The sequence below is a fragment of the Bradyrhizobium sp. BTAi1 genome (assembly GCF_000015165.1).
Lineage (GTDB): Bacteria > Pseudomonadota > Alphaproteobacteria > Rhizobiales > Xanthobacteraceae > Bradyrhizobium > Bradyrhizobium denitrificans.
Genome location: NC_009485.1, coordinates 3,940,681 through 4,055,085, shown reverse-complemented (window position 1 = coordinate 4,055,085; position 114,405 = coordinate 3,940,681). Strand labels below are relative to the sequence as shown.

General features: G+C 65.1%; 104 protein-coding genes and 1 pseudogene (2 of these 105 cut by a window edge). 54 read left to right on the top strand and 51 right to left on the bottom strand.

The features are described 5' to 3' along the window. Together BBTA_RS18130 and BBTA_RS41735 are read right to left on the bottom strand one after the other, a co-directional pair. Positions 1-1,322, bottom strand: partial view of an ABC transporter substrate-binding protein gene (locus BBTA_RS18130; protein ID WP_012043948.1) — the 5' portion only. 238 nt of this gene lie to the left of the window's left edge; the window shows 1,322 of its 1,560 coding nt (coding positions 1-1,322); it begins with the start codon at positions 1,320-1,322; its stop codon lies off the left edge, out of view. A 495-nt stretch (positions 1,323-1,817) separates the two neighbouring features. Continuing rightward, positions 1,818-3,494, bottom strand: a complete 1,677-nt coding sequence (locus BBTA_RS41735) for a glycosyl hydrolase 108 family protein (RefSeq protein ID WP_083780675.1) — start codon at positions 3,492-3,494, stop codon at positions 1,818-1,820. Between the two features lie 495 nt (positions 3,495-3,989). Here BBTA_RS41735 and BBTA_RS18120 point away from each other — a divergent pair, with 495 nt between their 5' ends. Continuing rightward, the gene (locus tag BBTA_RS18120) at positions 3,990-4,913 is read left to right on the top strand and encodes a hypothetical protein (protein WP_041750741.1); all 924 of its coding nucleotides are present in this window, start codon (positions 3,990-3,992) and stop codon (positions 4,911-4,913) included. Here the strand turns inward: BBTA_RS18120 and BBTA_RS18115 are convergent. Beyond that, on the bottom strand, positions 4,905-5,135 hold the full coding sequence (locus BBTA_RS18115; protein WP_012043945.1) for a hypothetical protein: 231 nt from the start codon (positions 5,133-5,135) through the stop codon (positions 4,905-4,907). The two genes, BBTA_RS18120 and BBTA_RS18115, sit on opposite strands and share 9 nt — an antisense overlap. 171 nt (positions 5,136-5,306) lie before the next feature. Continuing rightward, positions 5,307-7,079 carry an aspartate--tRNA ligase gene (gene aspS, locus BBTA_RS18110; RefSeq protein WP_012043944.1) on the bottom strand — a complete coding sequence of 591 codons (1,773 nt, stop codon included), beginning with the start codon at positions 7,077-7,079 and terminating at the stop codon, positions 5,307-5,309. Between the two features lie 254 nt (positions 7,080-7,333). On the opposite strand from aspS, the gene BBTA_RS18105 reads away from it, so the two are divergent. The 3 genes from BBTA_RS18105 to rnd all read left to right on the top strand — a co-directional run bounded on the left by BBTA_RS18105 (position 7,334) and on the right by rnd (position 10,372). Continuing rightward, the gene (locus BBTA_RS18105) at positions 7,334-8,809 is read left to right on the top strand and encodes a YdiU family protein (protein ID WP_012043943.1); all 1,476 of its coding nucleotides are present in this window, start codon (positions 7,334-7,336) and stop codon (positions 8,807-8,809) included. An 88-nt stretch (positions 8,810-8,897) separates the two neighbouring features. Beyond that, the gene (locus tag BBTA_RS40775; protein WP_168167852.1) at positions 8,898-9,038 is read left to right on the top strand and encodes a hypothetical protein; all 141 of its coding nucleotides are present in this window, start codon (positions 8,898-8,900) and stop codon (positions 9,036-9,038) included. A 179-nt stretch (positions 9,039-9,217) separates the two neighbouring features. Continuing rightward, on the top strand, positions 9,218-10,372 hold the full coding sequence (gene rnd, locus BBTA_RS18100) for a ribonuclease D (protein ID WP_012043942.1): 1,155 nt from the start codon (positions 9,218-9,220) through the stop codon (positions 10,370-10,372). A gap of 83 nt (positions 10,373-10,455) precedes the next feature. Here rnd and BBTA_RS40770 read toward each other — a convergent pair whose 3' ends face one another. Then, positions 10,456-10,623 (bottom strand): hypothetical protein, encoded by a 168-nt coding sequence (locus tag BBTA_RS40770; protein ID WP_012043941.1) that lies wholly within the window; start codon positions 10,621-10,623, stop codon positions 10,456-10,458. 28 nt (positions 10,624-10,651) lie between these two features. On the opposite strand from BBTA_RS40770, the gene BBTA_RS40765 reads away from it, so the two are divergent. Continuing rightward, positions 10,652-10,828: a hypothetical protein gene (locus tag BBTA_RS40765; RefSeq protein WP_012043940.1), complete on the top strand. Its 177-nt coding sequence runs from the start codon at positions 10,652-10,654 to the stop codon at positions 10,826-10,828. Positions 10,829-10,845: 17 nt separating this feature from the next. Here the strand turns inward: BBTA_RS40765 and BBTA_RS18090 are convergent, their stop codons facing one another. The 3 genes from BBTA_RS18090 to BBTA_RS18080 are packed head-to-tail and all read right to left on the bottom strand — an operon-like array spanning position 10,846 to position 12,678. Then, complete coding sequence (locus BBTA_RS18090; RefSeq protein WP_012043939.1) at positions 10,846-11,427, bottom strand: isochorismatase family protein; 582 nt, start codon at positions 11,425-11,427, stop codon at positions 10,846-10,848. Next, positions 11,424-12,050: a GNAT family N-acetyltransferase gene (locus BBTA_RS18085; protein ID WP_012043938.1), complete on the bottom strand. Its 627-nt coding sequence runs from the start codon at positions 12,048-12,050 to the stop codon at positions 11,424-11,426. The genes BBTA_RS18090 and BBTA_RS18085 overlap by 4 nt, the downstream gene beginning before the upstream one ends. Continuing rightward, positions 12,037-12,678: a hypothetical protein gene (locus BBTA_RS18080; protein ID WP_041750739.1), complete on the bottom strand. Its 642-nt coding sequence runs from the start codon at positions 12,676-12,678 to the stop codon at positions 12,037-12,039. Before BBTA_RS18080 ends, BBTA_RS18085 begins: the two co-directional genes overlap by 14 nt. Positions 12,679-12,733: 55 nt before the next feature. Between BBTA_RS18080 and BBTA_RS18075 the strand changes: the two genes are divergently transcribed. Both BBTA_RS18075 and BBTA_RS18070 read left to right on the top strand, forming a co-directional pair. Then, the gene (locus tag BBTA_RS18075) at positions 12,734-13,777 is read left to right on the top strand and encodes a LysR family transcriptional regulator (RefSeq protein WP_012043936.1); all 1,044 of its coding nucleotides are present in this window, start codon (positions 12,734-12,736) and stop codon (positions 13,775-13,777) included. A 544-nt stretch (positions 13,778-14,321) separates the two neighbouring features. Next, entirely contained in the window at positions 14,322-14,531 is a 210-nt protein-coding gene (locus BBTA_RS18070; RefSeq protein WP_012043935.1) for a cold-shock protein, read from the top strand. A gap of 141 nt (positions 14,532-14,672) precedes the next feature. On the opposite strand, the gene purN is transcribed toward BBTA_RS18070, so the two are convergent. Continuing rightward, a complete protein-coding gene (gene purN / locus BBTA_RS18065) occupies positions 14,673-15,335 on the bottom strand; it encodes a phosphoribosylglycinamide formyltransferase (protein WP_012043934.1) in 663 nt (220 codons plus the stop codon). A 13-nt stretch (positions 15,336-15,348) separates the two neighbouring features. Beyond that, positions 15,349-16,422: a phosphoribosylformylglycinamidine cyclo-ligase gene (gene purM, locus BBTA_RS18060; protein WP_012043933.1), complete on the bottom strand. Its 1,074-nt coding sequence runs from the start codon at positions 16,420-16,422 to the stop codon at positions 15,349-15,351. Positions 16,423-16,579: 157 nt separating this feature from the next. Between purM and BBTA_RS18055 the strand changes: the two genes are divergently transcribed. From BBTA_RS18055 to ppx, 4 genes are all read left to right on the top strand, one after another. Further along, entirely contained in the window at positions 16,580-17,134 is a 555-nt protein-coding gene (locus BBTA_RS18055; RefSeq protein WP_012043932.1) for a CDP-alcohol phosphatidyltransferase family protein, read from the top strand. A gap of 51 nt (positions 17,135-17,185) precedes the next feature. Further along, positions 17,186-17,872 carry a DnaA ATPase domain-containing protein gene (locus BBTA_RS18050; RefSeq protein WP_012043931.1) on the top strand — a complete coding sequence of 229 codons (687 nt, stop codon included), beginning with the start codon at positions 17,186-17,188 and terminating at the stop codon, positions 17,870-17,872. A 141-nt stretch (positions 17,873-18,013) separates the two neighbouring features. Further along, complete coding sequence (locus BBTA_RS18045) at positions 18,014-20,209, top strand: RNA degradosome polyphosphate kinase (RefSeq protein ID WP_012043930.1); 2,196 nt, start codon at positions 18,014-18,016, stop codon at positions 20,207-20,209. A 27-nt stretch (positions 20,210-20,236) separates the two neighbouring features. Further along, positions 20,237-21,736, top strand: coding sequence for an exopolyphosphatase (gene ppx / locus BBTA_RS18040; protein ID WP_012043929.1), 1,500 nt, complete (start codon positions 20,237-20,239; stop codon positions 21,734-21,736). A 68-nt stretch (positions 21,737-21,804) separates the two neighbouring features. Here the strand turns inward: ppx and BBTA_RS18035 are convergent, their stop codons facing one another. From BBTA_RS18035 to BBTA_RS18030, 3 genes and pseudogenes are all read right to left on the bottom strand, one after another. Then, on the bottom strand, positions 21,805-22,227 hold the full coding sequence (locus tag BBTA_RS18035; RefSeq protein ID WP_012043928.1) for a globin family protein: 423 nt from the start codon (positions 22,225-22,227) through the stop codon (positions 21,805-21,807). Continuing rightward, a pseudogene (locus tag BBTA_RS41810) lies at positions 22,221-22,304 on the bottom strand (hypothetical protein); the annotation flags it as partial. The pseudogene BBTA_RS41810 and the gene BBTA_RS18035, both read right to left, overlap by 7 nt. Positions 22,305-22,560: 256 nt before the next feature. Next, positions 22,561-22,941, bottom strand: coding sequence for a hypothetical protein (locus tag BBTA_RS18030; protein WP_012043927.1), 381 nt, complete (start codon positions 22,939-22,941; stop codon positions 22,561-22,563). A gap of 166 nt (positions 22,942-23,107) precedes the next feature. Between BBTA_RS18030 and BBTA_RS18025 the strand changes: the two genes are divergently transcribed. Both BBTA_RS18025 and BBTA_RS18020 read left to right on the top strand, forming a co-directional pair. Then, a complete protein-coding gene (locus BBTA_RS18025; protein ID WP_012043926.1) occupies positions 23,108-24,520 on the top strand; it encodes an aldehyde dehydrogenase family protein in 1,413 nt (470 codons plus the stop codon). Positions 24,521-24,586: 66 nt separating this feature from the next. Further along, a complete protein-coding gene (locus BBTA_RS18020) occupies positions 24,587-25,150 on the top strand; it encodes a DUF2478 domain-containing protein (protein WP_012043925.1) in 564 nt (187 codons plus the stop codon). Positions 25,151-25,185: 35 nt separating this feature from the next. On the opposite strand, the gene BBTA_RS40110 is transcribed toward BBTA_RS18020, so the two are convergent. Beyond that, the gene (locus BBTA_RS40110) at positions 25,186-25,386 is read right to left on the bottom strand and encodes a hypothetical protein (RefSeq protein ID WP_148221467.1); all 201 of its coding nucleotides are present in this window, start codon (positions 25,384-25,386) and stop codon (positions 25,186-25,188) included. Between the two features lie 136 nt (positions 25,387-25,522). Between BBTA_RS40110 and BBTA_RS18015 the strand changes: the two genes are divergently transcribed. Next, positions 25,523-26,335 carry a uridine monophosphate kinase gene (locus BBTA_RS18015; protein ID WP_012043924.1) on the top strand — a complete coding sequence of 271 codons (813 nt, stop codon included), beginning with the start codon at positions 25,523-25,525 and terminating at the stop codon, positions 26,333-26,335. 13 nt (positions 26,336-26,348) lie between these two features. Then, positions 26,349-27,179 (top strand): molybdenum storage protein subunit alpha, encoded by an 831-nt coding sequence (locus BBTA_RS18010; protein WP_012043923.1) that lies wholly within the window; start codon positions 26,349-26,351, stop codon positions 27,177-27,179. A gap of 84 nt (positions 27,180-27,263) precedes the next feature. Here the strand turns inward: BBTA_RS18010 and BBTA_RS18005 are convergent, their stop codons facing one another. Next, positions 27,264-28,751, bottom strand: coding sequence for an aldehyde dehydrogenase family protein (locus tag BBTA_RS18005; RefSeq protein ID WP_041751497.1), 1,488 nt, complete (start codon positions 28,749-28,751; stop codon positions 27,264-27,266). A 114-nt stretch (positions 28,752-28,865) separates the two neighbouring features. On the opposite strand from BBTA_RS18005, the gene BBTA_RS18000 reads away from it, so the two are divergent. Then, complete coding sequence (locus BBTA_RS18000) at positions 28,866-29,951, top strand: substrate-binding domain-containing protein (protein ID WP_012043921.1); 1,086 nt, start codon at positions 28,866-28,868, stop codon at positions 29,949-29,951. 142 nt (positions 29,952-30,093) lie between these two features. Here the strand turns inward: BBTA_RS18000 and BBTA_RS17995 are convergent, their stop codons facing one another. Beyond that, positions 30,094-30,957: a TerC family protein gene (locus BBTA_RS17995; RefSeq protein ID WP_012043920.1), complete on the bottom strand. Its 864-nt coding sequence runs from the start codon at positions 30,955-30,957 to the stop codon at positions 30,094-30,096. A gap of 84 nt (positions 30,958-31,041) precedes the next feature. Next, positions 31,042-31,464: a nucleoside-diphosphate kinase gene (gene ndk / locus BBTA_RS17990; protein ID WP_012043919.1), complete on the bottom strand. Its 423-nt coding sequence runs from the start codon at positions 31,462-31,464 to the stop codon at positions 31,042-31,044. Positions 31,465-31,741: 277 nt separating this feature from the next. Here ndk and BBTA_RS17985 point away from each other — a divergent pair, with 277 nt between their 5' ends. The 3 genes from BBTA_RS17985 (at position 31,742) to BBTA_RS17975 (ending at position 34,348) form a co-directional block, all read left to right on the top strand. After that, the gene (locus BBTA_RS17985) at positions 31,742-32,020 is read left to right on the top strand and encodes a hypothetical protein (protein ID WP_012043918.1); all 279 of its coding nucleotides are present in this window, start codon (positions 31,742-31,744) and stop codon (positions 32,018-32,020) included. 206 nt (positions 32,021-32,226) lie between these two features. Beyond that, on the top strand, positions 32,227-32,412 hold the full coding sequence (locus BBTA_RS17980; protein WP_012043917.1) for a hypothetical protein: 186 nt from the start codon (positions 32,227-32,229) through the stop codon (positions 32,410-32,412). Positions 32,413-32,479: 67 nt separating this feature from the next. After that, positions 32,480-34,348 (top strand): ABC-F family ATP-binding cassette domain-containing protein, encoded by a 1,869-nt coding sequence (locus tag BBTA_RS17975; RefSeq protein ID WP_012043916.1) that lies wholly within the window; start codon positions 32,480-32,482, stop codon positions 34,346-34,348. Between the two features lie 89 nt (positions 34,349-34,437). Here BBTA_RS17975 and BBTA_RS17970 read toward each other — a convergent pair whose 3' ends face one another. The 3 genes from BBTA_RS17970 to BBTA_RS17960 all read right to left on the bottom strand — a co-directional run bounded on the left by BBTA_RS17970 (position 34,438) and on the right by BBTA_RS17960 (position 37,203). After that, positions 34,438-34,923, bottom strand: coding sequence for a hypothetical protein (locus BBTA_RS17970; protein ID WP_012043915.1), 486 nt, complete (start codon positions 34,921-34,923; stop codon positions 34,438-34,440). Between the two features lie 312 nt (positions 34,924-35,235). Continuing rightward, on the bottom strand, positions 35,236-35,688 hold the full coding sequence (locus tag BBTA_RS17965; protein WP_012043914.1) for a DNA polymerase III subunit chi: 453 nt from the start codon (positions 35,686-35,688) through the stop codon (positions 35,236-35,238). Between the two features lie 15 nt (positions 35,689-35,703). After that, positions 35,704-37,203, bottom strand: coding sequence for a leucyl aminopeptidase (locus BBTA_RS17960; RefSeq protein ID WP_012043913.1), 1,500 nt, complete (start codon positions 37,201-37,203; stop codon positions 35,704-35,706). 317 nt (positions 37,204-37,520) lie between these two features. Between BBTA_RS17960 and lptF the strand changes: the two genes are divergently transcribed. The 8 genes from lptF (at position 37,521) to BBTA_RS17915 (ending at position 49,079) form a co-directional block, all read left to right on the top strand. Beyond that, the gene (lptF, locus tag BBTA_RS17955; RefSeq protein WP_012043912.1) at positions 37,521-38,690 is read left to right on the top strand and encodes an LPS export ABC transporter permease LptF; all 1,170 of its coding nucleotides are present in this window, start codon (positions 37,521-37,523) and stop codon (positions 38,688-38,690) included. Next, positions 38,687-39,784 carry an LPS export ABC transporter permease LptG gene (gene lptG / locus BBTA_RS17950; protein WP_012043911.1) on the top strand — a complete coding sequence of 366 codons (1,098 nt, stop codon included), beginning with the start codon at positions 38,687-38,689 and terminating at the stop codon, positions 39,782-39,784. The genes lptF and lptG overlap by 4 nt, the downstream gene beginning before the upstream one ends. After that, the gene (locus tag BBTA_RS17945) at positions 39,784-42,369 is read left to right on the top strand and encodes an LPS-assembly protein LptD (protein ID WP_012043910.1); all 2,586 of its coding nucleotides are present in this window, start codon (positions 39,784-39,786) and stop codon (positions 42,367-42,369) included. The genes lptG and BBTA_RS17945 overlap by 1 nt, the downstream gene beginning before the upstream one ends. Positions 42,370-42,489: 120 nt before the next feature. Further along, a complete protein-coding gene (locus BBTA_RS17940; protein WP_012043909.1) occupies positions 42,490-43,428 on the top strand; it encodes a SurA N-terminal domain-containing protein in 939 nt (312 codons plus the stop codon). Continuing rightward, positions 43,428-44,429 carry a 4-hydroxythreonine-4-phosphate dehydrogenase PdxA gene (gene pdxA / locus BBTA_RS17935; protein WP_012043908.1) on the top strand — a complete coding sequence of 334 codons (1,002 nt, stop codon included), beginning with the start codon at positions 43,428-43,430 and terminating at the stop codon, positions 44,427-44,429. Before BBTA_RS17940 ends, pdxA begins: the two co-directional genes overlap by 1 nt. Then, entirely contained in the window at positions 44,426-45,286 is an 861-nt protein-coding gene (gene rsmA / locus BBTA_RS17930; RefSeq protein WP_012043907.1) for a 16S rRNA (adenine(1518)-N(6)/adenine(1519)-N(6))-dimethyltransferase RsmA, read from the top strand. Before pdxA ends, rsmA begins: the two co-directional genes overlap by 4 nt. Positions 45,287-45,312: 26 nt before the next feature. Beyond that, complete coding sequence (locus tag BBTA_RS17925) at positions 45,313-46,371, top strand: alcohol dehydrogenase (protein WP_012043906.1); 1,059 nt, start codon at positions 45,313-45,315, stop codon at positions 46,369-46,371. Between the two features lie 434 nt (positions 46,372-46,805). Further along, positions 46,806-49,079: a hypothetical protein gene (locus BBTA_RS17915; protein WP_012043905.1), complete on the top strand. Its 2,274-nt coding sequence runs from the start codon at positions 46,806-46,808 to the stop codon at positions 49,077-49,079. Positions 49,080-49,088: 9 nt separating this feature from the next. Here BBTA_RS17915 and gmk read toward each other — a convergent pair whose 3' ends face one another. From gmk to fabD, 7 genes are all read right to left on the bottom strand, one after another. Then, positions 49,089-49,748 (bottom strand): guanylate kinase, encoded by a 660-nt coding sequence (gene gmk, locus BBTA_RS17910; protein ID WP_012043904.1) that lies wholly within the window; start codon positions 49,746-49,748, stop codon positions 49,089-49,091. A gap of 3 nt (positions 49,749-49,751) precedes the next feature. Beyond that, complete coding sequence (locus BBTA_RS17905; RefSeq protein ID WP_012043903.1) at positions 49,752-50,639, bottom strand: YicC/YloC family endoribonuclease; 888 nt, start codon at positions 50,637-50,639, stop codon at positions 49,752-49,754. 123 nt (positions 50,640-50,762) lie between these two features. Then, positions 50,763-52,043 carry an endolytic transglycosylase MltG gene (mltG, locus tag BBTA_RS17900; protein ID WP_041750737.1) on the bottom strand — a complete coding sequence of 427 codons (1,281 nt, stop codon included), beginning with the start codon at positions 52,041-52,043 and terminating at the stop codon, positions 50,763-50,765. Between the two features lie 269 nt (positions 52,044-52,312). Next, positions 52,313-53,578, bottom strand: coding sequence for a beta-ketoacyl-ACP synthase II (gene fabF / locus BBTA_RS17895; protein ID WP_012043901.1), 1,266 nt, complete (start codon positions 53,576-53,578; stop codon positions 52,313-52,315). A gap of 220 nt (positions 53,579-53,798) precedes the next feature. Beyond that, entirely contained in the window at positions 53,799-54,038 is a 240-nt protein-coding gene (locus BBTA_RS17890; protein ID WP_006610957.1) for an acyl carrier protein, read from the bottom strand. A gap of 438 nt (positions 54,039-54,476) precedes the next feature. Beyond that, complete coding sequence (fabG, locus tag BBTA_RS17885; RefSeq protein ID WP_012043900.1) at positions 54,477-55,214, bottom strand: 3-oxoacyl-[acyl-carrier-protein] reductase; 738 nt, start codon at positions 55,212-55,214, stop codon at positions 54,477-54,479. Positions 55,215-55,248: 34 nt separating this feature from the next. Next, positions 55,249-56,208 (bottom strand): ACP S-malonyltransferase, encoded by a 960-nt coding sequence (fabD, locus tag BBTA_RS17880; protein ID WP_012043899.1) that lies wholly within the window; start codon positions 56,206-56,208, stop codon positions 55,249-55,251. 373 nt (positions 56,209-56,581) lie between these two features. Here fabD and rpsF point away from each other — a divergent pair, with 373 nt between their 5' ends. The 4 genes from rpsF (at position 56,582) to rplI (ending at position 59,014) form a co-directional block, all read left to right on the top strand. Continuing rightward, positions 56,582-57,043 (top strand): 30S ribosomal protein S6, encoded by a 462-nt coding sequence (rpsF, locus tag BBTA_RS17875; protein ID WP_012043898.1) that lies wholly within the window; start codon positions 56,582-56,584, stop codon positions 57,041-57,043. A 5-nt stretch (positions 57,044-57,048) separates the two neighbouring features. Beyond that, positions 57,049-57,288, top strand: a complete 240-nt coding sequence (rpsR, locus tag BBTA_RS17870; RefSeq protein ID WP_008963441.1) for a 30S ribosomal protein S18 — start codon at positions 57,049-57,051, stop codon at positions 57,286-57,288. Between the two features lie 141 nt (positions 57,289-57,429). Further along, on the top strand, positions 57,430-58,371 hold the full coding sequence (locus tag BBTA_RS17865) for a hypothetical protein (RefSeq protein WP_012043897.1): 942 nt from the start codon (positions 57,430-57,432) through the stop codon (positions 58,369-58,371). 49 nt (positions 58,372-58,420) lie between these two features. After that, positions 58,421-59,014, top strand: coding sequence for a 50S ribosomal protein L9 (rplI, locus tag BBTA_RS17860; protein ID WP_012043896.1), 594 nt, complete (start codon positions 58,421-58,423; stop codon positions 59,012-59,014). A 66-nt stretch (positions 59,015-59,080) separates the two neighbouring features. On the opposite strand, the gene BBTA_RS17855 is transcribed toward rplI, so the two are convergent. After that, positions 59,081-59,893: a hypothetical protein gene (locus BBTA_RS17855; RefSeq protein WP_012043895.1), complete on the bottom strand. Its 813-nt coding sequence runs from the start codon at positions 59,891-59,893 to the stop codon at positions 59,081-59,083. Positions 59,894-60,312: 419 nt separating this feature from the next. Between BBTA_RS17855 and BBTA_RS17850 the strand changes: the two genes are divergently transcribed. From BBTA_RS17850 to BBTA_RS17835, 4 genes are all read left to right on the top strand, one after another. Then, positions 60,313-61,563, top strand: a complete 1,251-nt coding sequence (locus BBTA_RS17850; RefSeq protein ID WP_041750736.1) for a cyclopropane-fatty-acyl-phospholipid synthase family protein — start codon at positions 60,313-60,315, stop codon at positions 61,561-61,563. Between the two features lie 624 nt (positions 61,564-62,187). Further along, positions 62,188-63,696 carry a replicative DNA helicase gene (locus BBTA_RS17845; protein WP_012043892.1) on the top strand — a complete coding sequence of 503 codons (1,509 nt, stop codon included), beginning with the start codon at positions 62,188-62,190 and terminating at the stop codon, positions 63,694-63,696. Between the two features lie 45 nt (positions 63,697-63,741). Beyond that, positions 63,742-64,926 (top strand): alanine racemase, encoded by a 1,185-nt coding sequence (gene alr / locus BBTA_RS17840; RefSeq protein WP_012043891.1) that lies wholly within the window; start codon positions 63,742-63,744, stop codon positions 64,924-64,926. Between the two features lie 1,039 nt (positions 64,927-65,965). Continuing rightward, positions 65,966-69,838: a hypothetical protein gene (locus BBTA_RS17835; protein WP_244424450.1), complete on the top strand. Its 3,873-nt coding sequence runs from the start codon at positions 65,966-65,968 to the stop codon at positions 69,836-69,838. 107 nt (positions 69,839-69,945) lie between these two features. On the opposite strand, the gene BBTA_RS17830 is transcribed toward BBTA_RS17835, so the two are convergent. From BBTA_RS17830 to BBTA_RS17820, 3 genes are all read right to left on the bottom strand, one after another. Beyond that, positions 69,946-70,623: an HAD family phosphatase gene (locus tag BBTA_RS17830; RefSeq protein ID WP_049795379.1), complete on the bottom strand. Its 678-nt coding sequence runs from the start codon at positions 70,621-70,623 to the stop codon at positions 69,946-69,948. A gap of 35 nt (positions 70,624-70,658) precedes the next feature. Beyond that, positions 70,659-71,225: a GNAT family N-acetyltransferase gene (locus BBTA_RS17825; RefSeq protein WP_012043888.1), complete on the bottom strand. Its 567-nt coding sequence runs from the start codon at positions 71,223-71,225 to the stop codon at positions 70,659-70,661. A 164-nt stretch (positions 71,226-71,389) separates the two neighbouring features. Further along, positions 71,390-72,646: a 3-phosphoshikimate 1-carboxyvinyltransferase gene (locus tag BBTA_RS17820; RefSeq protein ID WP_012043887.1), complete on the bottom strand. Its 1,257-nt coding sequence runs from the start codon at positions 72,644-72,646 to the stop codon at positions 71,390-71,392. A gap of 192 nt (positions 72,647-72,838) precedes the next feature. On the opposite strand from BBTA_RS17820, the gene BBTA_RS17815 reads away from it, so the two are divergent. Further along, on the top strand, positions 72,839-74,170 hold the full coding sequence (locus BBTA_RS17815) for an aminotransferase class V-fold PLP-dependent enzyme (RefSeq protein WP_083780674.1): 1,332 nt from the start codon (positions 72,839-72,841) through the stop codon (positions 74,168-74,170). A gap of 20 nt (positions 74,171-74,190) precedes the next feature. On the opposite strand, the gene BBTA_RS17810 is transcribed toward BBTA_RS17815, so the two are convergent. Further along, the gene (locus tag BBTA_RS17810; RefSeq protein WP_012043885.1) at positions 74,191-74,910 is read right to left on the bottom strand and encodes an FkbM family methyltransferase; all 720 of its coding nucleotides are present in this window, start codon (positions 74,908-74,910) and stop codon (positions 74,191-74,193) included. 113 nt (positions 74,911-75,023) lie between these two features. Further along, the gene (locus tag BBTA_RS17805; protein WP_012043884.1) at positions 75,024-75,248 is read right to left on the bottom strand and encodes a hypothetical protein; all 225 of its coding nucleotides are present in this window, start codon (positions 75,246-75,248) and stop codon (positions 75,024-75,026) included. A gap of 27 nt (positions 75,249-75,275) precedes the next feature. On the opposite strand from BBTA_RS17805, the gene BBTA_RS17800 reads away from it, so the two are divergent. Beyond that, entirely contained in the window at positions 75,276-76,046 is a 771-nt protein-coding gene (locus tag BBTA_RS17800; protein WP_012043883.1) for an exodeoxyribonuclease III, read from the top strand. Between the two features lie 4 nt (positions 76,047-76,050). Here BBTA_RS17800 and BBTA_RS17795 read toward each other — a convergent pair whose 3' ends face one another. Next, positions 76,051-76,776 carry an alpha/beta hydrolase gene (locus BBTA_RS17795; RefSeq protein ID WP_041750735.1) on the bottom strand — a complete coding sequence of 242 codons (726 nt, stop codon included), beginning with the start codon at positions 76,774-76,776 and terminating at the stop codon, positions 76,051-76,053. A gap of 92 nt (positions 76,777-76,868) precedes the next feature. Between BBTA_RS17795 and BBTA_RS17790 the strand changes: the two genes are divergently transcribed. The 4 genes from BBTA_RS17790 (at position 76,869) to BBTA_RS17775 (ending at position 82,386) form a co-directional block, all read left to right on the top strand. Beyond that, positions 76,869-77,876, top strand: coding sequence for a helix-turn-helix domain-containing protein (locus BBTA_RS17790; RefSeq protein ID WP_012043881.1), 1,008 nt, complete (start codon positions 76,869-76,871; stop codon positions 77,874-77,876). Between the two features lie 568 nt (positions 77,877-78,444). Then, positions 78,445-79,944: an amidase gene (locus BBTA_RS17785; protein WP_168167901.1), complete on the top strand. Its 1,500-nt coding sequence runs from the start codon at positions 78,445-78,447 to the stop codon at positions 79,942-79,944. Positions 79,945-79,958: 14 nt separating this feature from the next. Then, positions 79,959-80,840 carry a hypothetical protein gene (locus BBTA_RS17780; RefSeq protein WP_244424449.1) on the top strand — a complete coding sequence of 294 codons (882 nt, stop codon included), beginning with the start codon at positions 79,959-79,961 and terminating at the stop codon, positions 80,838-80,840. Positions 80,841-80,883: 43 nt separating this feature from the next. After that, on the top strand, positions 80,884-82,386 hold the full coding sequence (locus BBTA_RS17775) for an MFS transporter (RefSeq protein WP_012043878.1): 1,503 nt from the start codon (positions 80,884-80,886) through the stop codon (positions 82,384-82,386). 97 nt (positions 82,387-82,483) lie between these two features. Here the strand turns inward: BBTA_RS17775 and BBTA_RS17770 are convergent, their stop codons facing one another. Both BBTA_RS17770 and BBTA_RS38205 read right to left on the bottom strand, forming a co-directional pair. Beyond that, positions 82,484-82,771: a hypothetical protein gene (locus BBTA_RS17770; RefSeq protein WP_012043877.1), complete on the bottom strand. Its 288-nt coding sequence runs from the start codon at positions 82,769-82,771 to the stop codon at positions 82,484-82,486. 219 nt (positions 82,772-82,990) lie between these two features. Then, positions 82,991-84,334, bottom strand: coding sequence for a PEP-CTERM sorting domain-containing protein (locus tag BBTA_RS38205; protein ID WP_049795378.1), 1,344 nt, complete (start codon positions 84,332-84,334; stop codon positions 82,991-82,993). Positions 84,335-84,947: 613 nt separating this feature from the next. Between BBTA_RS38205 and BBTA_RS17760 the strand changes: the two genes are divergently transcribed. The 5 genes from BBTA_RS17760 (at position 84,948) to BBTA_RS17740 (ending at position 90,596) form a co-directional block, all read left to right on the top strand. Then, positions 84,948-85,673 carry a sulfite exporter TauE/SafE family protein gene (locus BBTA_RS17760; RefSeq protein WP_012043874.1) on the top strand — a complete coding sequence of 242 codons (726 nt, stop codon included), beginning with the start codon at positions 84,948-84,950 and terminating at the stop codon, positions 85,671-85,673. A 19-nt stretch (positions 85,674-85,692) separates the two neighbouring features. Continuing rightward, positions 85,693-87,192 carry a DNA repair protein RadA gene (radA, locus tag BBTA_RS17755; protein ID WP_012043873.1) on the top strand — a complete coding sequence of 500 codons (1,500 nt, stop codon included), beginning with the start codon at positions 85,693-85,695 and terminating at the stop codon, positions 87,190-87,192. A gap of 169 nt (positions 87,193-87,361) precedes the next feature. Continuing rightward, positions 87,362-87,988, top strand: a complete 627-nt coding sequence (locus BBTA_RS17750; RefSeq protein ID WP_012043872.1) for a CvpA family protein — start codon at positions 87,362-87,364, stop codon at positions 87,986-87,988. A 23-nt stretch (positions 87,989-88,011) separates the two neighbouring features. Further along, entirely contained in the window at positions 88,012-89,544 is a 1,533-nt protein-coding gene (purF, locus tag BBTA_RS17745) for an amidophosphoribosyltransferase (protein WP_012043871.1), read from the top strand. Between the two features lie 308 nt (positions 89,545-89,852). Then, the gene (locus BBTA_RS17740) at positions 89,853-90,596 is read left to right on the top strand and encodes an SDR family NAD(P)-dependent oxidoreductase (RefSeq protein WP_012043870.1); all 744 of its coding nucleotides are present in this window, start codon (positions 89,853-89,855) and stop codon (positions 90,594-90,596) included. Positions 90,597-90,682: 86 nt separating this feature from the next. On the opposite strand, the gene BBTA_RS17735 is transcribed toward BBTA_RS17740, so the two are convergent. From BBTA_RS17735 to BBTA_RS17720, 4 genes are all read right to left on the bottom strand, one after another. Then, on the bottom strand, positions 90,683-91,075 hold the full coding sequence (locus tag BBTA_RS17735; protein ID WP_012043869.1) for a 4Fe-4S binding protein: 393 nt from the start codon (positions 91,073-91,075) through the stop codon (positions 90,683-90,685). Between the two features lie 101 nt (positions 91,076-91,176). Next, positions 91,177-91,515 (bottom strand): hypothetical protein, encoded by a 339-nt coding sequence (locus tag BBTA_RS17730; RefSeq protein ID WP_041750733.1) that lies wholly within the window; start codon positions 91,513-91,515, stop codon positions 91,177-91,179. Then, positions 91,512-92,750, bottom strand: coding sequence for a patatin-like phospholipase family protein (locus tag BBTA_RS17725; RefSeq protein WP_012043867.1), 1,239 nt, complete (start codon positions 92,748-92,750; stop codon positions 91,512-91,514). The genes BBTA_RS17730 and BBTA_RS17725 overlap by 4 nt, the downstream gene beginning before the upstream one ends. Beyond that, a complete protein-coding gene (locus BBTA_RS17720) occupies positions 92,747-93,649 on the bottom strand; it encodes a DUF3313 family protein (protein WP_012043866.1) in 903 nt (300 codons plus the stop codon). The genes BBTA_RS17725 and BBTA_RS17720 overlap by 4 nt, the downstream gene beginning before the upstream one ends. 166 nt (positions 93,650-93,815) lie before the next feature. Here BBTA_RS17720 and BBTA_RS17715 point away from each other — a divergent pair, with 166 nt between their 5' ends. The 3 genes from BBTA_RS17715 (at position 93,816) to BBTA_RS17705 (ending at position 97,031) form a co-directional block, all read left to right on the top strand. Beyond that, positions 93,816-94,460, top strand: a complete 645-nt coding sequence (locus BBTA_RS17715; RefSeq protein WP_012043865.1) for a TetR/AcrR family transcriptional regulator — start codon at positions 93,816-93,818, stop codon at positions 94,458-94,460. 67 nt (positions 94,461-94,527) lie between these two features. Further along, positions 94,528-95,661, top strand: coding sequence for a hypothetical protein (locus BBTA_RS17710; RefSeq protein ID WP_012043864.1), 1,134 nt, complete (start codon positions 94,528-94,530; stop codon positions 95,659-95,661). Positions 95,662-95,804: 143 nt separating this feature from the next. Then, positions 95,805-97,031 (top strand): ABC transporter substrate-binding protein, encoded by a 1,227-nt coding sequence (locus BBTA_RS17705; protein ID WP_012043863.1) that lies wholly within the window; start codon positions 95,805-95,807, stop codon positions 97,029-97,031. 66 nt (positions 97,032-97,097) lie between these two features. Here BBTA_RS17705 and BBTA_RS17700 read toward each other — a convergent pair whose 3' ends face one another. The 9 genes from BBTA_RS17700 to BBTA_RS17660 all read right to left on the bottom strand — a co-directional run bounded on the left by BBTA_RS17700 (position 97,098) and on the right by BBTA_RS17660 (position 106,622). After that, the gene (locus BBTA_RS17700; protein WP_012043862.1) at positions 97,098-98,366 is read right to left on the bottom strand and encodes a TCR/Tet family MFS transporter; all 1,269 of its coding nucleotides are present in this window, start codon (positions 98,364-98,366) and stop codon (positions 97,098-97,100) included. 85 nt (positions 98,367-98,451) lie between these two features. Beyond that, positions 98,452-99,585 carry a helix-turn-helix transcriptional regulator gene (locus BBTA_RS17695; RefSeq protein WP_012043861.1) on the bottom strand — a complete coding sequence of 378 codons (1,134 nt, stop codon included), beginning with the start codon at positions 99,583-99,585 and terminating at the stop codon, positions 98,452-98,454. A gap of 252 nt (positions 99,586-99,837) precedes the next feature. Beyond that, positions 99,838-101,208 (bottom strand): ribosome biogenesis GTPase Der, encoded by a 1,371-nt coding sequence (der, locus tag BBTA_RS17690; RefSeq protein WP_012043860.1) that lies wholly within the window; start codon positions 101,206-101,208, stop codon positions 99,838-99,840. Between the two features lie 83 nt (positions 101,209-101,291). Further along, a complete protein-coding gene (locus tag BBTA_RS17685) occupies positions 101,292-101,828 on the bottom strand; it encodes a hypothetical protein (protein WP_012043859.1) in 537 nt (178 codons plus the stop codon). A 55-nt stretch (positions 101,829-101,883) separates the two neighbouring features. After that, positions 101,884-102,537, bottom strand: coding sequence for a tetratricopeptide repeat protein (locus tag BBTA_RS17680; RefSeq protein ID WP_012043858.1), 654 nt, complete (start codon positions 102,535-102,537; stop codon positions 101,884-101,886). Positions 102,538-102,715: 178 nt separating this feature from the next. After that, positions 102,716-104,311: a class I adenylate-forming enzyme family protein gene (locus BBTA_RS17675; protein WP_012043857.1), complete on the bottom strand. Its 1,596-nt coding sequence runs from the start codon at positions 104,309-104,311 to the stop codon at positions 102,716-102,718. Positions 104,312-104,516: 205 nt separating this feature from the next. Further along, complete coding sequence (gene panB / locus BBTA_RS17670; RefSeq protein WP_012043856.1) at positions 104,517-105,341, bottom strand: 3-methyl-2-oxobutanoate hydroxymethyltransferase; 825 nt, start codon at positions 105,339-105,341, stop codon at positions 104,517-104,519. Between the two features lie 2 nt (positions 105,342-105,343). Then, on the bottom strand, positions 105,344-105,931 hold the full coding sequence (locus tag BBTA_RS17665) for an NnrU family protein (RefSeq protein ID WP_041750732.1): 588 nt from the start codon (positions 105,929-105,931) through the stop codon (positions 105,344-105,346). Positions 105,932-106,025: 94 nt separating this feature from the next. Further along, positions 106,026-106,622, bottom strand: coding sequence for a hypothetical protein (locus BBTA_RS17660; protein WP_012043854.1), 597 nt, complete (start codon positions 106,620-106,622; stop codon positions 106,026-106,028). A gap of 163 nt (positions 106,623-106,785) precedes the next feature. Here BBTA_RS17660 and BBTA_RS17655 point away from each other — a divergent pair, with 163 nt between their 5' ends. The 4 genes from BBTA_RS17655 (at position 106,786) to BBTA_RS17640 (ending at position 110,421) form a co-directional block, all read left to right on the top strand. After that, a complete protein-coding gene (locus BBTA_RS17655; RefSeq protein ID WP_041751491.1) occupies positions 106,786-107,517 on the top strand; it encodes an aspartate/glutamate racemase family protein in 732 nt (243 codons plus the stop codon). A 172-nt stretch (positions 107,518-107,689) separates the two neighbouring features. Further along, a complete protein-coding gene (locus tag BBTA_RS17650; RefSeq protein WP_041750297.1) occupies positions 107,690-108,724 on the top strand; it encodes an IS110 family transposase in 1,035 nt (344 codons plus the stop codon). 411 nt (positions 108,725-109,135) lie between these two features. Further along, entirely contained in the window at positions 109,136-110,002 is an 867-nt protein-coding gene (locus tag BBTA_RS17645; protein WP_012043852.1) for a S1C family serine protease, read from the top strand. Then, positions 109,999-110,421 carry a response regulator transcription factor gene (locus tag BBTA_RS17640; RefSeq protein ID WP_012043851.1) on the top strand — a complete coding sequence of 141 codons (423 nt, stop codon included), beginning with the start codon at positions 109,999-110,001 and terminating at the stop codon, positions 110,419-110,421. Before BBTA_RS17645 ends, BBTA_RS17640 begins: the two co-directional genes overlap by 4 nt. A 179-nt stretch (positions 110,422-110,600) precedes the next feature. Here BBTA_RS17640 and BBTA_RS17635 read toward each other — a convergent pair whose 3' ends face one another. After that, entirely contained in the window at positions 110,601-112,772 is a 2,172-nt protein-coding gene (locus BBTA_RS17635) for an autotransporter domain-containing protein (protein WP_012043850.1), read from the bottom strand. A 209-nt stretch (positions 112,773-112,981) separates the two neighbouring features. Here BBTA_RS17635 and BBTA_RS17630 point away from each other — a divergent pair, with 209 nt between their 5' ends. Then, on the top strand, positions 112,982-113,446 hold the full coding sequence (locus BBTA_RS17630) for a MarR family winged helix-turn-helix transcriptional regulator (protein ID WP_012043849.1): 465 nt from the start codon (positions 112,982-112,984) through the stop codon (positions 113,444-113,446). Between the two features lie 29 nt (positions 113,447-113,475). On the opposite strand, the gene BBTA_RS17625 is transcribed toward BBTA_RS17630, so the two are convergent. Further along, positions 113,476-114,405 carry the 3' portion of a peptide chain release factor 3 gene (locus tag BBTA_RS17625; protein WP_012043848.1) on the bottom strand. The gene runs 690 nt beyond the window's last position, so 930 of the gene's 1,620 nt are visible here — the last part of the coding sequence; its start codon lies off the right edge, out of view; the stop codon is at positions 113,476-113,478.

Here is a 114,405-nt window from a genome sequence, read left to right as displayed (position 1 = left end):
GCTTCGCCGGGGAAGTACTTGTCCAGCGCATTCTTGTAGTCGAGCACGAGGCTCGAATAGCCGGCCACCGAGGGGACCCCCTGCGTGACGATCACGCCATTGGTGTATTTCGTGCCGAGCAGCTTCAGCTCGGCGGCGAGAGACGAAGAGCCGACAGCCGAGATGTTGGCGTAGATCAGTCCCGGAGCCGCCTCGTGGGTCTTCTCGATGAATTTCGCCGCGGCTCGGTCGGTCGCGATCATGATCACGGCCTTGATCGGCGGCTTGGTCTGCGCCTTCAGCTTGCCGACGGCGTCGTCGACCTCCAACGTGCCGCGCGGGAAGCCGTAGCGGATGATCGGATCGGTGATGCCGAGCGCGCGGAACGCCTTGGCGACACCGTTGGCGCCATCGTCGCCATAGGCATCGTTCTGCGCGAAGACTGCGATCTGTTTCGCCGGGATGCGCTTGACCTTCATCAGATAGTGCACGATCGCGGCGGTCTCCTCGGCATAGCTCGCACGATAGTTGAAGACGTAGCGGTCGGGCGGGTCGCGGCGAACCACGGCCGAGCCGCTATAGGGCGCAAAGAACAGCGCGCGGCGCTCCAGCGCATAGGGGATCGCCACCGCATTGTTGGCGGTGCCCATATTGCCGATGAAGCCGAACACCTTATCCTTCTCGTAGAGCTGCGTCATGGCGGCGAGCGTGCGGGTGGGATCATAGACGTCATCGGCCGCGATCAGTCTCAGCTTGCGGCCGTTGATCCCGCCGGCGTCGTTGACGCGGTTGAACGCGGTCTCGATGCCGAGCTTCATCTGACGCGCGGACTCCTTGCGCACGCCCGAGAAGGGAATCACGGTGCCGAAACGGATTTCGGTGTCGCTGACGCCGTGCGGAAGCGGCGGCGGAAGGTTGGCGGTGGGCTGCGTCGCCGCCGCTGCGCTTGACGGCGCCAGCGTAAGGGACATCGTCGGAGCGGCCGATGGCTGCTGGCTGAGCGAGCGCTCGAGCTCGGACAATTGGCGTTCTGCCGTCTGACAGTTCACCTGCGCGGATGCGATCCGGCCGCGCCCCTCGGCGATGGAGCTGTTGAAGCTGCGGATGAGCAGATCGCGCTCGGTGGTCGTCGACGCGGCCTGACGGATGACCTCGCCGAACTGATCGATGATGGTCTGGACGCGTCCCTGGGCAATGGCCGGACAAGTCGCGGCCTGACCGATGACAGGGCCGACCCGCGAAGCGAGATCGCGAACGACATCGGGAGACACGGCCGCGAGCGCGGGGGCCGCAGGGAGAAGGAAGCAAGTTCCGAGCAGGAGCACAGACCAGCGAACGGTCATTCTGGGTTATCCGTTTTCTTCTGATGGGGTGGCTATGTTCACCGCACCATTCAGACGAGCACTGGATTAAAGGCGGGTTGCATGACACCGCACCGTTCGACCGAACGGTATTGCTCTTATTTGAAATGAGTACAGCCGGGCGCCTCGCGAGCTGCGCTTCGCGAACCGAGGGACTGACAGGCCAGACCGTCGATTGACGCTGGAGATCAACACCTTCCTGCATTGCACAACAGGCCGCCGCGCGGATCGATCGTGGTGAGGCGCGCTGATCCGGGGGCGCGCCGGGCCTGCACCGGCGGTCGAGATGATGTCGCTGGCAGCCTTAACCGACGCTGACGCGAGAGGATCGAATGCAGAAGGGTGCGTTGAGAGCCGGCTTACCCTGCGGGGGCCCGACGACGCGCCGACCCCGCGCCATCTGGCGACGCAACGGCGCGCATGAGGAAACGGACGCATCCCGGATAAGCGAAACGACGTCCGAACTATGTCGTTCGGTCAGCCGGGCCTGGAGGCTTGCGGTGCTGGCACGCCAACTCGCCATTTATCCAATTTGCCGAGCGCCCCCCATGCAGTCAGGCCCAGCATGATGGGCTGGAGATAGGGAACGGCGACGCCGAGCGTGGAAAGAATGCTCATGAGGCCGCCCGCCGCTCCGGGCGCCCCGCCTGCCGACGGCGCGGCGGCACCCAGCAGGGCGGTCAGCACGCTGCCGATGATGCCGATCGCGCTCTTCCTGCCGTCGAGCAGATTTCCAAGCGTCGTCCCCAGCGCGGCATTGACCGGTGTCAGGGGCGCTGGAGCTGTGGTGCCCGGAGCGACCGGAGGAACCACGATGCCGAGCTGCCGCAGCACCTCGACCACCTGGCTCATGCGAGACAGCGCGTCAGCTTGAGCAGCCTGCCCGGACGCTGCGCCCGGCAGGTTCGGCTTTTGGCCGAAGAGCTCAAGGAGCTCCTCTATTTTCGCGACGATTTCGGTCAGGTTCGGCTGGGTCTGCGACTGAACGGGCACGGTTGTTGCTCCAGTTGCGACGACGATGGGTTCGGCCGAGAGCGAGGCAACGAAGCGTCGCATGTCATTGAGGCGGTTGAGCCAGCCCGCGCCGAAGACTGGAAATTCACGCAGTGATCGAAAATACGCATCTTCGATGTCGAGAAACGCCTTGCACAGGCGCTGCGTGTCAACCGATCCGACCGCGCGGATCGTATCAGGGCCGATGATGCGATCGACGGCCACCTGAGCGCCGCAGCGTATCAGCGAATTCTGCAGGAATTCGGCGGAGCGGCCCGGCCCATGCAGCACTGCGGCATTGTACACCGGCGCCGCAACCTGCAGCGGCAGATCATCGCCACGGACGATATCGTAGTAGCGCGCCTTGAAGATGCGGCGCGCCTCGTCGATGCTGAGCTGTTTGACGTCCTCCGCGGTCAGAGCATCGTTGTGTCGCCAGGCCCGCAAGGTCTCGAGCGTGATTCCCATATTGGTGGGGCCGCCGCGGTCGGCGGGATGGTTGGTGTATCCGCCTTCCCACTTCTCGATGAAGGGTTGGATGCGGGAGAAGTGGCCAAGCGCCGTGGATGCCATCGCAGCGCTGGCAGGGCGATCGATATCGGACAATGTCATCATCTCCGCAACGGCCCCCGCTGCAAGAGGAGGGCGCGACACCGACGGCGGTGCCGGAGGCGGGACTGGCGAGCCCGACCATCCGGCAATGGCTGACTCAAGATTCTCGGCCCAGCTGGCGTCACCCCCGGGAGGGAAATGTCCAGCGTGAAGATCACCGATCCGGAGGCCGGCCATTTGCAGGTGCGGCGTCTCCCAGCTCAGCGGCTCCATGTTCTGCGCACGGCCGACCTCATGAAGCCGCTTCCAAGCGGCAGCGCTGGGACCGCTGTCGCTCCAATCCCACTGGCCATTGATCTTGAGGACAAAGTCGACCGCAAGACCATACTGATGATACGACATCCAAGGCTGGGCTTTGGTGACGATGTTGCCGGGTCTCGTGCGGCCCTGGGCGTAGAGATAGGCTTGGCGATGGGGCGACCGGAACGCCTCGAAGATCTCAAACGGATGGCCTTCGCTGTTGAGCTGACGCTGGATCGTCTGCACGCTCTGGCGAATAGCGGGGTGCAGAAACGCGAGATCAACCGATCGTCGGTCTTCACCAGCCATGAAGCCCCCCAACACTGAGGCCGGTCGACAAGGCTCTGCAAGCCAGAGCACGCGCCACCGTTGTGTAGTTTAGCCAAGCATATTTCTACGGGACGCGCTCCTTGACAAGTGATGTGTTTCACAAATACGCTTTCCCTCGCGGTTTTGTTTGCTGTGATCGTCAGCATTGACGCCGGTCGTACCCGGCACGGCATGGTCCAGCTGAGCGATGAACTCTAGTGCTTGGGCCAATGTTTTGGTCGCGATGTTTTGGTCACCAGCGCCGGAGGCGTGACGGCCGTAACTGTCGCGCCTTGTTGATATTGATCTGACAGGACAACGACATCGATCGCGAATGGGCTGACGCGCGATCGACTCGCGGCCAAGCATTGGCCTCACTCAGAGAATGGGCTTCGCTCGATTGTAGCGATCAGCTCTTCGATCTTTTCCAGGTGCACGGCGTGCCGAACAACGAGCTGAACCTCCCTGCGCATCGGTCCTTCGGGAGTGGGCCCTATGAGTACACTCGTCGAAATCGACCCGGACGAATATGATCCTGCGGCATTTGAAGGCTTCAGTGCAACGGCAGCTGGCTTCAAGGTCGCCAATGCGCGGGCGCTGATGTGGTTTTGCCAGCTTGCCTATGAGACGCATCGGATCGCGACCGTCCAAGCCGTATACCCGTTATGGGGCTTCAGATCCGTGGTCCCCTTCATCGCGCGCAAGTCCAGCCTGAACGGCAGTTTTGAAACCTGCGGGCTGATCGGTGAGCGGGACGACGCGGTGATCCTGGCCTTTGCCGGAACTGATCCAGGCATCTGGCAGAATCTCGCGACGGATCTCACCCTCTTGCCGCGCGCCGGTTCGGACATCCACGAGGGTTTCCGGCGTGCCGCGGCGGCCGCGCAGTCCGAGATCGAAGCGGCCATCCAGCTGGCCCAGCAGACGCGTAAAGCGTTCTTCATCGCAGGTCATAGCCTTGGTGCCGCACTCGCGGCGCTCGCTGCCACAACAGCCCTGGCCAAGAACTCGCCGCCCACCGCCATATATGCATTCGGCATGCCCCGCGTCGGCGGAGAACAATTTCGCGCGGCCTATGATCCGAGTCTTGGGGCGTTGACCTATCGGTTGGTTTACGGACTTGATCTCGTCGCGCGAGTGCCGCCGTCGCTCGCCGGATTTCGCCATTTGGGGCGAGCCCTCCTATGTGACGCGGGAGCGAAATTCGACGAGGCGCAGCCATTGACGCCGATCGGGACCGACGATCCTCAGTTCAGCCAACAACTCGCCAAGATGATCGAGCGAGGATTCGGGAATCTTTTATCGGGTCATCTTCTGTCGCCAGCCGGACCAGGTACATTTGGGTCCTTGTTCAGGTTCATTCCGCCTGAAATCAGGGATCACCTGCAGGACTCGTATTGGAAGGCGCTATCACCCTGAGCGCGGGCTGCATCGCGGATGCGCTGGCCCGTGAAATTGCCGCCCCGTGGGCCAGCAGCGCAGCCAGTGTTCATCCAGACCAGCCTGATAGCAGGACAGCACGCGAACCGGCTTGCCGAGGCGCGCCGCCTGCTCGCGCGCCTTCAGCAGCGCCTTCGACAACGCCACCAGATCTCCGCCATCGATCCGATAGCGGCCCAGCTTCTGCGTTCCGGGCAGCATGATGCCGAGCGGTCACTTCCGTTCATTGGCCGTGAACCGCGGCACACTCGTCGCGGGCGCGTGCGTCAGTATCATCAATGCGCTCGGTTGATCCTCTGGGCGAGTGGGCGGTCGCACGCCCGACTTGCCCCTGCCCCTCCGCCGCCCATAGGATCTGCGACCGCTGCCGACCTATTTGTTCGGCAGGTTGGTCCTGATGTGCAGCTCGCGGAGCTGCTTGGTGGTCGCTTCCGACGGCGCGCCCATCAGGAGGTCCATGGCCTGCTGGTTCATCGGGAACAGCGAGATCTCGCGCAGGTTGGTGGTGCCACAGAGCAGCATCACGATGCGGTCAACGCCGGCGGCCATGCCGCCATGCGGCGGCGCGCCGTATTGGAAGGCGCGGTACATGCCGCCGAAGCGGTCGACCACTTCCTGCTCGCCATAGCCCGCGATCTCGAACGCCTTCACCATCGCTTCCGGCTTGTGGTTGCGGATGCCGCCGGAGGCGATCTCATAGCCGTTGCAGGCGATGTCGTACTGGAACGCCTTGATGGTCAGCGGGTCCTTGGTCTGCAGGGCCTCGAGGCCGCCCTGCGGCATCGAGAACGGGTTGTGCGAGAAGTCGACCTTCTTGTCGTCCTCATTGTACTCGTACATCGGGAAGTCGACGATCCAGGCCAGAGCAAACCGGTCCTTGTCGATCAGGTTCAATTCCTCGCCGACCTTGGTGCGGGCGAGGCCTGCGAACTTCCAGAATTTCTCGGGATCACCGGCGACGAAGAAGGCGGCGTCGCCCTCCTTGGTTCCGAGTTGCGTCCTGATCGCAGCGGTGCGCTCCGGGCCGATGTTGTTGGCGAGCGGACCTGCGCCCTCGCCGCCCTCGCGCCACATGATGTAGCCGAGGCCCGGCTGGCCTTCTCCTTGAGCCCATGAGTTCATGCGGTCGCAGAACGCACGGCTGCCGCCGCCCGGAGCTGGGATCGCCCAGACCTGGTTCTTCGTGTCCTCGAGCATGCGCGCGAACACCTTGAAGCCGGAGCCGCGGAAGTGCTCGGAGACGTCCTGCATCTCGATCGGGTTGCGCAGGTCCGGCTTGTCGGTGCCGTATTTGCGCAGCGCCTCGGCGAACGGGATGCGCGGCCAGCCCTTGGTCACCGGCTTGCCCTTGGCGAAATCCTCGAACACGCCGGTGATCACCGGCTCCATCGCCGCGAACACGTCCTCCTGCTCGACGAAGCTCATCTCGACGTCGAGCTGATAGAACTCGCCGGGCAGACGGTCGGCGCGCGGATCCTCGTCGCGGAAGCACGGCGCGATCTGGAAGTAGCGGTCGAAGCCCGACATCATCAGCAGCTGCTTGTACTGCTGCGGCGCCTGCGGCAGGGCGTAGAACTTGCCGGGATGGATGCGCGACGGCACCAGGAAGTCGCGCGCGCCCTCCGGCGAGGACGCGGTCAGGATCGGCGTCTGGAATTCGAAGAAGCCCTGCTCCTTCATGCGCCGGCGCATCGAATCGATGATCGCGCCGCGGGTCATGATGTTCTGGTGCAGCTTCTCGCGGCGCAAATCGAGGAAGCGGTATTTCAGCCGGATGTCCTCGGGATACTCCTGCTCGCCGAACACCGGCAGCGGCAGCTCGGCGGCGGGGCCCAGCACCTCGATGTCGGCGACGTAAAGCTCGACCTGGCCGGTCGGCAGCTCGGCATTGTCGGTGCCCTCGGGGCGGCGGCGGACCTTGCCCTCCATGCGCACGACCCATTCCGAGCGCAGCTTCTCGGCGAGGCCGAACGCCTTGGAATCGGGATCGACGACGCATTGGGTGATGCCGTAATGGTCGCGCAGGTCGACGAACAGCACGCCACCATGGTCGCGGATGCGATGGCACCAGCCGGACAGCCGGACCGTCTCTCCGATGTTGCTGTCGCGGAGCGCGCCGCAGGTATGGGTCCGGTAGCGATGCATGGTCGTCCTGAATATCGTCGTGAGGAGAAGGAATCGGGGCTGCCGCAAAGGCGCATTCCGAATGCGCGCTGGGTTTAGCCGAGCCGCCCCGGCGCGGCAACCGAATGAAGCGCCCGTTTTCGGGCCAAGGGCCGGGAAAACGCCGCCGGGGCGTGAAACCCGGTGCATTGCCGCCGGATTGAGCTGACGCAGGATCGCTCATCTGACGGCCGTTTGGGCTCGAAAAGCCGTCCTGCCGCGCCTATCTTGGAGCCATGACCGTGCATTTCCCCTTCCAGAACTCCTACGCCGCGCTGCCGGACAATTTCTTTGCCCGGGTGGCGCCGACCCCTGTCGCCGCCCCCCGGCTGATCAAACTGAACCGGCCGCTGGCCGCCGAGCTCGGGCTGAACCCGGCCGAGTTGGAGACGGCGGAGGGAGCCGAGATCCTGGCCGGCAAGACCGTGCCTGAGGGCGCCGAGCCGATCGCGATGGCCTATGCCGGCCACCAGTTCGGCCATTTCGTGCCGCAGCTCGGCGACGGCCGGGCGGTCCTGCTCGGCGAGGTCGTCGACAAGAACGGCGTCCGCCGCGACATCCAGCTCAAGGGCTCCGGCCCGACCCCGTTCTCCCGCCGCGGCGACGGCCGGGCGGCCCTCGGGCCCGTCTTGCGCGAATACATCGTCAGCGAGGCGATGGCGGCGCTGGGGATTCCGACCACCCGTTCGCTGGCGGCGGTCGTGACCGGCGAGCAGGTCTATCGCGGCATCGCCTTGCCCGGCGCGGTGCTGACGCGGGTCGCGACCAGCCACATCCGGGTCGGCACATTCCAATATTTCGCGGCACGCCAGGACGTCGAGGCCGTGCGCCGGCTCGCCGACCACGTCATCAGCCGGCACTATCCTGACCTCGCCGGCACCGAGCGGCCCTATCATGCCCTGCTGGATGCCGTGATCGCGCGCCAGGCGAAGCTGATCGCCGATTGGCTGCTGGTCGGCTTCATCCATGGCGTCATGAACACCGACAACACCTCGGTGTCGGGCGAAACCATCGATTACGGCCCCTGCGCCTTCATGGACGGCTACGATCCCAAGCAGGTGTTCTCCTCGATCGACGAGTTCGGCCGCTACGCCTTCGCCAACCAGCCGCGCATCGCGCTGTGGAACCTGACCCGGCTGGCCGAATGCCTGCTGCCGCTGTTCGGCGACGACAAGGACCAGGCGATCAAGGAGGCCGAGGCCGCACTCGACGGCTTTGCCGCGCAGTTCACCGACGCGCACCAGGCCGGACTGCGGCGCAAGCTCGGCCTGTTCACGCAAGTGGAGGGCGACCAGCCGCTGGCGCAGGCGCTGTTTGATGCCATGGCGGCGGTGAAGGCGGACTTCACCCTCACCTTCCGCAGGCTGAGCGACGCGGCGGGCAGCGGCGACGACGCCCCGGTGCGGGCGCTGTTCGAGGACCCGACGGGGCTCGACGAATGGCTGCCGCGCTGGCGCCAGCGCCTCGCCGACGAGCCGCAGACGGCCGCCGAGCGCGCTGCGGCCATGCGCCAGGTCAATCCGGCCTTCATCCCACGCAACCACCGCATCGAGGCTGTCATCACGGCGGCGGTCGAGAACGACGACTACGCGCCGTTCGAAGAGCTGCATGCGGTGCTGGCCAGGCCGTATGACGACCAGCCGGCGTTCTCGGCCTACGCCGAGCCGCCGCAACCCGACGAGCGCGTGCTCCAGACGTTCTGCGGAACGTAAACCCGGACCAGACGCTGTTAACCGCGCGTCCACCATCGCCCTGACGGCGCCCGGGTCCTTAAGAAACGATCAACGCAGCCCCGACAAGTTGAACCAACAGGTCGAGGAGGTCGCGAACGTGGACGCGCTGGTGTTCGAATTCATGGGTCTGGCGATGATCGCGCTGTGCCTGATCGTGCTCGCCGTACCCTCCGGGCGGCGGCCCTCCGGCCGCGTCCGCCACCATTGAACGGCGTCCGGGGCCGGCCCGGCATCAACCATAGGCCGATCGGCTGATATTGCGGCGCTTGCCTTCCAGCCCGATTGGGCCGACAAGCGGAGATGAATTTCGTCCCGTACCCTTTGCCGACACCCTTGACTTGTCAGCGCTTTCGGACGACGGCGTAAGTGCCTCGTCATGGATCGTTCATGGACTTGATCACCACCACTGCGGATCTTTCAGCCGCCTGCGCCCGCCTCGCCCAACACCCGGTCATCACCGTCGATACCGAGTTCCTGCGGGAAACCACCTACTATCCTCTGCTCTGCGTCGTGCAGATGGCAAGCCCCGACGAGGCCCTGGTGATCGACGCCCTGGCCGAGGGCATCGATCTGACGTCGTTCTTCGAGCTGATGGCCAATGAGAAAGTCCTGAAGGTCTTCCACGCCGCCCGGCAGGACATCGAGATCATCTGGCACCGCGCCAACATCGTTCCGCATCCGATCTTCGACACCCAGGTCGCCGCGATGGTGCTGGGATATGGCGACAGCATTGCCTACGACCAGCTGGTCGAACGCATCACCGGCCACCGGCCCGACAAGACCCATCGCTTCACCGACTGGTCACGGCGCCCGCTTTCCAAGGAACAGGTGCACTACGCCGAGGCTGACGTCACCCATCTGCGCGACGTGTTCGCAGCGCTCGATGCCGACCTCAAGAAGCGCGGCCGCAGCGACTGGGTCAGCGAGGAGATGGAAATTCTGACCTCGCCCAGGACCTACGACTTCCACCCCGAACGCGCCTGGGAACGGCTGAAGACGCGCGTGCGCAAGCCGAAAGAGCTAGCCGTGCTGATGGAGGTCGCAGCCTGGCGCGAGCAGGAGGCGCAGAGCCGAGACGTGCCGCGCAGCCGCGTGCTCAAGGACGATGCCGTCGGCGACATCGCCACGCATGCCCCGACCTCGATCGAGAAGCTCGGCAATCTGCGCTCGCTGCCCAAGGGATTCGAACGCTCGAAATGGGGCTCCGACATCGTCGCGGCGGTACAGCGCGGCCTGGCCCGCGATCTCGCGGCGCTGCCGAAGCTGGAGAAGCCACGCAACAACGCCAACGGCGCCGCGATCGTCGAGCTGCTCAAGGTGCTGCTGCGCATGACCTCGGAGCGTCATGCGGTGGCGAGCAAGGTGATCGCGACCGTCGACGACCTCGAACAGATTGCCGCCGACGATCAGGCCGACGTTGCCGCGCTGCAGGGCTGGCGCCGCGAGCTGTTCGGCGAGGCCGCCTTGGCGCTGAAGCATGGCAAGCTCGCGCTCGCCATCGACAAGGGCCGCGTGATCCGGGTCGATCGCCTGATCCCATGAGCCGGCGGCGTCGCAGCTTGCCCGGACGTTGATCCAGTTTATTGCAGGAAACGATGCACCCAGCCACGGTGCATTGGAATCGATCATTCGGGGTCGGCCCGTCCCCTCAACTCTGCCTCGATTGTCTGGGATACCTCAACCAGGGCCATCGACAGGATGTAGGCGCTGGTCGGCAGGTTGAGTCGGCGTGCCCTGTCGAGGGCCGCCCGAAGGCTGCTCGCCAGCTCTTTGAGCTCTTCCTCTCGGGTCATGTCCGATTCTCGTTGCTGGAGCTGCCGTGTGAGCAAAGACGATTGCGAGCCGCCGCGACAGAAGTTGCTGCGGCTTCTCAGCGAAAATCCGGTGGATTTACATGTTGCGGAAGCCCTCAGGCTCGTCGTCGCCTTCGACAAGCTCACCGCCCCGTCAGACCGCCGCATGGTGATCGAACTGGCCGAAAGGCTGGCCGGCGGGTAACGTCCCCGCCCCCGGGATCACACCGCGAGACGGCCGCAGGATCTTGTCAGGTCGGCGCTGTCGAGCACGCCGGCGAAGTTGCTGATCACCCGGGTGACAACCAGCTTGTAGGCGGCGACATCGCCGTCACATGCCAGGCGGCAGGCCACGGCGTCCTCGATCACCTGATAACGGTGGCTGCGATGGAAGCCTTCCACAACTGTCGAGAGGATCGTCTCGTCCAGCGAGAAGCCAAGCAGCACGCAGCGGATGCCGCGCATGTTCGACATGTACTCGGCAAACCGCGCCGAGCTGTAGGCCGATGGCAGCGGATGCTCGAACGTCAGTTCGCCAGGCGTCGGCCTGACCTCAGGAAGCCAATTCGTCAGATTGGAAGCCGGATTGAACCAGGCGGCCTGCGCAATCCGCTTGAGGTGAAGCACCGGCCATAGATTGCCGCGCCACAACGCAATCAACTGCCGACAGCGCGACATGATCAGGTCGCCGTCGGCAATCAGATGCTTGCGCCCTTCGGCGAGATACTCGCACTGCAGATCGGCACACACCAGAACCGGCGGGTCCGTTGCGGACTCACCGAGCGGGTCTCGGTACGACATCATCGCCCCGCGGCGGCAAGATCGCGCAAGGGCGAGGACGCCGGCCGGCCGGCCGAGAGATCGAGCACGCCCGGCCGATCCCAATCCCCCTCCGGACGGATGATCAGATAGGGATCGCTGTCGAGCGTGATCGCATCTTCGCAGGGCGCGAGATCCACCACCATTTCCGTGTAGGAAAAATCCGAGAAGGTGAGCTTGCGGTTGTGACCGAGCGGCTTTGCGCCGAAATGCGCCCAGAAGTCCACTAGACGATCCTGAGCATGGCCATAGGCCTTCTTGAAGCCCTTGCGCCGGCAATAATCCAGCGCTTCCCGCACCAGCTTGAACGACAGGCGCGACCGCCGGTGCTGATGGCGAACAGCCAGCCGCTCGACCTTGGCGAACTCACCGAAGAAGCGCACGCGCACGCAACCGGCCGGCTCATTGCCGACGAAGCCGAGGAAATGCGCGGCGACGAGGTCGTTGCCATCGAACTCTTCTTCCATCGGACAATCCTGCTCGGCCAGATAGACCGCCGAACGGATCGCCGTCACCAACATGAGATCGTTTGCATCACGTGCAATACGGACCGAGATGGCGCGCGATTTCGGATTCCGCTCCAGCTTGCTCGAACTAATATCGTGCATCCGCTGCACCCCTTTCTGAGAAAGTTTCGACCAACTGCAACGACGGCGCAATTACCTGGTGCAATCGATTCCACGGTCGCTGGTACCACCAGAGATCCGGCTGAAAGCTGGGAACAGGCGTAAAGCCCAGCGCGCCCAGGAACGCGCGCCCATCCGAGCTCGACGGCTGCGCATAGTAGTCAGCAGCGCGGAATCGCGGTCCCCGCAGGATATCAGCAACGTTGCCCAGGCCGACGGCTCCTCGTCCTTGCGCAACAAGCGCCCAGACATAGATAGCAGCAACATCCTCATCGGGCCGCGCAAGATATTTGCGCGGCGGATCGTACAAGCTGAACTCATCCAAGAGGAGCGCATCGAGGCCGGCGCAGTTCAAATAGAGAAAGGCGATGCCGCCGAGCAGATTGCGGCCTCGGCACAGGACGAAGATCGAGTTCGGGTCGTGCCGCAGGAATTCCGCCAGATCCTGCTCGGAGGCACGAACGCCTGGAATTTCCCGCCTTGCCAACGCCGCGAGCTCGCCGAGCCGATCCGGCGTGACAGGGCGCGCCGCGACGAGATCCGTCCGCGGCAACATGTCAAGCTGGTGTCTTCGCGTAGATTCCGTGCTTCCGAAGCGGGGGTTCTGCATCTATGTTTCCAGCTTGGCTTTGATGACGTCATCATACTTGTCGGGGCTGGAGTGTATGCGGCAACATTTGCATCGGGGTGCTGCATCTACGCAGCGCCGGAAATCTGACGAAAACCTTAATGCGTCGTGGGAAGATTTAAGAGCATTTCTCCTTTGCGCACGGCATCAGAGCTTCAGAAATGCGGCGGAAGTTCTAGGACTGACCGGCACCACCCTCATGCGCAAGATCGACCGGCTCGAGGAAGAGCTCGGATTCAAGGTCTTCATCCGCGATCAGTCGGGCCTGTCGCTGAGCGATGAAGGACGGTCGCTGTTGTTCGATGTCGAGCAGATGGAGCGCCTGAGCTTCAACATCTTCCGCCGCGCCTCGCTCGCCACAGACAGCCAGGGCTCGGTCCGCGTCGCCGTGACTGAAGGCCCTGGCAATTTCTGGATCCTGCCAAGACTGATCGATTTCCAGAAGACCTATCGGCGGATTACTGTCGAACTCAGTTGTGCGATGGAGCAGGCTGACGTGTCGCGCCTCGAAGCGGACGTCTCGATCCAGTTCGCGCGCCCGACAAATCCCGACGTGATCGTCAGCAAGCTCGGCCGGCTTCACATCCACGGCTTCGTATCCGAGGCCTATCGTGACGCGTATGGCTTGCCGACCTCGCTTGCCGATCTCCGCAATCACCGCATCATCAAGCAGCATGGCGTGCAGCTGGACGAGACCGGCTATGCGCGAATTCTCGGCCTCGACTCGCTCGATGGCATCGTCGGCATCTCCACCAATTCGAGCGTGGCGGTTCTCTACGCGGTGGAGCGCGGCGCAGGCATCGGCTTCCTGCCGACATCGGCGGTCGCGCTCGGGGCACCGCTGGTGCCTGTCGATCTCGGCATCAACTACCACATGGATCTGTGGCTGACCTATCATAAGGAATTTCGTACGTCGGAACGACACAAGATCGTCATCGAATGGCTGAAGCGCATCTTTGATCCGAAGATCCACGCCTGCTTTCGCGACGAGTTCATCCATCCGCTCCACCTCGTTCCGATGATGGAGCAGACGCGGGAGACCGCGGGCTTTCACAACTACATCGCCCCCAGGCCGATCTAGGACGCTGCGCTGCAGCCGAGGCTCGATCTCGGCACACTCCGGGCCGCCCAAGCCACCGGGTGACCCGCCCCCCCCCCCGCTCAGCTGCCCGAGACGTTGGCCGGGGTGCAAACGTGCGGGTTCCGCCGGACCGACGGCATGAGCGTTCCATGCGCGGGGGCGTGATCGGCCGGTACGACCACCGCATGGCCGCCCGGCCCGGCGAGAGCAGCAGATATCCTTCGTTCGGCGGGCTCGGCCGTCCCAGTTCCCGGCTGCTGACACCCGCCGGGCCCGCAGCCGGCACGAAAATGCCGGTTCCGCGGCGGTTTCATGCACCAACGAGAGGGCTGGCGAGACGCGACGTCGCGACGCGTTCCCGCCGGTCCCACGAACTTGATATCGACTAAAAATCGTGTTGCAATCCCCAGCGCAATCGGATCTGGCCGTTCGACTGTGCGTTTCGTGACATCTGAAATTCAGCAGACTTCGGGAAGCCCGTATTGTGGCGTGGCACGCGCGAGCGTGGCCGCGTCTTTTTTTCGTCTAGACGGAGGAGACACCGATGCCGAGCTACAAAGGCAGCGTGAAATGGTTCAACCCGACCAAGGGCTATGGGTTCATCAAGCCGGCAGGCGGAGACAAGGATGTGTTCGTTCACATCTCGGCCGTCGAGCGGGCCGGACTGACGACGCTCAACGAGAACCAGGCGATCGAATATGATCTCGTGGAGAGCCGCGGCAAGACATCGGCCGAGAACCTCAAGCTCTCGTAAGAATGCTCCCGGCGGGAGACCATCGCGCACGCTTTGATGCAACCCCGCAAGCGTCGCGCCCCTCGCCGAAGCAGATGATCGGACTTGGTCAGCCTTGATGTTCCCCGGCCTTGCCGGGGATTTTTTTCGCCGGCCGCCGCCTCAGCGCGCGGCGGAGACCTGCGGCCAGATCAGCGATTGCTCCGCCTGCTCCACGGTCGATGTCCTACACAGATCGCCCTCGAGCCGCACGAGACCTTTCGCCAACAGTTGCAGCGCGTCGGGATAGATGCGGTGCTCAACGCCGAGAATTCGCTCCGACAGGGTCTCCGGCGTGTCGTCATCCTTGACGACGACCGCGCCCTGCATGACGATCGGCCCCGCATCCGTTTCCGGAATGACGAAATGCACCGTCGCGCCCGAGAGCTTCACGCCGGCGCGCAGCGCCTGACCATGCGGATCGAGGCCGGGGAAGGACGGCAGCAGCGAGGGATGGATGTTGAGCATCCGGCCATACCAGCGCTGGACGAACGCGGCGGTGAACAGCCGCATGAAGCCGGCAAGACAGATGATCTCGATGCCGCGGGCGTCGAGCGCCTGCTGCAGCTTGGCTTCGAAGCCGGCGCGATCCTTGCCGAACGGCTTGCTCTCGATGATTTCGACGGCGATGCCGCTCGCAGCCGCCTTCTGCAGGCCGGCCGCATCGACCCGGTTGGAGATCACGACCGCGATCTCGGCCGGAAAGTCCGGCTCCGCGGCGGCACGGATCAACGCGGCCATGTTCGAGCCGCGACCGGAGATCAGGATGGCGACGCGGCGCTTCATTGGCGTGCTCGTCTCACAGCGACAGATCGAGGGCGCCGTTGTAGATCACGCGCTGATCCCCAACCGCAGGAACGACCTCGCCGAGCAGCGCGACATGCTCCCCGCTCTCGGTCAGCACCGCTTTGACCGCATCAACCGCCTCGGCCTTGACAATCGCGATCATGCCGATGCCGCAGTTGAAGGTGCGCAGCAGCTCGAGCTCGGCAATGCCGCCCTGCGCCGCCAGCCATTTGAACACCGGCAGCACGGGAAGACGGGCGAGATCGATCGACACGCCCAGATCCTTCGGCAGCACGCGCGGGATGTTGTCGGTAAAGCCGCCGCCGGTGATATGCGCCAGCCCCTTCACCGCGCCGGTCTCGCGGATCGCCCGCAGGCAGGATTTCACGTAAAGGCGCGTCGGCGTCAGCAGTGCACCGCCGAGCGTCATCACCGGTGCGAAGGGCGCCGGCGCCTCGAAGCCGAGGCCCGATTGCGCGACGATCTTGCGCACCAGCGAATAGCCGTTGGAGTGCACGCCTGACGATGCGAGGCCGAGCACCAAATCGCCCGCGGCGATATCGGCCGACGGCAGCAGGGTGCCACGCTCGGCCGCGCCGACCGCGAACCCCGCGAGGTCATAGTCGCCATCCTTGTAGAGGCCCGGCATTTCCGCCGTCTCGCCCCCGATCAGCGCACAACCCGACTCGCGGCAGCCCTCGGCGATGCCGGCCACGATCGACGCGGTCGCCTCCGGGTCGAGCTTGCCGCAGGCGAAGTAGTCGAGGAAGAACAGCGGCTCGGCGCCCTGCACCACGAGATCGTTGACCGACATTGCCACCAGATCGATGCCGATCCCGGAATGCAGACCGGTCTCGATCGCGATCTTGACCTTGGTACCGACGCCATCGGTGGCGGCCACCAGGACCGGATCCTTGAAGCCGGCGGCCTTGAGGTCGAACAGGCCGCCAAACCCGCCGATCTCGGCATCCGCGCCCGCACGGGCCGTCGCGCGCACCATCGGCTTGATCAGATCGACCAGACGATTGCCGGCATCGATATCGACGCCCGAATCTGCATAAGTGAGCCCGTTCTTGCGCTCGGTCATGGTAAAAACCCCTAATCTGACCGCTGGTTACGTCGGAATCCGGCCGCGCGCAATGGCTCGCAAGGGGCTCGTCCCCACACTATCTAGGAACTGGACCGGTTCGCCCCGCTTCGGAATCGGGTTGAATGTTGATCGAGTTATCGTCGGGACCTGCTGCGTGACCATCCCTCACAGTATCCCCAATCTGATTACGCTCGGCCGAATCCTGCTGGTTCCGATCGTCGTCTGGGCGATCGCCGCCGGCGAGACCGAAATCGCGTTCCTGGTCTTCGTCGTCGCCGGCGTAAGCGACGCGGTCGACGGCTTTCTCGCCCGGCGCTTCAACCTGCGATCCGAACTCGGCGCCCTCCTCGATCCGCTTGCCGACAAGGCGCTTCTGGTCTCGATTTTCGTGACGCTCGGCATCTGGGGCGCGATCCCGCGCTGGATCGTGATCCTGGTGGTCTCGCGCGACATCATGATCGTCGCCGCGGTGATTGTGTCCTGGCTATTCGACCGCCCGGTCGCAATGCGGCCGCTGATGGTGTCGAAGCTGAACACAGCGGCGCAGGTCGCCTTTGCCGCGCTGGTGCTGGCCTCGCTCAGCTTCGGCTTCGAGCCGAAGCCCTACGATATTCTGCTGATGACCCTGGTCACGATCTTTACCCTCGTATCCGTCGGGCTTTACCTGGTCGAATGGGTGCGCCACATGAGCACCATCGAAGTGCGATGAGTGGCTTGGCCTCCCGCAAGGCCCCTGCGCACGATACGGAGCACGTCAAACTTGGTCGGCCATCTTCCCCCCCGTCAATTGGCCTTCGCGCTGCCGCACGCGGAAAGTCTGACGCGGGACAACTTCCTCGAAGGCGCCGGCAACGCGGCAGGACTGGCGCTGGTCGATGCCTGGCCGGAATGGCCGGCGCGCACCATGTTCCTGGTCGGACCGGACGGGTCCGGCAAGAGCCATCTCGCCGCGATCTGGGCCGAGCAGTCCGGAGCCCGCTCGCTCTCAGCCCAGGCTCTCGACATCGCCGCCGTCCCCCGCGCGCTGGCCACCGGCGCGCTGGTGCTGGAGGACCTCAGCCCCACCGCTTTCGACGAGCGCGCGCTGTTCCACCTGCTGAATCTGGCACGGCAGGACGAGGCCTACATCCTGATCACGGCGCGCGAGGCCCCCGCGACCATGCCGGTCGCGCTCAGCGACCTCCGGTCGCGCCTGCGCGCCTGTCCAGTGGTGACACTGCTGCCACCCGACGACCAGCTGTTTCGGGCCCTGATCGTCAAGCTGGCCGCGGACCGGCAGTTGACCATCGACGAAGCCGTGGTGAGCTATCTCGCCACCCGGATCGAGCGATCCTATGCCGCCGCCCGTCAGACGGTCGCCCTGCTGGACAATGAATCGTTGCGGCTTGGACGCCCCGTCACCCGGGCGCTCGCGGCCGAACTGCTCCGGCCCTCCGAAGGCATGTGACCGCCTGCCATCTTGACGGAGAGGCGCCGGGGAACCTCAATGGTGCCGGGAACGTCATCCCCTGGTCATTTAGTTTAGTCTACGGTCCGCCGCTACGCAGGACTGATTTGACGCCGTTGCCGGCGATGGAACGATTTTCCGATGGACACCGAACAAGCGATTGAAATTCAAGAAAAAGATCCGGTTTCCTCGCCTCCGGCCGAGATCGCATCCAGCCCCGAGCGCTTCATCAATCGAGAACTCTCCTGGCTGCATTTCAACCGCCGGGTCCTGGAGGAATCGGTCAACCCGCGCCATCCGGCGCTGGAGCGGGTGCGGTTCCTGTCGATTTCCGCCAACAACCTTGATGAATTCTTCATGGTCCGCGTTGCCGGTATTCGGGCCCAGGTGCGCGAGGGCATCGCCGAGCGCAGCCCGGACGGCCTGACGCCGCTGGAGCAGCTCAAGGTCATCAACGAAAGCGTGTCGCAGCTCGCGATCGACCAGCAGGCGATCTGGCGCGACCTGCGCAAGTTCCTCGCCGAGCTCGGCATCGTGCTGGTCGACGGCCAGGACGTCACCAAGAGCGAGCGCGCCTGGATCGAGGACCATTTCCTCGCCAGCATCTTCCCGCTGCTCACGCCACTCGCGATCGATCCGGCGCATCCGTTCCCGTTCATTCCGAGTCTCGGCTTCACCGTCGCGCTGCAGCTGATGCGCACCTCCGACGGCAGGCCGATGAATGCGCTGATCCGCATGCCCGGCAAGATCGATCGCTTCATCCGCTTCCCCGGCAGCAAGGATGGCGTGATCCGCCTGATCACGCTTGAACAGGCCACGAGCCTGTTCATCGGCCGGCTGTTTCCCGGCTACACCGTCAAGGGCCAGGGCGCCTTCCGGATCATCCGCGACAGCGAGATCGAAATCGAGGAAGAGGCCGAGGACCTGGTGCGGCTATTCGAGACCGCGCTCAAGCGCCGCCGCCGTGGCTCGGTGATCCGGCTCGAGATCGAGGCCAACATGCCGGAGGAGCTGCGTGCCTTCGTGCAGGACGCGCTGTCGACCACCGACGACGAAGTGTTTGTCGTCGACGGCGTGCTGGCGATGAATGAGCTGTCGCAGCTGACGCGTGTCGACCGGCCGGACCTCGAATTCGCGCCCTATGTGCCGCGGCATCCCGAGCGCGTCCGCGACCATGGCGGCGACATCTTCGCCGCGATCCGGCAGAAGGACCTGATCGTCCATCACCCCTACGAGTCGTTCGACGTCGTCGTGCAGTTCCTGCAGCAGGCGGCCCGCGACCCCGACGTGGTCGCAATCAAGCAGACGCTGTACCGCACCTCGAACAATTCGCCGATCGTGCGCGCGCTCGCCGAGGCCGCCGAGGCCGGCAAATCGGTGACGGCGCTGGTCGAGCTGAAGGCCCGTTTCGACGAGGAAGCCAATATCCGCTGGGCGCGCGATCTCGAGCGCGCGGGCGTGCAGGTCGTGTACGGCTTCCTGCAGCTGAAGACCCATGCCAAGCTGTCGATGGTCGTGCGCCGCGAGGGCGGCGGCCTGACGACCTATGTGCATACCGGGACCGGCAACTATCACCCGGTCACCGCCCGCATCTACACCGACCTCTCCTACTTCACCTCCGATCCGGTGATCGGCCGCGACGTGACACGGGTCTTCAACTATATCACGGGCTATGCCGAGCCGATCGACATCGAGAAGATGGCGGTGTCGCCGCTCACGCTTCGCAAGCGCATGATCGAGCACATCCACGGCGAGACCAGTTTCGCGCGCCAGGGCAAGCCGGCCGTGATCTGGATGAAGATGAACTCGCTGGTCGATCCCGACATCATCGACGCGCTCTATGAAGCGTCGCAGGCCGGCGTCTCGATCGACCTGATCGTGCGCGGAATCTGCTGCCTGCGCCCGGGCCTGCCCGGGCTGTCCGAGAACATCCGGGTCAAATCGGTGATCGGCCGCTTCCTGGAGCATGGCCGCATCTACTGCTTTGGTATGGGCCAGGGCCTGCCGAGCGCCAAGGCCGCCGTGTACATCTCCTCGGCCGACATGATGCCGCGCAATCTCGACCGTCGCGTCGAGGTGCTGTGTCCGCTGCAAAATCCGACGGTGCATCAGCAGGTTCTCGAGCAGATCATGGTCGCGAACCTGAAGGACACCGAGCAAAGCTGGCAATTGTTGCCGGACGGGTCGTCAACGCGTATGAAGGCGGCGAAGGGCGAAGAGCCGTTCAACCTGCACAATTACTTCATGACGAATCCGAGTCTGTCCGGCCGTGGAAAGTCGCTCAAGGAATCATCACCGCGTCGCCTCACGCGCCGGAACGAACGCAACCCGTCGTAACGGCTCCTGTCATCAGAGGACGTCCCGGTGAAACGGCCCGCTGCCAGGGCCGCAAGCGTTGGCGTCATCGACATCGGCTCGAACTCGGTCCGTCTCGTCGTCTACCAGGCGATGGAACGCAGCCTCGTCACGGTCTTCAACGAGAAGGCGCTGTGCGGGCTCGGACGCGAGGTGCAGACCACGGGCCTGCTCGCCGCCGATGCCGTCGAGAAGGCGCTGACCGCGCTGCGGCGTTTCCGGGCGCTGTGCAAGGTCCAGAAGGTCGGGCGTATCCACGCCATTGCCACGGCGGCCTGCCGCGATGCCTCCAACGGCCCTGACTTCATCGCCAAGGCCGAGAAGATCTGCGGCGCGGAGATCCAGATCCTGACGGGCCCCGAAGAGGCGCGTTACTCCGCACTCGGCGTGATCTCGGGGATCCACAAGCCTGACGGCATCGTCGGCGATCTCGGCGGCGGCTCGCTGGAGCTGATCGACGTGCGCGGCCACCAGGTGCGCAGCGGCGTGACCCTGCCGCTCGGCAGCCTGGCGCTGCAGGATCTCGCGGAGAAATCGCTGAAGAAGGCGCAGCGGATCGCAAGCGATGCGCTGACCGACCTGCCGCAGCTTTTGGCCGGCGAGAACCGCACCTTCTACGCGGTCGGGGGCACCTGGCGCGCGCTGGCCCGGATCCACATCCTCCAGAGCGGCTATCCGCTCGGGGTCATGCATGGCTACGCGATTCCGGCCGTGGAGGCCCTGGCCTTTGTCCGGCGGCTGCGCCGTCTCGTCGCCGCCGACATGCTGGCCGACATCGAAGTGGTCGCCGAAGCACGCCGGCCGCTGCTCGCTTATGCCGCGCTGGTGCTGGAACACATCATCCGGGTCGCGAAACCGAAGATGGTGGTCTTCTCCACGTTCGGGGTGCGCGAGGGCCTGCTCTACTCCAAGCTGCCGGATATCGAGCGGGCCAAGGACGGTCTGCTCTGCGCCGCCCAGGGACTGAACGAGCTGCTGTCACGCTCGGCCCAGCATGCCCGCGAGCTGATCGACTGGACCGACCGCCTGTTCCGGGTGGTCCATCTTCGCGAGACCGAGGAGGAGCGCCGGCTGCGTCACGCCGCCTGCCTGTTGTCCGACATCGGCTGGCGCATGCATCCGGACCACCGCGGCGAGCAGACCTACGGCATCATCCTCAACGGCAATTTCGGATCGATCAGCCATGACGGCCGCATCTTCGTCGCGCTCTCGGTGTTCTTCCGCTACGAGGGCCTGCGCGACGAAGCCGCGCCGCCGGCCCTGACGGAACAGCTGAGCCCCGCCGCGATCGACCGCGCCCGTCTGCTCGGCACCGCCTTCCGCGTCGCCCATCTGGTCTCCGCGGCCCGTCCGGGCGTGCTGCCGGCGACCCATTTCCGCACCCAGGATCGCAAGCTGATGCTGGTGTTCGAGCATCAGATGGTGGATCTCGTCGCCGACCGCGTCGGCGGCCGCTTCAAGCAGCTCGCCCGGCTGCTCGGACGCTCAGGCTCGGTGGTGCTGAGCTGACGGCCACGTCGGCCGGACGTTGCAACGGATGCCACGGATCCGGCGCGCGTGCCGCTGGCCCGATCGGTTCAAGGCAGACGAGGGCCGGCTGAAATCGCGATCATACGCTGGGAGATGATCTCGTAGACCTTGCGCCAGGCCTGCTCCACTTCCGCCGTCCATTGCGGTCCGAGACCCTTGGCGAGGCTCCACAGCAGGGCCTCGCCGACCAGCGGATAATGCTCAGGCCTGACACCGTAGCGCGCATGGTTGCGGCCGAGGATGTCGGTGCTCGACAGCAAACCGGTCATCCGATCGAGGCTGCCGACGAGCACCGCCAGCGTAGCGATGAAGTCCCGCTTCAGCACATCCATGTTGTCGGGAAACATCGAGCGGCATTCCGGCGCCAGTTCGAAAAGCCGCTGATAGAATGTCGTGGTCATGTCCGTGGCATTGGCAAACACCATGTCGAACGACGACCTGACGCAGGCAATCTCCTCGGCGGTCAACATTCACGAGTCCAACTTCGAAAAGCCCTATCCCGGGCGGCAAATAACATACGATGTTGTGGTATCGCGGAGGCCGCAAGCGGTTCAAGTCCAGATCATGATGCGCTTCCACGGAAACGCATCATGATCCTGTCGGACGACCGGTTTCCACTTTTCCGGATCATGCTGTGGAGGACGAGGGTGGTCATCCACCCCCGCGCTCCCAGAGCGCGGCACCGTGCCGCAGCCGCCGTGAGCACATCGCCGCGGGCCGGCGGGTGCTGGTCAAGATCATAATACTGACAAGCTCAGGCCGTCGGCCCTGCGGCCCAAACCACACCCGGTCGCCCGACCGCTTCAATTGGGCCGGACAGCCATGAGCGTCGGGTACTGCGCCAGCAGCGCCTCGCCGAGCACGTTCTGCTCGGCCGTCGGGATCGCGAAGCGGACGCTGAAGCCGTCGGCGGTGGCGAGCGTCATGATGCGCTGGGCGGCGTCGGTGGATTGCTCGATGGTCCAGGATGCCAGCGGATAGGCATAGCGCAGCGCCTGATCGCCATAGCGCGCGCGCAGTGCCATTTCGAGAAGGCCCGGCAGGGTCATGATCAGCGCACCGGCCTGGCTGACCGAGAGGCTGAGCGCGATCGGCTGACCTGCGGCGTCCTCGAAGCCGAGCGAGATCGTCTCGCCGTCATCCACCACCTCGCAACAGGTCAGCGCCTTCGCCCGCAATTGCATCACGCGCTCCGCTTCAATTCACCGTTATTCCCGCATGAATATATCGAAAACGGAGCAGCGTCTACCTGCCCCACGGCCATCTAACGATGGCGCTGCTGTATTTTGCGTGATATAGCTTTGTATATAACGTGACCGAAGCGTCACATATTGCAGGGAGAGGCATGCCATGAGTGACTATCATCTTCTGATCGGCGGGGCGTTGGTGCCGGGCGAGACGACCATGCCGGTCATCAATCCCGCGACCGAGGAGGTGCTGACCGATTGTCCGCGAGCATCCAAGGACCAGCTCGACGCGGCGGTGGCCGCCGCCAAGGCCGCCTTTCCGGCCTGGGCCGCCACCCCGATCACGGAACGCCGCCGCCTGATCGGCAAGATGGCGGACATCATCGAGGCCCATGCCAACGACCTCGCCCGGATCTTGACCAGCGAACAAGGCAAGCCGCTCGCCGACGCCACCGGCGAGGTGCTCGGCATGGCCGGCTTCTTCCGCTATCTGGCGTCACTGGATCTGCCGATGCGGGTGCTGGAGCGTTCGGGCGACCGGCAGGTCGAAGCCTATCGGCGCCCCCTGGGCGTGGTCGGCGCCATCATCCCCTGGAACTTCCCGCTGCTGATCCTCGGCTTCAAGCTGCCACCTGCCCTGCTCGCCGGCAACACGCTGGTGGTCAAGCCGGCGCCGACGACGCCGCTATCGACGCTGCGCTTCGCCGAGCTGGTCAAGGATGTGCTCCCCGCCGGCGTGCTCAACGTGATCGCTGACGCCAACGATCTCGGCGATCCCATGACGAAGCATCCGGACATCCGAAAGATCTCGTTCACGGGCTCGACCGCCACCGGCCAGAAGGTGATGGCGAGCGCCGCCCAGACCTTGAAGCGCATCACGCTCGAGCTGGGCGGCAACGACGCCGGCATCGTGCTCGACGACGTCGATCCGAAGACGGTCGCGCCCGGCATCTTCGACGGCGCCTTCCAGAACTCAGGCCAGGTGTGCCTCGCGATCAAGCGGCTCTATGTCCATGAAAGCGTCTATGACGAGATTTGCGACGAGCTGGTCGCGATCGCCAAGAGCACGGTCGTCGATGACGGCTCCAAGCAGGGCACCAAGCTCGGACCGCTGCAGAACAAGATGCAGTACGAGAAGGTGAAGGCGTTTCTCGACGACGCGCACAAGAACGGCAAGGTGATCGCCGGCGGCGCGGCGATGGACCGCCCCGGCTATTTCATCGCGCCGACCATCGTGCGCGACATCGCGGAAGGCTCCAAGCTGGTCGACGAGGAGCAGTTCGGACCGGTGCTGCCCGTGATCAAATACTCCGATTCCGACGACGTGATCCGCCGCGCCAATGCTTCCAGCTACGGGCTCGGCGCCTCGGTGTGGTCGTCAGATCCGAAACGCGCCCACGAGATCGCCACGCGGATCGAGGCCGGCACGGTATGGATCAACAAGCATCTCGACATGGCGCCGCACATCCCGTTCGGCGGCGCCAAGCAATCCGGCATCGGCACCGAATTCGCCGAGGAAGGCCTCGCCGAATTCACCCAGCTGCAGATCATCAACGGACCCGGCGTCGCCGCCTGAGCCACCGCGAGGCCGCGGGACAACAGCCGCGGCCTCGTCGATCTCCATTGCCATTCGGAGCGCGCAATGTTCGATGCCGAATGCGATCTCGCTGCCGTGGTCTATGACCGCGGCGACGACCCTGACACTGTGCTGCGCAATTTCGCGCAGAGCCTGCAGGCCCGCGGCGTTCGCGCCGTCGGCCTGATCCAACAGGTCCGACACGCCGTCGACGCTGACGGCATCGCAGCGATGCTGGTGCACAACGGTGTCGAGCGTCCCCTGCTGCTGCAACTTGGACATCATGCGAGCGGCCGCCGGCTCGATGTCGGCCAGCTGCTGCAGGCTGGTGCCGAGGTCGCGAACGCCCTCAGCGACGGCGCCGATCTTCTCATCATCAACCGCTTCGGCCGTCAGGAAAGCGAAGGCAAAGGCCTCACCTTCCTGATCGAGCAGGCACTGGCATCAGATATCCCTGTCGTGATCGCGGTCCCAAGCTTCCGATTTGTGGAATGGATCCGGTTCGCGCACGGCATGAGTGTGCGACTGCCCTGCACGCATCGTGCGTTGAATGCTTGGTGGCAAACCGTGTCGCGGCGTTACCCAGGGTTCGATGATGTCCGCCCAACGATCTGCGAGATGCTGAAATAGCTTGGCACCGACGCGAGGGCGCTCGCACGCGCCGTTCACGACCTGCTCAATATTCGAGCAGCCGCGATGGGGGCGGCTTCGGGACCCACCAAAGCTGTATCAATAACGATATAGCTCATTGAAACATCAAAAGAATTGCTCTGATCGCGGTTGACGTCCGGAACCGGAGCGATCATTTTCGCCGCGTGTTGGCAGCCAAGCGAGCGGCCGACGCCACAAAGGATCGCGTCGTCCATGGACAGCACGCGATCGAGGCCGGGGCTTGAGCTCCCGGCCCTCCCCTCCAGGAAACGTTCAGGAGCCCACAACGGGCGGCGGCGGTGGCATGCCGGCGCGCTGACGGATGTCGACAAGCATAAGGGATCCTGTTCGATGGCAAGCACGACGGCCGAGCTCGAGACGCTGCTGATGCAGCGCTCGCTGACCGACGCCCAATTGATCGCGGCGGCGGAGACGGCAATTGATTTCCGCATCCTTCCTGACGCCAATGTGATCAAGATCGGCGGCCAGAGCATGATCGACCGCGGGCGCGCCGCCGTCTATCCGCTGGTTGAGGAGATCGTAGCCGCCCGCAAGGCGCACAAGATGCTGATCGGGACCGGCGCCGGGACGCGCGCTCGCCACCTCTATTCGATCGCCGCCGGCCTCAACCTGCCCGCCGGCGTGCTGTCGCAGCTCGGCGCCTCGGTCGCCGATCAGAACGCGGCGATGCTGGGACAGTTGCTCGCCAAGCACGGCATCTCGGCGGTCGACGGCGCCGGCCTGTCCGCCGTGCCGCTGTATCTTGCCGAAGTGAACGCCGTCGTCTTCAGCGGCATGCCACCCTACGGCCTGTGGATGCGCCCCGCCGCCGACGGCGTGATCCCGCCCTACCGCACCGACGCCGGCTGCTTCCTGGTCGCCGAGCAGTTCGGCTGCAAGGCGATGATCTATGTGAAGGACGAAAACGGCCTCTATACCGCCAATCCGAAGACCGAGAAGAACGCCACCTTCATTCCGAAGATCTCGGTCGCCGAGATGAAGGCCAAGGGTCTCGCCGACTCCATCCTGGAGTTTCCGATGCTCGATCTGCTCGAAGCCTCACGCCATGTCCGCGAGGTCCAGGTCGTCAACGGCCTCGTGCCCGGCAATCTGACCCGCGCGCTCGCCGGCGAGCATGTCGGCACGATCATCACTGCGAGCTGAGAGGCCCATATCCATGGCTGAGACCGCCAACACCATCAAGCACGTCGCCTCGCCGCTCGCGCGCCAGACACTGCTCGACAACAAGCTCACCCGTCCCGTGGCCGGCAAGCGCCCGATCGCGCTGCTGCCGTGGCTGCAGGTCATCAAGATCGGCGGCCGCGCGATCATGGACCGCGGCGCAGAGGCGATCCTGCCCCTGGTTGAGGAGATCAAGACGCTGCTGCCCGAGCACCGCCTGCTGATCCTGACCGGCGCCGGCATCCGCGCCCGCCACCTGTATGGCGTCGGCCTCGATCTCGGCCTGCCGGTCGGCTCGCTCGCGCCGCTGGCAGCCAGCGAAGCCGGCCAGAACGGCCATATCCTGGCCGCGCTGCTGGCGTCGGAAGGTGTCTCCTATATCGAACATCCGACCATCGCCAACCAGCTCGCGATCCATCTCACCGCCGCGCGCGCCGTGGTCGGCAGCGCCTTTCCGCCCTATCACCACCATGAATTCCCGACCTCGCGCATCCCACCGCATCGGGCCGACACCGGCGCCTTCCTGATCGCCGACGCGCTCGGCGCTGCCGGCCTGACCATCGTCGAGGATGTGGATGGCGTCTACACCGCAGACCCGAAGGGGCCGGACGCAGCTCAGGCGAAACTGCTGGACCGCACCAGCTTCGATGCGCTTGCCAAGCAGGAGGGCACGCTGCCGTTCGACCGCACGCTGGTCGAGGTGATGGCCAATGCCCGCCACCTGACGCGCATCCAGCTCATCAACGGATTGGTTCCCGGACGGCTCACGGCAGCGTTGCGCGGCCATCACGTCGGCTCGATCATCACGACGGGCGCAATGGACTAAGACGACAAAGATCGACTGAACGACGCCCCTTGCAGGGCCGCGAGTGCGACATCGCGGCCCTGCTCGCAGATGGATCTCGCAACCTCACACTGCGAGGTTCATCCACACCGCCTTCGGCTCGGTGAAATTGTCCAATGCCGCCGTGCCGTGCTCGCGGCCGAGACCGGAGTCGCGGTCGCCGCCCCAGGGCAACCGGACGTCGGTGTAGCCATAGGTGTTGATCCACACCGTGCCGGCGCGCAGCCGCTTGGCGAAGCGCTGTACGCGCCCCAGGTCGCGGCTCCAGACGCCGGCCGCCAAGCTGTAGGCGGTGCCGTTCGCCATGCGCAGCGCATCGGCCTCGTCCTTGAACTTGATCACGCTGACCACAGGACCGAAGATCTCCTCCTGCGAGATCCGCATCTCATGCGTGACGCCGGCAAACACCGCCGGGCTGATGAAATAGCCCCGCGCCGCGGCGCGCTCGCCCCCGGTCACGAGCGTGGCGCCCTCGCGTCGGCCGATGTCGACATAGTCGAGGATCGTCTTCATCTGCCGCTCGGAGATCACCGGACCGAGCGAGGTCGCGCGATCGAGCGGATCTCCGATCCGCAACGCGCGTGCCCGCGCGGTCAGGCGTTCGACGACCTCGTCATAGGCGCGCTCCTGCACCAGCACGCGGGAGCCCGCGGAGCAAACCTGCCCGGCGTTGAAGAAGATGCCGCTGGCCGCAGCTTTGGCCGCCGCCTCGATATTCGCATCATCGAAGATGATGTTGGCGGACTTGCCGCCGAGCTCGAGCGACACCCGTTTGAAGTTGCCGGCGGCCGCCTTCATGATGCCGCGGCCAACGCCGGGCGAGCCGGTGAACGTCACTTTGTCGACATCGGGATGGTTGACCAGCGCCTCGCCGACGATGCGCCCGGGTCCGGTCACGATGTTGAGAACGCCCGGTGGCAGACCGGCTTCGAGTGCCAGCTCAGCGATGCGCAGCGCGGACAGCGAGGTCAGCTCGGCCGGTTTCATCACCACCGTGCAACCGCAGGCCAGTGCCGGGGCAAGCTTCCACATCCCGATCATCAAAGGAAAGTTCCAGGGCACGATCGCGGCGACCACGCCGACCGGCTCGCGCACCGTATAGGTCAGGGCATCGTCGCGGGTGGAGACAACCTCGCCGCTGATCTTGTCGGCCCAGCCGGCGTAGTAGGTCAGCGTGTCGATCGCCGCAGGAAGATCCTGGCGCAGGATCGCCGACACCGGCTTGCCGGCGTCCAGGCTTTCCAGCTCGACGATCTCAGCGGACCGATCACGCACCAGCTGCGCCCATTTGAGCAGGATCGCGCCGCGCTCGGCCGCACGCATCGTGCGCCAAGGACCTTCGAAGGCACGCCGCGCGGCTGCGACGGCAAGATCGACATCCTCGGCATTGCCCTCGGCAATGGTCGCGAGCGGTTGCTCCGTGGCGGGATTGAGCGTCGTGAAGGTGCGCCCCGAGACCGACGGAACGTGCCGTCCGCCGATCAGAAGTTGCAGCGGCTTCGTCAGATCCGACGATAGCGCGGAGCTGCGCTCGTACTCATATGCAATGGACATCATATTTCCTCCGCTTGTTGTATGCCAACGTAGGAGCAAATATGAGTTCGTAAATATGATATGGGTTGCCTATTGCAGGCGATCACATGAAGCCGTCTTCAAGAGCAGGCCCTGATGTTGCGGATCGCGATCGAACCTGTCTGGCGCTTCTCCAAGGATGATGACCCGCACAGCATCGTCGTGATGCTCCGCGTGCTCAGCGAGATCAGGCGGACGGGCAAGATCACGAGCGCAGCCACCGATGCCCAGCTCTCCTATCGGCATGTCTGGAATCTGATCGAGCAATGGTCGGCATTTTTCGGCGTGCCGTTGGTGGAAGCCCAGCGCGGCAAGGGATCGCGACTGACCGCATTCGGAGACAAGCTGGTGTGGGCGGGCGAGCGCATGCATGCGCGGCTCGGTCCTCAGCTCGACAATCTCGCGCAGGAGCTCGTCACCGAGATCAAACCGTTCCTTCAGCCACACCCGGCGCTGATCCGCGTTCACGCCAGTCATGGCTTTGCCGTGGCCAAGCTGCGTGAGTTGCTGGATCGCGCACCGGGTGTCGGCATCGACCTTCGCTACGTCAGCAGCCAACATTCGCTGGCCTCGCTCGCGCAGGACGCCTGCGATCTTTCGGGTTTGCACCTGCCACGGGGCGAGCTCCGGGCACAGAGCATTCAGGCCTGCCGAGACTGGCTCGATCCCGAGCGGGACTGTGTCATCAGTTTCGTGACACGCGAGATGGGATTGATGGTCAAACGCGGCAATCCGCTGTCCATCCGATCATTGGCCGATCTCGCCGAAGGCAAAGCGCGGTTCGTCAATCGTGATCATGACTCGGGCACCCGCCTGCTGTTCGATCAGTTGCTCGCAGCGCATGGCCTGGACGAACAGCAGATCAACGGCGCGCAGCAGATCGAGTTCACCCATGCGGCCGTCGCCGCCTATGTCGCGAGCGGCATGGCCGATGTCAGCTTTGGCGTCGAGGCTGCCGCGCGGCAGTTCGGGCTCGACTTCATCCGCATCCTCACCGAGGACTACTTCTTCGCCTGCCATCAATCGTTCCTGGAGAGCGATCCGATGCGGCGCGTGCTCGACGTGATGAAGGGCGACGATTTCCATCGTGAGATCGCAGCCCTGCCCGGCTACGCGCCGGCCGACACCGGCTCGGTTCACACCGTCCGCGAGTTCCTCGACCGGTTCGATGCCGGGACCTGACGGGCCGGCGAGATCAGGAGGATCGACAGCGCGCGTCGCGAACTCGAGCATGATCCGGAACAGTGGAAACCGGTTTTCCGGAAAGATCATGCTCAGACGAAGATATTAGATCATGATGCGTTTCCGTGGAGACGCATCATGTCTATGGCAGATCGACGCCGCGGGCCGGCACCGCTTCGAGCTCACCGGCCGCCTGGCGCTGCAGCGCGCGGCCGCGCCAGATCGACCCGGCCACCAGCACCACCCCTGCGCCGAGCAGCGACATCAGCGTCTCCATGACGTCGACATGGCTGGAAACGTTGGTCTTGCCCGCGAACAGGCCAGAGGCCGCCTCGATGGTGATGACGACGGTGCCGTCCAGGACATGGTGCAGCAGCGGCTCGATCGCCGGATCGGTGGCGATCACCTCGCCGGCCACCCAGCCAAGCAGCATCGCGCCGAGCCAGACCAGGAGCGGAAACCGATCGAGAACGAGCATGATCAATGCCGCACCGGCGATGATCAGCGGGATGCTCATGGCGAGACCGATGATCAGCAGCGACGCCTGGCCGTTGGCGGCCGCGGCGACCGCGATCACATTGTCGAGGCTCATCACGAGGTCGGCGAGCGCGACGATCCGAACCGCGTGCCACAGCGTGGTTCCCGCGGCGATCTCGTCGTTCTCATCCTCGGGGACCAGAAGCTTGGCCGCGATCACCAGCAACGCCAGGCCGCCGATCAGCTTCAGATAAGGAAGCGCCATCAAGGTGGCAACGATGCCGGTGAACGCGATGCGCAGCGCCACCGCGATGCCGGAGCCTGCCACCATGCCCCAGACGCGATGCCGGCCGTGCAGGCCGCGGCAGGCGAGCGCGATCACCAGGGCGTTGTCGCCCGACAACAGCACATTGATCCAGATGATCTTGCCCAATGCGAGCCAGAAGCCGGGGCTCTGCAGGTCGGCTTCAAATTGAGCGAGCAAATGGCCGAAAGTGGCGGGATCAGCGAGCTGCGACAGCCAGTTCACGGCCAGGCCTTTCAGAGACGTTCAGCGGGAATGCGGACGAGCGCGGTGTGCGGCGGAGATGCCCCTCCGCCGCACACCGAGGGATCAGCCGACGATCTCGTTGCCGGAGAAGAACTGCGCGATCTCGATGGCCGCGGTTTCCGCGGCGTCCGATCCGTGCACCGAGTTTTCGCCGATCGACTTGGCGTGCAGCTTGCGGATGGTGCCATCGGCGGCCTTGGACGGATCGGTCGCGCCCATGACGTCACGGTACTTGAGGATGGCGCCCTCGCCTTCCAGAACCTGGACCACGACCGGGCCGGAGATCATGAAGTCGACCAGTTCGCCGAAGAACGGGCGGGCCTTGTGCACGGCATAGAAGGTCTCGGCCTGCTCGCGGGTCATGCGGATGCGCTTCTGGGCCACGATGCGCAGACCGGCCTTCTCGATCAGCGCGTTGATCGCGCCGGTCAGGTTACGCTCGGTCGCGTCGGGCTTGATGATCGAAAACGTGCGCTCAATCGCCATAATGTCGTCCTTGGAGGTGCGGGATTTGGGTGGGTTGCGGGCTTATATCGACGCGATCGGTTGTCGGCAAGCGACCGCGCCGGTTCTGAGAGGCCGCGGGTTACGACAATTTCACAATTCTGAACATTGTCTGAAGGGCACATGCCACCTGCGTTCACCTCGGCTTCATATGATGGTCGCATCGGGTGAAGGCGAACCGGGCTCTGGTCACCGCCTTCTCCCAGCCCAAAGCGTCCAACACTGTAGCGCCACCAGCGCCGTACTCCAGGAGACGAACATGTTGCGCAAACTCTCCCTCGCCGCGGTTGCCGCCGTTTCTCTGGGCGCAGCCGCCCTCGCCCCGACCGCGGCCTCGGCCCATTGGCATGGCGGATGGCATCACGGCTGGCACGGTGGCTGGCATGGCGGTTATTATGGCTGGCACCGTCCGTTCTACGGGCCGCGCGTTTTCGTCGGCGGCCCGGTCTACAGCTACGGCTATGGCGGCTGCTACGTGCGCCGCGTGGTTCCGACCCCGTGGGGACCGCGCTGGCGCTGGATCAACCGCTGCTACTGAGACCGTCTGATCCCACCTTCCCCGACGAGCCCTGTCGCGGCACCCGCCCCCCGCCGCAACAGCTCGCCTAGCCCCGGCGCCCCCCACGCCGGGGCTTTTTTCGTTGGATTTCAACCAAGTCCACGCCATTCCGGGGCTGTCGCGGAAACCAATCGGCCTGCCATGACTTGATAGAGGACCTGTCACAATGCTCGTGGAACTCTGTCATGACTGGCCGCACCGCCAAATCCAGCGAGGCGCTCGATCGCAAGATGAGCCGATCGATCTGCGACGCCGTGGGCGAACGGCTGCAACGCAGCCTGCCGCCGGACGGCTCGCACCTCCCGGCCCCGCTCGCTCATCTCATGAACGAGTTGCGCAAGCGCGACGAGACGAGTCTGCGCTTCGAGTAAGATTCCGCCAGGCTGAGCCTGCGACAAAGCGGTTGCGTTTGGTCGCGCGCGCGGTGACAAGGCGCGCATGCTTTCGATCAACGACATCTCCATCCGGCTCGCCGGACGGCTTCTCATCGACCACAGCACGGTGCAGATTCCGCCCGGCGCCCGCGTCGGCCTGGTGGGCCGCAACGGCACCGGCAAGTCGACGCTGTTCAAGGCGATCCGCGGCGAACTGTCGCTGGAGAACGGAGCGATCACCGTCCCGCCGCGATGGCGGATCGGCAGTCTGGCCCAGGAGGCGCCCAGCGGCCCGGAAAGCCTGATCGAGGTGGTCCTCCGGGCCGATCTCGAGCGCGATGCCCTGCTGCGCGAAGCCGAAACCGCCGTCGAGCCGGATCGCATCGCCGAGATCCAGACCCGGCTGGTCGATATCGACGCGCATTCGGCGCCGGCGCGGGCCGCCGCCATCCTCAGCGGCCTCGGCTTCTCGGCCGCCGACCAGGCGCGGGCCTGCGCGGAATTCTCCGGCGGCTGGCGCATGCGCGTGGCACTCGCCGCCACCTTGTTCGCCGCCCCCGACCTGCTGCTGCTCGACGAGCCCACCAACTATCTCGACCTCGAAGGCACGCTGTGGCTCGAGGATCATCTGGCGCATTATCCGCGCACGGTGATCGTCATCAGCCACGACCGCGATCTGCTGGAGACGTCGGTCGATCAGATCCTGCACCTGGATCGCGGCAAGCTGACACTGTACCGCGGCGGCTATTCCTCGTTCGAGGAGCAGCGCGCCACGCGCGAGATGCTCGACGCCAAGGCGGTCAAGCGCCAGGAGGCTGAGCGCGCGCGGCTGCAGTCCTTCGTCGACCGCTTCAAGGCCAAGGCCTCAAAGGCGCGGCAGGCGCAGTCGCGGGTCAAGATGCTGGAACGGATGAAGCCGATCACAGCGCTCGTGACCCAGGATGTGCACGAGATCAGCTTTCCCGCACCGGAGAAATTGCTGTCGCCGCCGATTATCGCGGTCGACAACGCCTCGGTCGGCTATGACCCTGCCCAGCCCGTGCTGAACCGGGTGACCTTGCGCATCGACAATGACGATCGTGTCGCGCTGCTGGGCGCCAACGGCAATGGCAAATCGACGCTGGTCAAGCTGCTCGCCGGCCGGCTGGCACCGTTCTCCGGCAAGGTCACGCGCGCCGACAAGCTGTCGATCGCCTATTTCGCCCAGCACCAGCTCGATGAACTCGACGAGCAGGGATCACCCTACACCCACGTCCGGCAGCTGATGGGCGATGCGCCGGAATCGAAAGTGCGGGCCCGGGCCGGCGCCATCGGATTTTCCGGCAAGGCGGCCGACACGCTGGTGAAAAGCCTGTCCGGCGGCGAGAAGGCGCGGCTGCTGCTCGGGCTCGCCACCTTCTACGGTCCCAACATGATCATCCTGGACGAGCCGACCAACCATCTCGACATCGATAGCCGTGCGGCGCTGGCCGAAGCGATCAACGAGTTTCCGGGCGCCGTGATCATGGTCTCGCACGATCGCTATCTCATCGAGGCCTGCGCGGATCGTCTGTGGGTGGTCGCCGAGCGGACCGTAAAGACCTATGACGGCGATCTCGACGATTACCGGCGGATGATCTTGTCGTCGCGGAGCGGCGCGTCGGCGCGCGATGCCGAACGTCCGCAGACGAGCGAGCGAGCGGAGCGACCGCGTGGCGACAACAAGCGTGGCGGACTGAAACAGAAGATCGCGGCCGCCGAAGCCGAGATGGCCCGCATCACCGAGATCATCGCCAAGATCGACGGCGCGCTGGCGTTGCCGGACATCTTCACCCGCGACCCGAAGCAGGCCGCGCAATTGTCGAAGGCAAGGGCGAACGCCGCGGAGGCGCTGGCGCGCGCCGAAGAGCAGTGGTTGGAAGCGAGCACGCTGTACGACGAGACGACCGGCTGACGAACGTCCGGACGGCCGCTCCTCAAATCACCGGGACCGAACCTGGTTCGATCCGTTTAACTGTGACAGAAGCCGCTCGCGCAGCCGGCTCAGGTCGCCTTCTTCTTGCCCTTGGCGGGCTTCGCCATCTTCGGCGCCGGGCCCGGATCGGGCGCGCGCTCGATCGAGGTCAGACGGCCCGCGGTGAACGTGTAGACGCCGGCACGCGCACCGCGCAGCCAGGTCACGGTCGCAACGCGATCACCGCCATTACCGCCGATGTTGACACTGTCGGGTGCGCCGATGCCGCGCACCACGTCACATTCGGTATGACCAAGTGCAACCGTGCCGCCTGCGGCGGGCGGCGCAGCGGCCGCATCGCTGCTCATCGCATTGGCGCCGGCCGGCGCCATGCCGGGACAGGCGCCCTCGGCGCTGACGAGATCCTCCGCGGTGACGGGCTTTTCGGGCGTCAGCGGCGGCGCGTCGATCGAGATGCTCTTGATGAACAGGCGCTGCGGCCGGTTGAACCATTCGGCATCCTTGGAGAGAAAGTCAGCCGAGCCGGAGCATCCGGACACGACCGGTGCAAGCACAAGGAACGCCAGAAGGCGCGTCAGCTTTTGATTCTGGTCTCGCACGATGAACCTTGCTGAATTGCAACCAATGCTCGATTCAAAAGCACTAGCAGATCTTGTAACCGGGTGCGCCCTGGCCCTTGAAGCGATGTTCTGCCCGCATCGGCGGGAGCAACACTTCAGATGCGCGAGGCACAGTCGTTGTTCGAACGGATCGTCCCACCATCACTTTGCGGCACGTTCGTGGCTTTGCCAACGCGCCGCCAGTTCATTGACAGATTATCATTAATCGCGGCACGCCGCCATGGCGAGCGCGCGACCGGCAGGCCATCATTGCCGACGCTGCCACCGCCCGCGCTCATCGGCCTGCCAATAGGTGACCTCGAATCCCCGCGTTTTGCAATCGGTCCAGGCCGCTCTCGCAGCTGCGAGCGCTTCGTCATCGTCGCCGTTGAAGACGAGCACCATGCGCTCATAAGTGTGCGCGTCTGACGGCAGCGGCGCGTTGTCGACCAGGAATCGCACATTCGCCTGGTTGGGATTGCTCTCCTCCACCGCCAACACGATCGGCTGGTCGGCCACATCGGCAACCCGCCATGTGGCGTGCGGCAGAAACGAATCGTCACGATAGGTCCACAGATGCGCATCAAGCGCATCTGCACGTTCTTCTGAGGTCGATTGCACCACAACCCGCCAGCCGCGCTCGAGCGATTTCTCCAGCAGCGGCGGCAACACGCCTTCCAGGGTCATGTTCTGCAAATGATAGAACAGGACTTCCGTCATCCGAACAGCGGTCCCTCAACTCCTGGCTTCGTAGCAATCCCACACCAGCCGGTCGAGCAGGCGCACGCCGTAGCCGGAGCCCCAGCTCTGATTGACCTCCGATTTCGGCGCGCCCATCGCGGTTCCGGCGATGTCGAGATGCGCCCATGGCGTATCGCTGACAAAGCGCTGCAGGAATTGCGCGGCCGTGATCGAGCCGCCGTGGCGCCCGCCGGTGTTCTTCATGTCGGCGAATTGCGAATCGATCAGCTTGTCGTATTCGGGGCCGAGCGGCATGCGCCAAACCTTCTCGCCGGTCTCCTGCCCCGCCTTCAACAGCTTCTCGGCAAGATCGTCATTGTTGGCGAACAGGCCCGCATGCTCGGTGCCGAGCGCAACCATGATCGCCCCGGTCAAGGTGGCGAGATCGATCATGAATTTCGGCTTGAACTTGGTCGCGACGTACCAGAGCACGTCGGCGAGCACGAGCCGGCCTTCCGCGTCGGTGTTGATGATCTCGATCGTCTGCCCGGACATCGAGGTAACGATGTCACCCGGGCGCTGGGCATTGCCGTCCGGCATGTTCTCGACCAAGCCGATCGCGCCGATCACATTGGCCTTGGCCTTGCGCGCGGCCAGCGCATGCATCAGACCGACGACGCAGGCCGCACCGCCCATGTCGCCCTTCATATCCTCCATCGAGCCGGCCGGCTTGATCGAGATGCCACCGGTGTCGAAGCAGACGCCTTTGCCGATGAAGGCGACCGGCTGATCACCCTTCTTGCCGCCATTATAGCGCATGACGACGGTGCGACTCGGCCGCGCCGAGCCCTGCCCGACCCCGAGCAGCGCCCCCATTCCGAGCTTCTTCATGGCCGGCACATCGAGAATCTCGACGGTCACGCCGAGCTTGCGCAGCGCGCTGGCGCGCTTGGCGAACTCTTCCGGATAGAGCACGTTCGGCGGCTCGTTGACGAGATCGCGCGCCAGAATCACGCCGTCGGTGACGTGCGACCGTGGCGCGAAGGCCTTCTTGGCCGCGGCCACGTCCGCGACGGCCAGCGAGATCGCGGCGCTGACGGCCGCCTCCTCGTCCTTCTTCTTGGTCTTGTAGCGGTCGAATCGATAGGCTCGCAGCCTGATCCCGGCCGCCAGCGAGCTCGCCTGGTCCGGCGTCATCGGCCCGGAGGGCAGCTCGGCCATCACCATCACGGGTTCAGTCCCGGCGTTCAGTTTCCCGGCTAACGTCCCGCCATATTTCAGGAAATCCTTTTCCTTGTGATCCCCGCTTTTGCCTGTGCCGATCACGAGCAAGCGCTGAATCTTGATTCCCTGGGGGGCGAGAAGGTCGAGCACCGCGCCGTCCTTGCCCTTGAAGCGCGCCGCAGCGGCCGCCCGCTGGATGAGCTCGGCGGCGCCGCCCAGCGCCTTGTCGGTCGCGGCACCAAGCCGCAGGGACTCATCGCAGAACGCGACCAGGATACCGCGTGGCGCAGTCGACAGCGGAACGAAGCCGACCTTGACGGTGTCGGACATCAAGCAAACCTCCAAATTTCGTCGTGAGGGCCGCCGCGACCGTCCCAAAATCCCAGCGGACAGACGAGGATGGCGGCAGTTCGGAACCCAACTTGGCAACAGTATGGCCTGCCGCGGCCAGAGCTGCCAAGCCTCCCGTGTCGAGGCGGTCACAATAATGAAATTTTAGCCGTATTTTAGCGACGCCACGCCACAGCCATTTTGTCGACGGATCAAAGGGATGGTAAGGATGTTCACTGACCTTGGAACGTGACGGCGTTTCAAGGGTGGCCGCAGCGCTCGTTCCGGGACTGCAGATTGGGGATCGAGCGCACACGATGGGATCCATCGACAGGTACATCTTTCGCACGACGCTCGCGTCGTTTGCGGTGGTCCTGGTGAGTCTCACCGGGGTGATCTGGATCACCCAGGCGCTGCGCGGCATCGACCTGATGACGAGCCAGGGGCAGACCATCCTGACCTTTCTCGGCATTACCGGCCTGGTGATTCCCTCGCTGCTCGGCGTGATCGCGCCGATTGCGCTGATGATCGCAGTCTCTCACACCCTCAACAAGCTCGCGACCGATTCGGAAATCATCGTGATGAACGCCGCCGGCATGTCGCCGATCCGGCTGTTTGTTCCCTTCGCCTACGCCACCTGCGTCGTCGCGATCCTGGTCACCTTCATTGCCGCCTTCTTCGCGCCCGACGGGCTGCGCCGGATCAAGCAATGGGACGCCGAGATCACCGCCGACGTGCTCGCCAACATCCTGCAGCCCGGACGGTTCGCCCAGCTCGACCAGAACCTCACGATCCGGATTCGCGAACGCCAGCCCGGCGGCGAATTGCAGGGCATTCTGATCGACGACCGCCGCGATCCGAAGGAGCGAATCACGATCATCGCCGAGAAGGGCACGGTGGTGAAGAACCCCGACGGCTCGTTCCTGGTGCTGGAGGATGGCAATCTCGAGCGCTTCGAAGTCGGCAAGCGCGAGCCGGCAATGGTCGCGTTCGCCCGCTACGCCTTCGACATGTCGAAATTCTCGAATCAGGGCCGCGATGTCACGCTCGGCATCCGCGAGCGCTATCTGTGGGAGCTGATGGCGCCGGCGGAGGACGATCCGATCTACAAGCAGATCCCCGGACAATTCCGGCAGGAGCTGCATGACCGCTTCCTCGCCCCGATCTACCCCTTCGCCTTCGCCGCTTTGACCTTTGCGTTTCTCGGCGCGCCGCGCACGACGCGTCAGAGCCGCAACTTCTCGTTCGGCAGTGCGATTCTCGCGGTGTTCGGCGTGCGCATGGCCGGCTTCGCCTGCTCCGTCATGACGGTGAAGACGCCGGTCGCCGCCCTGGTGCAGTACCTGATGCTGTTCGGCGTGCTCGGCTTGAGCATCTGGATCATCGTCGGCGGCGTGGTGGTCGAGCCGCCGGCGCGGCTGATGGAGGCGATCAACCGGTCGAATGCGCGGATCGCACGGCTGTTCAGAAGGCCGGCCGCCGCATGAGCATGGTCACCAACACGCTGGGGCGCTATTTCGCCGGCCGCTTCCTGGTCTCGGCGGTCGGCGTGTTCGCGAGCATTTTCGTGCTGCTCGTCCTGGTCGATTACATCGAGATGGTCCGCAAGACCTCGGGGCTGGCCTCCGCCTCGGCGCTGATGGTCGCCGAGACCTCGCTGTTTCGCGTGCCGCAACTGCTCGAGAAGATGATGCCGTTCTGTGTCCTGATCGGCGCCATGACCTGCTACCTCGCGCTGTCGCGTCGCCTCGAGCTCGTGGTGGCGCGCGCCGCCGGCGTCTCGGCCTGGCAGTTCATCGCGCCGGCGCTGGCCAGCGCCATCGTGCTCGGCCTGATGGCGACGACGCTCTACAATCCGATGTCGGCCAATCTGCGTGAATTGTCGAAACGCATGGAAGCGGAGCTGTTCGGCGCCGCCCCGGGCGGCGGCGTGCAGGATGCGTCCGGCTTCTGGCTGAACCAGATCAACCCGGACGGCTCGGTCATCATCAACGCCGCACGCAGTGAGCAGCAGGGTGTTCGGCTGACCGGCCTGACGCTGTTCCGTTTTGATACGGAGAAACATTTCAAGGACCGAATCGAAGCGCGCGAGGCCACCCTCGAAGACGGCCAGTGGGTGTTCAAATCGGTGCGCCGATTCTCCCTCGATGCGCCGCCGGTGGACGAGCCGACCTTCATTCTGCCCACCAGCCTGACACCGGCACAGGTCCGCAACAGCTTCTCGACCCCCGAAACTGTGTCGTTTTGGCAACTGCCGAGCTACATCCGTTCGTCAGAGAGCTCAGGCTTCGCGACCGCGGGCTACCGATTGCAGTATCATAAGCTGATCGCGCAGCCATTCCTGCTGGCTGCGATGGTCATGCTGGCCGCGTCCGTGTCGCTCCGCTTCTTCCGAATGGGTGGCGTACAAAAAATGGTTTTGAGTGGCGTGGGCGCCGGCTTTCTGCTCTACGTTTTGTCGAAAGTAACGGAAGATTTGAGCAAGGCTGCGTTGATGGATCCGATCGTTGCCGCGTGGCTGCCGGTGTTCGTCGGCGGCCTGACCGGCTTTATGGCCTTGCTCTACCAGGAGGACGGCTAGTGTCGTTCGTTGCCGTCCGTCAGACAGCGCTTGCCGTGCTCCGGCAGCATGCGATTGCATGCGGTCGATTTGCGCGCGTGAGTGGCATCGTGTCTGCCGAATCCATGTCTCGGAAGTTCTGGTCTCCCGGCTCCAAGCCGCGCAGCTTCACGTCTGGCCAATTCACGTCTGCCGTTCTCGGGGGCGTGTTCGCGCTGGCGTTCGGTGCCGTGCTGACGGCGACCATCGGTCTGGTTGCACCTGCGCCCGCCGCCGCGCAAAGCTTCACCTATAATCCGCGCCCGCCGAAGGCGCCGCCGCCGCGCGTCGCCAACGACAACCAGATGCTGGTGCAGGCGACCGAGGTCGATTACGACTACAACAACTCGCGCGTGTCAGCAGTCGGCAACGTTCAGCTGTTCTATAACGGCACCTCGGTCGAGGCCGACCGGGTGATCTACGACCAGAAGACCAAGCGCCTGCATGCGGAAGGCAACATCCGCATGACCGACGCCGACGGCAAGATCACCTACGCCAACAGCCTCGATCTGTCGGACGATTACCGCGACGGCTTCGTCGATTCGCTGCGCGTCGAGACCGAGGACCAGACGCGGATGGCGGCGACCCGCGCCGACCGCTCCAAGGGCAATTACACCGTCTTCGAGAACGGCGTGTACACCGCTTGCGCGCCCTGTAAGGACGATCCGAAGAAGCCGCCGCTGTGGCAGGTCAAGGGTGCGCGCATCATCCATGACCAGACCGAGAAGATGCTGTATTTCGAGAACGCCCAGCTCGAATTCTTCGGCGTTCCGCTCGCCTATATCCCCTACTTCTCGACGCCCGATCCGACGGTGAAGCGCAAGAGCGGCTTCCTGATGCCGGGCATCACCCAGACCGGCGGCTACGGCTTCGGCGTCGACATCCCCTATTATTGGGCGATCGCGCCAGACTACGACGCAACCTTCACGCCGCGCATCACCTCCAAGCAGGGCGTGCTGCTGCAGACCGAATTCCGCCAGCGCTTCAGCAATGGCGGTTACCAGGTGCGCCTCTACGGCATCGATCAGCTCGACCGCAACGCCTTCGCCGGCCAGCCGGGCGACCGGCAGTTCCGCGGCGGCATCGACACCAAGGGCCAGTTCGCGATCAACGACAAATGGGTGTTCGGCTGGGACGGCATCCTGCTGTCCGACTACATGTTCCTGTCGGACTACCGGCTGGCGCAGTACCGCGACCCGTTCAACTCGTTCATGAGCCTGCCGACAGAGGCGATCTCGCAGCTGTATTTGACCGGCGTCGGCAGCCGCAGCTTCTTCGACGTCCGGGCGATCCATTATCTGAGCTTCTCGGGCAACCAGCAGACCGTGCCGGTGGTCTATCCGGTGCTGGATTACTCGAACGTGCTGAACTACCCGGTGTTTGGCGGCGAGTTCAGCTACAAGACCAACTTCGTGAATCTGAGCCGTGAACAGGCGGTGTTCGATCCGATCACCAGCACGGCCAACACGGCCGGCCTGTGCACGACGACGTCGGCCGATCCGCGCGCGCGGCTGCCCACCCAGTGCCTGCTGCGCGCGACACCCGGCACCTATACCCGTCTCACCGCACAGGCGGAGTGGCGGCGGTCCTATACCGACCCGTTCGGCCAGATCTGGACGCCGTTCGCGATCCTGCGCGCGGACGCGATCAACGCCAACGTCACCGCGCAGCCAGGCGTCGGCAACTTCGTTCAGACGGGCGACACCCAGGCGCTGCGGCTGATGCCGACAGTCGGCCTGGAATACCGCTACCCGTTCATCAATGTGCAGCCGTGGGGAACCACGACGATCGAACCGATCGCGCAGGTGATCATCCGGCCGAACGAGACCTATGCCGGCCGGCTGCCGAACGAGGACGCCCAGAGCATGGTGTTCGACGCCAGCAACCTGTTCAGCGTCGACAAGTTCTCCGGCTATGACCGCGTCGAGGGCGGCGGCCGTGCCAATGTCGGCGTGCAGGCCACCACCCAGTTCGACCGCGGCGGCACGATCAACGTGCTGTTCGGCCAGTCCTACCACCTGTTCGGTCTGAACTCGTTCGCGGTGCAGGACGCCAACAATACCGCCATCGGGTCCGGCCTGGACAAGACCGTCTCGGATTACGTGGCGCGGGTCGATTACTCGCCGAACCGGACCTATACGTTCAGCATGCGCAGCCGGTTCGACCAGCAGACCCTGAACATCCAGCGCTTCGAGGCCGAGGCGAAGGCGAACTTCGATCGCTGGTCGGTGGCCCTGACCTACGGCAATTATGCCGCGGATCCGGCGCTCGGCTATCTCGCCCGGCGTGAGGGCATCCTCGGCAGCGGCTCGGTCAAGGTGGCGCCCAACTGGATCGTATCCGGTGCGGCGCGCTGGGATCTGGCCGCCAACAAGATCAACCAGTATGTGATCGGCGCCGGCTATGTGGACGATTGTTTCGTGCTGGCCGCGAACTATGTAACGTCCTATAATTATACGGCAGGTACCACCCCACCCGTTCTGAGCCATGCCTATATGCTCCAGATCGGGCTTCGGACGCTCGCGAACTCCTCGTCGACGGGAAGTGCGGCTGGTGGCCTTCAGTAGCGCGCGCCGGTCTCCGACCGGTGCTCCTCTGGTCCGAGAGGTCCCGTGGTCCGAGAGGTCCCGACAGAGAGCCGTCGCGCCGCTTCTGGTTGGACTCATTGCGAACAGCGAAGCTTGGTCATGACGATCGCGTTCTCTTCCCGCCTTCGGGCCCTGGCCATCTGCAGTCTTGCGGTGCTGGCATCGGGTGCCGGGCTGATCCCCGCTCAGGCCCAGAGCATCGTCGTGATGGTGAATGGTGATCCCATCACCGATTACGACATTGAGCAGCGGATGAAGCTCAACTTCCTCAGCACGCGAAAGCAGCAGAGCCGGCAGGAGGTCATCAACGAGCTGATCGACGACAAGGTGAAGATCAAGGAAGGCAAGAAGTTCGGCGTCGAACCGACGGCCTCCGACGTCGACCAGTCGTTCGCCGGCATGGGCTCGCGCATGCGGCTCAATGCCGAACAGCTGACGAAATCGCTGGAGAGCCAGGGCGTGCGCCCTGAGACGCTCAAGGCGCGCATCAAGGCCGAGATCGTCTGGACCAGCCTGGTCCGCGGCCGCTACAAGGAACGCCTGCTGGTGTCCGACAAGGACGTTGCCGCGGCGGTTGCTGCGGCCGGCGGCGATTCCGACCAGCAGGGCCAGGCCTTCGAATACAAGATGCAGCCGATCGTGCTGATCGTTTCAAACTCATCGAACCAGGCGGTGATGGAAGCGCGGCACAAGGAGGCGGAAGCCCTGCGCGCGCGGGTGCAGACCTGCGCCGACGCCAACAATGTCTTCAAGACCACCGCGAACGCCGTGATCAAGGAAATCGTCGTCAAGACGTCCGCCGACATTCCGCCGAACCTCCGCAAATTGCTCGACGACACCCCGATCGGACATCTCACGCCGCCCGAAGCGACCAAGCAGGGAATCCAGATGGTCGCGCTGTGCGCCCGCACCCCGACGACGGTCGACACGCCGAAAAAGCGTCAGATCCGCGAGGAGATGTACACCAAGAAATACGAGGCGACGTCCAAGGCCTATCTGCAGGAAGTCCGCAAGGCGGCGATGATCGAATATCGCTGATGAGCAAGCCCCTCGCGCTCACATTGGGCGAACCTGCAGGCATCGGCCCCGACATCACCTTGCAGGCGTGGCTGCGTCGCACCGAGCTTGGACTTCCGGCGTTCTATCTGCTCGGGGATCCCGGCTTCATCAGCCAGCGGGCGACGCTGCTGGGTCTCGATGTTCCGGTGACGGAGACGCATCCCGGACAGGCCGTCGAGATATTCTCCAAGGCGCTGCCGGTCGTGCCCACCGGGCATCGCGTCACCGCACAACCCGGCCGTCCCGACGTCACGAGCGCAGAGGCCACGATCGGCTCGATCCGCCAGGCTGTCCTCGACGTCAAGGCCGGACGGGCGAGCGCCGTCGTGACCAATCCGATCGCCAAGGCCATCCTCTACCGCGCCGGTTTTACGCACCCCGGGCACACCGAGTATCTCGCCGAGCTCGCCGCCGATGGCGGGGTGGTCCCGCAGCCCGTCATGATGCTGTGGTCGCCGACGCTCGCCGTCGTGCCGGTGACGATCCATGTGGCGCTGCGCGAGGCGATCGAGCAGCTGACGAGCCCGCTGATCACCTCCACGACCCGGATCGTCGCGGCGAGCCTGCGGCGCTATTTCGGCCTGTCGCGGCCACGCATCGCCTTGTCGGGCCTCAATCCTCACGCCGGCGAGGACGGCACGATGGGCACGGAGGAGGACACGATCATCGCGCCGGCGATCGCGACCCTGCGCAATGCCGGCCTCGACGTGCAAGGACCGCTGCCGGCCGATACGATGTTCCATGACGCCGCGCGCAAGACCTATGATTGCGCCATCTGCATGTATCACGATCAGGCGCTGATCCCGATCAAGACGCTGGCCTTCGACGAGGGCGTCAATGTGACGCTCGGCCTGCCCTTCATCCGCACCTCGCCGGACCACGGCACGGCCTTCGGCATCGCCGGCAAGGGCACGGCCAATCCGGCCAGCCTGATCGCTGCCCTCCGGCTTGCCGCGCGCATGGCCAGCCAAGCGGCATGAGCGCGATCGACGACCTGCCGCCCCTGCGCGAGGTCATTCGCGAGCATCAGCTGTCGGCGCGCAAGGCACTCGGCCAGAACTTCCTGCTCGATCTCAATCTCACCGCGCGAATTGCCCGGGCCGCCGGCCCGCTGGAGGACGCCACTGTGGTCGAGATCGGTCCGGGCCCGGGCGGCCTGACGCGGGCGCTGCTCGCGCTCGGCGCCCGCCACGTCATCGCCGTCGAGCACGATGAGCGCGCGATCCCGGCGCTGCAGGCGATCGCGGAGCGTTATCCGGGACGGCTCGAGATCGTCTGCACCGATGCCCGCACCTTCGACGTCCGGCCCTATCTCGGCAGCACCAAGGCCAAGATCGTCGCCAACCTGCCCTACAACATCGCGACGCATCTGCTGATCGGCTGGCTCTCGGCCGAACCATGGCCGCCCTGGTACGACATGATGGTGCTGATGTTCCAGCGCGAGGTCGCCGAGCGGATCGTCGCGCGCGAGAACGAGGAAGCCTATGGCCGGCTCGGCGTGCTCGCCAATTGGCGCTGCGAGACCAAGATCCTGTTCGACATCTCGCCCTCGGCCTTCGTGCCGCCGCCGAAGGTGACCTCATCGGTGGTGCGGCTGGTGCCGCGCACGGCCCCGGAGCCGTGCGACCGCCGCGCGCTCGAGCAGGTCGCCGCCGCCGCGTTCGGCCAGCGCCGCAAGATGCTGCGCCAGAGCCTGAAGTCGCTGCCGACGGATCCCGCGCGGCTGGCCGCAGCGGCCGGCGTCGATCCGACGCGCCGCGCCGAGACCATTCCGGTGTCGGGCTTTGTTGCCATGGCGCGCGAATTGACCAATAGTCGCGACGATAACAAGACCTAACAACAAGCATTTCAGGGAGATTTCTCATGGCGTTGATGCGTCGTCAGTCGCTCGTCAAATTCGATGCACCGCTGTGCGAGACGATCGTCGAGACACCGAAGCCGCAGGGCCGGGAAGTTCTCGTGCGCATCGAACGCTGCGGCCTGTGCCATTCCGACCTGCACATCCAGGACGGCTATGCCGACCTCGGCGGCGGCAAGCGCCTCGACACGACCCGCGGCATGACCCTGCCGTTTACGCTCGGACATGAGATCGCCGGTGTCGTCGACGAGATCGGACCCGCCGTGCCGAGGGAACTGATCGGCGCCCGGCGCGCCGTGTTTCCATGGATCGGCTGCGGCCAGTGCCGCGACTGTGCCAATGGCGACGAGAATTTGTGCGCCAAGCAGCGTTTCCTCGGAGTCTCGATCGACGGTGGCTTCGCCACCCACGTGCTGGTGCCGGACGCGAAGTACCTGCTCGAATATGATCCGCTGCCGGTCAATCAGGCGGCGACCCTGATGTGCTCCGGTGTCACGGCCTATGGCGCGCTCAAGCGTCTCGTCGACCGGCCGCGGCAGCGCAATTTGCTGCTGATCGGACTCGGCGGCGTCGGCATGATGGGACTGTCGTTCGCGCAGGCGATGTTCAAGCAGCCGATCTCGGTCGCCGATCTCTCGGCTGCCGCGCGCGACACCGCGCTGAAGAACGGGGCGGCCACAGCCTATGATCCGGCCGAGCCGGACGTGATCAAGCGCATCCTCAAGGAGACCGAGGGCGGCTTCGACGAGGTCGTCGACTTCGCCGGCAATGAGAAGTCGATGGCGTTTGCCGTGTCGGTCGTGGCTCGCGGCGGCAAGATCGTCGTGTCCGGCCTGATGGGCGGCCAGTTCACCTTGCCGATGGTGCAGTGGGTGTACAAGCGCATGACCATCGAGGGCTTCATGGTCGGCACGCTCGCCGAAGGTCATGAGCTGATGGCCCTGGCCCGCGCCGGCAAGATCAAGCCGCCGCCGATGCGCGAGGCGCCGATGGCCGACGTGCAGAAGTGGATCGATGAGCTCCGTGCTGGCCATGTCGTCGGACGCGTGGTGCTGACCAACTGATGAGTCCGTCCATCGCATTGTAGATGCCGTATGCGCGCGGCTCCGAGCCGCGCGCGAAGCAGCATCGGCAACGACAAGCGCCGTCGGCTCGCGGTCGGAGCCGCGCGGCCGAACGCGAGCGCGCCGTCGTGGCGGAACGGAGCGGAGAAGTCGCGCGCGCTGATCCAGCAGCCTCAGCGGTGTCTGGGTGGGGTTGCGTGCGACATCGATCGACGCGGTTCATTTGTCCACAAATGGTGGCCGCGCGGTGGAGCCAAGCACGCAGCCTGCTCCCATGTGATCCAGCAGCGGAGCCTGCATGGCGATCTGCTTGTGGAAAAAATGCCTCAGTCCACAATGAAAACGGCCAGTCAGAATTAATCCGGAATTGGGGCTCATTGCGACCTAACTTCTTTCCGAGAACGCGCCGTTGCGTCGCGTATCCGGAGTCACCAATGGCAAGCCGAACGGCAGGAGTTGCATTCGCCATTGCAGCCGGAATCGTCGTGATTGCCGTGTCGCCGCGCGTATCCATCGCTGCGGATGACTGCCTCACTGAGCCGACCGGCGAGAAGTCCGACGCGCAACGCTGGTACTATCGCTTCGATCGCGGCACCAATCGGCGCTGCTGGTATCTGAAGGACGCCAACGGGAACACCCGTGACATCGCGGCCCCACCGCGGACACCGCAGCAGCCGGCTCCCTGGGACTTTGCCCAGCCTGCGCCGCCCAAGCTGACCGCAAAACGAACCGATGGCCCAGCGCCTCGCGCCAACGCCGAAGCCCTGGCTGAAGCGCCTCAGCCGCGTGTCCGCACGGACCTTGCCATCCGTGGCACGCCGAAGCCGCAGAATGTCGCGATCACGCCGACCACATTGACGGCCTCCGACGCCAACCTGCCGCGCAGTCTCGACGCCTCGCCATGGCCGTCCTCGCCGCCGCCGCAGACCGAGCCGGCGATATCCGATTCACAGCCGGCGGCGGCGATCGCCGCGGACGATAACGTTGAACTGGACTCCAATGCAGCGCCGCCGGCTGAAGGGCCGTTGACGGCGACGTCGAAGTCCACCAAGCCGGAAGCGCCCATCCACGTGCTGATGCTGGTGGTGTTCGGCGCCCTCGCGATCTCCGGCCTGCTGGCCAGCGCCCTCTACCGTCTCAGCCGGATGGGACGGAAGCGGCGCCGCGGCGCGGAATGGCAAATGGCGGCACGGACCCGGCGCTCGCGCGCGAAGCCGCGGACAAAAGCAAAAGCGCCAGCCTTCGGTCAGCGCAGCGCCCGCAACGGATCTGGCGCGGGCGACGGCTTTCGGACCCAGGAGACGGCATCGGCGCTCGACCTCGCCAGCGCGCGGCTGTCCGCCGCGACACAGGATCAGGCCGGCGCGAGGCCCCGAGCCGCGGCGCCCGCCCCCTATCAGGATCATTCGAACGACGTTCCCAGCCGACACGATCGGGATCAGGCAGCCGAGTTGCCGAAGCTGCAACCAGCCGAGGCTGTCTGGCAGGCCGCCGATGATCTCGCGGCCCGTGCCGCGGGGCGCCACTCCGCAATGATGGCCCAGGCCGTCCTCTCACAAGGCGTCCAGACCCAGGGATCGATGGCGCAGGGATCGATGACATCGGCCGACATGCCGATCCCCTCAGCCCAGATCGCCCCTGCGGTCCCGCCAGCAACAGCGCCCGCGTTTGCGGCCCCGCCAGCGGCCGCTGCCAAGGCCAGCGCGTCTTCGGCCGAGATGGCCCTCCAGGGCTGGTCCGCCCAGACCCGCCCCGCTGCGACCTGGCCGGGCGCGCAAGCGCCTGATGCGCAGATCGCGGCCCCCGCTTCTGCGGCACCGTCCCAGACGGGCGCGCCGGCTGCGCCGGCGCCCCCGCCCGCCCCGGTGGATGTCGCTGAGATCGTATCGGCGTTGCGCAAGGCCCGCACCGGCAATGCCGCGTCGCAGACGCCAGGCGCCGCGCCGGTGGATGCGGCGAAGGTGATTGCCGCCCTTCTGGTGTCCCGCGCGGCCAAGCGACGCGCATCGCAACCGTCCACGCCCGAAATGGCTGACGCCTTACCCGCCGCCCACATCGGCGCATCGCAGGCCGCGCCGCCAGCGCCGTCCGTGGTCGATCGCCTCCGCAACGGACACGCCGCAGCGCCCCCGAGGCCTGCGATGTCCACCGACGCGGTCGCCGCCAGTGCAGCTTCATCCGCGGATCCGGCGGCGGCGCTGATCGAGACGCTCCGCGCCCATGCGGCGCGGCAGACACCCCAGCAGCCGCAGGACGCCTCGACCTTCGGGCCGGAGCCCGCGGCGCCTCACAGCGACGACGCTGACCTCGACGATCCCGCCGCGGCCTTGATCAACCTCCTGGAGTCCCGCTTCGCGTTGGCGCAAGACGAACTGGAAGCAGATGGCTCCGACGCGCGCGACGAGGCGTTCGCACCACAGACGCAGCAGCAGATCGCCACCGAGCAGGACGATCCGGCGGCGCAGCTGTTGAGTATGTTGGAATCACGGCCTTCGCTGCCGCCGGCCCCTGCCGTCCGCGAGCCGTCACGACGCCAACCGCCGCAACGTGCGCTGTTCGTCCCGCCTCCGGTCGAGGATGCGGCGACACCGCCGCTCGACTTCATTCCGCGCCCTCAGGCGTTGCGGCCGCGGCCGCGCAACATCCAGCAGGATGAGTCGCTCGACGGTATTCAGGACATCCTGGCGCGGCTCGGACGCCGAGCCTGAGCCCACGCGTCAGCCTTCAAGCTGGCCCTGCAGCTCACGCACGAAGGTCGTCAATCCGGTCCGACGCTCGCGCTTGAGCCGCTCGGCCTTCAGGATCGACTGCACTTCGGCAAAGGCGTCGTCGACATTGCGGTTGATGACGATGTAGTCGTACTCGGCCCAGTGGCTCATCTCGTGGCTGGCCCGGCTCATGCGCCCGCGAATGACCTCGTCGGAATCCTGCGCGCGCGTATGCAGCCGCTTCTCGAGATCGGCAGCGGATGGCGGCAGGATGAACACGCTGACGACATCCTGTCGCGCTTTCTCGCGCAGCTGTTGCGTGCCCTGCCAATCGATGTCGAACAGAACATCCTGGCCGGCCGAAAGAGCCGCTTCGACCGGCGCGCGCGGCGTGCCGTAGCGGTTGTCGAACACGGTCGCCCATTCGAGCAGCTCGTTGCGCTTGACCATCTCCTCGAAGCGCGCACGGTCGACGAAGTGATAGTCACGTCCATCGACCTCACCAGGGCGCATCGGACGTGTCGTCGCCGACACCGACATCTGCAGGCCCGGCATGCGCTCGATCAGCAGCCGCGACAGCGTCGTCTTGCCCGCCCCAGAAGGTGACGACAGCACGAACATCAGACCGCGCCGTTCCACCCCGTCGAAGCTTCCGTCGTGAGCCGCCATGGATCACTCCAGATTCTGAACCTGTTCGCGAAACTGCTCGACCACGGTCTTCAGCTCGAGTCCCGTGTTGGTCAGCTCGATGTCGTTCGACTTCGAGCAGCAGGTGTTGACCTCGCGGTGGAATTCCTGCGCGAGGAAATCGAGCCGGCGCCCGACCGGCCCGCCCTTGCCGAGCATCTCGCGGGCCTGCGCGACATGCGAGGCGATACGATCGAGCTCCTCGCGGACGTCGGCCTTGGCCGCGATCAGCAGCGCCTCTTGCGCCAGGCGGTCCGGATCGAAACGATCGGAGGTTTCGAGCAAGGCCGCGACCTGCTCCGCGAGCCGCGCCTTGATCGCTTCCGGCTTGCGTCCGGGTGAGGCTTCCGCCCTGCCCGCCAGCGCCTCGATCTCGTCGACACGCTGATTGAGAATCTGGCCGAGCGATTCTCCCTCGCGGCGACGCATCTCCACCAGATGCTTCAGCGCCGTCTCGAAAGCGGCGATGGCAGCTTCCTTGGCGGCCTTGTCCTCGGCCTCATCGCTCTCCGGCTCGGCCACCTCGATCACACCCTTGATCGACAGCAGCCCGTCGATACTCGGGGCGACCGCGTCGATCCGACCCGACAGCGAGCTCGCCACCTTGACCACGGCCGCCAGAACGTCCTCGTTGATGCGAACCGTCGCGCCAGTCTCGGTGCGCTTGACGGTCAGGTTTGCGTAGACAGTGCCGCGGGACAGCACTTCGGTTGCGCGCTTCTTGGCGAAAGCCTCGACCTCGTCCCAGCCCTGCGGCAGCCGCACGCGGACGTCCAGTCCCTTGGCGTTGACGGACTTCAACTCCCACTCGAACGAGTAGGGACCGCTTGCCCCGTGGCTACGGGCAAAGCCGGTCATGCTCGACAGCGCCATTTCGTCAATATCTCCGGCACATCAGGAACGGGCGATAGACTCGCCCCACCAAAAGTGCGCGAACCTTACGGCCTTTTGGCCAAATGTTAAGCCCGGTTCTGCGCGGCCGAGGCGCGTGGACAATTATTGCTGAACGACCGGCGGGCTCGATTGCGCCGCGCCCTGCCTGCCGCCCGCAGCAGGCGCCGGAGCGCCCGATGCGCGATTGGCCGGCGGCTTCTTGGCCCCCGTCGGCGCACGCGGTGCTGCTGCCGCGGCGGCCGGATCAACGGCGCCCGCTGCGGTGGCCGCCGGCGCCTCCTCAGGCTCGACCGTGTCGTTCTGGGTCTGCCGCTCCATCGCCCGCAGCTTGGCGACGTTCTTCTGATGCAGATCGTAGGTCTCGGTGAAGGCGTGACCACCGGTGCCGTCGGCCACGAAATAGAGGTCACGTGTCCGCGCCGGGTTGGCCGTGGCTTCCAGGGACGCCCGGCCCGGGTTTGAGATCGGCCCCGGGGGCAGCCCCTCGATCACATAGGTGTTGTACGGCGAAGGCTGTGTGATTTCGCTGCGCTTGATCGGCCGTCCCAGCGTCCCCTTGCCTCCGACGAGGCCGTAGATGATCGTGGGATCCGACTGCAGCTTGATCTTCTGCTTCAAGCGATTGACGAAAACGGCGGCGACCCGGCTGCGTTCGTCGGGCTTGCCGGTTTCCTTCTCGACGATCGAAGCGAGCGTCACCAGCTGTTCTGGCGTCCGCACGGGCAAATCAGGGCTGCGGCGCTCCCAGATCTCGGCCAGCACACGCTTCTGCGCTTGCTGCATGCGCTGAATGACCTGCTCGCGACTCGTGCCACGCGGGAATTTGTAGGTCTCAGGAAGGAGCGTTCCCTCGCGCGGAATTTCACGGACACTGCCGGTGAATATCTCGTTGTCAGAGAGGCGGGCCACGATCTGCTCGGAGGTCAGACCTTCGGGAATCGTGACCCCATGCTGCACGACCTTGCCCTCGACGATCACGCCGATCACGTCGCGCAGCGACGCATTCTTCTGGAACGCATACTCGCCGGGCTTGAGGTCGGAACTCGCCTTCAACGCATACACGCCACCGATGAAGATCCAGGGATTGACGTCGATCACGCCCTCGCGGGCCAGCACATCCGCGATGTCGCGCTTGCCCGCGCGCTGAGGAATGTTGACGATCTTGTCGTCCTGCAACGGTCCCGGAGCCTCCAGGATCTGCCGTCCGTAGTAATACGCAGCCCCCGCTCCGATCATAGCCAGAAGCAGCAGGGTGATGATCGCATTGCCGACGACGACGAACGGATTGCGGGCCCGATCGGACCGACGCGGCGGCGGCGGCACCCGCTCGGGCTCGAGCGCTGCGCGCGGACTACGGGGCGAGATGGGCGGCCGTTCACTCATCGATGCAACCTTCAGTGCTGTCGCTCTCGTCGCCGCCGTGCGCTCCCCACGCGGCGACGTCACGTCTACGCCCACCCTCACGCTTCATCATCGAATGCGGCGAAAAGGTGTTCTCGCCGGATCTCATGGCCATGGACGGCCGGTTCCGTGCCTCATCGAGCCTGCTCGTCCTGCGAGGACACGCGAACTCTTGGGTTCTAGTGTGGCTGTGGTCGGATATCCGCGTGACGAAACGACAAGCAGTCGCAGCGGTCATCCGTCCTTCCACACTAACCCACCACGCGTCGCAAGATCACCGAAGCATTGGTGCCACCGAACCCGAACGAGTTCGACAGCGCCACGTTGATCTCCCGCTTGCGAGCACTATGCGGCACGAGGTCGATCGCGGTCGCGACCGACGGGTTCTCCAGATTGATCGTCGGCGGCGCGACATTATCCCGAATCGCGAGAATGCTGAAGATCGCTTCGACGGCCCCCGCAGCGCCGAGCAGATGGCCGATCGACGATTTGGTCGAGGACATCGAGATCCTCGATGCTGCGTTGCCGAGCAGGCGCTCGACCGCACCGAGTTCGATCTCGTCACCGACCTGCGTCGAGGTGCCGTGCGCGTTGATGTAGTCGATATCCGCTGCCGTGATTCCGGCGCGCTTCATGGCCGCGCTCATGCTGCGGAAACCGCCGTCTCCATCAGGCGATGGCGAGGTGATGTGATACGCATCGCCCGATAGCCCGTAACCGCAAACCTCGGCGTAGATCCGGGCGCCGCGCGCCTTTGCGTGCTCATATTCCTCGAGCACCACGATGCCGGCGCCCTCGCCCATCACGAAGCCATCGCGATCCTTGTCGTAGGGACGCGAAGCCTTCTCCGGCGTCTCATTGAAGCCGGTGGACAGCGCCCGCGCCGCGCAGAAGCCGGCCATGCCAATTCGGCAGATCGGCGATTCCGTGCCGCCAGCCACCATGACGTCGGCATCGCCGAGCGCGATCAGACGGCTGGCGTCGCCGATGGCATGTGCGCCCGTCGAACACGCCGTGACCACCGAATGGTTGGGGCCCTTCAGCCCGTGCTCGATCGAGACATAGCCCGACGCGAGGTTGATCAGACGTCCGGGGATGAAGAAGGGCGACACCTTCCGCGGACCACGCTCCTTGAGGAGAATCGCGGTGTCGGCGATGCCCGACAGGCCGCCAATGCCGGAGCCGATCAAGGTGCCGGTGGCACAGCGGTCCTCTTCCGTCGACGGGTGCCAATCGGCATCGTCGAGCGCCTGGCGCGCGGCGGCCATCGCGAAGATGATGAAATCGTCGACCTTGCGCTGGTCCTTCGGCTCCATCCACTGGTCGGCATTGAACGTGCCGTCGGTCCCATCACCACGCGGCACCTGGCAAGCCACCTTGGCCGGCAGATCGGAGACGTCGAACGTCTCGATCTTGCGCGCTCCGCTCTTACCCTGCAGGATGCGCTGCCAGGTCGTTTCCACTCCACAGCCAAGCGGCGAAACCATGCCAAGGCCAGTGACGACAACCCGCCTCATGTTCGTTTCTCCAGACCCGACCTTGGGCGGTTGTTGACCGGCGGATGACGGTCGCCGCACCTCGGGTCATTGTTTCGAGCAACACGTTCTGGCCGGATCGTGCAGCCGAATCGTGCACTGCCGGCCCAATCTGACGACTCCTTACGACGCCGCCAACAGCAAGAAACCGGTCGGCCGCACAAGACGGGCCGGCCGGTTTCGCGCAACGCTCGCCTGAGGATCAGCTCTTGGCGTTCTTCTCAAGGAACTTGGTGGCGTCGCCGACGGTGAGGATCGTCTCCGCGGCGTCGTCAGGGATCTCGCAACCGAACTCTTCCTCGAAGGCCATCACGAGCTCGACCGTGTCGAGGCTGTCGGCACCGAGATCGTCAATGAAGCTCGCGTTGTCGACCACTTTCTCGGGCTCGACACCAAGGTGCTCGACCACGATCTTCTTAACCCGCTCGCCAATCTCACTCATCGTTCAACCTCGTGCTTGTTCCTTTAAGACCCGACCCCCGGATGATCCGCATCACCCCGGCCGTTAAACTTCCTTCGCGATCGCGAAAAACCAGATTTGCCCCGCAGCGCCCCTTTACCGAAATCTGGCGGACGACTTGCGGTCCGAAAACTTCGGAAACGGGGCCACTCACAAACTCCAATCCTCAAGGACTCCACGAGTCCGGCACGCCTCCGACCCAGAGCGCTCAAACAGGAACCCGGATCAGCAGCACCAGCCGACGGAGGCCCGGCGAACGATGGCAGCTCGCCCCGCCAATATACAGGGTTTGGAAATCCTGCAATGGCGTTCTTCGTGCCCCCATCGGCGGCCCAGTTAACATACACGCGAATCCTTGGCGACTCGGACCGGGAGGTCGACTGCGACGTCTTTTCGCCGCATTCCGAGCCGGGGAAACGCTTAGATCATGGCCATGCCGCCGTTGACATGGATGGTCTGCCCCGTGACGTAGGCCGCCTCGTTGGAGGCGAGGTACACCGCAGCTGCAGCAATATCCTCCGGCGTGCCGAGTCGCGCCGCAGGCACCTTGGCCAGGATCGTCTCGCGCTGCTTGTCGTTCAGCGCGTCGGTCATCGGCGTCTTGATGAAGCCAGGCGCAATGCAGTTCGCAGTCACGCCACGCTTGGCATATTCCGCACCGAGCGTCTTGATCATGCCAATGATGCCGGCCTTGGACGCCGTGTAATTCCCCTGCCCGGGATTGCCGGTCACGCCGACGATCGACGTGATCGCGATGATTCGGCCGAAACGCTTGCGCATCATCAGCTTGGTCGCCGCGCGCGACAGGCGGAAGGTCGCGGTCAGGTTGACCTTGATGACCTCGTCCCAGTCTTCGTCACGCAGTTGCACGAACAGGTTGTCACGCGTGATGCCAGCGTTGGCCACGAGAATGTCGACCTGGCCCATGGCCTGTTCCGCGGCCGGCACCAGCGCCTCGACCTCGGCACTATCCGACAGGTTGCAGGGCAGCACATGCACACGACTGCCCAGCTCGCCCGCCAGCGTTTCCAGCACCTCGCGGCGCGTGCCGGAAATCGCAACCGTCGCGCCCTGCGCGTGCATCGCCTTGGCGATCGCATTGCCGATGCCGCCGGTCGCGCCGGTGACCAGCGCGGTCCTGCCACTCAGATCGAACATTCAACTCTCCATCAATGCCGCTACACGCAGCCGGTTACGCCGTTTTGGCCGCGGCCAGCGCGTCCTTGGCGGCCGCAATGTCCGCCGGACCGCCGACCGCGACGCCGACCGCACCATCCGCGATCCGCTTGACCAGACCACTCAGGACCTTGCCGGCGCCGATCTCGAAAAAGCGCGTCACGCCCTGACCTGCCATATAGGCGATCGCTTCGCGCCAGCGCACCGTGCCCGTGACCTGCTCGACCAGCCGACGGCGAATCTCGTCGGGGTCGCTGATCGGTGCCGCGAGCACGTTCGACACCAGCGGCGACGCCGGCGCCTTGATCGTCACTTTCGACAGCGCCTCTGCCATGACGTCGGCCGCCGGCTGCATCAGCTTGCAGTGGAACGGCGCCGAGACCGGCAGCAGCATCGCGCGCTTCGCGCCCTTGGCGCGCGCAATGTCGACAGCGCGATCAACCGCGGCCTTGTTGCCGGAAACGACCACCTGGCCGCCGCCATTGTCGTTCGCCGCCTGGCAGACCTCGCCTTGAGCAGCCTCCTCGGCCACCGCCACCGCAGTCTCGTAATCCATCCCGAGCAGCGCGGCCATCGCGCCGACCCCGACCGGAACAGCCTTCTGCATGGCCAGGCCGCGCGTCCGCAGCAAGCGGGCGGTGTCGGCAATGCTGAGGCTGCCGGCTGCCGCCAGCGCCGAATACTCGCCGAGCGAGTGGCCGGCAACGAAGGCTGCGTCACGGCCGACCGAGAACCCGGCCTCGGCCTCGAGCACCCGCAAGGCCGCCATCGAGACCGCCATGAGGGCGGGCTGGGCATTTTCCGTCAACTGCAAGGTTTCGGCCGGGCCTTCCCAGATGATCGCGGTCAGCTTCTCGCCAAGGGCGGTATCGACCTCCTCGAACACGGCGCGAGCCACCGGAAAGGCGTCTGCCAACGCCTTGCCCATGCCGACGGCCTGGGACCCTTGCCCCGGAAAAGTGAATGCTGCCGTCATGGCCGCTCCCTGAACGTTCCAAAATCCCTGGAATTGAGTAACTTTGGCCGGAAAGACACTGGCCAAGGCCGTGATGTCAAGCGCGTGACGGGCGCAATTCGACCACTTTCCCTTGCCTTGGGGCCGAAAATCGGTATAAGGCGCTCCATCCGTGGATCCCGAGCCGGGAGCTGAACGGACGGTCTCAGCAAAATCTCCCTGTCTAATCGCAGCGATTTTCTAATCTCAGTGATTTCCAGGCGACTTTGATGTGGCAGGGCCAGTCGGCCCGTCGTCCCGTGTTCCCGCCTTCTGAGCTGACGTCTGCGAGTCCTTTCCACAAGGGCTCGAAGGGCTTGACGCCGGGATTTGCGCCAACTTGGAAAGGACAGCCATGCCGCTTTACGAGCATGTTTTCCTCGCGCGTCAGGACGCGAGCACCCAGCAGGTGGAAGAACTGACGACTCAGATGACCGGTATCGTCGAAGGTCTCGGCGGCAAGGTCACCAAGACTGAGAATTGGGGCGTTCGTTCCCTCACCTACCGCATGAACAAGAACCGCAAGGCGCACTTCGTGCTGCTCAACATCGACGCGCCGTCGGCGGCGATCGCCGAGATCGAGCGTCAGGAGCGGATCAGCGAAGACGTCATCCGTTACCTCAGCGTCCGCGTTGACGAGCTCGAGGAAGGCCCGTCGGCGATGATGCGCAAGGCCGATCGCGACCGTGAGCGCGACGACCGCGGCGGCGGCTTCCGCGGTGAGCGCGATGGCGGCGGCTTCCGTGGCGATCGCGGTGACCGTGGCGATCGTGGCCCGCGCCGGCCCCGTGACGAAGAAACTGCGGACGAGGAGTAAGATCAATGGCTGAAGCCCCCGCACGTCGCCCGTTCTTCCGCCGCCGCAAGACCTGCCCGTTCTCCGGGCCGAACGCGCCGAAGATCGACTACAAGGACTCCAAGCTGCTGATGCGCTACGTCTCCGAGCGCGGCAAGATCGTGCCGAGCCGCATCACCGCGGTGTCTGCCAAGAAGCAGCGTGAGCTGGCCCGCGCCATCAAGCGCGCTCGCTTCCTCGGCCTGCTGCCTTACGTCATCCGCTGATCGGCGGTCAGGAATCGGCGGCCTTGCGCCGCCGAGTTCCCGTCTCGAATACTCAGAATTCGCATAAGGCTTCCGGGTCGTCCGGTCGCCGATAGTTGGGGCGAGTTGGCCTCTAACCGCTCGAAGGGAGCGGGACAGCTGATGATCGGACTGTTTCTCATCGCGCTCGCCGCAGGCGCCGCCTCGGCGCTCATGTTTGCCTCTCCCATGTCGGGCGCGGCGATGTCGATCCTGCTCGCGCTGTTTGCGCCGGTGCCGCTGATCGTCGTGGGCATCTCGTGGGGACGTCTCTGCGCCGCCATCGGCGGTGTCGCGGCCATGGCCGCCGTGCTGGCCATTTTCGGCGCGGATCGCGGCGTCGCCTTTGCCGTCACGATTGCGCTGCCGGCCTGGTGGCTCGGCCATCTCGTTCTGCTTGGCCGGCCGATGAGCGAGCCGCAGGATGGCGTGGAATGGTACCCCCCCGGCAGCATCCTGCTGTGGATCGCGGCCATCGCGACGCTCATCGTTGCGTTTGCCTTCGGCACGGACGTCTCGGCCACCAACGATGACCTGAGGCGCCTGCTCTCGCGTGTGTTCACCAGCGCCGTCCCGCCGGATACGGTCGACATTCCGCGCCTTGTCGAATTCTTCCTGATCGTGGCGCCTCCCCTGGCCGCGATGATCATGACGACGATCCTCGCGCTCAGCGTCGTGATTGCGGCGAAGATCACGGCGATTTCCGGCCGCCTGATGCGCCCCTGGCCCCGCCTGCGGGACACCAAGCTGCCGCCGATGACGCTTGCCGCGCTGTGCGCGATCATCGCGTTCTGCTTCCCTGGCGGGGTTGTCGGCCTGCTGGCGCGGATCGCGGCCGCTGCACTGCTGACCGCCTACGCCCTCACCGGCCTGGCCGTGCTCCATACGCTCACGCTGCCGTTGCGAACCCGCCCGCTCTGGCTCGGCCTCGCCTACGCATTGATGCTCACCTTCATCTGGCCGCTGCCGATGCTGGCGATGATCGCGCTGGGGATCGCCGACGCCGCCTTCGACCTCCGTCACCGCTTCGGGCCGCGGCAGCCGCCGCCGTTGCCGGTACCGTAAAAGCTCAACCTCTCACCAACCGCTTCCGAACATCACAAGGAGAACATCGATGGAAGTCATTCTGCTGGAACGTGTCGCCAAGCTCGGCCAGATGGGCGAGATCGTGAAGGTCAAGGACGGGTTCGCCCGCAACTTCCTGCTCAAGCGCAAGAAGGCGCTGCGGGCGACCGCCGAGAACAAGGCCAAGTATGAGGGCATGAAGGCCGAGCTCGAGGCCAACAACATCAAGGCCAAAGGCGAGGCCGCCAAGGTGGCCGAGAAGATCGACGGCCGCGACATCGTCATCATCCGCCAGGCGTCCGAATCCGGCCAGCTGTTCGGCTCGGTCTCGGTGCGTGACATCGTCGTCGCGCTCGCCGCCGACGGCATCACCGTCAGCCGTCCGCAGGTCTGGCTCGACGCCCCGATCAAGGCGATCGGCCAGCAGAAGATCACCATCGCGATCCATCCGGAGGTCGAGACCTCGGTGACCGTGACGGTGGCCCGCAGCGCCGACGAGGCCGAGCGCATCAAGCGCGGCGAGGACATCTCGACCCGCCAGGAGGATCGCGACGCCGCCGCCGAGGCCATCGCCGCCGCCGGCGAGTTCTTCGATCCGGAGGCCCAGGAGGACGAGGCCGCCGCTGGCGAGACCGCGCAGTAAGCGCGACGAGCGCCCCCGCAAGACCACAAAGCCCGGCTCATCGAGCCGGGCTTTTCGTTTCCCGCATCAGCGCGACGGCGAGGACGGCGCCGACGCATCGTCGGCGCTGCTCGCAGCCGTCGGCACCGCCTGGGTCGTCGCGGGGGCCGGGGTCACGGGCGGAACCGGATCGGCGCGCAGTGCCGGCGCCGCCTCGCTCGAGGTCGCAGGCGCGACCCGCGGCGGTTCGGAGCGCGTGGCATTGTCGTCGCGCGCGGCGGCAGGACGCGTGGCACCGGTCGGCTCGCTGCGGGGGTCGTCGGCCGCCGCCCCGTCCTGCGGCGCCGGCTTCTTGCGCTTGCCATGCCGGCCCTTGGCCGAAGACTGGCCGTCGCCATCGGCCGGGGCCGTGCCGGCCTCGGGAACCGCCTCGGGCTTGCCTTCGGCCGGCGCCGAGCGCTCGGACCGCTTGTGATGGCCGGACCGGCGGCGCGGCTCGGCCGGGCCGCCCGCATCGTCAGGCTTCGCCTCGGACGGCTCGGCGCTGACAGCAGACCGGGCGCGGCGTTCGGTCCGCGTCTCCTTGCCGTCTTTTCCATCCTTGCCCGAATGTCCCATGGAGCGCGCATCGGCCGCGCCATTGGTGATCAGGTAGTTGGCGAGCACGCCAGCCATCTCAGGGCTGGTCGTATAATGCTGCCGCAAAAAGCCGGGCAACGAGCTCGCCGACGTGTTCTTGGCCAGACCGCGCGGCGATTTGTGGCAGACCACGCAGGTTCCGTTGAAGATCTGAGCGGGACTCTTGCCCGCGTCGAGATTTTCCTGCGCGCCGGCCCCGCCCGCAAACATCACGCAGAACGCAGCCACCACCGTCGCCAGATTGAGCGCTCGGCCCACCATCCTCATTCTCCAGCTATCGTTTCGCCCCACACGGCGTCGCCAGCGCGACATCCGCTGCCGTGTTCCTCTCGCTATCAGCGGAACGTGACAGCGCGCCTTGCGGCCGCTCCACGGTCCTCGACGGCGATCCTTCGACCCCGCCAGCCGTCCCATGACGGACATCCGCCAACCACCGGCCGCGCGCGGCATCGTTTTAGCGGATCGCTGAGGGAATGAAAGCGCACAGATGTCCCGCCCCACAGCTGTTCCGCCCGGGATGTGATTTCGGAATAACCGCTTTGTCACAAACGCAATGGCATTCATATGCCCGCCGCGTAACATAACGACCTGATGAATGGGAACCAATCGGTTCTCAACGCGTCGAGTGCGACAGCCGGGAAAGTCAGCATCTCACGGGATAAGCTCGTTGGGTGGTGTGGATGGACCGTTTGCTGCGTCGTCTTTTGTCTCGTTTCATTTGCCGCGGGTCGATCAGCTTTGCGACCGCGGATGGCACGACATTCCGCTGTGGGGATGGAACCGGCGTTCCCGTCGCAGCGCGATTTCTCACCCATGACGCCGAGCGCAGGGTGTTGCTGAACCCCGAACTGGCGCTCGGCGAGCTCTTTATGGACGGCAGCTTCGTGATCGAGCAGGGCTCGGTCGCGGACTTCCTGGCGATCGTCATGAGTCAGCCGGCGGCCGTGCCCGACTGGGCCAAGCCGCAATGGTGGCTGCGCTATCTGGTCCGGCACCTGGGCCAACTCAACATCCGCGGACGGTCGCGCCAGAACGTGGCGCATCATTACGACCTCGACGGCCGGCTCTACGCGCTGTTCCTCGACGCCGACCGGCAATATTCCTGCGCCTATTTCGAAACGCCGGATGCGACGCTGGACGATGCCCAGCTTGCCAAGAAGCGGCATCTCGCCGCCAAACTGCTGATCGACCGCAACGATCGCATCCTGGACATCGGCTGCGGCTGGGGCGGGCTCGGCCTCTATCTGGCTGCAATGACCGGAGCCGACGTGACCGGCGTGACCCTGTCGAACGAGCAGCTGCAGGTCGCCAATGCCCGAGCGGCGGAACGCAACCTGTCGGGATCCGCGCGCTTCCTGCTGCAGGATTACCGCGACGTCCCCGGCACGTTCGACCGCATCGTGTCGGTCGGCATGTTCGAACATGTCGGAGTCGCCTTCTACGACACGTTCTTCCGCCGCTGCGCCGAGCTGCTGGACGACGACGGCATCATGGTGCTGCACTCGATCGGCCGTTCCGAGGGGCCGGATGCCACCAATCCGTGGATCGCCAAATACATCTTCCCCGGCGGGTACATCCCCGCTTTGTCGGAAGTGTTGCCGGCGATCGAACGCGCAGGGCTGCTGGTCTGCGACATCGAGATCCTGCGCCTGCATTATGCCGACACGCTGAAAGCCTGGCGCGAGCGGTTCCTGGCCCGGCGCGAGGAGGCCGTGCAGCTCTATGACGAGCGCTTTGCTCGGATGTGGGAGTTCTATCTGGCGGCCTCGGAGATGGCATTCCGCAAACAGAACATGATGAACTTCCAGATCCAGCTGACCAAGCGCCAGGGCATCGTGCCGATGACGCGCGACTACATCCAGCGCGAGGAGGCAAGGCTGCGGACTCTGGAGCGCGGCACACGTCCAACGCTGCGGATGGCGGGCGAGTAGCGGGCGCCGCTGCGCTCCGCGATGGCGTGGCGACGGGCGGAGGCGCTGCGCGCAGTCTCCGCTCGTCCCGCACGCCTCGTCTGGTTCAATCTCAAGATGCTTGTTCTTCAACCTGCATCTTCCGCACGAATTGTCCCTCATCCATCTCAAACTTTCGAACAAATCGTTCGATCTGTGAACTGGCTCACAGACCCCGGGAAAGCCCGGCCGTATTGTCCCGGCATGATCAAGAGCCCGACCCAAGCCATGCTGGAACCCCAGACCGACTTCAGCACCGATTATGCGCTGATTGCCGCCGGCGTGGGCGCCTCCCTCATCGCCCTGCTCTATCTGCTGCTGGTCTGACGCCTCGCGCGGATCTTTCGACAGCCGCCACGCGCCAAGGCGCACCGGCCTCCTTCTCGCCTCCCCGACTGCGACCTGCCGTCCGCTCTCCGTCGATGCCCCGGAGTTCCGCTCCGGGACGTCCGGCCTTGCCACAGGCGAGGTCGTCAAGCACGTCATCTGGCGAGTCCGGATTCATCCACCAAATTTACCGGACAGTGAATAGAGGCCAGCTTTCGCTTCCGCTTCGCGCGCGACTGGCGCTTTATCCCCTCCCCTTCAAAGCTGCTAAACATTGCCATGGCACTTACCGATTCGAACGTCTTCAAGCTGGCGCCGGCTGACGCGGCGACACCGGCCTACCGCAGCCCTCCTCACAACATCGAGGCGGAACAGGGTCTGCTCGGGGCTATTCTGGTCAATAACGACGCGTTTTATCGCGTGTCCGACTTCCTCGAGCCGAAGCATTTCTTCGAGCCGCTGCATCAGACCATCTTCGAGACCGCCTCCAGCCTGATCCGGATGGGCAAGATCGCGACGCCCGTCACCTTGAAGACGTTCCTGCCCGCCGATGTCGATCTCGGCGGCATGACCGTGGGCCAATATCTCGCGCGCCTCGCGGCCGAGGCGACCACGATCATCAACGCGCAGGATTATGGCCGCACGATCTACGATCTGTCGTTGCGGCGCGACCTGATCGGCATCGGCGAGGACATGGTCAACGTCGCCTATGACGCGCCGGTCGACTTCGCGCCGCGCAACCAGATCGAGGACGCCGAGCGCCGGCTGTACGAGCTCGCCGAGTCCGGACGCTATGATGGCGGCTTCCAGAAATTCTCGCAGGCGCTGACCACCGCGCTCGACATGGCCGCCAAGGCCTTCCAGCGCGACGGCAAGCTGTCGGGCATCTCGACTGGCCTGCGCGATCTCGACGCCAAGATGGGCGGCCTGCAGCACTCCGACTTGATCATCCTCGCCGGCCGCCCCGGCATGGGCAAGACCTCGCTTGCCACCAACATCGCCTACAACGTCGCCCAGGCCTATGTGCCGGAACTGCAGCCGGACGGCACCTACAAGGCCGCCCAGGGCGGCGTGGTCGGGTTCTTCTCGTGCGAAATGAGCGGCGAGCAGCTCGCCACCCGTATCATCGCCGAGCGCAGCGGCATTCCCTCCAGCCACATCCGCCGCGGCGGCATCACCGAGGCCGATTTCGAGAAGCTGCGCGAATGCTCGATCGAGCTGCAGTCGCTGCCGTTCTATGTCGACGAAACCGGCGGCATCTCGATCTCGCAGGTGATGGCGCGCGCCCGCCGGCTGAAGCGCCAGAAGGGCCTCGACCTCCTGGTGATCGACTACATCCAGCTGCTCGCCGGCTCCGGCAAGCGCGGCAGCGACAACCGCGTGCAGGAAATCACCGAGATCACCACCAGCCTGAAGGCGCTGGCCAAGGAGCTCAACGTTCCGATCATCGCGCTGTCGCAGCTGTCGCGCCAGGTCGAAAACCGCGACGACAAGCGGCCGCAGCTGTCCGACCTTCGTGAATCCGGCTCGATCGAGCAGGACGCCGACGTCGTGCTGTTTGTGTATCGCGGCGAGTACTATCTGGCCGCCAAGGAGCCGCGTCCCGGCACCGAGGAGCACCAGAAGTGGCAGACCGAAATGGAACTGGCGCTCGGCAAGGCCGAGGTGATCATCGGCAAGCAGCGTCACGGTCCGACCGGCACGGTCGAGCTGCACTTCGACGCCTCCGTCACCCGCTTCGGCGATCTCGCGCATGACGGCCTGCCGCCGCAGCATCACGACTATTGACCGTGTGCTGTTGAACCGGGGCGCTGCGGCGCGTAAAAGCGCCCCATGAGTGTTCCCGAACCGAAACCCGTCGAGTCGCCGGCAGCGGCGGTTGACGATCTGGTGCCCGCCGCCGCAACCGGCGTGCTGACCATCGATCTCGACGCGCTCGCCGCCAATTGGCGCAAGCTGGAAAAGACCGCGGTGCCGGCCGAATGCGCCGGCGTCATCAAGGCCGACGCCTATGGCTGCGGCATCCCCCAGGTGGCGCGCACGCTGGCCGCAGCCGGCTGCAAGACGTTCTTCGTCGCGACGCTGAGCGAGGCCAAGGTCGCACGCACCGCCCTGCCCGACAGCGCGGCGCTCTACGTGCTCGACGGCTTCTTCCAGAACACCGGCGAAGACTACGCCGCGATCAACTGCCGCCCGGTGATCGGTGACCTCAACGAGCTCGCCGAGTGGGACATGTTCTGCCGCCGCACCGGCTGGAAGGGCGGCGCCGCCATCCATGTCGACACCGGCATGAACCGGCTCGGCTTCACGCCGACCGACGCCCAGGGCATGATCCCGCGCATCCAGAGCGGCGACCACGGCATCACCCTCATCATGAGCCATCTCGCTTCGGCCGAGCAGCTCAACAGCCCGTCGAATGCGCGCCAGCTCAGCCTCTTCCGCGAGGTCGCCAGCGTGTTCACTGGCGTGCCCGCAGCGCTGGCCGCCTCCTCCGGCATCTTCCTCGGCGCCGCCTTCCAGTTCGACATGGTCCGCCCCGGTGCGGCGCTCTACGGGATCAATCCGACGCCGGAGGCCGACAACCCGATGCAGCCGGTCGCCGAGATCAAGGCCCGCATCGTGCAGCTGCGCGACCTCGCCCGCGGCGACACGGTAGGCTATGGCGGCACCTGGACCGCGCGCCGTCCGACGAAGATCGCGATCCTCTCGGCCGGCTATGCCGACGGCTATTTCCGCGCCGCGAGTTCCAATGACGGCACCCGCGGCGCCGACGTCGTCATCGCCGGCCAGCGCTGCCCCGTCGCCGGCCGCGTCTCGATGGACCTGATCGCGGTCGACGTGACCGACCTGCCGCCCAAGGCCGCCCGCCGCGGCCACTTCGCCACCCTGCTCGGCGAAGGCATCACCGTCGACGAACTCGCGCATCATTTCGGCACCATCGGCTACGAGGTTATGACCAATCTCGGCCGCCGCTATCACCGCATCTACAAGGGTGGCACGGCGGCGGCGGAGAGCTGATCGCCTGCAGCGACGCTCGCCGGATGCATTGGCGTCCCGCCGCTGCTTCCCCATCGTCATTGCGAGCGAAGCGACGCAATCCAGAATCCCGCCCACCACCCTGGATTGCTTCACTTCGCTCGCAATGACGATGTCCAGACATGCGCCGTCGTTCCCGCGGCATGAAACGCCCGAGGTCTGCATCTCGTTGTCACCCTCTTTCAAAGCGAGGGCGCAGGGAATGCCGGGCTGCTGGCCGCAACCCATGGCCCGCCTGCAGCAAAAAAAGCAGGCGGCAGTCACCACAGGTCCAGCCGTCAACCGGCATTCCCTGCGCGATGGATTGACGTCTTATGCGTACTCTCCCCGGGGATCGGCTGTCTTGTCCCCGTGACCGGCGGATCATCGTCACCGCCGGCGTCGCATCAGCGTCGAGATGCCAGGACCATACGTTTTCGACGTGCGCCCCGAGCCGTTCGTCCGCACGGCCAAGCCATGCTGCGACCCCAGGCGCCCACCGCATCCCACCCCGCGTGTCATGACGATCGCGATACGCCCCTCGTGCCGAGGCGGGACCACGACATACAATCATGATCTTCGGAAAATCGAAAGCAGATTATTTTTGGCAGGAGGACTGGACAGGGTGAGTCGCGTTGAGATTGCAGGAGAATTTCGCCTGATCGAGCGACCATAGCCAGCCATCTCGCCGGACCAGTCCCAGATGGGCACGGTTGTCCAGTTGACCGACCGTCCACCTTAGAAACCACAGAACCGTCTCATTGACGAAGCTCGGATTGGCGCAACGAGCGGACGTCGCCATCGAACGGAAGGTCAACATCCTCTTGCAGCGCACCCATGCTAACCTACTGCTTAGATTAGCTGAGTGTTGATATTGACGCCCAACTGGGCAGCCGTCATTTTTCGATTATATCCGAAGTTCGCTTTGCTTTAGGTGACAACAATGCGCAGGTTTCACAGCGCGTCGATCATTGGCTTTTTAACAATCATTGGATGTGGACCCATTGCAAGCGCGTCGTTCGCCCAGAGTTCGCGAGACCTGATGAACATGTTTGGCGCCATCATGCAGTCGGCGATGGTTCAAGCGACTCAAACTGAATGGCGTAAGCTTCCTCCGATCACATTGACCTGCGTCGACGAGACACTCCGTCAGCGCGGCATCAGCGTCCAGGTTCTGGTGAATAACGGTATTGGCCCAACAGACACGCGAGTCTCCGACGTCATCGCAAACTGCCGCGCCCAGGGCGAGCTACGGCAGGCGAACACCCGATCCCAACCGGCGCCGGAGCCTGGTCGGATCAGTCCCGCAGTTCCTCAACTGTCTCAGCCCAACGGCGGTCCTTTCAAATATAGAGTGGACAAGGTCCCGCTGGGCAGCACCATTTCGTTCGAAACGGCCAACTATAAAGAGTACCAATGCCGACCAAGCGACCAGTTTTCCGGCTTCACATGGTGTCAAAAGCAGCGAACTGAGCGCACCTCACGAGGAGAGTACCTTTCTTCGTACAGCCTGTTGCACACCGACGAAGGGCGCGTTTACTACCTGAATCGCTCCCTGGACCCCGCTTTCTTCGACCCTGGAGAAGCAAACGAGGATATCGATCGTCTGTCGCGGACCTACGGCGAGCAGCCTCGCATCATTTCCAGACCCCAGCGTGCGGCCGGAATGAGCGGCGTTATCGCCTATTGGGGCGATGTCGTTCTGGAGCAGCTGGATGCAACTGCCATCGCGACGATCGCTTCGGGCCGCGCCCCTGGAGGCTTACTCGTCGATTTCGCAGGAAACTACCAAGAGTCCATACGTCAGAACCTTCCCATATACCGAGTCTCCGGCGGTCCCGGCTTCGTGTGGGCAGAAAGCCATGATACCAGTGGGGTTGGGCGACTGCGCTTCTTCGCTATCGATGCATCGACTCTGGCCACACGACCGACAGTGGGTCCACAGGCGAATGCCAATCTGTCGCCGCAGGTGCCACCTGACCCCTGGAAAGATTGCCAGTCTTCTGACACTGAAGCGAGGCTCGCCGGCTGTACTAAAGTGATCGACGCGAAAGGCGCCGACCGAGTACGCCTTGCGGATGCCTTCGATGGCCGCTGCTCCGCCTACAATCAGAAACAAGCATATCAATCCGCGCTGTCGGATTGTAAGACTGCCATCGATCTGAACCCAAAATACTCCTACGCCTACGCCAATCTCGGCGCGACGTATTTGGGCCTGAACGACGCGGCGAACGCCGTATCAGCACTGAATAAGGCCATAGCCCTAAAGACGAACTTTATCTGGTCTCGCCTCTCTCGCGCCAAAGCACTCGAAGCCTACGGCTCAAACATGGATGGCGCGCTAAAAGACTATCAATATGCTCTGCTGATCGACCCGAGCAATCAGGTAGCCAAAGATGGCGCTGTAAGACTGACAATGACATTGTCGCCATCGCCGGAAGCTGCAGCTTCGTGCTTGGGCGACACAAACAAGCAGACCGCGCATATCGCGGAAGGCACAACTGCAGCGCCTGGGGCAGCCATGGAAATCGCTGTTGCCGCCATTTCCTCCAGTGCTCAGACCTACCGTGCCAAGCTGGACGCTCAACTCGCGCAGGTCAACCAGTTGAACCGGGACATGGAGGTTGCCGAGAAGCAACAATCGGCTGTCACACAGCCAGCCGACGAGCGCCGAAAGCTCTTGATGGACGTGCAGAAACTGAGCGATGGTGTCACCGAAAGTCAGGCTCGGCTGGATGCCATCTCTGAAAAGGTCACTGAGCGCGAGCGCGAACTCAAAGCAGAATCAACCAAAGCTCGGCAGCGGGAGATAAAGCAGGAGCTAGAGCGACTGCGGCCGGCGTTGACTGCCGCCGAGCAGGACCTCAATCGACGCTCTCTGGAGCGCGACGAGGCATATTCAATAGCTCAACAACGAGGCACGGATATCGCGAAGGCGCTGGCACGATCCGAGTCCATCCGCGCTGCCAAAGAAGGCGCTGAGAGCTGCGCAAGGCAAATCCGAGCGGGCATCGATGCACTCGAGCAAAAGGTAGACGAAATCCGGCAGCAGCAAAGGGAAGAAGCTGCAAACGCTGTGCGCGTCAACGCCGAGAACACACTGAGCGACTTGTCTGAGTTCGCGCAAAAGAACGCCAGCCTGGTGCCCCTTGAAGTGGGACCGCTTGTCGCCGCTTTAAAGGCGACGCTAAGCGCCAAAGATCCAAGCAAGACGTCAGACGCGCTCTCCGCCTTACAACGTCGTCTCGAAGAAATTCCGGAGTTCAAGCGCTTTCGAACTTCTCGGGAAGAAGCGCGCCAGGAATCCGCGAGGGCCGAGCTGGATCAACTCTCTGATACGGCGCGAACAATTTCTGACTTTTCTGAAAGTTACGCAAAGCGGAACATTACCTCCGATAACGTGCAGCCTCTCATCAAACTGAAAGCACGCCTGTCTGAAGTGCTCGTCCGTCCGGAAACAAATGCTCTCAAGCAAGCCATTTCCGAATCCGAGCGAGAATTGGCCCAATTGCACCTCGAACAGGCCTACCACGACTATCGGGCCAAACATCCGATACAAAGTCGGAATTCTCTGCCAGCGGCAACCGACCGTAACCGTCTGCTCGTGGACGGCCCCCTGGATGAAACCTTGATCCTCGTGAACGAAAGCGGCCAAGCGAGCGTGGTGAGAAATATCCGCGGTGACCTCGTATTCGACCGCGGCAGCGCAACATTGTGCTTTCTGCATGACGCCAACCTCGACGCCTTCGGCATGTCCGAGCTCAAAGCCAAAATCTCCGAGAAAGGTGTCCGTACGTTCGAGATATCAGCATCGCCATGCGCGGCAGATCGGCTGGAGCGCTACGATCTCGTTGCCGTCAACAGAGGTCTGTTTGCGACACTCCCGGCCAATCTTGCGAGCTCCATTCTGAAGGCGGTCGACCGAGGTCTTTTCACGCTGCTTGGGAGCCTGAGCGACCGCGAGTTGCAAGCCGCGAGGAATGCCGACAGCATCAAGAGTCTTCAACTCGAGAACGATCTACAAAAACGAGTCATCGACGGATTCGGTCTCGTCTCGATTGCAAACGGAACTTCCGTCGTGTGTCAAACGGTCTCCGATCACCAGAAGACCCATGAGAGCCTTGTCACTCGCGCCGCTGATCGACTGCAGATTGAGCTTGGCTCCGCGCCGAAGGTCATTTCCACTTCGATCGAGACCGCCTTTGTATCGACCAAGCGCGGTCAGTGCGGGGCGATTTATAGCTCTTCCAAGGACTTGCGCGATTTGATTACGGGCTTGCAGCGCGACAAACTCAACTATCATGTCCTGCCGATTTGGTTCACTGCCGTCGACGTTGAGGCGGAGACGAAGAATGTCGCTGAAGCCGAAGCGAGATCGTTGCGCGAAGAACAGCAATTGGATCAGAGGAGAAAGGATGATCAATTGCGCGCCGAACTCCAACGGCGGCAATCCGGTGAGGAGAAGCGCGATCGGCAAGATAAACTGCAGAAGGAGAACGGCGCGTTAGCGCGAGGGCTACAGGAGCTCATAACGGATCGCATTAAGGAATTTGCGGAGAAGAGCGATCGCGCCGACAGGACCTATGTGAGGCAGTGGTGGCCGACATTGGCGACATGGTACCTGGAGCAGATTGCCAACGACTGGGAACTTGAAAGCGTGGCCAGCGAATTGCGCGACTATGGAACGGTGAAATGGAAGAATCGGATTCTTGAAGCTGGTTTCGTCGCGCTCACATTCAAGGTGAAGAACAGAGCACTGGGTGAGCACCAGCAGAAGTGCTTCACCGTCGGGTACATCGCAGACCGCGAATTTGAGGTTGCCCGAGATCCGATCGCAGTGCCCTGCGAAGATGAAGTCGCAATCAACCGGTATAGGACCGCGCGCGACTTCTCAAGTAAGTGGCTAGCCAACTGAGTAAAAACTCATTCAAGGCGCGTTAACGAAGCACGCAAGGGAACTTGCCTTGCCGCTGCCTCATGACGGGGCAGCGGCGGGACCAACTCATCATTACTGCCCAAGTCCTATTTTGCAGGCTCGATATCCCCAGGTGCGACCGGTGGCGCATAGGAGCTGGCGGCAGCGAGCTCGTCGAAGCTTCTTATTTCTCTGTCCGCTGCGGAGAAGTCGTGCCGGATGTTGAAGCTGTGGCGGATGGCCACGCAGCGGCAGCCGGCCGCTTTCGCCGCCTTCAGCCCGGCCAGCGAGTCCTCGAACACCAGCGTCGTTGTCGCATCCACACCCAATCCCGACAGGGCGAGCCAATAGGCTTCGGGGTCCGGCTTGTGTCTGACGACGTCCTCCTGGGTGATGACGACATCGAACGCATGCTTCAAATCGAGCCTGGCCAGGACCTTTTCCACCATCCAGGAGGCTGCGGAACTCACGAGGCCGACCTTGATGCCGCGCTCGCGTGTCGAAAGCACGAACGGCACGGCCCCCGCGGTCGCGGAGACCTCGGTCTCGAGCAGATCGAGGTAGATGCCGCGAAAGCGATCGTTGAAGACATCACGCGGCGGATCGATGTTGCAGCTCGTGAAGAAATGACCGGTCACCGTCGTCCAGTCCTCTCCCATCACATCGGCATAGATCAGCGGATCGGCTTCGACGCCGTATAACGCGCAGGTCTGCGCCAGCGCGCGCGCCTTCAAGGACTCGCTGGTCGCGAGCGTGCCGTCGAGGTCGAACAGGTAGGCTTTCATGGGTGATCCATCGTAGGCGCCGGCCGGACGCGGTCTCATGGGGCCGCTCTGCCACGTGGATCCGTCGCGAGCAGCGCATACATCATGTCGTCGCGCCATTCGCCGCCGACGCGCAGATGGTCGCGCAGCTGGCCCTCGCAGCGGAAGCCGAGCTTCTCGACCAGCCGGCGCGAGGCGAGATTGTCGGGGTGGATGAAGGCTTGCAGACGGTGCAGGCCGAGCTCGTCGAAGCAGTAGTCGAGCATCGCCGCGACCGCCTCGGCCGCGATCCCCTGACGGTGTCGCGCGGGATCGACGATGTAGCCGATCGTGACGCGCCGTTGGCGCATGTGACCGTCGTGATAGTTGACCATACCGATGCAGCGGTCGGTTCCGGCCTCGGCGACCGCCCAGAACCGATAATAGGACGGGGTGCAATCGATGAAGCGGCGAACGGCGCGCTCGCTCTCGCTCGGCTTGGTATGCACCTGATGATCCCAGAACCGCATCGCGTCCCTGTCGCTGAAGCAGCGGTGCATGGCGGCGGTGTCGTCCTCACGAAACTGCCGCAGCCGCAGGCGGGGCGTCGAGACGATCGGATGCGGGATCTGCGGTTTGGCCATGCCGGGGCTCTGCGACGCGGGTCGACAGAAGCTAACAGCAAACTTGCCCGGAGCACCACCTCGGTCGGCCCGCAAGCACGCGATTTTGCCGCGCGGTGTCTCTTGTCCGCATGACGCGATGTCAAACCGTGGCTCAAAGCGCGCGCAAGACCGCGCGTCACCACTTACAGCTGCCGCATCTCCACGCCCAGCGCGCGCAGCGCATCCCAATAGCCGGGATAGGTCTTGCCGACGCAGGCCGGATCGAGAATGACGATGCCGCCGATCCGGAGGGCGGCGAGCGCGAAGCTCATCGCGATGCGGTGGTCCTCATAGGTCTCGATGCGCGCCGGCAGCGTCTGTCCAGCGAGGCCGGGATCGGCTGCGACGATCAGATCGTCGCCGTCCTCGCGGCCGAGGCCGGGGCGGATGCGCGACAGTTCCGTCGCCAGCGCACGGATGCGGTCGCATTCCTTGACCCGCAGATTGGCGATGCCCGTGAAACGGACGGGCGTGGCGTTGAACGCGGCCAGCACCGCCAGCGTCGGGACCGCGTCCTGCATCTGCGATCCGTCGATGACGGTGGGCAGATGCGGGAACATCCTGATCAGCTGAGCTGCCTTTGCATCCGGTTGCGTGAAGGCCTCGATCGGGACACCGAGGTCGATGCGGCCCTGGGTGAGCGCCTCCGCGGCCCACAGATAGGTCGAGGCGGACGCATCGGGCTCGACGACGAAATCGGTGGCGGTGTAGCCGGTCGGCGCGACGCGCCAAGTGGTGCGGTCGACGAGTTCGACCTTGGCGCCGAACGCCGTCATGGCCGCGACCGTGAGGTCGACATAGCCGCGCGCGTCGAGGTCCTTGCCGGCCAGCACGACCTCGATCTGGCCCTGGCCATCAGCGGCGGCCATCAGCAGCGCCGAGACATATTGGCTTGACAAGGCCCCGTCGATCTCGACCCGGCCGGAGCCGAAATGTCCGCGCCCCTGGACGGTGACCGGCGGGCAGCCGGTCGGCGCGACGGCCGCGATGCCGAGCGACTGCATCGCCGTCAGCAGCGGCCCGATCGGGCGCTTGCGCATCGCGTCGTCGCCGTCGAGGATCACCGTGCCGTCGCAGAGCGCCGCCGCCGCGGTGAGAAAGCGCATCGCGGTGCCGGCATTGCCGAGCATCAGCGGCTGATCCGGCCTGCTCAGCCTGCCCGGGCTGGTCACGACGAAGCTGGTGTCGTCCGGCTCGTCGACCACAACGCCCATCTGCCGCAGCGCGGCCGCCATCAAGGTCGTATCCCGCGACTTCAGCGCACCGGTGAGGCGGCTGGTGCCGCGCGCGAGCGCCGCCAGCAGCAGAGCGCGATTGGTGATCGACTTGCTGCCGGGCGGCGTGACCCGGCCGACGAGCGGGTGCGCGGGCGGGATGATGGCGAGTGGAGGCGAGGACATGTCCACGCCAGTGACATAGGCCGGGCGCCGGCGCAAGCGGGCACGGACCGGACGATCCTTGCCGCCTCCCCGGCCAGCTTGATCGCGCTGTCGCGACCCTCGCAGATGCAAGGACATCGAACCGTCACCCCGCCGTCATCTCGATTTCGTCGCGGATTGCTCTGTGCTCGCGACGCCCTGGGAGAGCCTGCCATGACCCCGACCGACACGATGACATCGAGCCGCCGTTCGATTCTCGCCGGCCTCGCCGCGACCGCGGTGCTGCCGCTGGCCAGGACGGCGACGGCCGCCGAGGGGGCGCTGTCGGGCCTGCCGACACCGCCGGCCGGATCGGCCACGGCGGTCGCGACCGACCAGGCCTATTGGTCCGCCGTGCGTGGGCTCTATGCAGTGACGCCGGACGTGGTCAATCTGGAGAACGGCTATTGGGGCGTGATGCCGGAGCCTGTCAGGCGCGAGTTCATCCGTCAGACCGACCTGATCAACCAGCAGAACTCCTATTATGCGCGGCAGCGTTTCGGCGCCGATTTCGAGGCGGTGCGGGTCAAGGTGGCGGAGGCGGTCGGCGCCGCGCCGCAGGAGATCGCGCTGACGCGCGGCGCGACCGAGGCGCTGCAGCTCCTGATCGGCGGCTACAACCGGTTGAAGCCCGGCGACAGCGTGCTCTATGCCGATCTCGACTACGACTCGATGCAATATGCCATGAACGCGCTCAAGGCGCGGCGCGGCGTCGAGGTCGTCAAGTTCAACATCCCCGAGCCGGCGACGCGGCAGGCCGTGCTCGACGCCTATGCCAGTGCGCTCGACGCCAATCCGAAGACGCGGCTGCTGCTGCTCACCCATGTCAGCCACCGCACCGGGCTGGTGATGCCAGTGGCCGAGATCGTGCGCATGGCCAAAGCGCGCGGGATCGACTGCATCGTCGACGCCGCGCATTCCTGGGGCCAGCTCGACATCAAGGTCGGCGATCTCGAAGCCGACTTCGTCGGTTTCAATTTGCACAAATGGATCGGCGCGCCGCTCGGCATCGGCTTCCTCTACATCAAGAAGGATCGGCTCGACAGCATCGATCGCGACATGGGCGATGAAGACTTTCCCGAGAGCGACATCCGCTCGCGCGTGCATACCGGCACGGTCAATTTCGCCACCGTGCTGACGGTGCCGACCGCCATCGCCCTGCACCAGGAGATCGGCGCCGCAGCCAAGCAGGCGCGGCTGCGCTATTTGCGCGACAGCTGGGTCCGCCGCGCCCGCGCACTCAAAGGGCTGGAGATCCTGACGCCGGACGAGCCCGGCCTTTACGGCGCCATCACCTCGTTCCGGCTGGCCGGCAAGACCAGCAAAGCGGACAACGAGGCCATCGTCGCGCAGCTGCGCGACGAACATCAAGTGCTCACCGTCCGGCGCGCGGGCGTCGCCAATGGACAATGCATCCGCGTGACGCCGGCGCTCTACACGACCGAGGCGGATCTCGACCGCTTGGTGGAGGCGCTGGCGATCATCACCGGCAGCAAGGCCGGCTAAGGCGCCGCCGGCTGTCCGGCTCAGGCGCTGAACACGAAATTGTTGCAGTAGTCCTTGCTCTTCCAGAACCATTCGCCATCGGTGCGCTGGTGGAGCTCGGGATCGAAATTCGCCAACGGGAGCAGCTGGCCGCGGCGCACGAAACTGCCGGAATAGCCAAGGCCGCGCAGCAGCGCGAAGGTCTCTCGCATCCGCTCGAGCGTGGCGAGGCGGCGGTCGCATTCCAGCACGAGCAACGGCCGGCAGCGGCGCAAGGTGCTCACGGCGCCGCGCAGGACATCGAGCTCCGCACCCTCGACGTCGATCTTCATCGCGGAGACCATGTCGCCGCCGGACACGTAGTCATCCAGGCAAATTGTCTGCACCTCGATCGGCCGGGAGGCCTCGACCGGCTGCAGCAGCGACGCCCCCGGCTGATGCCCGTCCGGGATGAACAGCGTTCGCGCCCCCGATGACGAATACACCGCGCGCCGCTCGATGGTCACATTGCTCAACGCGAAGCTCGCGCACAGCCGCGACAGGCCATCGGCCAGGTCCGGCTGCGGCTCGAACGCAATCGCGCGTCCGGGCGCCGACCAGCGCGCCAGCCAATAGAGGAAGCTGCCTTTGTTCGCACCGATGTCGCAGACGATGTCGCCGCGTCCGATCCGCTGCCGCAGCGCGTGAAGTTCCGTCCGGTGATCGCGATACCGCGATCGGATCACCCGTACCAGCGCCCGCGCCGCCTCTCGTCCGATCATTCGCCCCCCAATACCCGCGTGGAGCGGCCAGCTTGATCAGGAGCATGGTCACTTCTTGGCGGGGCGCAGGTAGCAATCAGGCGGGCCCACGACCGTTCCTTGGCCGGCGGCCCCTATTCCTTCTTGGCGTCGTCGAGCACTTTCTTGCAGGCCTCGGAGAGCTGGGCATATTGCTTGGTGAGGCAGGCGACGATGCGCCCGCCGCCGGGCAGCGTATCCGGGCAGAACCTGATGTAATCGGCCAGGCAGGCGGCGCGCTGCTCGTCGGTCGGCAGCTGCTGGGCGGACGCGGCGCCGATGAGACCGATGAACAAAATGGCGCCTGCGAGCTTGGACATCCGGTCTCCCCTCCTGATGCAGGCATCATGAAGATTGCAACCTTCAACATCAACAATGTCAGGCGGCGCCTCCCCAATTTGCTCTCCTGGCTGCGCAGCGCCAGGCCCGACATCGTCTGCCTGCAGGAGCTGAAATGCGCCCAGGCCGAATTCCCGGCTGACGCCATCGCAACGGCCGGCTACGGCGCGGTGTGGCAGGGTCAGAAGACCTGGAACGGGGTTGCGATCCTCGCGCGCAAAGCAGAGCCGGTACTGATCCGCACTGCCCTGCCCGGCGCGCCTGCGGACAAGGAAGCGCGCTACATCGAGGCCGCCGTGCGCGGCATCGTGATCGGCTGTCTGTATCTGCCGAACGGCAATCCGCAGCCGGGTCCGAAATTCGACTACAAGCTCGCCTGGTTCAAGCGGCTGCACAGGCACGCGGCTGATTTCATCGAGCATGACCTGCCGGTCGTGCTCGCCGGCGACTACAATGTCGCGCCGACGCCGCTGGATATCTATCCGACGCGGTCATGGAACAAGGATGCGTTGATCCAGCCGAGCAGCCGCGCGGCCTTCAAGGCGCTGCTCGACCAGGGTTGGTGCGACGCGATCCGCACCCTGCATCCGGACCAGCCGATGTTCACCTTTTGGGACTACAAGCGCAACCGCTGGCCGCGCGATGCGGGGCTCAGGCTCGATCACCTGCTGCTCAGCCCGCAGCTCGCGCCGCGCCTGACCAAGGCGGGCATCGACCGCGCCATCCGCGGCGAGGCCGGCGCGAGCGATCACGCGCCGGCCTGGATCGTGCTGACATAGCCACTCAGTCGCGCCCCGCATCCATGATCGCCTGCGCCAGCCGCGCCGGTTCGGAGAAGCACAGCTCATGGCTGCCGGGCACCTGCACCAGCCGAAACAGGCCGAGCTTGCTCGACAGCCGCGGATGCCAAGGCAGACCGTGCGGCAGCGCGGTGTCCTCGGTGCAGTTGATGTAGGATTTGGCGATGGTCATCTCGGCCGGATTGGTGCGCAGCTTGATCGCATCGGTGAAGGTCTTGTTCGGATGCGGATTGAGCACCTCATAGGCGCGGGTCGCGGTGGCGAGATCGGCATCGTTGATGAAAGCCTCGCGCCAGATCGGAAACGGCAGCACCACCGAGCCGTCGCCGCGCTCGGCGGCCACCGCGTCGAACAGCGCGACATATTGCGGCGGCACCATGTCGTTGAGGCACTCACCATTGTTCGGCACGAACGCATTCCAGTAGATCAGGCGGCGGATGCGCGTCGGGATGCGGTCGGCGACGCCGGTGATCACCATGCCGCCATAGGAGTGTCCCATCAAGATGGCATCGGTGATGTCCTGCTCGGTGAAATAGTCGCAGATCGATTGGATCGCCTCGTCGAGACCGGTGGTCTTGGGGTCGCCCGGGCGGTTGCCGCGGATGGTCGGCAGATGCACGATATGCCCGGCAGAGCGGATATGCGCCGCGACTGGCTCAAGCTCGGCGCCGGTATGCCAGGCGCCGTGGACCAGGACGTAGGTTGACATGATCAGGTTCCTTTGCACTGCAAGCAAACATGGCCGCGCGGCAGCCGCCGCGCTTGGCTGCAACTGAACCCGAATGGTCTCGGAGTGAACCGATGCCTGGCGCGGAGCCGCAACGGCTGCGGAGCTGGAATACCGCCGCGGTACGGCCGGCCGAGCAATTCTCCTATTACCGCGAGGCGATCTGCCAGGCCTTCATGAACCTGACGCCTGAACCGGCCCGCGGCATCGGCTTTGCGGCCGAGGTCCAGAGCATCGGCATCGGCCGAGACGGGAAAAACACGACCGGCGCGATCAACCGCGTGACCTTTCCCGAGCATGTGGTGCGCCGCTCGCGCGCCGACATCGCCGCCTCCGCCCAACGCTGCTTCTACCTCAATCTCAAGCTCGCCGGTCGCTGCACCATCGTGCAGGACGATTGCGAAGTCAGCCTGTCGGCGGGCCAGGTCGGCATCTTCGACAGCGACCGCACCTTCGCGCTGCAGCATGATCGCGGACCGTCACTCGGCGTCATCTCATTCCGCGTTCCCGCCGAAGCGCTGTTCAGCCGGCTGCCAAACGCGCCCGACATCGCGCCGATGCGGCTGTCCGACGATCCCTGCGTGGGCGCGCTGATCGTCGAGACGGCGCGCTCGCTCAACGCCAACGCGCTGCGGCTCGCGGCGGACGACACGGCTGCGCTGTTCGACGTGCTGCTCGATCTCGCCGCGCTCGGCGTGTCGCGCAGCTTCCGTCGCGAGGCGCATGCCACCACCTCCTTCGCCGACGCGACCACGCTGGCCTTGCGCCGTGCCATTCACGAGCGGCTGCGCGAGCCGGGCCTGACGGTCGCGACCGTCGCCCGCATGGTGGGGATCAGCGAGCGCTATGTGCACAAGCTGCTGGCCCGCGCCGGCACCAGCTTCTCCGAGCTGGTGATGGAGCGCCGGCTGGATGGCGCCGCGCGCGACCTGCGCGATCCCTGTTGCGCCGCGCGTGACATCGGCAGCATCGCCTTCGACTGGGGCTTTTCGGATCTGTCGCATTTCACGCGCCGCTTCAAGCAGCGTTTCGGCATGCGCCCGCGCGACTGGCGGGCCCAGCTCACGGCGCCGTCCCGCTGACGGCCGCCGGCATCAGCGCGGCTTCGGTTCACGTGCGACGCCCCACGGCCAGATCTCATGCGCTTTTGACTCACACGCATTTCGTTGTCATCGCCTGAGCTCTGACGACTGATGAGTTCGCCACCCATTCGCAAGCCGCACAGGGTCTGCGCAGGCAACTGAGCGGCACCGGACTTACTGGCACCAACGTGCATAAGCCCTTTCTGGGTCGGGACACGACTCGCCGGCTTGCGCTGACCCCTTCTGGTCATTTGCCGAAGCGAGCCATCGCGAGCGCACCAGCCCGCCGACGCTCGAACGATTCGTTTACTACAACGCTTCATGTGGCACGCGACAGCGCATCATCCGGCATCGAGCGTGTTTAACGCTAATTGTCACGACATCAATCACCGCTCATGCAAACTGTTTGCGAACAACGCCACGAACTACGTAGTTATCCTGAATACAGACATCGCGCGGAATCGGAAAGAATGCGCCTCCCGCTGAGCGGGCAAGATGACGGCCTGTACATCAGGACGGCATCACCGCTCAGACGACGCTCAGACGGATCCCCGATACAGAGGCGATGATGATTGACAGACGAACGCTCATCAAAGGCGCAGGCGCGGCGCTCACCGCCGCTGCGGCACTCGGACCTCACGGCGCCCGCGCCCAGGCCGCCGATCCGCTCTGCTACGCATCCGTCCGCGAGCTCATCGCCATGTTCCGGGCGCGCAAGGCGTCCCCGGTCGATCTCTTGAAGGCCCAGATCAAGCGGGTCGAGGCCTATAATCCGAAAGTCAACTGCATCACCTACGAGCATTTCGATCAGGCGCTCAAGGAAGCCAAGGCCTCCGAAGACCGCTATCGACGCGGCACCGCAAGGCCGCTGGACGGGATCACGGTCGCCATCAAGGATGAATTCAGCAGGCCAGGCTGGCGGACGACGCAGGGCTCGCTCATCTACAAGGAATCGCCGCCGGCCACCGAAAGCTCCGCGATCGCCGACGCGCTCGAGGCGGCCGGAGCCGTCATGCCGTTCCAGACGACGGTCCCCGAATTCTATCTCTTCCTCGGCGCATCGACCCGCGCCTGGGGCACGACACGCAATCCGTGGAATCTCGAATACTCCCCGGGCGGATCGTCCGCCGGATCGGGAGCGGCGCTGGCTGCCGGCTTCGCCACGCTCGCGATGGGCTCCGACATGGGCGGCTCGATCCGGATTCCCGCCTCGCAATGCGGCCTCTATGGTTTCAAGCCGCCATTCGGGCGCGTCGCAGGTGGCGAAATCCCCTACTCGACATCCGGCCCGATGGCGCGGCGCTTCGACGATCTGGTGCGCTTCCAGAACGCGATCGTTGGCCCGTCCGACAGGATCATGGCCGCGATGCGTCCTCGCCTCGATTATCCCATGCGCTACCCTCGGATTGCGGGATGGCGGATCGCTGTTGACTGGGGCGCCGGCATCGCCGACGTCATTCCCTCGGTGAAGGCCGCGATGCTGAAGGGCATCGACGCGCTGCGCGCCGAGGGCTGCGTCGTGAACGAGGTCGACTGCGGGCTCACCAAGGCGCACAAATTCGTCTATATCCGGGGACTGATGGCGACATCGATCGGCACCGCGATCGAGATCTCGAACGCCCATCGCGATCGGCTCTCGCCCTATATGACCGACCTGCTCGACCAGGTCGGGCCCGTCGGCCCCCGCCAGGCCGAAGAGGCCGAGGAGTTGCTGGAACGGCTGCACCGCCAGGTCCAGCAGCGCGTGTTCGACAAAGGCTACAGCGTGCTGCTGATGCCGACGATGGCCACGCCTCTCATCGGCGCCGACATGTTCAAGAGCAAGGAGAACAACGTCGATCCCTGGGTCGGCACCGGCCTCGGGTTGGCTCTGACATGGCACTGGAATCTGCTCAACCGCTATCCGGTCCTCGACGTCCCGCTCGGCGTGGTCGAGCAGCGGATGCCCTCGGGCATGCAGGTGATCGGACAGACCTACACCGATCTCGACGTGTTCCAGTTCGCGTCGAGCTGGTCTCGCCTGCGACCGTCGCTGTTCGCCGGCGAGCGCTTCCCGACCTTCACCTGACGCGGCGGGCCCGCATGGTGCAGGTCCAAGGCAAGGGCTGCAAGCGGTGCGGCTCGACAGCGAGGTCAGGCATGACGCCGAGATGTCTTCGACGCGGGGTTCTGCTGGTCCTGATCTCAGCGCTCTACCGCGAGTCCGGCGCCTTGGCCCAGCAGGCCAGGACGCCGTCGCTCGAAGATCTGGCCAAGGCGGCGCAGAATCCGATCGCGGACACGATCAGCGTCGGCCTCGAGACGATCGTGATGCCAAATACGGGTCCGTACCGGCAGACGGCCAACGTCGTCAAGATCGAGCCGGTCATCCCGTTCCAGCTCAATGCAGACTGGAATCTGGTGACACGCACCACCATTCCCGGCATCGCCCAGGTTCGCTTCTCGGCCGAGCAGGGCCGGATCGGCGGCGTCGGCGACGTCAACCAGATCCTCGCGCTCACGCCGTCGCATTCGGGTCCCCTGATCTGGGGTGTCGGCCCGACCTTCTCCTATCCGTCAGCGACCGACCCCGCCCTCGGTTCAGGAAAATGGAGCGCGGGTCCGACCCTGGTCGCGCTGACCATGCCGGGTCCGTGGGTACTCGGCGTGCTCGCCAACAACATCTGGTCGTTTGCAGGTCCGAGCGACCGTGCGCCGGTGAACCAGATGATGCTGCAGTACTTCGTCACCTATAATTTCTCCGACGGCTCCTATATCAGTGCCAGCCCCGTCATCACGGCGAACTGGCTGGCAAAGGGCCGCGATCGCTGGGTTATTCCCATCGGAGCCGGCGTCGGCAAGATGTTCATGGTCGATCAGCAGCCGATCAATGCTGAAATCGGCGTGTATTACAACCTGCTGAAGCCTGACCACGCATCGCATTGGCAGTTTCGGGCGAGCCTGGCTTTCCTGTTCCCGAAATGATGCTGCTCGGGATGAAAGCCGAGGCGATCCTGGAGGAACGCACATGACGCCGATGTCGAAACGCAGCCGCTGGCTCATCCTTCTAACCGTCTCCAGCGCGCTCGCGCTCGTCGTGATCGACATGACGGTGCTCTATACGGCGCTGCCCAGCCTGACCTATGAGCTCGGCGCAACAGCGTCGGAGAAATTGTGGATCGTCATGGCCTATGGCCTCGTCGTCGCCGGTCTCCTTCCAGGCTTCGGCTCGCTCGGCGATCGCGTCGGCCACAAGAAGACATTCGTCGCCGGGCTCATCGTGTTCGGACTGGCCTCTCTCGTCGCCGCCTATTCGCCGACCGCCATGGTCCTGATCGGCGGCCGCGTCCTGCTCGCCATCGGCGCGGCACTGATGATGCCGGCGACGCTGTCGATCATTCGCATCACCTTTTCCGATGACCACGAACGAGCGCTCGCCATCGCCATCTGGGGTGCCGTCGCATCCAGCGGCGCGGCGGTCGGGCCCCTGGTCGGCGGCGTTCTGCTGGAATATTTCTGGTGGGGCTCGGTGTTCCTGATCAACGTGCCGCTGGTCGCCCTGGCGCTGGTCGCCGGCCTGCTGCTGATTCCGGCCCCGGCCGCTCGCGGCGAGCGCGACTGGGACCTGCTGGGTTCAATCCAGGTGATGGCCGGGCTGATCGGGTTTGCCTATGTCGTCGAGGAGCTCGGCAGCCGCCAGTCTTCCGTCGTCATTCTCGCCGGCGCGGCGATCGCGACCGCCATCATGTTGACGGTGTTCGTGCGCCGCCAATTGCGGCTCAAGGATCCCTTGCTCGACTTCACCTTGTTCAGAAACCTCGAGTTCACGCTCGGCGTGATCACCGCGATCGTGGCGTCGCTTGCCATCGCGGGCACCGAGCTGGCGATCAGCCAGCGCCTGCAGCTCGTCCTTGGCTATTCGCCGCTGCAGGCGGCCTTGTACATCCTGCCGGCGCCGCTCGGGGCGTTCATCGGCGGGCCGCTCGCGAGCCTGATGCTCCGTCGCGTCGGAGCCGCCACCACGATGTCCGGCGCGCTCGCGATCTCAAGCATCGGCGCGGCCGGCTACCTGCTCTGCTACAATGCCGATCTGGTGCTGCAATTGATCTGCATCGCAATCAACGGTCTCGGACTCGGCGCGTCCATGGCAGCCGCCTCCAACGCCGTGATGACTCACGCGCCCGAAGGCCGCGCAGGCATGGCCGCCTCGATCGAGGAGGTGTCGTTCGAGCTCGGCGGCACCATCGGCATCAGCATCTTCGGAAGCATCCTGTCCGGGGTCTATACGGCCGTCATGGTGCTGCCCGACGGAGCGGGCGTTGCCAGCGCCGCGCGCGACAGCATCGATGCGGCGCTGATCGCGGCCGAGCGCCTGCCGACCGACATCGCCGCAGTCGTCACGTCACACGCGCATCGCGCCTTCGATCAGGCGTTTCTGACCGTCATCGTCGCGGCGACGCTCGTCCTGCTCGGCACTGCTTTGCTGGTGTGGCTCGGAACGAGCCGGCTTCGTCTTCGCGCGGCCCTGTAAGCGGCGCGCCGCGGAGGGCCGCGTCGACCGTATCAGCCTCCGCGGAGTCGTCGCCCGCGACCGCGGGCCGGCGCGGTCTCCGCGCACGGCGTTCGCGTCACGCGGAAAGGCGCCTGGCGTTCGCCGCCACGTAGTCGCGATAGAGATCGACGATCGCCGCCGCGCTCGCCCCCGCCATCAGCTTCGCAGTTGCCTCCAGCGCTGCAACGATCTTTTCGTTGACCATCAGCTCCGCCTCTTCGCCCGCATCGGCTTCGCCGCGCGCGAACTTCTCCAACCGCAAGCGGATCACTTCGCCGGCTTCCATGGCCAGCATCGCGGCTGCGAACCAGGGACACTCGGCTTCGGCGGTTGCCGTCTTGGACGGCGGTGTCGGCAAGGACATTGGTTGTTTGCTCATCGTCAGCGTCCGAAATCACCAACGGACATGCGACGAATACGCTTCAACTTTTAAAGATGCAGACGCACAATCATCGGCGATTTTGATTCCCGTCGAACCAGTTGTTAACCACGCAGCCCTCTCAGCATCGCGAGCCATGACTTGGTGAGGCGACAACGAGCGAGACGCCGCCAACGGGCGGCTGCTCACTTCAGGATGCGATCCTCAAGCCGCCGACACTGTCGTTGCGCTGGGCGAGCGGCGGAGGCCGATGTAGCCGAGGCAGAGGAAGCCAAGGATCATCATCGCCCAGGTGGACGGTTCCGGCACTGCATCGGTGATCGGCGTCATGGTGCCGGTGAAATTCCCCGGTCCCTCGAATGTCACCGCGGTGATGAAGGCCAGCGGGTTCTCAGGATCCACACCGGGATTGATGCCGAGTACCTCGAACTGGTTGACGCCGGAGCCGGCAAAACTGAACAATTGCCCGCCGGCGAGCTTGGTTTCCGAGATCCATTGGGTTCCGTTCCACAGCAGCAGGTCGAACAGACCCGAATTTCCGGTCGGCAGGGTGACGCTGGCGAAATTGGGATCGCCGGCACCGGTCCTGTAGATGTATCCGATCGCGCTTGCGGGATCGATATTGTAGGTCACCCCCGGCGCGACGGTGAGGTTGAAGCCGTAGGTAACCTGACCGTTCTGGACGGTCGTGGTCGGCAGATTGATTGGCCCAGGTGAATTCGGCAGTATCTGGAAATTGGAATAGACGCGCGACATCGCGCTGACATTGCCGTTGTTCAGCACCACCGTCGAGCCGTCCCGGGTCTGCAGCGCACTGATCTCGATCGTGTATTGCGTGTTGGTGGCGAGCGCGACCCCGTGGGTGAAATCCGCGGGCGTGACCGTGTAGGAGGTCACACCAGGACCGACATTCTTCGTGGTCACCTGGCCGGAATCGATCACCTGATGGTTGGAATTGAACGTCTCCAGATTGTTCTGATAGATGTTGATGCGATAGCCGTTGACCGTCGTCCCCGGCGGCGGTGACCAGCTGAAGGTCGGCGCCTGTGCTGTGCCGGACAGCGTGATGCTACGGACGAACGGGATCTCCGCCGTCCCCGCCAGGCTCTTTTGAACCGTCGCAGTATCCGCGCCATTGGTGTAGTGGAAGGTAAAAGGGTTGGTGAGATTGGCCGGATTGTTGTTAGCGCTCGCGCTGCACGGCGAGCAGATCCGCGTCAGCCCAGTGAAGAAATTGGGCGTGGCCGGGCTGCTCTGGCCGATCATGCCGAACGTAATCATGTTGCCCGTGGCGGCATTGACCGTGGTGGCATATCCGGTCGTCCCACCAGTCGGACCATTGGGGACGACGCTGGTAGCGCCATAGCGGATGAACTGGCCGGATTGAAAGTCGAGATTGTTGGGTCCGACATTATACCACTGCACATAAGGATCGCTGACCGTGATCGCACTGGCAACGGCCGGACCGCACCACGAACCGGCTGTCAACGCGACCAAGAAAACGTTGGATAATACGCTCGACGGCGAGACGGCAAAACCTTCCTTCATCTGTCCACCCCCTGTGATCAGATTCATATTCGGAAAGCGATCGAGCGGCGCTTGGCGCACGGCCCTATGCGAAATTTTCTGACTTGTTAGTTGGATTATTGTTAGTTTTAAGAGCGTTAGCTTAATTGTTGTTCGCTTGACGCCTGATCGTTGGCGGCTTGACAGCAGCGCGCCTCATGATCTGGCGCTAATGAGCCAGGTCAATTGTAGTTCAGACGATTTTGACAAAATGCATAATCAATTATGACGCCGCCTCTTAAGCGTGTCAACGTGTCGCGGCACGGCGCGCGATGACTTTGCGTGCGGCAAGCCGTCGGAGACGCTTCACCCTGTGTGAGGACAATAGTCGTCCATTTGCACGCCACCGGGTAGTATTACCAGCGTGACCAGCACCACGTCGTCGCACCGTCGGCTGCTCACTTTCTCCAAAGGCTGACGAGCAGCAGAGAGTTTGGGGCTTTATCTCCGCAAATCAGATCGCAGACATCGATTTGTGGACGCCTGAAGAAGTCAACTATGTCTCCGAAGGGGAATAAGCTACGCATCCACACTGAACACTGCACTCGCAACGACGTGGGGAGAGATCCCGTCCCGATCACGGAGGAGAACACTCTTGGGCTTCCTGTTCGTCCTCGCCGTCGGCCTCATCGCCGGCACCTTGTCGGGCATCGTCGGCACCGGCTCGTCGATCATGCTGATGCCGGTTCTCGCTTATGAATACGGACCGAAGGAGGCGGTGCCGATCATGGCGGTTGCCGCGGTGATGGCGAACCTGTCGCGCATCCTGGCGTGGTGGCGCGAGGTCGACTGGCGCGCCTGCGCGGCCTATTCAGTGACGGGCATTCCGGCGGCGGCGCTTGGCGCGCGCACGCTCCTGATCCTGCCCTCGCAAGCTGTGGACATCACGATCGGGCTGTTCCTGATGGCCATGGTGCCGGTACGGCATTGGCTGACGCGCCATGAGATCAAGGCCAATCTCTGGCATCTTGCGCTGGGCGGTGCGATCATCGGATTTTTGACCGGCATCGTGGTCTCGACCGGGCCGCTCAGCGTGCCCTTGTTCCTGTTCTATGGCCTGTCGAAGGGCGCCTTTCTCGCCACGGAAGCCGCGAGCTCGCTCGGGCTCTATCTGTCGAAATCCGTCACCTTCCAGCGCTTCGGCGCGCTGACGCCGGGTATCCTGCTCAAAGGCCTGATCGCCGGCGGCTCGCTGATGGCCGGCGCCTTCGTCGCCAAGCGCTTCGTCCTGCACATGAAGCCGGATGTGTTCCGCCTGGTCATGGATGGCATCATGCTGGCCGCGGGCCTAAGTATGTTATGGAACGCCACCCACTCCTGACCGCATCGATTCTCCGCTCATGGCCAAGAATGCCCTCTCCTTCGTCTGCCAGAATTGCGGCGCGGCCTATTCGCGCTGGCAGGGCAAATGCGAGGCCTGCGGCGAGTGGAACACGCTGGCGGAAGAGGACACCACGGGCGCGACCTCGGCGCCGGTGTCGCTGCGTTCCAAGCGCAAGGGCCGCACCTTCCAGCTGGAATCCCTGACCGGCAAGAGCATCGACGCGCCGCGATTGTCGTCGGGCATGACCGAACTCGACCGCGTCACCGGCGGCGGCTTCGTCCGCGGCTCGGTGCTGTTGGTCGGCGGCGATCCCGGCATCGGCAAATCGACCTTGCTGACGCAGGCCACCTCGATGCTGGCGCGCGCCGGCCATCGCGCGGTCTACATCTCCGGCGAGGAGGCGGTGGCCCAGGTGCGGTTGCGCGCCGAGCGGCTGGGGCTTGCCGACGCCCCGGTGCAACTCGCGTCCGAGACCTCGGTCGAAGACATCATCTCGACGCTGTCCGAGGGCGGCGTGCCCCGGCTGATCGTGATCGATTCGATCCAGACGATGTGGACCGACACGGTCGAATCAGCGCCGGGCACGGTCACCCAGGTCCGCGCCTCGGCGCAGATGCTGATTCGCTTCGCCAAGAAATCCGGCGCCGCCATCATCCTGGTGGGCCATGTCACCAAGGACGGCCAGATCGCCGGCCCCCGCGTCGTCGAACACATGGTCGACGCGGTGCTGTCGTTCGAGGGCGAAGGCTCGCAGCAGTTCCGCATCCTGCGCGCGGTCAAGAACCGGTTTGGCCCGACCGACGAGATCGGCGTGTTCGAGATGACCGGGCTCGGCCTGCGCGAGGTCACCAATCCCTCCGAGCTGTTCTTGTCGGAGCGCGATCTCGGCAGCCCCGGCACCGCCGTGTTCGCCGGGATCGAGGGCACGCGGCCAGTGCTGGTCGAAATCCAGGCGCTGGTGGCGCCGACCTCGCTGGGCACGCCACGCCGCGCCGTGGTCGGCTGGGATCCGAGCCGGCTGTCGATGGTGCTGGCGGTGCTGGAAGCGCATTGCGGCGTCAAACTGTCGGGCTACGACGTGTATCTGAATGTTGCCGGCGGCCTGCGCATCCACGAGCCGGCGGCGGATCTGGCCGCCGCCGCGGCGCTGGTGTCGTCGCTGGTCAACGCGCCGCTGCCGCCGGATGCAGTCTATTTCGGCGAAATCTCGCTGTCCGGCGCGGTTCGACCGGTGGCGCAGACCTCGGCGCGGCTAAAGGAAGCCGCCAAGCTCGGCTTCGGCCGCGTCGTGCTGCCGGAGCGCGCGCGCGGCGAGGCCGGAGGCGATGCCGGCCTCGTCTTGAATACCGTCGGCGGATTGACCAGCCTGGTCGCCGACATTGCCGCGCGCGGAACCCCGCGCGGCCGCCAGGACGCGGCTCGCGACGATGGCGATACGCGGGATCAGGGCCGCCGCGCCCCGAGCCATGCCGAAAAAAATGCCACACCAGCGAGATTCCGCCGTCAGGACGGCTAGGCGGACCGTGACGTTCCCATGACTCGCCGCTATACAACCCCGCATCCGGGCTGGCACGGGAGCGTGCGGCATCCGGATTTGCCGGGGCCCCCTGCTCTCCTCCGCCTGGAGGGCGGTCCTCGTCGACGTGACGCGAACCTTGGACCTGTGAAGCGGACCTGATCAGCCGATGCCGATAACGATCCTCGATCTCATCCTGCTCGGCGTCATGCTGATCTCGGGGCTGCTCGCGATGGTTCGCGGCTTCATGCGCGAGGTCCTGTCGATCGCGGCCTGGGGCGCGGCGGCTCTGGTAACGCTTTATTCATTCTCCAAGCTGCTGCCGACCGCCAAGACCTATTTCAACAACGACACGGTCGCGAGCGTGGTGGTCGTCGCCGGTACTTTTGTCGGCACCTTGCTGATCGTCTCGGTGATCACGGTGAAGATCTCCGACATGATCCTCGATTCGCGCATCGGCGCGCTCGATCGGACCCTCGGCTTCCTGTTTGGACTGGGCCGTGGCCTCCTGATCGTCGTGGTCGCCTTCCTGTTCTTCAGCTGGCTGGTTCCGGATAAGCAGCGTCCCGACTGGGTCACCGCGGCGAAATCGCGGGTGGTGCTGCAGGGAACCGGGGATTGGCTGATGTCGCTCTTGCCTGATGATCCCGAGAACACCATTTTAAAGAAATTCAAGAAGAACAAGCCGGACGACGACCAGACTGACACCGAGTCGCCCGGAGTGGGCGGCGATGGGTACAGCAAGCCTGCCCGCGACAGCTTGAAGAAGCTGATCGAAAAACCCGCGGCCAAGTAAGCCAAGCCCAGAAGAGAGGCGCGATGGACCTGCACCACGATTCTTCCGGCGAAGCCCAAACGGACTCCCACGCGGATCTGGACTTCGGACCTCAAGCTGACCTCAGAGACCCTGACCTGGACGGAGACACGCTGCGCGAAGAGTGCGGCGTGTTCGGCATTTATGGGCACAGCGATGCCGCCGCGATCACCGCACTCGGCCTGCATGCGCTCCAGCATCGCGGCCAGGAGGCCGCCGGCATCGTGTCCTATGACGGCACGCGCTTTCACAGCGAGCGCCGGCTCGGCCTGGTCGGCGACACCTTCTCCCGCCGCGAGGTGATCGAACGGCTGCCCGGCAATGCCGCGATCGGCCATGTCCGCTACGCCACGACCGGCGCGACCATCCTGCGCAACGTGCAGCCGCTGTTTGCCGAGCTCGGCGCCGGCGGCTTCGCCGTCGGCCACAATGGCAACCTCACCAACGGCCTCACTCTGCGCCGCGAGCTGGTACGCGCCGGCGCAATCATGCAGTCGACCACCGACACCGAGGTGATCCTGCACCTCGTCGCGCACTCCCGGCGCACCAATTTCATCGACCGCTTCATCGAGGCGCTGCGCGCGCTCGAAGGCGCCTATTCGCTGGTCTGCATGACCAACAAGAAGCTGATCGGCGCCCGCGATCCCCTGGGCATCCGCCCGCTGGTCTATGGCGAGCTCGACGGCTGCCCGATCCTGGCGTCCGAGACCTGCGCGCTCGACATGATCGGCGCGCGCTACATCCGCGACATCGAGCCCGGCGAAGTCGTGATCTTCGATGAAACCGGCGCGCACAGCCACAAGCCGTTCCCGCCCAAGCCGGCGCGGCCTTGCGTGTTCGAATATATCTACTTCGCCCGCCCCGATTCCATCGTTGGCGGCCGCTCGGTCTACGAGGTGCGCAAGGCGTTCGGCGCGCAGCTCGCGCGCGAGAGCCATCCCGATGTCGATGTCGTCGTTCCGGTGCCGGACTCCGGCGTGCCGGCGGCGATCGGCTACAGCCAGCATTCCGGCGTGCCGTTCGAGCTCGGCATCATCCGCAATCACTATGTCGGCCGCACCTTCATCCAGCCGACGCAAGCGATCCGCGAATCCGGCGTGCGCATGAAGCACTCGGCCAACCGTGCCGCGATCGAAGGCAAGCGCATCATCCTGATCGATGACTCGCTGGTGCGCGGCACCACCTCGCGCAAGATCGTGCGCATGATGCGCGATGCCGGCGCCACCGAGGTGCATTTCCGCCTGGCGTCACCGCCGATCCTCTACCCCGACTATTACGGCATCGATCTGCCGGATCGCGGTGGTCTCCTGGCGGCAACGCATTCGCTCGAGGAGATGCGCGAGCTGATCGGCGCCGATTCGCTGGCCTTCCTGTCGATCGACGGCATGTACCGGGCGATGGGCGAGCCGGCCCGCGACCCCGCAGCGCCGAAATATGCCGACCACTGCTTCACCGGCAATTATCCGACCCATCTGACCGACCAATCGCTGGTCGAGCCGACGCAGCATCAGCTGTCGTTGCTGGCGGAAGCGAGCTGAGGCTCCCGCCCGGCGCTACCACAGAGGGATCCGGGACGATGCGAGGCATCGGACCCGGACGCTCCCGGTGTCTGATGCGGTCATCCGGAGCTTCCGGATTCGCCGCCTCGCTGTGCCGCCGCGTGACTGCAACGCGCCGTCCCTGAAGCCGGTGCCGGAAACCAAAACGAGCTGTTCCCGGTTATCCTGTGACACTAGCCACGGGCCTCCAACTCCATCATAAGGCCCGGAGGATTGGTCCTGGCGGTTCGCGCGCTCAGCGCATAATGCGACGCGCATGAGGCCAGGACGACGATGGACGCTGCATGATGACCCTACCCCTCGCCAATCGGATTGCCCTGGTCACCGGCGCCTCGCGCGGCATCGGCTACGCGACCGCGCGGGCGCTTGCCCGCGCCGGCGCGCATGTCGTGGCTGTTGCACGCACGCAAGGCGGGCTCGAGGAACTCGATGACGAGATCCGCAAAGAGACCGGCAACGGCGCCACGCTGGTGCCGCTCAGCATGGCCGATACCGACGGCATCGCGCGGCTCGGCGCCGCGCTGCACGAGCGCCATGGCCAGCTCGACATCCTCGTCGGCAACGCCGCTGTGCCCGGCCCCTCCTCGCCGCTCGGCCATATCGACCTGAAGGCGTGGAACGATGTGCTCACGGTCAATCTCACCGCCAACGTCCAGCTGATCCGCTGCATGGAGCCGCTGCTGAAGGCCTCCGACGCCGGTCGCGCCGTGTTCCTGACCTCCGGCGCCGCCCATAAGGCGCAGGCCTATCTGGGCCCCTATGCGGTGACCAAAGCGGCGGTGGAAACGCTGGCGCGGGTCTGGGCCCATGAGACCGAGCGCACGCCCCTGCGCGTGAACCTGTTCAGCCCGGGGCCGATCCGCACCCGCATGCGCGCCACCGTGTTTCCAGGCGAAGACCCGATGACCCTGGAGACGCCCGAGCAGGTCGCCGAGTTCATCGTGCCGATGTGCCTGCCGTCCTGGACAGAAACTGGAAAGCTCTACGAGTACAAGAGCCGCGCGCTGAAGAGCTTCCAGCCACCGGCCTAACGCGGCGAACTGGCGCGTTCGGCAAGCGCGATGCCGATCGTCGCGAGGCCATGCTGACGTCATGCGGCCTCGCCGTGCCGCCGCGTTCAGCGCGATAGCGGATGGTCCTCGCGTGCCGCGGCCGCGACGAGATCGATCGCGCGCTCGGGACAGGCGACAACACACAGGCCGCAGGCGAGGCACAGCTGGCTGTTCGGCGTATACGCCGTCTTCATGCCGTGAAAGCGGACGCGCATCCTGCCGAGGAAGGACAGCGTGCGGAAGTCTGCATCGCGGATCGGGGCGACGTCGAACACGTCGTAGGGACACACCTCGACACAATCGCCCTTCGCCTCGCATCTGTTGTGATCCACGACCGGAACGAAGGCGCCCGGCTCCGCCTTGCAACCCGCGCCTGGACGCTTCGGATGTTGCGCCGCCTTGCGCACCTTGGCGGCATTGGTTCGCTTCGATGGCGTCGGCTCGGTATGGTCGGTCACGCGTTCTACTCCCATTCGAAACCTGTCAGCCGGCGCATCTCGCGCGTGGTCGTCGACGCGCCGGCGCAAACCTGCTGCGAAACATCGAACGTCGCTTGCCGCTATTTCGCGGCAGCAGTGGTCGCGCCGGGCTTGGCGGCGGGCGCCTTGCCCGCAGCCGGGACCTGGCGATCGCGCACCGCCGCGAGCTCCTTGCGCAGCTTCTCCTGCTGCTCCGGAGACAGCACGGGGCGCTGGTCGTCCTGGGGCAGGTCGTTGACTGGGAGATAATTGTACGTGGTGCCGAACTGCGTCGCCGTGGCGGACGGGCTGGTGGCCGACGGGGTCGTGCCCGACGTGGTGCAGCCGCCGACCAGCGACACGACACACAGCGCCGTTGCGGCCAAGGCGCATCGCGCAGCCGTCCGCATCGCTCCGGGGTTGATGCGACGACGGTTCATCGCGCCGCCGCCATGGTGTGTGCGGGCAACTGGGCCGTGATGCCATGATCGTTGGACTCGAGCCCCGGCAGGCTCTTCACCCAGGGATAGCCGCGCCGGCCCATGTCGTGGCCGCGGTCGAACAGCGCCGTCATGTAGCTGCGATCGAACGGACCGTCAGCCTTGACCTGGAAGTCTCCGGGCACGCTCGCGAGATTGAAATCAATGCCGTTGAATTTCGCCACCGAATAGATCCGATAGATATCGCCGATGCCCTGGTTCTTGATCAGCGTCGAGAGCGAGCGCTGGGTGACCGACAGCACGTCGGCGCCGACGCTCTCCCATTGCGGATCGATGCGGGCATTGCGGATGACATAAAGGTGCGCACCGTTGACGGTCCTGCGCGGCCCGCGGCCGGCGACCAGACGCAGCACCGAAGGGCCGATGAAAACCTGCCTCGTGACGCCGCCATCGACATGAAGCTCGTCATAGTCCTTGTCGCCGATCTTCACCTTGATGCGCACGGGCGCGAAGGCGCCGGGGACGGTGGCGGAGGCGAGCAGCACCTTGCGGAACAGATCGACGGCCTCCGGCGTGTCGGCCGCGGCGATGCGGCCCATGTCCCACAGCACCGGCCGCTGCGCATCGAGATTGGTGGTGCCGATCAAGAGCACCCTGCCCTTGCGCCTCTCGCGGGCAATGTCGCGCAAGAAGTCGCGGTCGACATATTTCTCGATCAGCCGCGACAGCGGCGTGTTGTCAGCAAGCGCCGAGCCCTGCAGCAGGCCGGGGACATTGACCGTGAAGATGTCCTTGCGCTCATAGGCGGTGAAGACCTCCTGCAGCCGATCGTCGTGTTCGCGGCCGAGGAAGACGAACGGGGCCATCAGCGCGCCCGAGCTCACGCCGGTCACCATGTCGAACGACGGCCGGTTGCCGGCCTCGCTCCAGCCGACCAAAAGACCGGCGCCGAACGCGCCGTTCTCCGCGCCACCGGAGATCGCCAGGAAATTCAGCGGACGCGAGCTGGCGATCTCGGCCGACGCGCGCTGCATCGCGGCCTCGGCGAAATGCGGCGCCGGTTCATCGCCCCAATAACGCACGTCGCGGAAGCCGACCGGCTCGGCCGCGACGGCGGCCGCCTCGGGCAGTGCATTGCGCGGCATCACGGCGGCACACGCCGCCAGCAGCAGCGACGCTGCGAAAGCGAGCGCGACGCGCGGGGCCAAAGCGCGGAAAGAGGCGGCAGACTTCATCGCGACGCTTGCTGCTCCACGCTGGCGACCGCAGGCTGCGGCGTGCCGGGCCTGGCTTCGTCGGCGCCCTTGTCGGTCCAGTCGGGCGGCAGGCCAAGGCCGGCCCCGACGAAGCCCTTCAGGCCGGGAAAGCGTCCGTACTGCTCACATGCGGCATATTTGGGAGCGCCACCCAGCTTGGCCGGCAGGCTCGAGGCCGCTGGCAGCGACGGCAGACCGCCAAAGGGGGACTCCCCGGTCGATACCAGTTTGGCGAAATCGGCGCCGAATTCGGACGCGAGGTCGTAGGCGTCGCCGTCCTTGGCCATGCGTGCCGTGGACACCGAATTGGCGCTGCGGGCCCACACCATGGCCGCCTTCTGGAACCCGGCGAAGTTGCGCGCCTCGGCCTCGACCGACAGCGTGCCGAGCCCGACCGGAAGCCGCGGCACCGGCACCGGAACCCCCGGCAGCGCCACGGTCTTGGCGATGGAGGCCGCCTGCGATGCCGCCGACGCGGTCGCATTCGTCGCCGTGGCATGCGTGACCGTGGCCCTGACGATCAGATCGGCCTCTTCACCGGGCAGGACGATCTGGAACCTCTCGCTCAATCTCAGGCACATTTCGCGGCTGATCGCGTTGGCCACCAGCTTCCGCTCATCGTCGTTCAGGGCGACATCGGGGCGCGCCGGGAACGCCGTCGGTTCGAGCCGGATCGTCTTGGCTTCCAGCAGCTCCTTCTTGTCCGCCTTGATCTGCGCCCGCGTCACCAGCCCGTTGGCGTCGGCGAGACTGTCGTAGCTGCGCAGCGAGCCGGCCCGCTCCAGCGGCGCCGTGGCACAGCCGGCCGTGGTCAGAGCCAGAGACGCAAGCGCCGTCCACTTCAGCGGGACGAGACGCGATATGCCGGGGAGACCCATTGATAGATAGCTCACTCTAATTAAGTCTCACAAGCTTCACCGCTTGTCCAATTAAACTAGATCAAATTCTCTAGAATAGAGCGGCCGGAAATATTATTTTATATTACAAAGAGTTGGCGAAGCCGGACAAAGTGAGGCGAGAGTTGGGCAAGCAGGATCTGGGGCGATGAGGAAGGTCGATCCGGTCAAGCATGAGCAGAAGCGGCAGGAGATACTCCAGGCCGCCCTGTCCTGCTTCGTCAGGGACGGATTTCACGGCGCCAGCACCACTGACATCTGCGCCGCGGCCAAGATCAGCCCCGGTCACCTCTATCACTACTTCGGCAGCAAGGAGGCCATCATCGAGGCCCTCGTTCAGCACAGCCTCGCGCATGCGGCATCGCGATTCGAAGCGATCCTGGCCTCCCCCGACGTCATCGAGGCGTTCCTGATGGAGCTCGAGACGACGAGCATCCGCCGTCGCGAAGCCCAGGTTCTCAGCGCCGAGGCGCTGGCCGAGGCCTGCCGCAATCCGAGCTTCGCCCGCATCGTCCAGGACCAGGGCCGCGGCATCCGGCGGCTGCTGGTGGATTTCCTTGCGAAGGCCCAGCAGCGCGGCGACGTCGATCCCGGCCTCGATCCCGAAGCAACCGCGAACATCCTGGTTGCGATCGTCGACGGCGCGCGCGCACTGCCGATCCGCAATCCCGCGGCTGACATCAAGCAGAGCACGGACCATCTTCGTATCATGATCACGCGCTTCCTCAGGCCGCCCGCAAGGCGGGAGCCTGCTCCTGCAGACGCGCAGCGCCCGGAGGGCGGCGGCAATTGACACCGCTCCCGGCGCGCGATTGACTGCAGCAACAAGCGGTCAACCGCAGCATGACAGGGAGGATGGCATGACGCGCGCATCGCGCGGGCCGGCGATCGGCTTCGCCCGGGCTCTTTCGCTGATCATCGCCGCGGTGAGCCTGCTGCTCCCGCACATGGTCAGCGCCGCTGACATCCCGACCTTCGCCGTCGAGCCGTCCTGGCCGAAGCAGCTGCCGAACAATTGGATCCTGGGCCAGGTCGGCGGCATCACCGTCGATGCCAACGGGCACATCTGGGTGATTCACCGGCCGCGCTCGCTGACCGACGACGAGAAGGGCGCAGCGCTCAATCCGTCACGCTCGAAATGCTGCATCCCGGCACCGCCGGTGCTGGAATTCGACACCGACGGCAATCTGTTGCGCGCCTGGGGTGGCCCGGGCCCCGGCTATGAATGGGTCGGCCGCGAGCATGGCATCGAGGTCGATGATCGCGGCTTCGTGTGGATCGGCGGCAATGCCGACAATGACAATGCGATCCTGAAATTCACGCTCGACGGAACATTCGTCCCGCAGATCGGATCGATCGCGCCGAGCAAGGGATCGAACGACACCACCCAGCTCGGCAAGCCGGCGGAGACGGCGATCGACAAGGATGCCAACGAGATCTATGTCGCCGACGGCTATGGCAACCGGCGCGTCATCGTGTTCGATGCGACGACGCTGGCCTACAAGCGCCACTGGGGCGCCTATGGCCATGTCCCCGACGACACCAGGCAGCCGCCTTATGATCCCAAGGCGCCCGTCGCCCAGCAATTCGGCAATCCCGTGCACTGCGTGAAAATTGCCGATGACGGCCTCGTCTATGTCTGCGACCGCATCAACGACCGCATTCAGGTATTCAAGAAGGACGGCACCTTCGTCACCGAGTGGTTCTTCGAGAAGACCACGCTCGGCAATGGCGCGGTGTGGGACATCGCGATCTGGCCCGATCAGAAGCAGACCTATCTGCTCTCGGCGGACGGCGAGAACAACGAGATCCGGATCATCAGGCGGGACGACGGCAGCGTGGTCGGCAGCTTCGGCCATAATGGCCGCAATGCCGGCCAGTTTCACTGGGTGCATGCGATGGCCGTCGACAAGTCCGGCAACGTCTATACCGCCGAGGTCGACACCGGTAAGCGCATTCAGAAGTTCAGGCTGACCTCGGACGCGCTGCGTTAACGCTCGAGCGAGACGCCCAAAGCTTGGGCGCGCCTCCCCCCTTTGGCGCATTGCCGCAACTCGGAAGACCAGCTAATCAGGACGGCAGCCGGCAAAGGGCGCCCAAGAAGCCCCCGCCGCGACACGACACCAGGGAGGACTGAATGACCACGTCTCATGCGCGGCGGATGGCCGCGTTGCTTGCCGCCACCACGCTCAGCTTTGCCGGCTCCGCCTTCGCCGACGACAAGGTCGTCAAGATCGGCGTGCTCAACGACATGTCGAGCCTCTATGCCGATATCGGCGGTCCCAACTCGGTGGCCGCGATCAACATGGCGGTCGAAGATTCCGGCATGAAGGCAAAAGGCTGGACCATCGAGGTCATCAGCGGCGATCACCAGAACAAGCCCGACATCGGCGTCAACATCGGCCGGCAATGGATCGACACCCAGAAAGTCGACGTGATCATGGATACGCCGAACTCCGGCGTCGCGCTCGCGGTCTCCAATCTGGTCAAGGAAAAGAACTCGATCCTGATCAATTCCGGCGGTGCGAGCGCTGACCTCACCGGCAAGGCCTGCAACGCCAACACCATCTCCTACACCTATGACACCTACATGCTGGCGAACGGCACCGGCAAGGCGCTGACCAAGGCCGGCGGCGACAGCTGGTTCTTCCTGACCGCGGACTACGCGTTCGGCCATGCGCTGGAGCGCGACACTTCGGCGGTCGTCACCGCCAATGGCGGCAAGGTGCTCGGCTCGGTCAAGCATCCGCTCAACACCGCCGATTTCTCCTCGTTCCTGCTGCAGGCGCAATCGTCGAAGGCCAAGGTCATCGGCCTCGCCAATGCCGGCGGCGACACCACCAACGCGATCAAGCAGGCATCGGAATTCGGCATCGTCCAGGGCGGCCAGAAGCTCGCCGCGCTGCTGTTGTTCGTCAACGACGTCCATGCGCTCGGACTCAAGGTGGCGCAGGGCCTGACCTTCACCGAGTCGTTCTACTGGGATCTGAACGACAAGACTCGCGAATGGTCCAAGCGCTTCCAGAAGCTGTCCCCCAAGGGCACGATGCCGTCGATGACGGTGGCCGGTGTCTATGCCGGCACGCTGCATTACCTGAAGACGCTGGACGCGCTGGGCGGCAATCCGCACGACGGTGCCAAGGTCGTGGCCAAGATGAAAGAGATCCCGACCGACGATCCGCTGTTCGGCAAGGGCCCGCTGCGCGCCGACGGCCGCCGCCTGATCCCGGCCTATCTGTTCGAGGTCAAGAAGCCCGAAGAGTCCAAATATCCGTGGGACTACTACAAGCTGATCGCGACCATCGCGCCGGAGGACGCCGCGAAGCCGCTGGAAGCCAGCGAGTGCCCGCTGGTCAAGAAGTAACCTCCTGATCCAATCGATCATGACTCCGAGGCGGCGCCAGCGCCGTCTCGGGTCTCGCGCAACGTCTCAGGATAAGGCTGCGGCTGTCGCGGCGCGGATCGTCCGCAGCGCGATCGCGAGCGCGACGACCAACAGCATCGACGCCAGCAGGAACGGCGCGCCGGGCAGATGCACCGGCGCGGTGACTCCGATGAAATAGGCGAAGGTCAGCGTGAACAGGAACGGCCCGGCGAGCTGGGCCATGCTCTGCACGCTCGACGTCGCGCCCTGCAGCTGGCCCTGCCGGTCCGCCGGCACCAGCCGTGTCATCAGCGCCTGGATCGCCGCGCCGGAGACGCCCCAGAGCGCCATCGCAGGAATGCCGAGCCAGCTCAGCATCCCGGTCGGCGCGAGGCCAAAGATCAGAAAGCCCAGCGTGCCGCTGCACAGGCCGAGCAGCAAGGCGCCACGCTCGCCGAGCGAACGCACGATCCAGCCGACCGCCCCGCCCTGCACCACCATGGCGCACACGCCGACGATCGCCAGCGTCAGGCCGACCGTGCGCGTATCCCAGCCATAGCGGTAGGTGGCGTAGAGCACGAAGGTCGACGGCAGCACGACATGGGCGAGCTGGGTGATGAAGTTGACCATGGACAGCCCGGCCAGCATGCGGTCGGAGCGCAGCAATTGCAGTGCGCCGAGCGGGTTCGCGGTCCGCCAGCGGAACGGACTGCGCCGCTCGTGCCCCAGCGATTCCGGCAGCACCAACAATCCATAGACCGCATTGACGAAGCTGAGTCCGGCGGCCGCCCAGAACGGCAGCCGCGGATCGATATCGCCCAGCAATCCGCCGGTCGCCGGGCCGAGCACGAAGCCGGCGCCGAACGCCGCTCCCATGCGGCCGAAGATCGCGGCGCGCCGCTCTGGCGGCGTGAGGTCGGCGATGTAGGCAAAGGCCGTGGAAATGCTGGCCGAGGTGATGCCGGAGATCAGCCGGCCAATGAACAGCCACGCCAGCGACGGCGCCATCGCCATCAGCACGTAGTCCGCGGCGAGGCCGAAGTTCGAGAGCAGGATGACCGGCCGCCGGCCGAACCGGTCGGAGAGGCTGCCGAGCACCGGCGAGAACACGAACTGCATCAGTGCCCAGGCCGTGCCGAACAGGCCGAAGATCCGTGCTGCCTGCGCGGTGTCATTGGCGACGAAGCTCTCGATCAGCTTGGGCAGGATCGGCATGATCAGCCCGAGCGCGAGCATATCGAGCAGGATGGTGACGAAGATGAAAGCGACGGCGCCGCGGCGCGGGGCCTGCGGCGACGGTACGCCGTCGGAACTCGCCAGCTCGGTGTCGACCATGGCCTGCCATCGGGTGATCGCCCGCAGCCGCGCGGGACGAACGCCGACTTATACACGCGTGGTCGAGGCCGGCAATGCGGCGGGCTCAGGAGGCAAGCGGTGACATGAAGCCGGCGACCAGTCTGACCAGATCGGCCTGCCGCACGGCCCCGGTCTTGAGGAAGACGCGGCGCAGATGCGTCTTGATCGTGGTCTCGGCGACCCCGAGCAGGCACGCGACTTCGGGAACACCGCCGATCTCGACAATGCCGAGCAACACCCGCAATTCGGTCGGCGTGAGCCGATAGGCTGTTGCGATCAGCTCGGGAGATTGTGGCGGCTCGATCATTGTACGGCGCATGAAGATCGCAGCGCTCGCCGCATAGGCGCGCCCCACGGCCTGGCGGTCGCGCGATGTCAGCGGCAGCACGTGCGCAACATGGTGCAGGCCGTTCTGCGACGTCATCAGCATGGCGGTGCCGCCGGTGCCGAGCGCGGCATCGCCGCCGCCGCTGCGAACGATGAGATCCTGCAGCATGTGATCCGTCCGGCCATCGCGCGCCGCGAGGCGACCGTCACGGACGAACAGCGGATCGCCGGCATCGAGCAATTGCTGCCCGGCTGCGTTGGCGTGCACCAGCCGCCCGAGCCTGTCGACGAGGCCGATGCCACACGTCATTCGTTCTAACGCCTCGGCGAACGCCGACGCCTGTGCCGATTTCAGATCGATCAGCCGGCCGATCATCACGGCGCGGCGGATATGCGGTGCGATCTGCTGCATGCGCATGCGTGCCGCGTTGTCAGCCAGGCCATCGGACTCGTAGCGGAACACGCCGAACAGCGCTGCCGTGGTCGCAGATTTGTCGATCACGGCCGAGATGAAATCGACCATGCCCTGCGGCGCCGCCCATTCGCGATAGAAGCGGGTCTGGCGCAGCTCGTCCTGCGGCATCAGGTCGGAGACCGCGATCGGCTGACCTATCTCAGCGAAATACTGCCCGGTCGTGGCCGGATCGAGCTTCACATATTTGTCGAAATACAGCTGGCAGTAATGCGGATCGATACCGGACTGACACAGCACATCGCCACCGCCCGCGATCGGACTCTTGGAGAAGATCGACGCCACCTGGCCGCCGACGAATTGCCCGGCGCGGCCGACCACCTCGGGCCAGCGCAACGGGTCCAGCGCCGCATCGTAGATGTCTCCCACCAGATCGAGCACGTCATCGGCATCCGCCATCGCATCTCTCCAACCTGCAATGTCGCGCGCCGAACGCCCACCGCCACGCCGATCCCCCTCATAGGATGGCTCGGACCTGTGAACTTGGACGGATGCGACGAAAGGCAGGGCTCCACCGACTTCCAGACCACGTCTCGCCTCATGGCGAGACCGGCGCGGATTAGCGCGGTGACGATGGAGAGGGATGTGCGCGCGGTCACGCAGCCCTGCAGACGCGGCGAGCAAGGCGCAGAGGCGTACGCGGCCGTCGGTCTAGGACGGCCGCTTGCGCTTGTGCGCGAACGGGTTGGCCTTCTCGCGCAGGGTGATGCGCACCGGGGTGCCCGGCAGCTCGAAGGTCTCGCGCATCGAGTTGATGAGATAACGCAGATAGGATTGCGGGATCGCATCGGCGCGCGAGCAGAACAGCACGAAGCTCGGCGGTCGCGCCTTGGTCTGGGTGATGTAGTTCAGCTTCAGGCGGCGGCCCGACACCGCAGGCGGCGGATTGTTAGCGATTGCCTCCTCGAACCAGCGATTCAGCGCCGCCGTCGGCACGCGCCGGTTCCAGACGGCATAGGACTCGACGATGGCCTGCATCAGCCGGTCGATGCCCTCGCCCATCAGGCCCGACACCGCGACGATCGGCACGCCCGACACCTGCGGCAGCCAATGATCGACATCATGGCGGAGCGCGGAGATCTGGCCGGGCTTGCTCTCCATCAGGTCCCATTTGTTGACGGCGATGACCAGCGCGCGGCCCTCGCGCTCGATCAGATCGGCGATACGCAGGTCCTGCTCCTCGAAGCGGTTCTGCGCGTCCATCATCAGCACGACCACTTCGGCGAAGCGCACCGCGCGCAGCGCGTCGGCCACCGACAGCTTCTCGAGCTTCTCCTCGATGCGCGAGCGCCGGCGCAGACCTGCGGTATCGAAGATACGGAAGCCGCGGCCCTTATATTCGATCTCCACCGCGATCGAATCGCGGGTCGTCCCGGCCTCGGGGCTGGTCAGCAGCCGCTCCTCGCCGAGCAGGTGGTTGATCAGCGTCGATTTGCCGGCATTGGGACGGCCGACGATGGCGACGCGGATCGGGCGGGCGGCCCGCTCCTCGTCGGTCTCCTCGTGCTCGTCCACCTCGTCCTCGGTCTCCGGCACGAGCCCCCTGAGGGCATCGTAGAGCTCGCCCATGCCCTCGCCATGCTCGGCCGAGATCTGGATGGGGTCGCCGAGGCCAAGCGCATAGGACTCCATGGCGCCGAGCTCGCCATGCTTGCCCTCGCTCTTGTTGGCGAGCAGCAGCACCGGCTTGTCGGCGCGGCGGGCGAAATCGGCAAAGGTACGGTCCGCCGGGGTCAGGCCCGCACGCGCATCGATGACGAAGAACAGCGCATCGGCCAGCGCGATCGCGGTCTCCGTCTGCTCCTGCATCCGCGCGGTCAGCGATCCCTTCGGCCCCCCGTCGAGGCCAGCGGTATCGATGATCGTGAACTGGAGATCGCCAAGCTTGGCCTCACCTTCGCGACGGTCGCGGGTGACGCCGGGCATGTCGTCGACGAGCGCCAGCTTCTGTCCAACCAGACGGTTGAACAGGGTCGATTTGCCGACATTGGGTCGGCCGATGATGGCGATGGTGAAGGACATGATGATCCGTGCGCGTGAGCGCGCAGCTTTAGCGCATTCGGCCGCAAAACCGAAACGGGCGATGGGGCGATCGGCAGACGGGCTTAACGGTTGAACGAGCCGCTCGGCACCGGCGCCGGGAAGGCGCTGCCGGACTGGCGCGCCGGCTGCTGCGCGGGGGCGGTATCGTCGGGCGGCGGCGCGGTGGTGCGGCGGCGCGCGATCTTCTTGGGCTTCGGCGCTGGAGGAACGGCACCGGCCCCCTCCTCAACCGCCGCGGCTTCACCATCCTGCGGCTCAGACGCGGGCGCCGCGCTGGGCGCCGCAGCCTGCTGCCGGCCCTTGGCGCCCTTCTTGCCCTTGGGCTCTTCCGGCGGGGCCGCCGGAGCCGCCGCCTGTGCGCCCGGATCGGCCATCTGCTGCTGCTGGGCGCCCTTGTAGAGGTCTTTCGGCACGCCCTGCTCAAGACCGGGTACGCCCTCCGGAAACACCGGCTTGCGTTCTCCCGGCAGCTTCTTCTTCGTATCCAGGAAGTCGAGCAGGTCGGAGGGATCGAAACTGCCCCCGCTCGCGCAGCCGCCGAGCACGCCCGAGAGCGCGACGAGGACAGTCAAGGCAATGAGACGTTGGGGGCGGCGCATGGTCGTGATTCCGATCAATGTCAGTTTCGCCGTCAGCTCTTCAGATCAGCGCGTGTCAGCTCTTGGCCACGGCGGGCAGCAGCGCCTGCAGCGCTTCGGCGCGCGAGCGCAGGCCCGGCGGGGTCTCGCCATCCAGTGCGATCATGTCGAGCCATTGGCGAGCCGCAGCGGCATCGTTAGCCTTCCAGGCCGACAGGGCCAGCAGCTCGCGTGCAGCGTGGCGGAACGGCGCGCCGGACGCTGCCTCGCCTTCGAGCCGCTGCTTCAGGTCCGGATACGGAGCCGTATCGACCAGCAGGCCGGCCGCGCGCAGGCGCGCCATCGACTGCTGTTCGGCGCCGATGCTGCGATCGGCCGCCAGCTCGTCATAAAGCCTCACCGCCGCCGCCTTGTCGCGCCCCGCCGCCTCGGCGGCCTGGTGGAATCGCGCCAGCATGCGGTAACCCGCTGGGGCGGTCGCTGCGACCTCGGCAAAGGCCTTCTCGGCCTCCTCGCGCTTGTTCTGCTCGGACAGCTCGATGGCCTTGTTGAAGGCCGATCCCGCCTCGGCGGCCTTCTTGCCCTCGGCATACTGGTAACCACGCCAGCCGCCGACGCCGGCGATGATCAGCACCGCGATCGCAATGATAAAGATCGAATAGCGGTCCCACAGCCTCTTGAGCTGCTCCCGGCGGACCTCTTCGTCTACTTCATCATAAAATTCAGACACTTAGCCATTTCCCATGAGGTCCGCTGCGATCGCGCGGCGGATGGTATTGAAGTGCCGCACGAGCTCCACATCGCTCGCACGCGGCCGCCGATACCGCATCGGTATGGCGGTGGCAAGGCGAGTCCAGCCGAATCAAGGCTTTACTCCCCGGTTCTGCCACGACGTCGGAACGCGGCTATCACGCCGTCAAGGCCTCGCGCAACTGCCGTTTCATCACCTTGCCGTTCGCGTTGCGCGGCAAAGGGTCCGGGGTCACGATGAGGGTCTCGGGCACCTTATAGTCCGACAGCCGCTCGGCGCACCAGCTGCGCAGGGTCTCGCTGCTGGTGGGCTCGCGGGTAACCACGACGGCATGGACCCGTTCACCGAGCACCGGACATGGCCGGGCGATGATCGCGCTTTCGACCACTGCCGGGTGGCTCGCCAGCACCGATTCGACCTCCGCCGAATAGATCTTGAGCCCCCCGCGGTTGATCATGTCCTTCTGCCGGTCGAACACCCGGACGAAATTGTCAGCATCGATCGAGCCGAGGTCGCCGGAATGCCAGTAGCCGGCGGTGAAGCTTTCTGCAGTGGCGTCGGGCCGGTTCCAATAGCCCTTGATGACCTGGCCGCCGCCGATCCAGATCTCGCCGATCTCGCCGCGCGGCAACTCCCGCCCGTCGGCGTCCATCACCAGGATGCTGGCGCCCGGACAAGGCAGGCCGACGCTGTCGAGGTGGCGGGCCGTGAGAACCGACGGCATCAAGGTCGAAGGCGAGGTGGTCTCGGTGGAGCCGTAGGCGTTCACCAGCCGGAGCCCGGGAATCTTGGCGGCGAGGCGCTCGATGGTGGCGACCGGCATCGGCGCGCCGCCGAAGCCACCGATGCGCCAGGACGACAGATCATGGCTGTCGAAGTCGGGCTGCAGCAGGCACAGATTATACATTGCGGGGACCATCACCGTGTAGGTCACCCGCTCGCGCGCCGCGAGCTTGAGATAGTCGCCGGCCTTGAACTCCGGCATGATGATCAAGGTGCCGGCGCAACGCACCATGCTGGTGATGTTGGCCACCACGCCGGTGACATGGCCGAGCGGAACGGCTGCGATCGAACGGTCGGCGGCCGTGAGCCCCAGGCAGGCCTCGTAGATCATCGAGGAATGCACGATGTTGCAATGGGCGAGCATCGCGCCCTTGGGCCGCCCCGTGGTGCCGGACGTGTAGAGGATCATCGCAGTGTCCTCTTCGGCGATCTCGACCCGATCGGTATGGACCGGCTGATCGGTCAGCGCGGCGAAGCCGGAGCGCGCCGGGTCGTCATCGACCGCGATCCGCCCGGCGAGCTCGGGCGTCACGTCGCCGGCCGGCAGCCGGCCTGCGAGCGCAGCCTCGTGCAGCAGCAGCCGGGCGCCGCAATCGTTCAGCACATAGGCAATCTCCGGCGTCTGCTGCCGCGTCGACAGCAACACCGTCACGAGACCGAGCTTGGCCGCGGCCAGCAGCGTGAGCACGAATTCGATGCGGTTGCCGAGCAGCAGGGCCAGCCGATCGCCGCGGCGCAGGCCCTTGGCGTGCAAACCCGACGCGATCCGCGCCGCAGCGTCGGCCACCTGCCGCCATGACAGCCGCACGGCGCCGCAGACCAGCGCCTCGCCATCGCCGTTGCGCGCGACCGCCGCTTCGACCATGGCCCAGATGGTCGGCGGACGGTCCGTGAACAGCGGCACCACGCGGTCGCCGAAGCGCTGCTCACACCGCATCGGCTTGATCTCGGCATGCTGCGACCACTGCATCGGATCGCCTCCCCTTCAATTGTTCTTCTTGCTTGCCGACCCGTTCGGATCGGCGCCGCTCCCGGAGCGACGCCGGAATGTGTGGCAGAATCCCCGCGTCGACCAGCGCCAATTGCCGATACCGGGAATGCCGAGCACGAGGAGGGAACGCGCCTGCGGCCTCACTGCGTCGCGGTGTCAGCCGTCCACATCGGCGCGGACCGCGCTATCCCTCACGCTCCATCCCGTAGACATGCTCGGCCGCTGGAAAGCCCCGCGAGCGCACATCCGCCGCGAAGGCCGTCACGGCATCCTCGATCGCCTGTCCGAGATTGCCGTAGCGACGGACAAATTTCGGGACCTTCGGTGACAGTCCGAGCATGTCTTCGAGCACCAGCACCTGGCCGTCGCAGGCCGCGCTTGCGCCGATCCCGATCGTCGGAATGGCCACCTCCTGCGTGATCTTGCGCGCCAGAGGCTCGGCCACCGCCTCGATCACAACTGCAAAGGCTCCCGCCTCCGCGATTGCGCGCGCGTCGTTCTCGATCGGGGCCCAGCTGTCGGCCTGACGGCCCTGGGCGCGGAAACTGCCGAGCGTGTTGATCGATTGCGGCGTCAGACCGATATGACCCATCACCGGAATTCCGCGCTCGCAGAGAAACCGCACGGTCTCGGCCATGCGCACGCCGCCCTCGAGCTTGACCGCGCCGCACCCGGTCTCTTTCAGGAGTCGCGCCGCGGCGTGAAACGCCTCCTCCTTGCTCGCCTCATAGCAGCCGAACGGCATGTCCACCACGACGAGCGCCTGGCGCGAGCCACGCATCACGGCGCGCCCGTGCAGGATCATCATGTCCAGTGTCACCGGCACGGTCGTCTCGAACCCATGCATGACATTGCCGAGAGAGTCGCCGACGAGGATCGCGTCACAATGCCGGTCGATCATCGCGGCCGTGTGGGCGTGATAGGAGGTGAGCATGACGATCGGCTCACCCCCCTTGCGGGCCCGGAGGCCCGGCGCGGTCTGGCGACGGGTCGGCGCTTGGACGGACATCGTCAGCCTCCCATCACCGGAATGCCGAGCACGACCGGATGGAATGCGAAGGTCAGCGCCAGATAGACGACGATGCCGATAACGACCGCGATGACGTCGTTGCCGACGCCGCCGACCGGGATCGGCGGCCCGCCAGCATCGGCACGGCGCTTCAGCGAGATGCGGTCGAAGACGGCCCAGGCCAGGATGGAGCCGAACAGGATGATGCCGCCGAGATCGCCGTTGGCGAGCAGATGCCCGAACGCCCAGAGCTTCACACCGGCCAGCATCGGATGTTTCAGCGTCGTATAGATCCGCCCCCGGATATAGGCGGCGACCATCATGATCACGGCTGGCAGCATCAAAGCGAGATTGATGTGCTTGAGCGCCTTCGGCGGCGTCCACAGCTGGATCCAACCGCCGCCATTGCGGTACTCGGCAAAGCCCCAGACGATCAGCGCAAGACCGGCGAGCGCAACGACCGTGTAGGCCAGCTTGTAGGTGCCCTCGCCCAGCCGGGCGATGACCTGCGCCCGCGCCTCGCGCCGCGTCGTGAACACATGGGCGCCGAGAAACAGCACCAGCCCCACCACCATCACCAGAAGTCCCACGACATCCCCCTTTGTGCACGCACCCGGTGGGGACCTGGGTATCATTTCCGGGGGCCGCCTCGCAATGTGGCGCCGGCCGCGGCGACGAACGGCACTATTGCTGCTCGGATGTCTTGCTCAGGTCGCGGTTGTCGACATAGCGGATCGCAATCGGCCGGCCAGCCAGCGCGCCGCCGAGCCCCGAGGTGAACTTCAGCGGCAGGCAGGCGTCGAGCGAGGCATTGATCGCCTTCAGATAGGTCGCGCGGATGTCGGCCGAGGCGCCCGATGTCGCGAAAGTGACGCGCGGCGGCGCCACCATCTCGCCGGTCCGCTTGAAGCTGAACCGCACCGTCATCTGCATGCCCGCACGGGCACTGTCCTCCGACGGCGGCGTCCAGCAGGATCGGAGCGCGGCGAACAGATCACTGATCGTGTCGAGATCGTGATCGGGCTTCTGATATTTGGCGGCCTGGTCCTTGGCGGGCCGGCTCTCGATCGTCAGCTGCAGGTTCTGGCCGTAGGGATAGTTCATCTCGGGAATGCAGGGCCATGGCCCGTAGATGCTGCAGAAGGACGGCGTGCACGGCTGCTCGTCGAGCACGCTGCACGGCGTGTGTGCGAACGGCACCGGGTTGATCTGGCGCCGCCGCGCGTCGGCGGTGGCCGGAGTAGCCAGCATCAGCAGGATGAGCAGGACGGCGCGAAGCATGGCGGCACTTCAGGGAGCGATGAGAGCGGAGCTGGTCGTTGAACGTGGTGAATGCAAGCCCAATGCTGGTCACGTCTGCAGGTTCCGCGCGTCGCGGACGGCCCTCGACCATAGCAGCGGAACTCGGCTACAACACGGCGAACGACGTCAGATGGATGCACCGATGAGCCGCGACAGCGAAACCGTGATCAACGTCATCAACCCGAACATGACGGTCACGATGACCGAGCTGATCGCGAAGGCCGCCCAGGCCAGCGCCAGCCCGCACACACGGATCGTCGGCCGCACCGCGCGGTTCGGCGCGGCCTCGATCGAGGGCCATTACGACGAGGCGATTGCCGCGGTCGGGATGCTGAAGGAGGTCGAGGCCGGCGACGCAGAAGGCTGCCACGCCCATGTGATCGCCTGCTTCGGTGACCCCGGCCTGCTCGCCGCGCGCGAATTGTCGGCCGTGCCGGTGCTCGGAATCGCGGAAGCGGCGATGCACGCGGCGAGCTTCGTCGCCACGCATTTCAGCATCGTCACGACCTTGTCGCGCACCAAGGTCATCGCCGAGCATCTGGCGCGCAACTATGGCATGGAGCAGCACTGCAGGAAGGTGCGCGCGGTCGATGTCGCGGTGCTCGACCTCGACAAGCCAGAGGCCAATGTGCGCGGCACGCTGCTGGGCGAATGCGAGGCCGCGCTGCGCGAGGACGGCATCGGCGCCATCGTGCTCGGCTGCGCCGGCATGGCCGATCTCGCGCAGGATCTCTCCACCGAGCTCGGCATTCCCGTGATCGACGGCGTCGCCGCCGCGGTGCGCTTTGCCGAGGCGCTGGTTGGGCTCGGGCTGAAGACCTCCAAGCACGGCGATCTCGCCTTCCCGCTGCCGAAGGCGCGGACGACGCTCTGAGCCGGCATGTAGATGGGGTAACGGGCCGACCACCCGAGCGGCACGCTCACTCCTGCGCTATTTGGGAGCGCGTTCGCGTGCCGCCCGGTTGGCGGAAAGGTGGTCGTCCCTCAAATTGATGGTGTTCAACGGAGTCGGGCAAGCCCGCTCCTCGCATCATTAGGGGACGACCATGAACCACTATGCCGGAATTGACGTGTCTTTGAAATCCTCGGCGGTCTGCATTGTCGATGGGGCGGGCAAGATCGTTCGGGAAGCGGCAGTCGAGAGTGAGCCGGCAGTCTTGATCGGCTGGTTCAAGCAGTTCGGCATCGAGGTTGAGCGGATCGGTCTGGAGGCAGGGCCGCTGTCGCAATGGCTGTATGCGGCGATGCAGGAGGCGGGTCAGCGGGTCGAACTGCTGGAGACGCGGCACGTGCGTGACGCCTTCAGGGCGATGTCGGTGAAGTCCGACCGCAACGATGCAAGGGGTATTGCCCAGCTGATGCGGCTTGGCTGGTTCCGTCCGGTTCATTGCAAATCGATCGAGGCGCAGGAGATGCGTGCGGTTCTTACGGCACGCAAGCTGCTGCAATCGAAGCTGCACGACGTCGAGAACTGTTTGCGCGGCGTGCTACGGGGCTTCGGCTTGAAGGTCGGCAAGACCACCGATCGCAGCTTCGCGACGCGAATCGAGGCGCTGGTGGCTGGCCATTCGGGACTGACGCTGGTCGTGCAGGCGCTGCTCGAGGCTCATACGGTGCTGCTGCGCGAGTTCAAGAAGCTGGACAAGCAGGTGCAACAGCTCGCGAAGGCGCATCCGCAGGCCAAGCTGTTGATGACCACGCCGGCCGTCGGCCCGATCGTCGCGCTGACCTACATGTTCGCAATCGACGACCCCAAGCGCTTCCGATCCTCCAAGGCGACAGGCGCGCATTTTGGCCTCACGCCGAGACGGTACCAGTCCGGCGAGACCGACTATAGCGGCCGCATCACGAAGGTCGGCGATGCGTCGGTGCGCGAGGCGCTCTATCAGGCGGCGCACATCATGCTGACCAAGCCGGTCAAGAACTGCTCACAGCTGAAGAGTTGGGCGATGCGGGTCGCCAGGCGCGCCGGCCCGCGCAAAGCCAAGGTGGCTCTGGCGCGCAAGCTTGCCGTGATCCTTCACCGCATGCTCGCCGACAACATGCCGTTCAACCCCGCGGCCAAGGCTGCCGCGACCTAGGGGAGCATCGATCGAGTTCTGGGCGGGCCACGACACCAGGCTCTCCCCGAGCAGGGTCCCTTCGCCGGGACGATGGATCCGGTCAGGCCGCCATCCGGGCAGTCGGTTCAAAACCACGCTCTCCGTAGATTGGCCGGCCGGTTCCTCTTACGCAGCCCAACAGGTGGCGGCCATGCGCCGACCCCGTACAGAAGCAAGGGCCCGGCGAGAGGACATGCAGAATTGGGATTGACAAACCAAGGCCCGTTACAGAAGCCCGGATGAGCGGAGCGACATCCGGGTTCAACGCGCAGCTCGTAAGATCCCGGATATCGCTCCGCTCATCCGGGCTACACGACGCAGCCTGCCCATCCGGGGAGTTCCGAAAGCGCCATCGACGCTCCACATTGGGATCACCCCATGGAGCTCTCGATGTCCCATCTGTCCCCCCTCTCCTCGCTCTCGACGGCGCTCGCCGCAACCATCGCCACGGCCGCCCCCTCGCTGGTCTCGGTCCACTCGCACCGCTCGCGCGCGACGGGCTTCGTCTGGAAGCCGGGCCTGATCATCACGGCCGATGAGGCGCTGGCCGACGAAGGCGACATCATCATTGCCTTCGCCGACGGCACGACGCGCGCCGCCAGCATTGCCGGGCGCGATCACACCACCGACATCGCCCTGCTCCGCTTCGACGGCACGGATGTCGCGCCCATGCCGCTGATGGCCGAAGTGCCGCCGCTCGGCGCGCTGGCGGTCATCGCGGCCGCCGATCAGGGCACGCCGGTGGCCGCGCTCGCGATGGTGTCGAAATCCGCCGGCCCCTGGTGCAGCCTGCGCGGCGGCGATATCGCGGCGCGGATCGAGCTCGACACAAGGCTGCGTCCCAGCTCCGAAGGCGGCCTCGTGCTCGACGCAACGGGACACGCGATCGGCATGGCCGTGCGCGGCCCGCGGCGCACGCTCGTCATTCCAACGGCCACCATCGAGCGGGTGGCCGGCAGGCTCGAAACCCACGGCCGCATCGCCCGCGGCTATCTGGGCGCGGGGCTGCAGCCGGTCAGGCTCGATGACGGTCTCGGCGCCATGGTGATGAGCATCGACAAGAGCGGTCCGGCCGCCGCCGCCGGCCTGCGCCAAGGCGACATCATTACCGCCCTCAACAAGGAGCCGTTCAGGGGCATGCGCGGTCTGATGCGCGAGCTCGGTCCGGACAGCGTCGGTGCCGTGGTCGAGCTGGCGGCACTGCGCGCCGGCGAGCCGGTGCAGGTCGCATTGACGATCGGCGAGCGGCCAGCGTGAGCGCGGACGAGAGCGAGCCGATCACAATCGCGATCGCGATCGATGATGCCGCGCTGGCCGACCGGCTGGCGGCGCTGCTCGGCGGCGTCGCCGGGCTGAGACTGGCCGCGCCGGACGAGACCGCGGACGTGGCCATCGTCACGCCGCACGGCCGTGACAAACGCAGCCTCGACGAGGGCAGCCTCGACCATGACAAGACCGACGGCCGCGCGATCGACGGGTTTCAACTCACCGCGCGCGAGCGCGACGTACTGGCGCTGATGGCCGAAGGCTGCTCCAACAAGGAAATTGCGCGCAGCCTCGGCATCTCCGTGCACACCGCGAAGTTCCACGTCGGCTCGCTGCTCGACAAGCTCGACGCCACCGGCCGCACGGATGCCGTGGCGCATGCGGCGCGGCGCGGGATCATCGAACTGTGAAAAGCCGCCAGCCGCCGCAGAACGCTTCACGGCCTCCGGCGACCTCGTTCCACACACCGCTCATCACGTGCGGCAGCAGCAACGAGGCGATGCGAGAGAGTCAGGCACGATGTTCACCCCGCGCGCCTGCCCCATCGGAACCAAGACAAGCTGTTCGTCCGAAACGTCCAGGCGCGAGGTTAGAACGCGACTTTGAGGCCGCCGTTTACGCCGTAGTCGTTGCGGTCGGATCTGGCGAACGTGCTGACCACGCCGAGATTGACGCTGACCTTATCGGTGATCGCCGCGGCCAAGCCGGCCGCCACCTTGCCGTAGGTCGCCGCACGTCCATCGATCGGAGTCAACACCGGCAGCAAGGGTGTCGTCACCTGTGTCGTGATCAGGCTGCGTGCGGAGCTAATGAACTCATGCTCAACGGTCAAGTTCAGGTATGGATTATAGAAGGCTCCGGCCGCGGCGAACGGTGCGCGCAATTGCACGCCGGCGCTTCCGGTCAGGCTCTCCAGACGCTGACGGTTGACCATGTTGGTGAGCAGCATATCGCCGGTTTCGGTATAGCCCGCGATCTGCACATTGCTGTAGGACAGGCCGCCGATCGGCCCCATGCGCACCGCGCCGAGATCCCAGAGATAACCACCGCGCGCGGCGACCGTGAACGTGTCCGCATGCGTCGACCCGCGGATGACATCGATGACGCCCTGACGATCCGTGGAGATCGCGTGACGGCCGTAGGCGAGCAGCGCATCCGCAAACCAATTGGCGCGGTTATAGGCCGCGTAGCCGCCGATCTGGTAGGCGTCGATCTTCTCATGGGCGTTCTGCAGAGCGAGATTGACGTTCGGCTGGGCGTAGCTGAACAGCCCGCCGACCATCAGATCAGGCGAGAGACGATAGTCGAGCCCGATCCATCCCCCGACCGAATTGTAGTTGTAGCTGGACAAGAACTGCTGGGAGTCGCGGCTTCCCCCGGAATAGGCGACGTCACCGTAAACCGACCAGGGGCTCTGCACCGCGGCCGGAGCCGCCAGGGCCGCCTTGGTCGGCATGTCGGCCGCCATCGCGTTCATTGCATCAGCCGCACCACGGACGTTGCGATACGCATCGAGATGCCCGAATATCGAGCCGGCGAAACCGCTCGCGATCGAGGTCGCAACGTCACCCTGCGGCGCCACCGTCAACGGCGCATCGATCTGGTTGGTCTGGTAGCGACCGATCAATGCGAAACCGGCGGTCGTGAAATGCAAGCCGTCATAGGACAGAAACTGGTTCTGTGCCGCCACCGAGCCGCCGACGCAGGACGGCACATCGGTACAGGCTGTGGTGACGTTGGTGAAACCGTAAAAAGACGGATTTGCGACGACTCTCTGCGTCAACGTCGCAAGATCGAAGAAGAAGATACGGACGCCCGAGCGCGCCAGCGGCGCCAGGCTGGCCTGCTCCATCTGCGTCAACGTCGATTGGAAATAGTGGACGTTCGCGTTGCCGGCGCCGGCAGGCAAATAGGACAGATCCCCAACCGACAAGATCGCAATATTGCGTGCGCCGGCCTGGACCACCTGCTGAACGTCCGACAGGATGTTGGCTGTCGTCTGCCGGGCAGCGGTGTTCATCTGATCTTGGGTGATTGTCGGATTGAACAGGATCGGCACGCTGTCATTGCCGCCTGCGGTGGTGATGTCGACGAGGTCTCGTGGGCCGAAACGCCCTCCCGCCGCAAGGAATACTCCGATCTCAGTGCCGGTTCCCGGCAGCACCGGGCCGGTGGACCCGAACAGATTTCCGACATTCGTGCCGCCACTCATGGCGCCCCCAGTGGCGTAGTTGGCGACCGCCGAGGTGGGCAGACCGTAGTGGTATTGCACAACGTCGGCCATCGCCAGCCCTGCGCTGAAGCGGCCGCTCGCAGGAACAGACGACCCGGCCCGCATCTCATTTCCCCAGTCGGCGTAGCTGTCACCGAACACGGTCAGGCGTGTAAACTGTCCTGCCACTCTGGGGCCAAGCCACCCCTGAACGAATGGATTCTGCTGAATATATGCATAAACGTCCGGGCTCGGAGTGATGGCGATCGGCGTATAGGTCTGTGCCGATGCACCAGCCGCGCCACACACGACTCCCGCGGCCGCAATGGAAGCAGCAACGATGCCGCGACAGCCGGCAGAAACGGGCATCCACCCGACTTGCTCCCGGTGCTCGAGCGATTTGCCCGCGGCGCTGCTCGACCGCGCCCGTCCCACAAAATTGAGCATTTTCCTCTCCCCCAACACGAGCGCCGTCGCTTTTGCGGGCGTGCACAGGCCGGAGGTTGAGATGCCCGGCAATTGCGCGAGGCATTGTCCTGCCGATGTCAACGCGCCAATCGGTCGCTCGTTAGAAATGTATGTTCACATCGTGACTTGTTCAGGTCAAGAACAATTGGGGTAGTAGGTAATAGGGTTGAATTGGCCCCGCAGTCGGGCAATGTGTGCGCCTCAAGATTACAACCGCGAATATATTGACCGACCGGCCTCGAGGCACTTTGAGACGCGCATCCAAAACCGGCGACTCGATCGCCAGACCCATGAGGCGACTTCTGACCCAGGAAACCGACGCACGTTCTCGGATCCGCATCGACGGTCTAACAAGCCGTGCCGGCTACCTGATCCGGCAGGCCCAGCTCTGGGTATTCGAGGACTTCAACGCGACGCTCGCCCCACTCGATATTCGCCCCTCACAGTATTCGATACTCGTCGTGATTCGGGACAATCCGGGGTTGTCGCAAATGGCCCTGTCGGAGGTGCTCGGCATCGGCCGCTCGGCGATCATTCCACCGCTTGACGAGTTGCAATCGCGCGGATTGCTCGAACGCTTGCCGACGTCAGACCGGCGCACGCACGCGCTGCATCTCACCGGAGCGGGCATCGCGCTGCTTGAGCAAGCCGAGAGTCTGGTCCAGGAGCACGAGCGTCGGCTGATGGATAAGGTCGGCCCTCAAGGACATCAGCAACTTCTGCAGGTGCTCAAAGTATTCGGGCGAAATCGGTAACGATCCCTCCAAACGCAGAGACCGCGGCGCTACGCCTTCTTCTTCACGTCCTTGACGTTGGAGAACACGATGCCTTCGGCGCGCTCCTTGGTGTAGCCGAGATAGAACTCGTTCTTGGCCAGGAACACCGGGTCGCCATCGACATCGTCGGCGACGCCGGAATTGTTGGCGGCGATGAAGGCCTCGAGCTTCTTCTTGTCATCGCAGGAGATCCAGCGCGCCAGCGAGAACTCGGAGATCTCGAACTCGACGGGCAGCGAATATTCGGCATCGAGCCGCGCCTTGAGCACGTCGAGCTGCAGCGGGCCGACGACGCCGACGAGCGCCGGCGCGCCGTCGCGCGGCCGGAACACCTGCACGACGCCCTCCTCCGACATCTGCTGCAGCGCTTCCTTCAGCTTCTTGGCCTTCATCGCGTCGGTCAGCCTGACGCGGCGGACGATTTCCGGCGCGAAGCTCGGCACGCCGACGAAGGTGAGGTCCTCGCCCTCGGTCAGGGTGTCGCCGATGCGCAACGAGCCATGATTGGGAATGCCGACGACGTCGCCGGCGAAGGCTTCGTCCGCCACCGAGCGGTCCTGGGCGAAGAAGAATTGCGGGCTCGACAGCGGCATGGTCTTGCCGGTGCGCACCAGCTTCGCCTTCATGCCGCGGTTGAGCTTGCCCGAGCACAGCCGTGCGAAGGCGATGCGGTCGCGGTGGTTCGGGTCCATGTTCGCCTGGATCTTGAAGACGAAGGCGCTCATGCGCGGCTCGGCGGCATCGACCTTACGCAGGTTGGATTCCTGCGCGCGCGGCGACGGCGCATAGCGGCCGAGGCCTTCCAGGAGATCGCCGACGCCGAAATTGCGCAGCGCGCTGCCGAAATAGACCGGCGTCAGATGGCCCTCGCGGAACGCATCCAGCTCGAACGGCTTGCAGGCCTCCCTGACCAGCTCCAGTTCGTCAGTGATCTGGCT

Excerpts from the sequence above, each read along its gene's own strand:
- BBTA_RS41735 (WP_083780675.1), bottom strand. The coding sequence starts at position 3,494 with ATGGCTGGTGAAGACCGACGATCGGTTGATCTCGCGTTTCTGCACCCC.
- BBTA_RS18120 (WP_041750741.1), top strand. The coding sequence starts at position 3,990 with ATGAGTACACTCGTCGAAATCGACCCGGACGAATATGATCCTGCGGCA.
- BBTA_RS18115 (WP_012043945.1), bottom strand. The coding sequence starts at position 5,135 with ATGCTGCCCGGAACGCAGAAGCTGGGCCGCTATCGGATCGATGGCGGA.
- aspS (WP_012043944.1), bottom strand. The coding sequence starts at position 7,079 with ATGCATCGCTACCGGACCCATACCTGCGGCGCGCTCCGCGACAGCAAC.
- BBTA_RS18105 (WP_012043943.1), top strand. The coding sequence starts at position 7,334 with ATGACCGTGCATTTCCCCTTCCAGAACTCCTACGCCGCGCTGCCGGAC.
- rnd (WP_012043942.1), top strand. The coding sequence starts at position 9,218 with ATGGACTTGATCACCACCACTGCGGATCTTTCAGCCGCCTGCGCCCGC.
- BBTA_RS40770 (WP_012043941.1), bottom strand. The coding sequence starts at position 10,623 with ATGACCCGAGAGGAAGAGCTCAAAGAGCTGGCGAGCAGCCTTCGGGCG.
- BBTA_RS18090 (WP_012043939.1), bottom strand. The coding sequence starts at position 11,427 with ATGATGTCGTACCGAGACCCGCTCGGTGAGTCCGCAACGGACCCGCCG.
- BBTA_RS18085 (WP_012043938.1), bottom strand. The coding sequence starts at position 12,050 with ATGCACGATATTAGTTCGAGCAAGCTGGAGCGGAATCCGAAATCGCGC.
- BBTA_RS18080 (WP_041750739.1), bottom strand. The coding sequence starts at position 12,678 with ATGCAGAACCCCCGCTTCGGAAGCACGGAATCTACGCGAAGACACCAG.
- BBTA_RS18075 (WP_012043936.1), top strand. The coding sequence starts at position 12,734 with ATGCGGCAACATTTGCATCGGGGTGCTGCATCTACGCAGCGCCGGAAA.
- BBTA_RS18070 (WP_012043935.1), top strand. The coding sequence starts at position 14,322 with ATGCCGAGCTACAAAGGCAGCGTGAAATGGTTCAACCCGACCAAGGGC.
- purN (WP_012043934.1), bottom strand. The coding sequence starts at position 15,335 with ATGAAGCGCCGCGTCGCCATCCTGATCTCCGGTCGCGGCTCGAACATG.
- purM (WP_012043933.1), bottom strand. The coding sequence starts at position 16,422 with ATGACCGAGCGCAAGAACGGGCTCACTTATGCAGATTCGGGCGTCGAT.
- BBTA_RS18045 (WP_012043930.1), top strand. The coding sequence starts at position 18,014 with ATGGACACCGAACAAGCGATTGAAATTCAAGAAAAAGATCCGGTTTCC.
- BBTA_RS18035 (WP_012043928.1), bottom strand. The coding sequence starts at position 22,227 with ATGTTGACCGCCGAGGAGATTGCCTGCGTCAGGTCGTCGTTCGACATG.
- BBTA_RS18030 (WP_012043927.1), bottom strand. The coding sequence starts at position 22,941 with ATGCAATTGCGGGCGAAGGCGCTGACCTGTTGCGAGGTGGTGGATGAC.
- BBTA_RS18025 (WP_012043926.1), top strand. The coding sequence starts at position 23,108 with ATGAGTGACTATCATCTTCTGATCGGCGGGGCGTTGGTGCCGGGCGAG.
- BBTA_RS18020 (WP_012043925.1), top strand. The coding sequence starts at position 24,587 with ATGTTCGATGCCGAATGCGATCTCGCTGCCGTGGTCTATGACCGCGGC.
- BBTA_RS40110 (WP_148221467.1), bottom strand. The coding sequence starts at position 25,386 with ATGGACGACGCGATCCTTTGTGGCGTCGGCCGCTCGCTTGGCTGCCAA.
- BBTA_RS18015 (WP_012043924.1), top strand. The coding sequence starts at position 25,523 with ATGGCAAGCACGACGGCCGAGCTCGAGACGCTGCTGATGCAGCGCTCG.
- BBTA_RS18010 (WP_012043923.1), top strand. The coding sequence starts at position 26,349 with ATGGCTGAGACCGCCAACACCATCAAGCACGTCGCCTCGCCGCTCGCG.
- BBTA_RS18005 (WP_041751497.1), bottom strand. The coding sequence starts at position 28,751 with ATGTCCATTGCATATGAGTACGAGCGCAGCTCCGCGCTATCGTCGGAT.
- BBTA_RS18000 (WP_012043921.1), top strand. The coding sequence starts at position 28,866 with ATGTTGCGGATCGCGATCGAACCTGTCTGGCGCTTCTCCAAGGATGAT.
- ndk (WP_012043919.1), bottom strand. The coding sequence starts at position 31,464 with ATGGCGATTGAGCGCACGTTTTCGATCATCAAGCCCGACGCGACCGAG.
- BBTA_RS17985 (WP_012043918.1), top strand. The coding sequence starts at position 31,742 with ATGTTGCGCAAACTCTCCCTCGCCGCGGTTGCCGCCGTTTCTCTGGGC.
- BBTA_RS17980 (WP_012043917.1), top strand. The coding sequence starts at position 32,227 with ATGACTGGCCGCACCGCCAAATCCAGCGAGGCGCTCGATCGCAAGATG.
- BBTA_RS17975 (WP_012043916.1), top strand. The coding sequence starts at position 32,480 with ATGCTTTCGATCAACGACATCTCCATCCGGCTCGCCGGACGGCTTCTC.
- BBTA_RS17965 (WP_012043914.1), bottom strand. The coding sequence starts at position 35,688 with ATGACGGAAGTCCTGTTCTATCATTTGCAGAACATGACCCTGGAAGGC.
- BBTA_RS17960 (WP_012043913.1), bottom strand. The coding sequence starts at position 37,203 with ATGTCCGACACCGTCAAGGTCGGCTTCGTTCCGCTGTCGACTGCGCCA.
- lptF (WP_012043912.1), top strand. The coding sequence starts at position 37,521 with ATGGGATCCATCGACAGGTACATCTTTCGCACGACGCTCGCGTCGTTT.
- lptG (WP_012043911.1), top strand. The coding sequence starts at position 38,687 with ATGAGCATGGTCACCAACACGCTGGGGCGCTATTTCGCCGGCCGCTTC.
- BBTA_RS17940 (WP_012043909.1), top strand. The coding sequence starts at position 42,490 with ATGACGATCGCGTTCTCTTCCCGCCTTCGGGCCCTGGCCATCTGCAGT.
- pdxA (WP_012043908.1), top strand. The coding sequence starts at position 43,428 with ATGAGCAAGCCCCTCGCGCTCACATTGGGCGAACCTGCAGGCATCGGC.
- rsmA (WP_012043907.1), top strand. The coding sequence starts at position 44,426 with ATGAGCGCGATCGACGACCTGCCGCCCCTGCGCGAGGTCATTCGCGAG.
- BBTA_RS17925 (WP_012043906.1), top strand. The coding sequence starts at position 45,313 with ATGGCGTTGATGCGTCGTCAGTCGCTCGTCAAATTCGATGCACCGCTG.
- BBTA_RS17915 (WP_012043905.1), top strand. The coding sequence starts at position 46,806 with ATGGCAAGCCGAACGGCAGGAGTTGCATTCGCCATTGCAGCCGGAATC.
- gmk (WP_012043904.1), bottom strand. The coding sequence starts at position 49,748 with ATGGCGGCTCACGACGGAAGCTTCGACGGGGTGGAACGGCGCGGTCTG.
- BBTA_RS17905 (WP_012043903.1), bottom strand. The coding sequence starts at position 50,639 with ATGGCGCTGTCGAGCATGACCGGCTTTGCCCGTAGCCACGGGGCAAGC.
- mltG (WP_041750737.1), bottom strand. The coding sequence starts at position 52,043 with ATGAGTGAACGGCCGCCCATCTCGCCCCGTAGTCCGCGCGCAGCGCTC.
- fabF (WP_012043901.1), bottom strand. The coding sequence starts at position 53,578 with ATGAGGCGGGTTGTCGTCACTGGCCTTGGCATGGTTTCGCCGCTTGGC.
- BBTA_RS17890 (WP_006610957.1), bottom strand. The coding sequence starts at position 54,038 with ATGAGTGAGATTGGCGAGCGGGTTAAGAAGATCGTGGTCGAGCACCTT.
- fabG (WP_012043900.1), bottom strand. The coding sequence starts at position 55,214 with ATGTTCGATCTGAGTGGCAGGACCGCGCTGGTCACCGGCGCGACCGGC.
- fabD (WP_012043899.1), bottom strand. The coding sequence starts at position 56,208 with ATGACGGCAGCATTCACTTTTCCGGGGCAAGGGTCCCAGGCCGTCGGC.
- rpsF (WP_012043898.1), top strand. The coding sequence starts at position 56,582 with ATGCCGCTTTACGAGCATGTTTTCCTCGCGCGTCAGGACGCGAGCACC.
- rpsR (WP_008963441.1), top strand. The coding sequence starts at position 57,049 with ATGGCTGAAGCCCCCGCACGTCGCCCGTTCTTCCGCCGCCGCAAGACC.
- BBTA_RS17865 (WP_012043897.1), top strand. The coding sequence starts at position 57,430 with ATGATCGGACTGTTTCTCATCGCGCTCGCCGCAGGCGCCGCCTCGGCG.
- rplI (WP_012043896.1), top strand. The coding sequence starts at position 58,421 with ATGGAAGTCATTCTGCTGGAACGTGTCGCCAAGCTCGGCCAGATGGGC.
- BBTA_RS17855 (WP_012043895.1), bottom strand. The coding sequence starts at position 59,893 with ATGGTGGGCCGAGCGCTCAATCTGGCGACGGTGGTGGCTGCGTTCTGC.
- BBTA_RS17850 (WP_041750736.1), top strand. The coding sequence starts at position 60,313 with ATGGACCGTTTGCTGCGTCGTCTTTTGTCTCGTTTCATTTGCCGCGGG.
- BBTA_RS17845 (WP_012043892.1), top strand. The coding sequence starts at position 62,188 with ATGGCACTTACCGATTCGAACGTCTTCAAGCTGGCGCCGGCTGACGCG.
- alr (WP_012043891.1), top strand. The coding sequence starts at position 63,742 with ATGAGTGTTCCCGAACCGAAACCCGTCGAGTCGCCGGCAGCGGCGGTT.
- BBTA_RS17835 (WP_244424450.1), top strand. The coding sequence starts at position 65,966 with ATGAACATGTTTGGCGCCATCATGCAGTCGGCGATGGTTCAAGCGACT.
- BBTA_RS17830 (WP_049795379.1), bottom strand. The coding sequence starts at position 70,623 with ATGAAAGCCTACCTGTTCGACCTCGACGGCACGCTCGCGACCAGCGAG.
- BBTA_RS17825 (WP_012043888.1), bottom strand. The coding sequence starts at position 71,225 with ATGGCCAAACCGCAGATCCCGCATCCGATCGTCTCGACGCCCCGCCTG.
- BBTA_RS17820 (WP_012043887.1), bottom strand. The coding sequence starts at position 72,646 with ATGTCCTCGCCTCCACTCGCCATCATCCCGCCCGCGCACCCGCTCGTC.
- BBTA_RS17815 (WP_083780674.1), top strand. The coding sequence starts at position 72,839 with ATGACCCCGACCGACACGATGACATCGAGCCGCCGTTCGATTCTCGCC.
- BBTA_RS17810 (WP_012043885.1), bottom strand. The coding sequence starts at position 74,910 with ATGATCGGACGAGAGGCGGCGCGGGCGCTGGTACGGGTGATCCGATCG.
- BBTA_RS17805 (WP_012043884.1), bottom strand. The coding sequence starts at position 75,248 with ATGTCCAAGCTCGCAGGCGCCATTTTGTTCATCGGTCTCATCGGCGCC.
- BBTA_RS17800 (WP_012043883.1), top strand. The coding sequence starts at position 75,276 with ATGAAGATTGCAACCTTCAACATCAACAATGTCAGGCGGCGCCTCCCC.
- BBTA_RS17795 (WP_041750735.1), bottom strand. The coding sequence starts at position 76,776 with ATGTCAACCTACGTCCTGGTCCACGGCGCCTGGCATACCGGCGCCGAG.
- BBTA_RS17790 (WP_012043881.1), top strand. The coding sequence starts at position 76,869 with ATGCCTGGCGCGGAGCCGCAACGGCTGCGGAGCTGGAATACCGCCGCG.
- BBTA_RS17785 (WP_168167901.1), top strand. The coding sequence starts at position 78,445 with ATGATTGACAGACGAACGCTCATCAAAGGCGCAGGCGCGGCGCTCACC.
- BBTA_RS17780 (WP_244424449.1), top strand. The coding sequence starts at position 79,959 with ATGGTGCAGGTCCAAGGCAAGGGCTGCAAGCGGTGCGGCTCGACAGCG.
- BBTA_RS17775 (WP_012043878.1), top strand. The coding sequence starts at position 80,884 with ATGACGCCGATGTCGAAACGCAGCCGCTGGCTCATCCTTCTAACCGTC.
- BBTA_RS17770 (WP_012043877.1), bottom strand. The coding sequence starts at position 82,771 with ATGTCCTTGCCGACACCGCCGTCCAAGACGGCAACCGCCGAAGCCGAG.
- BBTA_RS38205 (WP_049795378.1), bottom strand. The coding sequence starts at position 84,334 with ATGAAGGAAGGTTTTGCCGTCTCGCCGTCGAGCGTATTATCCAACGTT.
- radA (WP_012043873.1), top strand. The coding sequence starts at position 85,693 with ATGGCCAAGAATGCCCTCTCCTTCGTCTGCCAGAATTGCGGCGCGGCC.
- BBTA_RS17750 (WP_012043872.1), top strand. The coding sequence starts at position 87,362 with ATGCCGATAACGATCCTCGATCTCATCCTGCTCGGCGTCATGCTGATC.
- purF (WP_012043871.1), top strand. The coding sequence starts at position 88,012 with ATGGACCTGCACCACGATTCTTCCGGCGAAGCCCAAACGGACTCCCAC.
- BBTA_RS17740 (WP_012043870.1), top strand. The coding sequence starts at position 89,853 with ATGACCCTACCCCTCGCCAATCGGATTGCCCTGGTCACCGGCGCCTCG.
- BBTA_RS17730 (WP_041750733.1), bottom strand. The coding sequence starts at position 91,515 with ATGAACCGTCGTCGCATCAACCCCGGAGCGATGCGGACGGCTGCGCGA.
- BBTA_RS17725 (WP_012043867.1), bottom strand. The coding sequence starts at position 92,750 with ATGAAGTCTGCCGCCTCTTTCCGCGCTTTGGCCCCGCGCGTCGCGCTC.
- BBTA_RS17720 (WP_012043866.1), bottom strand. The coding sequence starts at position 93,649 with ATGGGTCTCCCCGGCATATCGCGTCTCGTCCCGCTGAAGTGGACGGCG.
- BBTA_RS17715 (WP_012043865.1), top strand. The coding sequence starts at position 93,816 with ATGAGGAAGGTCGATCCGGTCAAGCATGAGCAGAAGCGGCAGGAGATA.
- BBTA_RS17710 (WP_012043864.1), top strand. The coding sequence starts at position 94,528 with ATGACGCGCGCATCGCGCGGGCCGGCGATCGGCTTCGCCCGGGCTCTT.
- BBTA_RS17705 (WP_012043863.1), top strand. The coding sequence starts at position 95,805 with ATGACCACGTCTCATGCGCGGCGGATGGCCGCGTTGCTTGCCGCCACC.
- BBTA_RS17700 (WP_012043862.1), bottom strand. The coding sequence starts at position 98,366 with ATGGTCGACACCGAGCTGGCGAGTTCCGACGGCGTACCGTCGCCGCAG.
- BBTA_RS17695 (WP_012043861.1), bottom strand. The coding sequence starts at position 99,585 with ATGGCGGATGCCGATGACGTGCTCGATCTGGTGGGAGACATCTACGAT.
- der (WP_012043860.1), bottom strand. The coding sequence starts at position 101,208 with ATGTCCTTCACCATCGCCATCATCGGCCGACCCAATGTCGGCAAATCG.
- BBTA_RS17685 (WP_012043859.1), bottom strand. The coding sequence starts at position 101,828 with ATGCGCCGCCCCCAACGTCTCATTGCCTTGACTGTCCTCGTCGCGCTC.
- BBTA_RS17675 (WP_012043857.1), bottom strand. The coding sequence starts at position 104,311 with ATGCAGTGGTCGCAGCATGCCGAGATCAAGCCGATGCGGTGTGAGCAG.
- panB (WP_012043856.1), bottom strand. The coding sequence starts at position 105,341 with ATGTCCGTCCAAGCGCCGACCCGTCGCCAGACCGCGCCGGGCCTCCGG.
- BBTA_RS17660 (WP_012043854.1), bottom strand. The coding sequence starts at position 106,622 with ATGCTTCGCGCCGTCCTGCTCATCCTGCTGATGCTGGCTACTCCGGCC.
- BBTA_RS17655 (WP_041751491.1), top strand. The coding sequence starts at position 106,786 with ATGAGCCGCGACAGCGAAACCGTGATCAACGTCATCAACCCGAACATG.
- BBTA_RS17650 (WP_041750297.1), top strand. The coding sequence starts at position 107,690 with ATGAACCACTATGCCGGAATTGACGTGTCTTTGAAATCCTCGGCGGTC.
- BBTA_RS17645 (WP_012043852.1), top strand. The coding sequence starts at position 109,136 with ATGTCCCATCTGTCCCCCCTCTCCTCGCTCTCGACGGCGCTCGCCGCA.
- BBTA_RS17630 (WP_012043849.1), top strand. The coding sequence starts at position 112,982 with ATGAGGCGACTTCTGACCCAGGAAACCGACGCACGTTCTCGGATCCGC.